General features: G+C 70.6%; 116 protein-coding genes (2 of these 116 only partly in view). 37 read left to right on the top strand and 79 right to left on the bottom strand.

Features of this window, described 5'->3' with window-relative positions:
* From ACO2TI_RS11765 to ACO2TI_RS11640, 26 genes are all read right to left on the bottom strand, one after another.
* Nucleotides 1–64 carry the beginning of a DUF1328 domain-containing protein gene (locus ACO2TI_RS11765; protein ID WP_423284517.1) on the bottom strand. 101 nt of this gene lie to the left of the window's left edge, so only the first 64 of its 165 coding nucleotides appear in the window; its start codon is at nt 62–64; the stop codon falls past the left edge of the window.
* Between the two features lie 118 nt (nt 65–182).
* The gene (locus ACO2TI_RS11760; protein ID WP_423284515.1) at nt 183–626 is read right to left on the bottom strand and encodes a cytochrome c-type biogenesis protein; all 444 of its coding nucleotides are present in this window, start codon (nt 624–626) and stop codon (nt 183–185) included.
* Entirely contained in the window at nt 619–1,146 is a 528-nt protein-coding gene (locus tag ACO2TI_RS11755; RefSeq protein ID WP_423284514.1) for a DsbE family thiol:disulfide interchange protein, read from the bottom strand. Before ACO2TI_RS11755 ends, ACO2TI_RS11760 begins: the two co-directional genes overlap by 8 nt.
* On the bottom strand, nt 1,143–3,083 hold the full coding sequence (locus ACO2TI_RS11750; RefSeq protein ID WP_423284512.1) for a heme lyase CcmF/NrfE family subunit: 1,941 nt from the start codon (nt 3,081–3,083) through the stop codon (nt 1,143–1,145). Before ACO2TI_RS11750 ends, ACO2TI_RS11755 begins: the two co-directional genes overlap by 4 nt.
* Entirely contained in the window at nt 3,080–3,505 is a 426-nt protein-coding gene (ccmE, locus tag ACO2TI_RS11745) for a cytochrome c maturation protein CcmE (RefSeq protein ID WP_423284511.1), read from the bottom strand. Before ccmE ends, ACO2TI_RS11750 begins: the two co-directional genes overlap by 4 nt.
* Nucleotide 3,506: 1 nt before the next feature.
* On the bottom strand, nt 3,507–3,641 hold the full coding sequence (gene ccmD, locus ACO2TI_RS11740; protein WP_423284509.1) for a heme exporter protein CcmD: 135 nt from the start codon (nt 3,639–3,641) through the stop codon (nt 3,507–3,509).
* The gene (ccmC, locus tag ACO2TI_RS11735) at nt 3,638–4,384 is read right to left on the bottom strand and encodes a heme ABC transporter permease CcmC (protein WP_423284507.1); all 747 of its coding nucleotides are present in this window, start codon (nt 4,382–4,384) and stop codon (nt 3,638–3,640) included. Before ccmC ends, ccmD begins: the two co-directional genes overlap by 4 nt.
* A gap of 4 nt (nt 4,385–4,388) precedes the next feature.
* Nucleotides 4,389–5,057 (bottom strand): heme exporter protein CcmB, encoded by a 669-nt coding sequence (ccmB, locus tag ACO2TI_RS11730; protein WP_423284505.1) that lies wholly within the window; start codon nt 5,055–5,057, stop codon nt 4,389–4,391.
* A 22-nt stretch (nt 5,058–5,079) separates the two neighbouring features.
* A complete protein-coding gene (gene ccmA / locus ACO2TI_RS11725) occupies nt 5,080–5,736 on the bottom strand; it encodes a cytochrome c biogenesis heme-transporting ATPase CcmA (protein WP_423284503.1) in 657 nt (218 codons plus the stop codon).
* A 2-nt stretch (nt 5,737–5,738) separates the two neighbouring features.
* Nucleotides 5,739–6,863 carry a TonB family protein gene (locus tag ACO2TI_RS11720; RefSeq protein WP_423284502.1) on the bottom strand — a complete coding sequence of 375 codons (1,125 nt, stop codon included), beginning with the start codon at nt 6,861–6,863 and terminating at the stop codon, nt 5,739–5,741.
* Nucleotides 6,864–7,014: 151 nt separating this feature from the next.
* Nucleotides 7,015–7,512, bottom strand: a complete 498-nt coding sequence (locus tag ACO2TI_RS11715) for an ExbD/TolR family protein (protein WP_423284500.1) — start codon at nt 7,510–7,512, stop codon at nt 7,015–7,017.
* Entirely contained in the window at nt 7,509–8,024 is a 516-nt protein-coding gene (locus ACO2TI_RS11710) for an ExbD/TolR family protein (protein WP_423284498.1), read from the bottom strand. Before ACO2TI_RS11710 ends, ACO2TI_RS11715 begins: the two co-directional genes overlap by 4 nt.
* Before the next feature lie 45 nt (nt 8,025–8,069).
* Nucleotides 8,070–8,732 carry a MotA/TolQ/ExbB proton channel family protein gene (locus ACO2TI_RS11705; RefSeq protein WP_423284496.1) on the bottom strand — a complete coding sequence of 221 codons (663 nt, stop codon included), beginning with the start codon at nt 8,730–8,732 and terminating at the stop codon, nt 8,070–8,072.
* Between the two features lie 53 nt (nt 8,733–8,785).
* On the bottom strand, nt 8,786–9,076 hold the full coding sequence (locus ACO2TI_RS11700) for a hypothetical protein (protein ID WP_423284495.1): 291 nt from the start codon (nt 9,074–9,076) through the stop codon (nt 8,786–8,788).
* Nucleotides 9,073–9,762 (bottom strand): tetratricopeptide repeat protein, encoded by a 690-nt coding sequence (locus ACO2TI_RS11695; RefSeq protein WP_423284494.1) that lies wholly within the window; start codon nt 9,760–9,762, stop codon nt 9,073–9,075. The genes ACO2TI_RS11700 and ACO2TI_RS11695 overlap by 4 nt, the downstream gene beginning before the upstream one ends.
* Nucleotides 9,749–12,571 carry a tetratricopeptide repeat protein gene (locus ACO2TI_RS11690; RefSeq protein WP_423284492.1) on the bottom strand — a complete coding sequence of 941 codons (2,823 nt, stop codon included), beginning with the start codon at nt 12,569–12,571 and terminating at the stop codon, nt 9,749–9,751. The genes ACO2TI_RS11695 and ACO2TI_RS11690 overlap by 14 nt, the downstream gene beginning before the upstream one ends.
* The gene (locus tag ACO2TI_RS11685; RefSeq protein ID WP_423284491.1) at nt 12,558–14,453 is read right to left on the bottom strand and encodes a hypothetical protein; all 1,896 of its coding nucleotides are present in this window, start codon (nt 14,451–14,453) and stop codon (nt 12,558–12,560) included. The genes ACO2TI_RS11690 and ACO2TI_RS11685 overlap by 14 nt, the downstream gene beginning before the upstream one ends.
* A 10-nt stretch (nt 14,454–14,463) precedes the next feature.
* Nucleotides 14,464–14,991 (bottom strand): AraC family transcriptional regulator, encoded by a 528-nt coding sequence (locus ACO2TI_RS11680; protein WP_423284490.1) that lies wholly within the window; start codon nt 14,989–14,991, stop codon nt 14,464–14,466.
* A gap of 13 nt (nt 14,992–15,004) precedes the next feature.
* Nucleotides 15,005–16,135: a DUF3570 domain-containing protein gene (locus ACO2TI_RS11675; protein ID WP_423284489.1), complete on the bottom strand. Its 1,131-nt coding sequence runs from the start codon at nt 16,133–16,135 to the stop codon at nt 15,005–15,007.
* Entirely contained in the window at nt 16,122–16,346 is a 225-nt protein-coding gene (locus tag ACO2TI_RS11670; RefSeq protein WP_423284488.1) for a DUF4266 domain-containing protein, read from the bottom strand. Before ACO2TI_RS11670 ends, ACO2TI_RS11675 begins: the two co-directional genes overlap by 14 nt.
* 5 nt (nt 16,347–16,351) lie before the next feature.
* Entirely contained in the window at nt 16,352–16,861 is a 510-nt protein-coding gene (locus tag ACO2TI_RS11665; RefSeq protein WP_423284486.1) for a peroxiredoxin family protein, read from the bottom strand.
* 12 nt (nt 16,862–16,873) lie between these two features.
* Complete coding sequence (locus ACO2TI_RS11660; protein ID WP_423284485.1) at nt 16,874–17,515, bottom strand: outer membrane beta-barrel domain-containing protein; 642 nt, start codon at nt 17,513–17,515, stop codon at nt 16,874–16,876.
* A 12-nt stretch (nt 17,516–17,527) separates the two neighbouring features.
* Nucleotides 17,528–18,304 carry an SH3 domain-containing protein gene (locus ACO2TI_RS11655; protein ID WP_423284483.1) on the bottom strand — a complete coding sequence of 259 codons (777 nt, stop codon included), beginning with the start codon at nt 18,302–18,304 and terminating at the stop codon, nt 17,528–17,530.
* Nucleotides 18,301–18,918 carry a hypothetical protein gene (locus ACO2TI_RS11650; protein WP_423284481.1) on the bottom strand — a complete coding sequence of 206 codons (618 nt, stop codon included), beginning with the start codon at nt 18,916–18,918 and terminating at the stop codon, nt 18,301–18,303. Before ACO2TI_RS11650 ends, ACO2TI_RS11655 begins: the two co-directional genes overlap by 4 nt.
* Entirely contained in the window at nt 18,915–21,929 is a 3,015-nt protein-coding gene (locus ACO2TI_RS11645; protein ID WP_423284479.1) for a hypothetical protein, read from the bottom strand. Before ACO2TI_RS11645 ends, ACO2TI_RS11650 begins: the two co-directional genes overlap by 4 nt.
* Before the next feature lie 22 nt (nt 21,930–21,951).
* Nucleotides 21,952–22,947 (bottom strand): FAD:protein FMN transferase, encoded by a 996-nt coding sequence (locus ACO2TI_RS11640; RefSeq protein ID WP_423284478.1) that lies wholly within the window; start codon nt 22,945–22,947, stop codon nt 21,952–21,954.
* Between the two features lie 345 nt (nt 22,948–23,292).
* On the opposite strand from ACO2TI_RS11640, the gene fumC reads away from it, so the two are divergent.
* From fumC to iaaH, 3 genes are all read left to right on the top strand, one after another.
* A complete protein-coding gene (fumC, locus tag ACO2TI_RS11635) occupies nt 23,293–24,687 on the top strand; it encodes a class II fumarate hydratase (protein WP_423284475.1) in 1,395 nt (464 codons plus the stop codon).
* 19 nt (nt 24,688–24,706) lie between these two features.
* The gene (locus tag ACO2TI_RS11630) at nt 24,707–25,477 is read left to right on the top strand and encodes a helix-turn-helix transcriptional regulator (RefSeq protein ID WP_423284473.1); all 771 of its coding nucleotides are present in this window, start codon (nt 24,707–24,709) and stop codon (nt 25,475–25,477) included.
* Nucleotides 25,478–25,699: 222 nt separating this feature from the next.
* Entirely contained in the window at nt 25,700–27,148 is a 1,449-nt protein-coding gene (gene iaaH / locus ACO2TI_RS11625; RefSeq protein ID WP_423284746.1) for an indoleacetamide hydrolase, read from the top strand.
* On the opposite strand, the gene ACO2TI_RS11620 is transcribed toward iaaH, so the two are convergent.
* Nucleotides 27,149–27,697 carry an NUDIX hydrolase gene (locus ACO2TI_RS11620; protein ID WP_423284471.1) on the bottom strand — a complete coding sequence of 183 codons (549 nt, stop codon included), beginning with the start codon at nt 27,695–27,697 and terminating at the stop codon, nt 27,149–27,151.
* A 66-nt stretch (nt 27,698–27,763) separates the two neighbouring features.
* Between ACO2TI_RS11620 and ACO2TI_RS11615 the strand changes: the two genes are divergently transcribed.
* Genes ACO2TI_RS11615 through pgeF form a run of 3 tightly spaced genes read left to right on the top strand, consistent with a single transcriptional unit; the run spans nt 27,764 to nt 29,897 of the window.
* Entirely contained in the window at nt 27,764–28,459 is a 696-nt protein-coding gene (locus tag ACO2TI_RS11615) for a fumarylacetoacetate hydrolase family protein (RefSeq protein WP_423284470.1), read from the top strand.
* 23 nt (nt 28,460–28,482) lie between these two features.
* Complete coding sequence (gene maiA, locus ACO2TI_RS11610; RefSeq protein WP_423284745.1) at nt 28,483–29,124, top strand: maleylacetoacetate isomerase; 642 nt, start codon at nt 28,483–28,485, stop codon at nt 29,122–29,124.
* Nucleotides 29,125–29,129: 5 nt separating this feature from the next.
* Entirely contained in the window at nt 29,130–29,897 is a 768-nt protein-coding gene (pgeF, locus tag ACO2TI_RS11605) for a peptidoglycan editing factor PgeF (protein ID WP_423284467.1), read from the top strand.
* Here the strand turns inward: pgeF and ACO2TI_RS11600 are convergent.
* Complete coding sequence (locus ACO2TI_RS11600) at nt 29,814–30,101, bottom strand: hypothetical protein (RefSeq protein ID WP_423284466.1); 288 nt, start codon at nt 30,099–30,101, stop codon at nt 29,814–29,816. The genes pgeF and ACO2TI_RS11600 overlap by 84 nt on opposite strands.
* A gap of 160 nt (nt 30,102–30,261) precedes the next feature.
* Between ACO2TI_RS11600 and ACO2TI_RS11595 the strand changes: the two genes are divergently transcribed.
* From ACO2TI_RS11595 to phbB, 3 genes are all read left to right on the top strand, one after another.
* A complete protein-coding gene (locus ACO2TI_RS11595) occupies nt 30,262–31,887 on the top strand; it encodes a PHA/PHB synthase family protein (protein ID WP_423284464.1) in 1,626 nt (541 codons plus the stop codon).
* 73 nt (nt 31,888–31,960) lie between these two features.
* Complete coding sequence (locus tag ACO2TI_RS11590) at nt 31,961–33,142, top strand: acetyl-CoA C-acetyltransferase (protein ID WP_423284462.1); 1,182 nt, start codon at nt 31,961–31,963, stop codon at nt 33,140–33,142.
* A 93-nt stretch (nt 33,143–33,235) separates the two neighbouring features.
* Complete coding sequence (phbB, locus tag ACO2TI_RS11585; RefSeq protein WP_423284460.1) at nt 33,236–33,982, top strand: acetoacetyl-CoA reductase; 747 nt, start codon at nt 33,236–33,238, stop codon at nt 33,980–33,982.
* Between the two features lie 79 nt (nt 33,983–34,061).
* Here the strand turns inward: phbB and ACO2TI_RS11580 are convergent, their stop codons facing one another.
* From ACO2TI_RS11580 to lexA, 3 genes are all read right to left on the bottom strand, one after another.
* The gene (locus ACO2TI_RS11580) at nt 34,062–34,415 is read right to left on the bottom strand and encodes a hypothetical protein (RefSeq protein ID WP_423284459.1); all 354 of its coding nucleotides are present in this window, start codon (nt 34,413–34,415) and stop codon (nt 34,062–34,064) included.
* A gap of 122 nt (nt 34,416–34,537) precedes the next feature.
* Nucleotides 34,538–34,870 (bottom strand): helix-hairpin-helix domain-containing protein, encoded by a 333-nt coding sequence (locus tag ACO2TI_RS11575; RefSeq protein WP_423284457.1) that lies wholly within the window; start codon nt 34,868–34,870, stop codon nt 34,538–34,540.
* Between the two features lie 7 nt (nt 34,871–34,877).
* Nucleotides 34,878–35,567 (bottom strand): transcriptional repressor LexA, encoded by a 690-nt coding sequence (lexA, locus tag ACO2TI_RS11570; RefSeq protein ID WP_423284454.1) that lies wholly within the window; start codon nt 35,565–35,567, stop codon nt 34,878–34,880.
* Between the two features lie 69 nt (nt 35,568–35,636).
* Between lexA and ACO2TI_RS11565 the strand changes: the two genes are divergently transcribed.
* Together ACO2TI_RS11565 and ACO2TI_RS11560 are read left to right on the top strand one after the other, a co-directional pair.
* Entirely contained in the window at nt 35,637–36,614 is a 978-nt protein-coding gene (locus ACO2TI_RS11565) for an asparaginase (RefSeq protein WP_423284453.1), read from the top strand.
* A gap of 55 nt (nt 36,615–36,669) precedes the next feature.
* On the top strand, nt 36,670–37,161 hold the full coding sequence (locus tag ACO2TI_RS11560; protein ID WP_423284452.1) for a DUF6152 family protein: 492 nt from the start codon (nt 36,670–36,672) through the stop codon (nt 37,159–37,161).
* Here the strand turns inward: ACO2TI_RS11560 and ACO2TI_RS11555 are convergent.
* Genes ACO2TI_RS11555 through ACO2TI_RS11545 form a run of 3 tightly spaced genes read right to left on the bottom strand, consistent with a single transcriptional unit; the run spans nt 37,134 to nt 39,248 of the window.
* On the bottom strand, nt 37,134–37,973 hold the full coding sequence (locus ACO2TI_RS11555; RefSeq protein ID WP_423284451.1) for an NRDE family protein: 840 nt from the start codon (nt 37,971–37,973) through the stop codon (nt 37,134–37,136). The two genes, ACO2TI_RS11560 and ACO2TI_RS11555, sit on opposite strands and share 28 nt — an antisense overlap.
* Nucleotides 37,961–38,287: a DUF4936 family protein gene (locus ACO2TI_RS11550; RefSeq protein ID WP_423284449.1), complete on the bottom strand. Its 327-nt coding sequence runs from the start codon at nt 38,285–38,287 to the stop codon at nt 37,961–37,963. The genes ACO2TI_RS11555 and ACO2TI_RS11550 overlap by 13 nt, the downstream gene beginning before the upstream one ends.
* Nucleotides 38,274–39,248: a YgfZ/GcvT domain-containing protein gene (locus ACO2TI_RS11545; RefSeq protein ID WP_423284448.1), complete on the bottom strand. Its 975-nt coding sequence runs from the start codon at nt 39,246–39,248 to the stop codon at nt 38,274–38,276. Before ACO2TI_RS11545 ends, ACO2TI_RS11550 begins: the two co-directional genes overlap by 14 nt.
* A gap of 67 nt (nt 39,249–39,315) precedes the next feature.
* Here ACO2TI_RS11545 and mltG point away from each other — a divergent pair, with 67 nt between their 5' ends.
* From mltG to ACO2TI_RS11510, 7 genes are all read left to right on the top strand, one after another.
* Nucleotides 39,316–40,323 (top strand): endolytic transglycosylase MltG, encoded by a 1,008-nt coding sequence (gene mltG, locus ACO2TI_RS11540; protein ID WP_423284446.1) that lies wholly within the window; start codon nt 39,316–39,318, stop codon nt 40,321–40,323.
* Complete coding sequence (gene tmk / locus ACO2TI_RS11535) at nt 40,320–40,946, top strand: dTMP kinase (RefSeq protein ID WP_423284443.1); 627 nt, start codon at nt 40,320–40,322, stop codon at nt 40,944–40,946. The genes mltG and tmk overlap by 4 nt, the downstream gene beginning before the upstream one ends.
* Before the next feature lie 7 nt (nt 40,947–40,953).
* Nucleotides 40,954–42,009 (top strand): DNA polymerase III subunit delta', encoded by a 1,056-nt coding sequence (locus ACO2TI_RS11530; protein ID WP_423284442.1) that lies wholly within the window; start codon nt 40,954–40,956, stop codon nt 42,007–42,009.
* Nucleotides 42,006–42,431 carry a PilZ domain-containing protein gene (locus tag ACO2TI_RS11525; RefSeq protein ID WP_423284440.1) on the top strand — a complete coding sequence of 142 codons (426 nt, stop codon included), beginning with the start codon at nt 42,006–42,008 and terminating at the stop codon, nt 42,429–42,431. The genes ACO2TI_RS11530 and ACO2TI_RS11525 overlap by 4 nt, the downstream gene beginning before the upstream one ends.
* Before the next feature lie 43 nt (nt 42,432–42,474).
* Complete coding sequence (locus tag ACO2TI_RS11520) at nt 42,475–43,275, top strand: TatD family hydrolase (RefSeq protein WP_423284438.1); 801 nt, start codon at nt 42,475–42,477, stop codon at nt 43,273–43,275.
* Nucleotides 43,276–43,288: 13 nt separating this feature from the next.
* On the top strand, nt 43,289–43,909 hold the full coding sequence (locus tag ACO2TI_RS11515) for an ankyrin repeat domain-containing protein (RefSeq protein ID WP_423284437.1): 621 nt from the start codon (nt 43,289–43,291) through the stop codon (nt 43,907–43,909).
* Between the two features lie 150 nt (nt 43,910–44,059).
* Entirely contained in the window at nt 44,060–44,272 is a 213-nt protein-coding gene (locus ACO2TI_RS11510) for a hypothetical protein (RefSeq protein ID WP_423284435.1), read from the top strand.
* A gap of 39 nt (nt 44,273–44,311) precedes the next feature.
* Here ACO2TI_RS11510 and ACO2TI_RS11505 read toward each other — a convergent pair whose 3' ends face one another.
* Nucleotides 44,312–46,018 carry a response regulator gene (locus tag ACO2TI_RS11505; RefSeq protein ID WP_423284432.1) on the bottom strand — a complete coding sequence of 569 codons (1,707 nt, stop codon included), beginning with the start codon at nt 46,016–46,018 and terminating at the stop codon, nt 44,312–44,314.
* Nucleotides 46,019–46,220: 202 nt separating this feature from the next.
* On the opposite strand from ACO2TI_RS11505, the gene ACO2TI_RS11500 reads away from it, so the two are divergent.
* Complete coding sequence (locus tag ACO2TI_RS11500; protein WP_423284429.1) at nt 46,221–47,189, top strand: metallophosphoesterase; 969 nt, start codon at nt 46,221–46,223, stop codon at nt 47,187–47,189.
* A gap of 33 nt (nt 47,190–47,222) precedes the next feature.
* On the opposite strand, the gene ACO2TI_RS11495 is transcribed toward ACO2TI_RS11500, so the two are convergent.
* Nucleotides 47,223–47,714, bottom strand: a complete 492-nt coding sequence (locus ACO2TI_RS11495; protein WP_423284427.1) for a CDP-archaeol synthase — start codon at nt 47,712–47,714, stop codon at nt 47,223–47,225.
* 154 nt (nt 47,715–47,868) lie between these two features.
* On the opposite strand from ACO2TI_RS11495, the gene ACO2TI_RS11490 reads away from it, so the two are divergent.
* On the top strand, nt 47,869–49,347 hold the full coding sequence (locus ACO2TI_RS11490) for a L,D-transpeptidase family protein (protein ID WP_423284425.1): 1,479 nt from the start codon (nt 47,869–47,871) through the stop codon (nt 49,345–49,347).
* Nucleotides 49,348–49,375: 28 nt separating this feature from the next.
* On the opposite strand, the gene ACO2TI_RS11485 is transcribed toward ACO2TI_RS11490, so the two are convergent.
* Nucleotides 49,376–49,852 (bottom strand): DUF882 domain-containing protein, encoded by a 477-nt coding sequence (locus ACO2TI_RS11485; protein WP_423284423.1) that lies wholly within the window; start codon nt 49,850–49,852, stop codon nt 49,376–49,378.
* 270 nt (nt 49,853–50,122) lie between these two features.
* On the opposite strand from ACO2TI_RS11485, the gene fbp reads away from it, so the two are divergent.
* Entirely contained in the window at nt 50,123–51,250 is a 1,128-nt protein-coding gene (fbp, locus tag ACO2TI_RS11480; protein ID WP_423284421.1) for a fructose-1,6-bisphosphate aldolase/phosphatase, read from the top strand.
* A 167-nt stretch (nt 51,251–51,417) separates the two neighbouring features.
* Here the strand turns inward: fbp and ACO2TI_RS11475 are convergent, their stop codons facing one another.
* The 9 genes from ACO2TI_RS11475 to ACO2TI_RS11435 all read right to left on the bottom strand — a co-directional run bounded on the left by ACO2TI_RS11475 (nt 51,418) and on the right by ACO2TI_RS11435 (nt 56,562).
* Complete coding sequence (locus ACO2TI_RS11475) at nt 51,418–52,269, bottom strand: rolling circle replication-associated protein (protein ID WP_423284419.1); 852 nt, start codon at nt 52,267–52,269, stop codon at nt 51,418–51,420.
* 293 nt (nt 52,270–52,562) lie between these two features.
* Nucleotides 52,563–53,552: a zonular occludens toxin family protein gene (locus ACO2TI_RS11470; protein WP_423284417.1), complete on the bottom strand. Its 990-nt coding sequence runs from the start codon at nt 53,550–53,552 to the stop codon at nt 52,563–52,565.
* Nucleotides 53,549–53,689, bottom strand: coding sequence for a hypothetical protein (locus ACO2TI_RS11465; protein ID WP_423284415.1), 141 nt, complete (start codon nt 53,687–53,689; stop codon nt 53,549–53,551). The genes ACO2TI_RS11470 and ACO2TI_RS11465 overlap by 4 nt, the downstream gene beginning before the upstream one ends.
* Nucleotides 53,686–53,970, bottom strand: a complete 285-nt coding sequence (locus ACO2TI_RS11460) for a DUF2523 domain-containing protein (protein ID WP_423284413.1) — start codon at nt 53,968–53,970, stop codon at nt 53,686–53,688. Before ACO2TI_RS11460 ends, ACO2TI_RS11465 begins: the two co-directional genes overlap by 4 nt.
* Nucleotides 53,970–54,683: a virulence factor TspB C-terminal domain-related protein gene (locus ACO2TI_RS11455; protein ID WP_423284412.1), complete on the bottom strand. Its 714-nt coding sequence runs from the start codon at nt 54,681–54,683 to the stop codon at nt 53,970–53,972. Before ACO2TI_RS11455 ends, ACO2TI_RS11460 begins: the two co-directional genes overlap by 1 nt.
* Nucleotides 54,684–55,280: 597 nt before the next feature.
* Nucleotides 55,281–55,619, bottom strand: coding sequence for a hypothetical protein (locus ACO2TI_RS11450; protein ID WP_423284410.1), 339 nt, complete (start codon nt 55,617–55,619; stop codon nt 55,281–55,283).
* Entirely contained in the window at nt 55,619–55,807 is a 189-nt protein-coding gene (locus ACO2TI_RS11445) for a major capsid protein (protein ID WP_423284408.1), read from the bottom strand. Before ACO2TI_RS11445 ends, ACO2TI_RS11450 begins: the two co-directional genes overlap by 1 nt.
* Nucleotides 55,808–56,116: 309 nt before the next feature.
* Nucleotides 56,117–56,248, bottom strand: a complete 132-nt coding sequence (locus ACO2TI_RS11440; protein WP_423284407.1) for a hypothetical protein — start codon at nt 56,246–56,248, stop codon at nt 56,117–56,119.
* On the bottom strand, nt 56,245–56,562 hold the full coding sequence (locus ACO2TI_RS11435) for a hypothetical protein (protein WP_423284406.1): 318 nt from the start codon (nt 56,560–56,562) through the stop codon (nt 56,245–56,247). Before ACO2TI_RS11435 ends, ACO2TI_RS11440 begins: the two co-directional genes overlap by 4 nt.
* Nucleotides 56,563–56,684: 122 nt before the next feature.
* On the opposite strand from ACO2TI_RS11435, the gene ACO2TI_RS11430 reads away from it, so the two are divergent.
* Nucleotides 56,685–57,038 (top strand): hypothetical protein, encoded by a 354-nt coding sequence (locus tag ACO2TI_RS11430; RefSeq protein WP_423284404.1) that lies wholly within the window; start codon nt 56,685–56,687, stop codon nt 57,036–57,038.
* Between the two features lie 97 nt (nt 57,039–57,135).
* Here ACO2TI_RS11430 and ACO2TI_RS11425 read toward each other — a convergent pair whose 3' ends face one another.
* Nucleotides 57,136–58,149 carry an aldo/keto reductase gene (locus ACO2TI_RS11425; protein ID WP_423284403.1) on the bottom strand — a complete coding sequence of 338 codons (1,014 nt, stop codon included), beginning with the start codon at nt 58,147–58,149 and terminating at the stop codon, nt 57,136–57,138.
* Between the two features lie 25 nt (nt 58,150–58,174).
* Between ACO2TI_RS11425 and ACO2TI_RS11420 the strand changes: the two genes are divergently transcribed.
* Together ACO2TI_RS11420 and ACO2TI_RS11415 are read left to right on the top strand one after the other, a co-directional pair.
* Nucleotides 58,175–59,197: a LysR substrate-binding domain-containing protein gene (locus ACO2TI_RS11420; protein WP_423284401.1), complete on the top strand. Its 1,023-nt coding sequence runs from the start codon at nt 58,175–58,177 to the stop codon at nt 59,195–59,197.
* Nucleotides 59,198–59,285: 88 nt separating this feature from the next.
* Complete coding sequence (locus tag ACO2TI_RS11415; RefSeq protein WP_423284398.1) at nt 59,286–59,792, top strand: GNAT family N-acetyltransferase; 507 nt, start codon at nt 59,286–59,288, stop codon at nt 59,790–59,792.
* Here the strand turns inward: ACO2TI_RS11415 and ACO2TI_RS11410 are convergent.
* Nucleotides 59,752–60,207 carry a carboxymuconolactone decarboxylase family protein gene (locus tag ACO2TI_RS11410; RefSeq protein ID WP_423284397.1) on the bottom strand — a complete coding sequence of 152 codons (456 nt, stop codon included), beginning with the start codon at nt 60,205–60,207 and terminating at the stop codon, nt 59,752–59,754. The two genes, ACO2TI_RS11415 and ACO2TI_RS11410, sit on opposite strands and share 41 nt — an antisense overlap.
* Nucleotides 60,208–60,227: 20 nt before the next feature.
* The gene (locus ACO2TI_RS11405; RefSeq protein ID WP_423284396.1) at nt 60,228–60,656 is read right to left on the bottom strand and encodes a cupin domain-containing protein; all 429 of its coding nucleotides are present in this window, start codon (nt 60,654–60,656) and stop codon (nt 60,228–60,230) included.
* A gap of 84 nt (nt 60,657–60,740) precedes the next feature.
* Between ACO2TI_RS11405 and ACO2TI_RS11400 the strand changes: the two genes are divergently transcribed.
* The gene (locus ACO2TI_RS11400; RefSeq protein WP_423284395.1) at nt 60,741–62,189 is read left to right on the top strand and encodes a PLP-dependent aminotransferase family protein; all 1,449 of its coding nucleotides are present in this window, start codon (nt 60,741–60,743) and stop codon (nt 62,187–62,189) included.
* On the opposite strand, the gene ACO2TI_RS11395 is transcribed toward ACO2TI_RS11400, so the two are convergent.
* Together ACO2TI_RS11395 and ACO2TI_RS11390 are read right to left on the bottom strand one after the other, a co-directional pair.
* On the bottom strand, nt 62,159–62,971 hold the full coding sequence (locus tag ACO2TI_RS11395) for an SDR family NAD(P)-dependent oxidoreductase (RefSeq protein WP_423284393.1): 813 nt from the start codon (nt 62,969–62,971) through the stop codon (nt 62,159–62,161). The two genes, ACO2TI_RS11400 and ACO2TI_RS11395, sit on opposite strands and share 31 nt — an antisense overlap.
* 82 nt (nt 62,972–63,053) lie before the next feature.
* On the bottom strand, nt 63,054–64,064 hold the full coding sequence (locus ACO2TI_RS11390) for an alpha/beta fold hydrolase (RefSeq protein ID WP_423284392.1): 1,011 nt from the start codon (nt 64,062–64,064) through the stop codon (nt 63,054–63,056).
* Nucleotides 64,065–64,366: 302 nt separating this feature from the next.
* On the opposite strand from ACO2TI_RS11390, the gene ACO2TI_RS11385 reads away from it, so the two are divergent.
* On the top strand, nt 64,367–64,705 hold the full coding sequence (locus ACO2TI_RS11385; RefSeq protein ID WP_423284390.1) for a hypothetical protein: 339 nt from the start codon (nt 64,367–64,369) through the stop codon (nt 64,703–64,705).
* A gap of 138 nt (nt 64,706–64,843) precedes the next feature.
* The gene (locus tag ACO2TI_RS11380) at nt 64,844–65,257 is read left to right on the top strand and encodes an EF-hand domain-containing protein (RefSeq protein WP_423284388.1); all 414 of its coding nucleotides are present in this window, start codon (nt 64,844–64,846) and stop codon (nt 65,255–65,257) included.
* A 7-nt stretch (nt 65,258–65,264) separates the two neighbouring features.
* Here the strand turns inward: ACO2TI_RS11380 and ACO2TI_RS11375 are convergent, their stop codons facing one another.
* Nucleotides 65,265–66,206: a LysR substrate-binding domain-containing protein gene (locus tag ACO2TI_RS11375; RefSeq protein ID WP_423284387.1), complete on the bottom strand. Its 942-nt coding sequence runs from the start codon at nt 66,204–66,206 to the stop codon at nt 65,265–65,267.
* A 126-nt stretch (nt 66,207–66,332) separates the two neighbouring features.
* Here ACO2TI_RS11375 and ACO2TI_RS11370 point away from each other — a divergent pair, with 126 nt between their 5' ends.
* Together ACO2TI_RS11370 and ACO2TI_RS11365 are read left to right on the top strand one after the other, a co-directional pair.
* A complete protein-coding gene (locus ACO2TI_RS11370; RefSeq protein ID WP_423284385.1) occupies nt 66,333–67,070 on the top strand; it encodes an SDR family NAD(P)-dependent oxidoreductase in 738 nt (245 codons plus the stop codon).
* 34 nt (nt 67,071–67,104) lie between these two features.
* Complete coding sequence (locus tag ACO2TI_RS11365) at nt 67,105–67,323, top strand: tautomerase family protein (RefSeq protein WP_423284383.1); 219 nt, start codon at nt 67,105–67,107, stop codon at nt 67,321–67,323.
* Nucleotides 67,324–67,739: 416 nt separating this feature from the next.
* On the opposite strand, the gene ACO2TI_RS11360 is transcribed toward ACO2TI_RS11365, so the two are convergent.
* From ACO2TI_RS11360 to ACO2TI_RS11325, 8 genes are all read right to left on the bottom strand, one after another.
* Nucleotides 67,740–67,880 carry a hypothetical protein gene (locus tag ACO2TI_RS11360; protein ID WP_423284381.1) on the bottom strand — a complete coding sequence of 47 codons (141 nt, stop codon included), beginning with the start codon at nt 67,878–67,880 and terminating at the stop codon, nt 67,740–67,742.
* On the bottom strand, nt 67,877–68,620 hold the full coding sequence (locus ACO2TI_RS11355; protein WP_423284378.1) for a response regulator: 744 nt from the start codon (nt 68,618–68,620) through the stop codon (nt 67,877–67,879). Before ACO2TI_RS11355 ends, ACO2TI_RS11360 begins: the two co-directional genes overlap by 4 nt.
* A gap of 19 nt (nt 68,621–68,639) precedes the next feature.
* Nucleotides 68,640–69,755, bottom strand: coding sequence for a thioredoxin family protein (locus ACO2TI_RS11350; RefSeq protein WP_423284377.1), 1,116 nt, complete (start codon nt 69,753–69,755; stop codon nt 68,640–68,642).
* 24 nt (nt 69,756–69,779) lie between these two features.
* Nucleotides 69,780–71,132, bottom strand: a complete 1,353-nt coding sequence (locus tag ACO2TI_RS11345) for an ATP-binding protein (protein ID WP_423284376.1) — start codon at nt 71,130–71,132, stop codon at nt 69,780–69,782.
* A gap of 28 nt (nt 71,133–71,160) precedes the next feature.
* The gene (locus ACO2TI_RS11340) at nt 71,161–71,577 is read right to left on the bottom strand and encodes an organic hydroperoxide resistance protein (RefSeq protein ID WP_423284374.1); all 417 of its coding nucleotides are present in this window, start codon (nt 71,575–71,577) and stop codon (nt 71,161–71,163) included.
* A gap of 120 nt (nt 71,578–71,697) precedes the next feature.
* Nucleotides 71,698–72,762 carry an alpha/beta fold hydrolase gene (locus ACO2TI_RS11335; protein ID WP_423284372.1) on the bottom strand — a complete coding sequence of 355 codons (1,065 nt, stop codon included), beginning with the start codon at nt 72,760–72,762 and terminating at the stop codon, nt 71,698–71,700.
* A 75-nt stretch (nt 72,763–72,837) separates the two neighbouring features.
* Nucleotides 72,838–73,164 carry a DUF4148 domain-containing protein gene (locus ACO2TI_RS11330; RefSeq protein ID WP_423284371.1) on the bottom strand — a complete coding sequence of 109 codons (327 nt, stop codon included), beginning with the start codon at nt 73,162–73,164 and terminating at the stop codon, nt 72,838–72,840.
* 190 nt (nt 73,165–73,354) lie between these two features.
* A complete protein-coding gene (locus ACO2TI_RS11325) occupies nt 73,355–73,564 on the bottom strand; it encodes a hypothetical protein (protein WP_423284369.1) in 210 nt (69 codons plus the stop codon).
* Nucleotides 73,565–73,712: 148 nt separating this feature from the next.
* Here ACO2TI_RS11325 and ACO2TI_RS11320 point away from each other — a divergent pair, with 148 nt between their 5' ends.
* Entirely contained in the window at nt 73,713–74,636 is a 924-nt protein-coding gene (locus tag ACO2TI_RS11320) for a LysR family transcriptional regulator (protein WP_423284367.1), read from the top strand.
* Here ACO2TI_RS11320 and ACO2TI_RS11315 read toward each other — a convergent pair.
* From ACO2TI_RS11315 to ACO2TI_RS11275, 9 genes are all read right to left on the bottom strand, one after another.
* On the bottom strand, nt 74,609–75,337 hold the full coding sequence (locus ACO2TI_RS11315) for a gamma-glutamylcyclotransferase (protein ID WP_423284364.1): 729 nt from the start codon (nt 75,335–75,337) through the stop codon (nt 74,609–74,611). The genes ACO2TI_RS11320 and ACO2TI_RS11315 overlap by 28 nt on opposite strands.
* On the bottom strand, nt 75,334–76,575 hold the full coding sequence (locus ACO2TI_RS11310; protein ID WP_423284361.1) for an MFS transporter: 1,242 nt from the start codon (nt 76,573–76,575) through the stop codon (nt 75,334–75,336). The genes ACO2TI_RS11315 and ACO2TI_RS11310 overlap by 4 nt, the downstream gene beginning before the upstream one ends.
* Before the next feature lie 164 nt (nt 76,576–76,739).
* The gene (locus ACO2TI_RS11305; RefSeq protein ID WP_423284359.1) at nt 76,740–77,168 is read right to left on the bottom strand and encodes a cupin domain-containing protein; all 429 of its coding nucleotides are present in this window, start codon (nt 77,166–77,168) and stop codon (nt 76,740–76,742) included.
* A 139-nt stretch (nt 77,169–77,307) separates the two neighbouring features.
* Nucleotides 77,308–78,687: an efflux transporter outer membrane subunit gene (locus ACO2TI_RS11300; RefSeq protein ID WP_423284356.1), complete on the bottom strand. Its 1,380-nt coding sequence runs from the start codon at nt 78,685–78,687 to the stop codon at nt 77,308–77,310.
* On the bottom strand, nt 78,684–81,980 hold the full coding sequence (locus ACO2TI_RS11295; RefSeq protein ID WP_423284354.1) for an efflux RND transporter permease subunit: 3,297 nt from the start codon (nt 81,978–81,980) through the stop codon (nt 78,684–78,686). Before ACO2TI_RS11295 ends, ACO2TI_RS11300 begins: the two co-directional genes overlap by 4 nt.
* Before the next feature lie 21 nt (nt 81,981–82,001).
* Nucleotides 82,002–83,180, bottom strand: a complete 1,179-nt coding sequence (locus tag ACO2TI_RS11290; protein WP_423284352.1) for an efflux RND transporter periplasmic adaptor subunit — start codon at nt 83,178–83,180, stop codon at nt 82,002–82,004.
* A gap of 80 nt (nt 83,181–83,260) precedes the next feature.
* Nucleotides 83,261–84,556 carry an epoxide hydrolase family protein gene (locus ACO2TI_RS11285; RefSeq protein ID WP_423284351.1) on the bottom strand — a complete coding sequence of 432 codons (1,296 nt, stop codon included), beginning with the start codon at nt 84,554–84,556 and terminating at the stop codon, nt 83,261–83,263.
* Between the two features lie 38 nt (nt 84,557–84,594).
* Nucleotides 84,595–85,602, bottom strand: coding sequence for a LysR substrate-binding domain-containing protein (locus ACO2TI_RS11280; protein ID WP_423284349.1), 1,008 nt, complete (start codon nt 85,600–85,602; stop codon nt 84,595–84,597).
* A gap of 23 nt (nt 85,603–85,625) precedes the next feature.
* Nucleotides 85,626–86,087: a lecithin retinol acyltransferase family protein gene (locus ACO2TI_RS11275; RefSeq protein ID WP_423284347.1), complete on the bottom strand. Its 462-nt coding sequence runs from the start codon at nt 86,085–86,087 to the stop codon at nt 85,626–85,628.
* A gap of 228 nt (nt 86,088–86,315) precedes the next feature.
* Here ACO2TI_RS11275 and ACO2TI_RS11270 point away from each other — a divergent pair, with 228 nt between their 5' ends.
* Nucleotides 86,316–87,098: a hypothetical protein gene (locus tag ACO2TI_RS11270; protein WP_423284346.1), complete on the top strand. Its 783-nt coding sequence runs from the start codon at nt 86,316–86,318 to the stop codon at nt 87,096–87,098.
* Between the two features lie 5 nt (nt 87,099–87,103).
* Here ACO2TI_RS11270 and ACO2TI_RS11265 read toward each other — a convergent pair whose 3' ends face one another.
* Nucleotides 87,104–89,914, bottom strand: coding sequence for an ATP-binding protein (locus ACO2TI_RS11265; protein WP_423284344.1), 2,811 nt, complete (start codon nt 89,912–89,914; stop codon nt 87,104–87,106).
* A gap of 146 nt (nt 89,915–90,060) precedes the next feature.
* Here ACO2TI_RS11265 and aceE point away from each other — a divergent pair, with 146 nt between their 5' ends.
* Nucleotides 90,061–92,760, top strand: coding sequence for a pyruvate dehydrogenase (acetyl-transferring), homodimeric type (aceE, locus tag ACO2TI_RS11260; protein WP_423284342.1), 2,700 nt, complete (start codon nt 90,061–90,063; stop codon nt 92,758–92,760).
* 153 nt (nt 92,761–92,913) lie between these two features.
* Nucleotides 92,914–94,992 (top strand): ATP-dependent helicase, encoded by a 2,079-nt coding sequence (locus ACO2TI_RS11255; RefSeq protein WP_423284340.1) that lies wholly within the window; start codon nt 92,914–92,916, stop codon nt 94,990–94,992.
* A 196-nt stretch (nt 94,993–95,188) separates the two neighbouring features.
* Here the strand turns inward: ACO2TI_RS11255 and ACO2TI_RS11250 are convergent, their stop codons facing one another.
* Nucleotides 95,189–95,611 carry a universal stress protein gene (locus ACO2TI_RS11250; protein ID WP_423284338.1) on the bottom strand — a complete coding sequence of 141 codons (423 nt, stop codon included), beginning with the start codon at nt 95,609–95,611 and terminating at the stop codon, nt 95,189–95,191.
* 221 nt (nt 95,612–95,832) lie between these two features.
* Between ACO2TI_RS11250 and ACO2TI_RS11245 the strand changes: the two genes are divergently transcribed.
* Nucleotides 95,833–96,948 (top strand): CapA family protein, encoded by a 1,116-nt coding sequence (locus ACO2TI_RS11245; RefSeq protein ID WP_423284336.1) that lies wholly within the window; start codon nt 95,833–95,835, stop codon nt 96,946–96,948.
* Nucleotides 96,949–97,021: 73 nt separating this feature from the next.
* On the opposite strand, the gene ACO2TI_RS11240 is transcribed toward ACO2TI_RS11245, so the two are convergent.
* Together ACO2TI_RS11240 and ACO2TI_RS11235 are read right to left on the bottom strand one after the other, a co-directional pair.
* On the bottom strand, nt 97,022–97,372 hold the full coding sequence (locus ACO2TI_RS11240) for an HPF/RaiA family ribosome-associated protein (protein WP_423284335.1): 351 nt from the start codon (nt 97,370–97,372) through the stop codon (nt 97,022–97,024).
* A gap of 35 nt (nt 97,373–97,407) precedes the next feature.
* Nucleotides 97,408–98,016 (bottom strand): SagB/ThcOx family dehydrogenase, encoded by a 609-nt coding sequence (locus tag ACO2TI_RS11235; protein WP_423284333.1) that lies wholly within the window; start codon nt 98,014–98,016, stop codon nt 97,408–97,410.
* Between the two features lie 199 nt (nt 98,017–98,215).
* Here ACO2TI_RS11235 and ACO2TI_RS11230 point away from each other — a divergent pair, with 199 nt between their 5' ends.
* Both ACO2TI_RS11230 and ACO2TI_RS11225 read left to right on the top strand, forming a co-directional pair.
* Complete coding sequence (locus ACO2TI_RS11230) at nt 98,216–98,767, top strand: CBS domain-containing protein (protein ID WP_423284331.1); 552 nt, start codon at nt 98,216–98,218, stop codon at nt 98,765–98,767.
* A 15-nt stretch (nt 98,768–98,782) separates the two neighbouring features.
* On the top strand, nt 98,783–100,147 hold the full coding sequence (locus ACO2TI_RS11225; RefSeq protein ID WP_423284329.1) for a nicotinate phosphoribosyltransferase: 1,365 nt from the start codon (nt 98,783–98,785) through the stop codon (nt 100,145–100,147).
* A 31-nt stretch (nt 100,148–100,178) separates the two neighbouring features.
* Here the strand turns inward: ACO2TI_RS11225 and ACO2TI_RS11220 are convergent, their stop codons facing one another.
* Nucleotides 100,179–100,601, bottom strand: a complete 423-nt coding sequence (locus ACO2TI_RS11220; protein WP_423284328.1) for a c-type cytochrome — start codon at nt 100,599–100,601, stop codon at nt 100,179–100,181.
* 113 nt (nt 100,602–100,714) lie between these two features.
* Nucleotides 100,715–101,167: a CBS domain-containing protein gene (locus tag ACO2TI_RS11215; RefSeq protein ID WP_423284326.1), complete on the bottom strand. Its 453-nt coding sequence runs from the start codon at nt 101,165–101,167 to the stop codon at nt 100,715–100,717.
* A 169-nt stretch (nt 101,168–101,336) separates the two neighbouring features.
* Here ACO2TI_RS11215 and ACO2TI_RS11210 point away from each other — a divergent pair, with 169 nt between their 5' ends.
* A complete protein-coding gene (locus ACO2TI_RS11210; RefSeq protein WP_423284324.1) occupies nt 101,337–102,377 on the top strand; it encodes a hypothetical protein in 1,041 nt (346 codons plus the stop codon).
* Here the strand turns inward: ACO2TI_RS11210 and ACO2TI_RS11205 are convergent.
* The 4 genes from ACO2TI_RS11205 to ACO2TI_RS11190 all read right to left on the bottom strand — a co-directional run.
* On the bottom strand, nt 102,329–103,327 hold the full coding sequence (locus ACO2TI_RS11205; RefSeq protein ID WP_423284323.1) for a ribose-phosphate diphosphokinase: 999 nt from the start codon (nt 103,325–103,327) through the stop codon (nt 102,329–102,331). The two genes, ACO2TI_RS11210 and ACO2TI_RS11205, sit on opposite strands and share 49 nt — an antisense overlap.
* Nucleotides 103,328–103,343: 16 nt before the next feature.
* Entirely contained in the window at nt 103,344–104,921 is a 1,578-nt protein-coding gene (locus ACO2TI_RS11200; RefSeq protein WP_423284321.1) for a diguanylate cyclase domain-containing protein, read from the bottom strand.
* 2 nt (nt 104,922–104,923) lie between these two features.
* Nucleotides 104,924–105,235: a DUF1488 family protein gene (locus ACO2TI_RS11195; protein ID WP_423284319.1), complete on the bottom strand. Its 312-nt coding sequence runs from the start codon at nt 105,233–105,235 to the stop codon at nt 104,924–104,926.
* A gap of 87 nt (nt 105,236–105,322) precedes the next feature.
* Nucleotides 105,323–107,584, bottom strand: partial view of an ATP-binding protein gene (locus ACO2TI_RS11190; RefSeq protein ID WP_423284318.1) — the 3' portion only. The gene runs 600 nt beyond the window's last position; 2,262 of the gene's 2,862 nt are visible here — the last part of the coding sequence; its start codon lies off the right edge, out of view; it ends in the stop codon at nt 105,323–105,325.

Here is a 107,584-nt window from a genome sequence, read left to right as displayed (position 1 = left end):
CGCCGAAGCCGAACAAGGCCGCGATCAGCGCGATCACGAAGAAGACGATGGCGTAATGCAGCATGTGGCTCTCCTCGACATGGCGGACAGCACGCACGGTGCGGCTGCCTGTGAGGACAAGCCTAGGCGCATCGGCGCGCCGCGACAGTGGGAGGGAGACGTGACGGGCTGTAGGACGGCGCTCACAAGCCGCTGTCGGGCGCGCCTGGCGGGCCCGGCCGCGCCCGGCGTCGCAGCACGCCGGCCCACGCGCCCAGGCCGGCGATGAGCAGCACGGCCGGCGCCAGCCACAGCAGCAGCGTGCCGGTACGCAGCGGCGGCCGGTAGAAGAGGGCGTCGCCGTAGCGCTGGCGCAGCGCCGCGGCGATCTGCGCCTCGTCTTCGCCGCGATGCAGGCGCTCGAGCACGTCGCGCCGCAGGTCGGCCGCCAGCGGCGCGCTCGAATGGGCCACCGAGTCGTTCTGGCAGACGAGGCAGCGCATCTGGGCCGTCAGCGCGAGCATGCGCGCCTCGAGCTCGGCGTCGGCCGGCGTCGTTGCCGCCTGCACGCCGGCCGCGATCACGCCGGCCGCCAGCACCAGCCACAGCAGCGGCACGCCGAGCCATGGCCAGCGCCGGCTAGCCACCCAGGCTCTCCAGCAGCGGCAGCAGACGTTCGCGCACCAGCGCCTCGGTCAGCACGCCGCTGTGCTTGAAGCGCACGATGCCGTCGCGGTCGATCACGAAGGTCTCGGGCACTGCGACCACGCCCCATTCGAGGCCGGCGTGGCCGTCCGCATCGACCAAGTTCGCGACGAACGGGTCGCCCTCGCGCGCCAGCCAGGCGGATGCCTGCGCCGCTTCGTCCTTGTGGTTCAGCCCGACCACGGGCACGTGGCCGGTCGCGGCCAATGCCTTCAGCGCCGGCATCTCCTGCCGGCACGGCGCGCACCACGAGGCCCACACGTTGAGCACCCACGGCCGCCCGAGCAGGTCGTCGCGGCCGAGCGAGCGCTGCGGCGCGTCGAGCCGCGCCAGCCGCAAGGTGGGCGCGGGTTGGCCGACCATCGCCGCGCCGCCGGGCGGCGCTGGCGGGCGCCACAGCGCGGCGGCGAGCAGCGCGACGAGTGCCGCGAACGCCAGCAGCGGCAGCCAGAAGCGCCTCACGCCGACGGCTCCAGCACGGCGGCCGGCGCCAAGGCCGCGTCGCGCCGCGCGCCGCGGCGATAACGCCGGTCGCTGGCCGCGACGAGGCCGCCCAGGGCCATCAGCGCGCAGCCGCCCCAGATCCAGCGCACGAAGGGCTTGACCGCCAGGCGCAGCGTCCATGCGCCGCCGGCGAGCGGCTGGCCGAGCGAGACGTAGAGGTCGCGCGCAAGGCCAGCGTCGATGGCCGCCTCCGTCATCGGCTGGCGCTGCACGCGGTAGACGCGCTTTTCGGGCAGCAGGCGCGCGAGCGATCGTTCCCCGCTCGCGACCTCGACGAGCCCTTGCACGCCCTCGAAGTTGGGTCCGGCGAGCGGGCGCACGCCCCAGAACGTGAAGCGCAGGCCGCCGAGCTCGACCGACTCGCCGACCGCCAGGCGCACGTCGCGCTGCTGCTCGCCACCAGCCAGCGCCATGCCCAGCGCGAACGCCGCGACGCCGAGGTGCGCGAGCCACATGCCCCACTGCGCGCGGGCCGGTCGCGGCGTGGCGCGTGCGTCGATCGCGATGCCGGCGGCGATCCACAGCGCGAGCGCGACGCCCAGCGCGGCGCCGATCGACAGCCGTTCGGCCACCACCGCGGCCGACAGCCCCGCCAGCAGCGCGGCCAGCGCGGCCCAGCGCAGCCGCTGCCACAGCGCCGGCAGATCGGCGCGCTTCCACTTCGCCAGCGGGCCGATGCCCAGCAGCACTGCGAGTGCGGCAAACAGCGGCAGCAGCAAGGTCTCGAAGTAGGGCGGGCCGACCGACACCGCGGCGAGCCCGAAGGCATCGAGCGCCAGCGGATACAGCGTGCCCAGCAGCACCGAGGCGGCGGCGACGAGCAGCAGCACGTTGTTGAGCAGCAGCACCGATTCGCGCGAGACCGCGTCGAAACGCCCGCCGGCGGCCAGGCGCGGCGCGCGCCAGGCGTAGAGCGCGAGCGCCGGGCCGATCAGCGCCGCCAGCAGCACCAGGATGAACAGCCCGCGCGCCGGATCGCTGGCGAAGGCATGCACCGAGCTCAGCACGCCCGAGCGCACGAGGAAGGCGCCGAGCAGCGACAGCGCGAACGCCAGCAGCGCGAGCAGCAGCGTCCAGGCGGTGAGCGCGCCGCGCTTCTCGGTCACCGCGAGCGAATGGATCAGCGCCGTGCCGGCCAGCCACGGCATCAGCGAGGCGTTCTCGACCGGGTCCCAGAACCACCAGCCGCCCCAGCCGAGTTCGCCGTAGGCCCACCAGCTGCCCAGCGCGATGCCCAGCGTCAGAAAGGCCCAGGCGGTGGTGGTCCACGGCCGCGTCCAGCGTGCCCAGGCCGCGTCGGCCTGGCCGCCGATCAGCGCGGCCACGGCGAACGCGAACGCGACCGCGAAGCCGACATAGCCCATGTAGAGCAGCGGCGGATGCAGCAGCATGCCGGCGTCTTGCAGCAGCGGGTTGAGGTCGCGGCCGTCGCGCGGCGCGCCGACCGACGGCGCGAACGGGTCCGAGGTGAGCAGCAGGAACAGCGCGAAGCCCGCGCCGACCCAGCCCAGCACCGCCAGCGTGCGCGCATGCATCGCGGCGGGCAGCGCGCCGGGGCGCAGCGCGACGGCGAGCGTCCAGCCGGCGAGCATCAGCACCCACAGCAGCATCGAGCCCTCGTGGCCGCCCCAGGCCGCCGCGACGCGATAGGCCCGCGGCAGCGCCTGGTGCGCGTGGGCGACGACGTAGGCCAGCGAGAAATCGAGCTGCACCAGGGCCGCGACCAGGCTCGCGAACGCGAGCGCGAGCAGCGCCGCGTGCGCCATGGCGAGCGGCCGCGCGGCACGCATCCAGGCCGCGCGCGAACGCGCGGCGCCGGCCAGCGGCAGGCTGCCCAGCAGCAGCGCCGCGAGCAGCGCCAGCCACAGCGCGCCATGGCCGATCGCCGCGATCAAGGCCTGGCCTCCGCCGCCTTCAGCGCGCGGGCCGCCGCCGGCGCGGTGTAGGTCTCGTCGTGCTTGGCCAGCACCTCGTGCGCGAGGAATACGCCGTCGGCCGCGAGCCGGCCCTGCGCGACCACGCCGCGGCCCTCCTGGAACAGATCGGGCAGCACGCCGCGAAAGCGCACCGCGACCGAATGCGCGGTGTCGGTGACGACGAAGGCGACATCGAGGCCGTCGCTGCGCACGCTGCCGCGCTCGACCAGGCCGCCGATGCGAAACACGCGCTGCGCCGGCGCCTCGTTCGCGGCCACCTGCGAGGGCGAGTAGAAGAACACCAGGTTGCTGTTCAGCGCGTAGAGCACCAGGCCGACGGCGACGCCGATCGCGCACAGCACGCACGCGGCGAGGGCCAGGCGTCTTCGTCCGGCGCGCATCTCACTCGGCCTCGCGGGCGCGCCGCAGCGCGCGGCGATGGCGCAGCGTGCCCAGCAGCGGCTCGACCAGCATCAGCAGCGCCGTCACCCCGTAGGCGCCCACGACGTAGGCCAGGTGATCGCCGAGCCCGCTCACGCGCTCGCCCCCGTGAGCGCGCGAACCCACTGCGCCTCGGACTCGCGCTCGATCAGCACCGCCCGCGCACGCGCCAGCGCGGCCGCGATCGCATAGGCCCAGAAGCCCAGCGTCACGAGCAGCAGGCCCAGCAGCATCGGCGCATCGATCGTCGGCGCGGCGTTCAGCCGGATCGTCGCGCCCTGGTGCAGCGTGTTCCACCAGTAGACCGAGCCGTAGATGATCGGCACGTTGATCGCGCCGACCACCGCGAGCAGCGCGGCGGCGCGGTCGCCGCGGCGCGCGTCGTCGAAGGCACTGTCGAAGGCGTTCCCCAGCGCGATCACGCCGAGATAGAGCAGCAACAGGATCAGTTCCGACGTCAGGCGCGCGTCCCACACCCACCACGTGCCCCAGGTCGGGCGCCCCCACAGCGCGCCGCTCAGCAGCGCGATCGCGGTGAAAAGCGCGCCGGTCGGCGCGAGCGCGCGCGACAACACCGCCGCCATGCGCGCGTTGAAGGCCCAGCCGATGGCCGCCCACGAAGCCATCGCCAGGTACACCAGCATCGACATCCATGCCGCCGGCACGTGGACGTAGAGGATGCGGTAGGCCTCGCCCTGCACGGCATCGACCGGCGCGAGCACGAAGCCGACGTACAGGCCCGCGGCCGAGAGCAGCGCGGCCGCGCTCCACAGCCACGGAAGCCAGGCACCGGCCGCCCGGTAGAAGCGCGACGGAGAAGCGAGGCGGGTCCAGCTCATCGCATCACTCCGCCGCCAGGCGCAGCGCGGCCGCGGTGGCCGGCAGCGCGAACAGCACGCTGGCGATCAGCATGGCGCCGAGCAGCGCCAGATGCGCCGCGGCCGACTGGCCACCATCGACCGCCGCGGCCGCGCCGGCGCCGAACACCAGCGCCGGCATCGCCAGCGGCAGCACGATCAGCACGATCAGCATGCCGGCGCTGCGCAGCCCCAGCGTCAGCGCCGCACCAAAGCCGCCGAGCAGGCTCAGCACCGGCGTGCCGATCGCAAGCGACGCCGCGAGCGCCAGCGTCGCGTCGAGCGGCAGGCCGAACAGAAGGCCTGCGACCGGCGCGGCCAGCACGAGCGGCACGCCGCTTTGCAGCCAGTGCGCACAGGCCTTGGCCGCGGCCAGCACGACCGCCGGCTGGCCGCACAGCAGCAACTGGTCGAGCGAGCCGTCCTCGTGGTCGCCGGCGTAGAGCGGGCGTGCCGACAGCATCGCGGCCAGCACCACGCAGGCCCAGACGACGCCGGGCGCGATCTGGCGCAGCGTCTGCGGGTCAGGCCCGACGCCGAGCGGAAACAGGCTGACCGCGACAACGAAGAAGCCCAGCGGCAGCAGCGCGTCGACCGGGCGACGCCGCGCGAGGCTGAGCTCGCGCCGCAGCACCGTGAATCCGAAGCCGGCCATCGCAGCGTCGCCTTTCAGCTTCTCAGGCAAAGGCCTCGAGGTCGAGCGCGCGCGGCGCCAGGGCCTCGAGCGGCTGCGCCGCGTGGCTGGTCAGCAGCACGCTGCCGCCGCGCGCGCGGTGCTCGTGCAGCAGCGCGGCGAGGCGCTCGCAGCCGTCGGCATCGAGCGCGTCGAAGGGCTCGTCGAGCACCCACAGGCCGGGGCGCTCGTCGAGCGCCAGGCGCGCCAACGCGACGCGGCGGCGCTGGCCTTCGGACAGGCGACCGATCGGTGCATCGCGATGGCCCGCCAGGCCCAGCCGATCGAGCGCGGCCGTCAGCGCCGCCACCGAGGCGCCGCGACCGTGACAGCGCGCCAGGAAGGCCAGCGAGGCCATCGCGTCGAGCGGCGCCTTGAGTGCGTTGACATGCGCGAGGTAGCTCAGGTCGCGGCGAAAGCGCGCGCTGTCGCGCACGTCCTCGTCGCCCCAGCGCAGGCTGCCGGCATCGGGCCGCGCGAGACCGGTCACCAGGCGCAGCAGGCTGCTCTTGCCGCTGCCGTTGCGCCCGCGCAGCCACAGCAGTTCGCCGGGCGCAAGCTCGAAGCCGAGCGCCTTGAAGAGCCAACGGCCGCCGCGCCGGCACGCGACGTCGTGCAGGCGCAGCGTCGGCAGCGTCATCGGCAAGACCGCCTCGGCCATCGTCACGACGGCAGGAAATCCACCGGCCAGCTCACGACCATGGTGTCGACGTCCTTGGCGCCGAAGTCGAACTGGCGGATGCGCGCGAGCAGCTTCTGCTCCAGCTCGGCCGCCTTGAGCTCGCTGGAGACGATGCGGCAGTCGACGACATTGCCGCCCGGCGCGATCTTGAGCTCGAGCACGACCTTGCCCTGCAGCGCCGGATCGTCGCGCAGCGCGCGGTTGTAGATCGCGTAGATCGCGCCCTTGTTGCGCTCGAAGACGAGCTTGATCTCCTCGATCGAGCGCGAAGCCTTGCCGGAGCCGCCCTTGGTCAGCGTGCCGCCGGAGCCGCCGCCGCCAACGCCGGTGCCGTCGCCCTTGCCGGTGCCGCCGCGCACGCCGCCGCCACCGTAGCCTCCGCCACCGCCGCCGCCGGCCACACCTTCGACGAGCGTGGTCGCACGGCCCGCGAGGCCGCCGCCGCCGGTATTGCGGCTGTAGGCCGCGGTGTTGATGCCGCCCGAGCCGCCGCCGGCGTTCGACGTGATCATCGCGCGCGACGGCGTGCCGGGATCGGTTCCCGCGCCGACGCCCACGCCCACGCCGGTACCCACGCCCGGCCCCGGCTTGATGTCCTGCTTGAGCTGCACCGCGACCGGCGCGCCGCGCAGCTCTGCCAGCTGGTCCGACGCCGCGAGCAGGCCGACGCCGGCCGCCTTCTTGCGCGCGTTGTCGAGCATCGCCTCGCCGGGCGGCTTGTTCGGCTGCGGGTTGCGCGCCTCGGGCGCGACCGCACCCTTGGGCGGCTCGGGCCGCTTGGGGTCGGGCTTGTTGGCCGCGACCTCGGTCGGCTTGGCCGGCGTCTCGGGCGCCTGCGCGGCGTTGACCGGCTTGGCCGGCTCCGCCTTCGGCACGGGCAGCGGCGCCGGCGCCGCCTGCTCGATCAGCAGCTTGGCCATCGGCGGCGGCAGCGCCTGCGGCTGCTCGCGGTCGATCTGCGGCTTGGGCATGAACAGCATCAGCAGGCACAGCGCCGCGACCAGGCCCAGCAGCCAGCGCAGGACCTTGCGAAAGCGCGCGTCGTCCTCGAACGGCGTGGCCCAGGGCAGAACGCGCTCATGAAACGAAACGGCCAGCGCGGTCATACGCCCCCCTTGGCGCTGCGCGCCTTCCCCCCAAGGGGGAGTTCGCCCGACTTGAGGCGGCTCGGCGTCAGGGTCATTGGCGCCCCCTTGGCGCTGCGCGCCTTCCCCCCAAGGGGGAGTTCGCCCGACTTGAGGCGGCTCGGCGTCAGGCTCATAGCCCATCCTTTCGCCGCACCGCGAACGACACGTCGCTGTAGCCGGCCTGCGAGCCGCTGACCATCACCTTGCGCAGCAGGCGGTAGGGGATGTTCTTGTCGCCCATGATCGTGATCGCGCGGGCCTCGGCCTTGTTGGCTTCGAGCACCGCCTCGCGCTTGCCGAGCAGCTCGAGCTCGGCCTTCAGCGGCGCGATCACGTCGCCCTCGGTGGCGAGCACCTGCTGCACCGAGGCGACGAGCCGGCCTTCGACCAGGATGTCGGCGTCGGTCACCGTGACGACGACGGTCTGCTTGGGCGTGGTGTCGGTGGTCGACTCGGGCAGCTTGACCGCCTTGGGGCTGGTGATCAGCTCGACGCCCGCCGCCGACGACAGCAGGAAGAAGATCAGGATCGTGAACACGTCGATGAGGGACACGAGGTTCATGTCCACCATCGTCTGGTTGCGGTTCTTGCGCGCCGCGCGCTTCTGGATCGGGGTGAGGTTGCTCATGGCTTGGCCCCCGGCTTCGCGGCCGCCGAGACCGGCGCATCGCCGATCGAGATGTTCGGGAACAGCGCCGTGCGCACGATCTTCGGGCCCTCGGTGGCATAGGTGCCGCGCACCGCGTCCATCACCTGCACCAGCGTGTCGTAGGGCGTGTCGGGCGCGGCCAGCACGCTGGCGGCCTGCTCGTCGGGGAAGCGCTGCTTGAGCTGCAGCATCAGGGCCTGCAGCGTCTTCAGGTCGTAGCCGCCGGCGCTGTTGTTGGGGATGCGGTCGATCAGGCCACCGATGCGGTCGCCAACCTCGAGCGCATCGTGGCGCAGCACGATCTCGAGCTGCAGCTTGTCGGCCTTGAGCTGTTCGACGCCGCTGTTCTGCGCAGGCAGGGTGAGGTCGATGACCGCCAGGCGAGTGAACACCGCGGTCGAAAGCAGGAAGGGCACCAGCACCACGATCAGGTTGATGAACGCGGTGATCTCGAGGTGGGCAGCTTCCTTGCGCAAGCGTCGTACGCGCATGTCAGGGCTCCACGGCCGTTGTGGCGAAGAAGGAAGACACGCGCATCAACGCGCGGCGCCGGACGACTGCTCCGAGCGCAGGCGCTGCACCAGGTTCAGGAAGCTGATCTTGGCGGCCTCGAGGCCGTCGACGATCTCGCTGGTCTTGGCCTGCAGGAACGAATGGATCAGCAGGAAGGGGATCGCGACCATCAGCGCGAACGCGGTGTTGTTCATCGCGATCGAGATGGAGGCCGACAGCATCTCGGCCTTCTCGGCCGGGTTGACCTGGGCCACCGCGGTGAAGCCCTTGATGAGGCCGATGATGGTGCCCAGCAGGCCCACCAGCGTGATCACGTTGGCGAAGGTCGCGATGTAGTGCGTGCGCTTCTCCAGGCGCGGCACGATTTCCATCATGCCTTCTTCCATCGCGTGGTCGATGTCCTCGCGGCGCCCGCCGGCGCTTTGCATGCGCTGCAGGCCGTAGTTGACGATCTTGCCGATCGCGGCGTCGGACTTCGAGGTCACGTTCCAGACCTCCTTGAACTGGCCGCCTTGCAGCATGGGCAGCACCTGCTCCCAGACCTTGCGGTTCTGGTTGCGCGCCTTGTTCAGGAACACGAAGCGCTCAATCGCGATCGCGAGGCCGAGCGTCATGATCAGCAGGCTGGGATAGATGAAGAGGCCGCAGTCCTGGAAGAACTTCACGGCCGTTTGGAATGCGTTCATGTCGGTGGCTCCAGGAGCGGCGGTGGGTCGAGGGAAAGGAACGAGAACGAAGTTCAGCGAGCCGGCGCGGGCGCCGGCGTCGCGTTGGGGTTGAGCTGCGCGTCGTAGCGCAGCTGGCGTCGGAACACGTCGCGGTCGATCGGCGCGAGCGCCTCGTCGAGCACGCTTTGCATCGGCCGGCCGGCCAGGTCGCCGGCCTGCGGCTTCTTCCAGGGCACGATGTAGAGCACCTTGGGCAGCTCGCGGCTGCCGATGATCTGCGTGCGGTCGATGTCGGCGCGGTCTTGCGCATGAGCTGCCGGCGCGAGCACGGCGGCGAGGCAGACGATGTGCAGCGGCTTCATTCGCGCTCCTTTCTCGTCTGGGTGGGCGACTGGGTTTGTGTCTGGGCCACGGCCTGCGCGGCCGTGACCTTGCGGTTCTTCAGGTCGGCGACCCACTTGGTGACCATCGCGTCGGGCGCCGGCACGAGGGTCTGATAGCGCTCGTAGAGCGCCAGCGCGCGCGCGCCGTTGCCGAAGTAGAGGTCCTCGAGGATGCCGAGGTTGAGGGTCGCGTCGGCGTAGCCGGCGTCGAGTTCGAGCGCGCGCTCGTAGGCCGTGCGCGCCTGCTCGAACTTGCCGGCGTGGCGGTACGCGATGCCGAGCTGGTTGAAGTACAGCGGCTGCTGCGGGCTCAGGCGCACGGCGGTTTCGAGCTCGCCGAGCGCCTCGGGCAGCTTGCCGGCCTGGCGGTACAGCAGGCCGAGGTTGGCGTGCGGTCCGCCCAGGTCCGGATAGGCCTTGGCCAGCGCCTGGAAGCCGCGCTCGGCCTCGGCACGACGGCCGGCGGCGAGCGCCTGGCGGGCCTCGTCGAAGGCGCGCTGGGCCTGAGGGTTCACCGGCGCCGGCGCCGAGGCATGGCTGTCCGGCGCCGATGCGGCGGCGACGGGCGCGGCAGCGGCCGGGACCTCGCTCTTCGGCGCCATCGCGCCGCAACCGGCCACGGCCAGCGCGAGCACGGCGATCGTCGTCAGCTCAGCGGATCGCATCGATCGCTCCTTCGCTGCGCTCGTTCTTGCCGTAGCGCACCGGGCGCAGCTCGGCCAGGGCCTTGAAACTCTTTTGCACCCACTCGTCGTACAGGCCGGTGGCGGCGCGCCTGGCGTTGGTCTCGTGCAGCTCGGTGGCCTTCTCCTCGAACGGGAAGGCCTGTTCCTCGAGCAGCACGTTGTACTGCTCGAGCTCGAGCTTGGAGAGCTTCTTCGGGCGCTCGGACTTCAGCATCGCGCGCCCGAAGTCCTGGTAGAGCGCGGCGGTGTGGAAGGTCGAGGCGGTGGTGACCTCGGCGACGCCGTAGTCGGCCGCAGCCGCGTAGGCCTTGAGCGCGTCTTCCATCTTCTGCTTCTTGAGCTTGAGCTGGCGGGCCAGCGGCTCGACGAGCTCGACCTTGCGGTAGGCCTCGAGCGCGGGCTCGGCCAGCGCCAGCGTCGCGCTCGCGCCGAGGAAGCGGCTGCGGTCGGTGCGTTGCGCACCGGCGCGCCGATCGGCCTCGGCGATCTCCTTCATCAGCGCGAGCTCGCGGGCCTTGTTGCCGTCGGCCTTGGCGAGTTGGGCCAGGCGCAGGCGCGCCTCGAGGCCGGTGTCGAGCGTGGGGGCGTGCTGCTTCAGGTAGCGCTCGTAGGCCTTGGTCGCGGCGGGCCGCGCGTTGGCCTTCTCGTGGAGCTCGGCGGCCTGCCAGACGGCCGCACCGACGATCGCCGGGTCCGACTTGGCGGCGGCGATGCGCTCGTACTCGGCGGCCGCGGCGCTCCACTGCCGCTGTTCGGTGTAGGCGACGGCCAGCTTGGTCGTCACGTCGTCCTGCAGCGCGTGCTTGGGAAAGCGTGTGCGGAAGTCTTCCAGCAGCTTGGTCGCGGCCGGCCAGTCCTTCATGCCGATCAGCGCGGCCGCGGCGTCGTACTGCGCGGTCGCGCGCACGGCCGAGTTCGGCGCGACGGCGGCGACGCGCTCGAAGTGCTTCACCGCCTCGGGCGCATTGCCGGCGCTGCGCGCGGCCTCGCCCTGCCGGTAGACCGACGCCGCCAGGCGCTCGGTCAGCTCGCCGCGCCCGGCGTCCTTCTCGGGCACCAGGGCCAGTACCTCGCCGTAAGCCTTCTCGGCGGCGGCGAAATCGTTGCGCTCGAAGGCGGTGTGCGCGACGACGGTCCACGCGACGCGCCGTTGCGCCGCCGGCGCGGGCGGATTCAGCGCCAGCACCTGCTGCGCGACCGACACGGCGCGCTCGCCATCCTTCAGCGCGAACAGCTTCTCGGCGCTGTTGGTCAGCACCATGCTCGCGCGCGGATCGGCCGGAAAGGTCGACGCGAAGCGCAGCGCGCTGTCGACGCCTGCGCGCTGCAGCGGCTCGCGCTGCGCCGCGTCGACGCGCTTTTCCTGGTTGGCAAAGGCGAGCAGGGCGGCGTAGCCGGCGTCGGCGCTGCGCGCGCCGGCCGGATAGCCGTAGGCGGTCTTCTCGTACTCCTGGGCCGCGTCGGCGAACTGGCCGTCCTCGAACAGCAGCTCGGCGAGCAGGAAGTTGGCCTTGGGCGCGTCGGCGTCGTCGGGGAACGAGGCCAGCGAGGCGCGGTACCACTTGACCGCTTCCTGGTAGTCGGCGCTCGACTTCGATTTCTGCGCGCTCGCGTGGTAGTGCTGCGCCAGCTCGGCCAGGTGCGTCTTCACCAGCGGCTGCGCGCGTTCCCAGCCGGCCTCGTTGGCGCGGCGGAATTCGCTGTCCACGCCGTAGCGGGTGACGTAGTCCTTCTTCGCGTCGAGTGCGAGGTTGGCGAAGCCGTTGCGCTGGTAGATCTCGATCACGCGCGCCTGCAGCTGCGGCGCCTGCGCATGCAGCGGACGCAGCCGCGCGAACGCGCCGAAGGTGTCGGCAGCGTCCTTGACGCGCTCTTGCTTGAGGTAGAGCTCGCCGAGCTGCTCGTAGACGCGGAATTCGTAGCTGCGGCGCTCGTCGCTGTCGACGTAGGGCGCGATCGACGCCGCGCCTTGCAGATTGGCCAGGCTCAGGCTGGTGACGCGAAACGTGTCCTCGACCAGCTCGCGGTCGGCGCGCGAGAGTCCTTCGAGCGTCTCGAGCCCGCCTTCGCCTTCGCGGTGGGCGATCTTGAGATCGAGCACGCCGAAGAACGCGCGCAGGCCTTCCTCGAGCTTGCCCTGCTTGAACTGCGACCAGCCCTGCATGTAGAGCGCGCGGTCACGCAAGCGGTCCGTCTCTCCGGCCAGCACGGTGGTGTAGGCCTGCTCGGCGCGCGTGTAGTCGCGCGTCGCGAACAGCAGCTCGCCGCGGCGGAACTGCGCCTCGTCCCGATAGGCGGTCTTCGGATAGCTGCCGACCAGCCGGTCGAGCGTCTTCAGCGCAGCCTCGAGATCGCCGCCTTGCTCCTGCGCCCGCGAGAGCTGGTAGAGCACGCGGTCGTTGCCCGGGTCGTTGGGAAACTGGCGCAGGTAGTCCTGGTAGCGGGCGATCGCCGCGCGGTAGTCGCTCGCGGTGCCGGTGGCCGTGCCGGCGACCTGGCGCTCGTCGACGCTGTCCATCTCCAGATCGCCGAGACGGCGCATCGCCTCGGCACGCTGCGGCGCCTTGGGCGAAACCTCGAGGAACTTCTTGTACGCCGCGATGGCCTGGTCGGGGCCGCCTTGGACGCCGGGGTCGGGGCCGACGTCGACCCTGCGCGAGGCCAGCGTCTTGAGCGTCGGCGGCTCGTCCGTGCGGGCGGCGCGCTTGCCGCCGGCACAGGCGCCGAGGCTGGCGGCCACCAGCACGACCAGCACTCGCTTGGCGAAAAGCGACTCAGCGCTTGGCACGGTCGGCCTCCTCGTTGCCGGCGCGCGCCTGCAGCGCACGGTCCTGGATCTGCGCGACCGCGAAGCGCGCCTGCGTCTCGTAGCCGGCGAGGCGCTCCTTCTGGCCGGACAGTTCGGCCACGGCGATCTCCTGCGCCTCGCGCCGCTGCTCCTGCACCAGCGCGGTCACGCGCGGCGACAGCGCGGCCAGCCGCGAACGCAGCGCCTGGATGCGTTCCGCAAAGCGCGCGAACCGCGCCGGCTCGTCGCGCTCGGCCTGCAACAGCGCCTGCTCGTGGCCCTTGGCCTCGGCCAGCGTGGCATCCGCGTCGCGCAGCGCCTTCTTCGCTTCCCATGCGCGCGCCGGCAGTTCGCGGGCGAGCTGCCAGGCGAGGGCGCCCTGGGCGCGACGCAGGCGCTCGGCCGCGTCGGCCACCGACGGGTCGGCGCCGATGCGCTGCAGGGCCTCGCGCGAGCGCTGCAGACGCTCGGCCAGCCCGCGTTCGCGCTCGTCGGCGAAGGCGACGCCATCGCCGGCCTCGGCCGCCTTCTCGAGCTCGGCCGCGAGCGCGTCGCGGCGCTGCTGCATGGCGGCCAGGCCCGCGCTGCGCGAGGGCTCGCGCACCTTGGGCAGGCGCTCGCCGAAGGCCTGGCGGCGGTTGGCCAGCATGTCATCGAAGGTGCCCAGGCGCTCCTGCCACTCGGCCAGGTTCTTCTCGAGGAAGCGCAGGTCGCGGTAGTTCTTGAAGGCCTCCTGGAAGGCGTGGCCGGCCAGCACCGCGCTCAGGTGCGAGGCGTGCGGCATCTCGGGCAGCTCGCGCAGCGTCCAGAACCAGCCCATCTCCTCGCCCGGGTTGCGCTCGGCGAGGCCGTCGAGCAGCTTGCCGGCGCGGATGGCGCCGATCGATTCGTCCAGCCGGATGCGCTCCTGGCCGAAGGCCTCGAGCGCCTCGTTGTAGCGCGCCAGCGCCTGGCCAAAGGCGCCCAGCTCGGCGAGCGCATAGGGCACGGCGATGCGCGCTTCGAGCACCGCGGCGTCGCTCGGGTCGCGAGCGGCGAGCTCGGTCCAGGGCACCAGCGCCTGCTTGGGGTTCTTCATCGCGGCCGCGGCCCAGCCGAAGCCGAGCAAGGCCTTGTTCGAGTGCAGGCCTTCGAGGCGCACGCGCTCGAGCGCGACCCGCGCGTCCTCGGGCCGGTTGTCCTGCAGCGCGGCGAAGCCGAGCGCGACGTTGGCGCGGTCGCGCAGCGTGCGGAACTCGTCGGCGTTGGCGCCGGCCGGCGTGGGCGCGCGGCCGAGCGCATCGAGCAGGGCCGAGCCGCCGGCCGCGTCGCCCGAGCGCACCTGGGCCACGCCGAGGTTGAAGCGCACGTAGGGGCTGGCCTCGGGCAGCTGGAGCGAGGACAGCAGCGCGGACGCACCGGCGTAGTCGCCGCGCGCCATCAGCACGTTCGCGTGCAGCAGCGCGCGCTCTTCGGCAAAGCTCTTGGGCAGCGCGTCGCCGATGCGTTGCAGCGCGGCGTGCGCTTCGTCGACCAGGCCGCGCTGGTAGCGGATCTTGGCGAGGTAGAACCAGGCGCGGTCGCGCACCGCCGGCGCGGTGGTCGTGGCGGCGAGGCGCTCGAAGATCTGCCCGGCCTCGCGGTGCAGGCCGTAGGACAGCAGCAGGCCGCCGCGCAGCACCTCGGCGTCGTCGACGTGGCTGGGCATGCGCTCGAAGTGCTGCGACACCATCAGGTTCGTCACCGAGGTGAAGTAGCGCTCCTGGAAGAAGAAGAACAGCGCGTCGCCGTAGTGCGGATCGACCACCGGCTTGCCGGCGGGCGCCGGCTGGGCCGCGAACGCGACGCCGCAGGCGGCGAGCAGCGCCGCCGCGGCGATCGAAGAGAACTGCCTCAAACGCATCACGACCCGATCACTGCCAGATCTTCACGTCGAACTCGGGCTGCAGCTTGGCCTGCGAGTCCTTGATCTGCAGCTCGATGTACTTGGGCTCGCTGCCCTTGTCGAACTTGACGGTCGCGCCGCGCTTGTAGTCGCGCACGTGCGGGCCCTGGCCGATGAAGTAGGCCACCAGCTCGTGCGTGCCGGTCTTGAGGTTGCCGACGTAGATGCGCTGCACGCCGCCACGGTGCAGGGCCTGCACTTCGAGCGGCGTGTAGAGGTAGTTCGCGACGATCTTGTCGTCCAGGCGGATCTGCACCGAGTCGAGCGAGAACATCTTGCCGACGTCCATCGAGACGAACAGCGCGACCTGGGTGTTGGCCGGGAACAGCAGCTCTTCCTCGAGCACGAGCAGGTCGCGGTTGAGCTGCAGCACGTCGCTCTTGAGGTCTTGCACGCGGGCGTCGAGCGCGGCGGCAGCCGTCTGCGCTTGCGCCAGCGGCAGCGCCGCGGCGAGCAGGGCCGCGGCAAGAGTGCGGCGAAGGGTGTCGAACTTCATGGCCGGTCTCGTCTTAAAAGCTGGCAGTCACCAGCAGCTGGAGGACATGCGCGTTGAACGCGTAGGCCTTGCCGCTGCGCAGGTCGGTGAAGTTGTCGAAGTCGAAGCGCAGGTACTCGTAGTTCGCGTGGGCCTGCAGTTCGTAGCGGCCGGGCGCGCTCGCAAAGGTGTAGGTGGCCTTGGCGCCGATCGCCACGTCGTTGAACTTGCTGAGCTGGCGGTTGCGCGAGATGTAGGTGGTCTCGACCGTCGCGTTGTCGCTGTAGAACAGCGCCGCGTCCTGCGCGTGGTAGCGCAGGTGCGCGCTGGCCAGCCAGCCGGGCGCGACGTGGCGCCGGTACTCGACCTCGAAGGTGTGGGCGCGGACGTCCCAGGTGTCCCAGAAGTAGCGGTAGCCGCCGGCGAGCGCGTCCTGCGAGCCCATGTCCCAGACGGCGCGCAGCTGCAGCGCGCGGCTGGTGCGCGCGCGCGGGTTGCGCTCCGGCACCGCCGCGCCGAACACGCGCGCGACGCGGTAGGGGCTGCCGAGGAAGCCGTCTTCCGAGACCGCCTCGAAGTTCGCGCTGGCGAGCAGGCGCGGCGTGAGGATCTGCGTCACGCCCAGGCGGTACTGCCAGCGCGTGACGGTGTCGTGGAAGCCCGGCTCGTTCTTCTTGTAGACGTCGTCGGAGCCGCGCGAGAAGCCCAGGCTCACGGTCGTCATGCCGCCGAACACCTCCTGCGAGATGTCGGCGCCGAGGCTGTCGGATTTGTAGTCGGGCTCGTCGCTGCGCGAGAGCTTGAGCGACATCAGCGTGTCGCGCACCGCGTAGTCCGCGCCGACCTCGTAAGCGTTGCGCGTCTCCTTGAACGGGCTGGCCGTGGTGACCACGTCGATCGAGGCATTGCTCACCATGTCGACGTAGTACGAGCCGTTCAGCGAGACACGGTCCGCGATGCTCTTGCGCACCAGGAAGGCCGGGCCGTTGGCGCGCACGCCGCCGCCGTCGTAGGCGTGGAGCATGGCCTCGGCCTTGTCGCCGGGCAGGTCCACCGCGCGCGCCTGCTGGCCGAACAGCAGGCCGGCCAGCGCCCCCAGGCCGTGCACGAGGGCGGTGGCGACGCGCGCGAACATGCGGCCGAAAGCGCGGTCAGTTGCAGCCACAGCCGCCTCCTTGCACGCCGGTCGCGCCACGCGCGGCCTCGCGCACCGTCAGCACATGCTCGCGGTGCTTGTCGCCCAGCGCGGTCCCGGACAGCTGCATCGCCGGATCGGCCAGGCGCTCTCGCTCGTAAGGCTTGACCCAGGGCTGGATCGGCGCGCAGCCCGCAGCCAGCACCGCGGCGCCCAGTCCGGCCAGGAGATGAAGTCGCATCGCGTTCATTCCTTGAGGAGCTCGCGGATCTGCTGCTCGTAGGCCGCTTCGTAGCCTTCGCGGTAGCCGCGGTGCACGTAGCGCACGCGGCCGTCGCGGTCGATCAGCACGGTGGCCGGCATGCCTTCGAGGTCGTAGAGCTTGACGACCTGCTTGGCGGCGTCGAGCAGCACGGTGAAGCGCACGCCCAGCTTGGCGGCGGTGGCCATCGCGGTGCGCGGGTCGTCGTCGACGTTGACGCCCCACAGCTGCAGGCCGGCGCTGCGGTACTTCTCGTGCAGGCGGTTCAGGTGCGGCATCTCCTGACGGCACGGCGCGCACCAGGTGGCCCAGAAGTTCAGCAGCACGACCTGGCCGCGCTGCTCCTGCAGCCGCAGGTTCTGGCCGTCGGCCGCGCGCAGCGTGAAGTCTGGCGCGGCGCTCGACGGCTTGACGGTCGCGCCGGCGAGCGTCGCGGCCAGCGCGAGGCCGGCGGCCGCGAGCCAGCGCGCGAGGAGTTGGATGCGGGTGCCCATGCGTCGCCCTGGTCAGAAGAAGTAGGAAAGGCCGGCCGTCAGCTCGAGGTTCTGCGTGCTCTGGCGCTTGCCGAGCAGGTCGAGCGAGAAGATGTGGTCGCGCAGGTCGACCTGCACCGAGAGCTTGTCGGCCAGGAACACGCGTGCGCCGAAGCCGACGTTGAAGGTCTGGCGCGTCTGTTCGTTGAAGTCGGTGCTGCCGACGCCGGCGATCAGGTACAGCGCCATCGGTAGCGCGCGCCGGGTGCCGAGGAAGACCTCGCCGGGCAGGATGTTGTAGCCGACCGAGAGGTTGTAGTAGCTGAGCTTCTCGGAGTCGTCGGTGAACACGCCGCCGGGCAGGATCTGGCGGAAGCTCTCGTCGCTGACCTTGGTCTGCGCGAGCGCGGCCTGCACGAAGAAGTCCTCGGTGATGTGGTAGCCGAGCTTGATGCCGTAGACCCAGCTGGCGCCGAAGTTCTCGGTCGCATAGGTGCCGGTAAAGGCGGCGACCTCGAAGTCCTTGGACGGGTACTTGGGCAGCTTGATGTCGCGCCGCGCCACGTCGGGCACGACGACCTGCTCGTTCGCGGGCGCGGGGGTGGTCTGGGCGGCCAGCGGCGCGGCGGCGAGCAGCGTCGCCAGCGAGGCGAGCAAGGGCAGGGCGATTCGCATGACGAGGGATCGTTAGAAGAAGAACGAGAGCCCGGCCGTGACGGCGCGGAACTCCGAGGAGCGGTTGTCGCCGATGAAGGCGGTGTGCAGCGTCCAGTCGGCACGCAGCACGAAGCGGTCGGTGAGGTAGTAGCGCAGGCCGACGGTCGCGTTGCCGGTATTGGCGTTGGTGGTGGTCGCGTCGACCAGGCTCAGGTTGGGCACGTTCTTCATGCGCCCGAAGCCGATGCCGGCGAACGGCGACCAGCGCTGGTCGGACCAGGGCTCGACGTTGAGGTTGACGTGCCAGAAGTCAGTGCCCGAGTACGTGCCTTGCACCTGGCCCAGCGTGGCCTCGAGGCTCAGCGTTTCGCTCAGCCGGTAGGCAGTGAAGATCTTGAGCATCGGCTCCGACTTGAAGCGCCCCCACGCGCCGCCGAGCTCGAGGCGGCGGTGCAGGTAGTCGTCGAGCAGCATGTCGCGAAAGCTCTTGGCGGCGCCGGCTTCGGTCAGCGTGGCCTCGAGCTGCGCGCGCTGCACCCAGCCCTCCTTGCCGTTGTCGGTGCGCACCTTGAACCAGTCGGTGAAGCGCAGCAGCACCACGACCGCCTCGCCGCGCGCGGCGACGTGGAAGACCGGGTAGCCGCGCCCCGGGCCGGTGCGCATCTCGAGGTAGGGGTCGGCGACGGTCAGGCGCTCGACGGCCGGCGCGTCGTCGGCCGCACGCGCGGCGGGCGCGCCGGCGAACAAGGCGACGGCAATGAAGGCGGGCAGCAGCGCCGCGAGCAGGGATGGGGTCGCGCGGCTCATTCGACGTTGCAGGTGCCGGTCAGGGGATCGGGCGGCGTGAACATGCTGTTGGCCGCCGTGCTGAACTCGTCCTGGCCTTGCGGCATCGGGCGGTTGATCCAGTAGCGGAAGGTCTTGGCATTGGGGTCGTTGGCATCGACGAAGATCAGGCCGCCACCGTGAAGCACGCCCTGGACCAGGGGCTTGAGCAGCAGGCGGCTCTGGTCGGGGCTGCCCGGCAGCGTCACGCCCTGCGACGAATAGAAGTTCTTGTACATGTCGGTCTGACGCACGACGTCAGGCGTGTTCGCCGCGTTCGACAGGTCGACCGCCTGCGCGGCCGCATCGACGCGCAGCGCGCCGCCGGTGCCGGTGCTGCTGCTGTGGCAGCCGCCGCTCGCGCAGCTGTTGACCGAGACCTGGCCGTTGATGTTGGTCTGCAGCTGCGCCAGCAGGATCGGGTTGACGCACTTCTGGAAGTAGGCGAACGAGAGCTTCGAGCTGCTGCCGCCGACCGGCGGGTTCTCGACCGTCGGCGGGTTGTCGATCGGGTTGGAGCCGCCGCCGCAGCCGGCCAGCGCCGCAACGGCGAGGCCGGCCGCGAGCGCCGAGCGGGCCAGGGCGCGCGAGGTCATGGCGTGGGACATCCAGTTCGGATCCAGTTGGCGATCGAGGTGTAGCCGGCGCTGGCGGGCGGCAGCACCGCGACGGTCTGGCCGGTCGCGCCGGCCGGGTGCGGGATGGTCGACGGACGCTGCAGCAGCCGGTTGGCGGCCGGGTCGCAGGTGTTCGAGATCATCGACAGCGTGACGTTGTAGTCGCCCTCGGCATCGCCGGTCAGGATGAAGCGGTTGTTCGCGAACGAGGTCGAGCCGCCCGACAGCGCGCCGCTGTTGCCGATCGGCGAATGGCAGTTCACGCAGCTCGTGCGCAGCGTCGGCAGCACCTGCGCCTCGAACGTGGCCTGGCTGAGCGTGACGACCTGGCGCGCGCCGCCTTCGAACGGGTTGTTGTAGTACTGGCCGCCGAGGTCCATCCACTCGGTGACGAGGCGCCGCTCGGCCGCATTGAGCAAGCTGGCGTGGTTGGGCGCCGTGGCCGGCGGGTTGGGGTGGGCCGCCAGCGCGTCGGCGCCGGCCTTGAGCGTCTCGCCGAACAGGATCTCGCCGAGCCGGCTCGAGCGCGTGATGCCCGCCGCATTGCCCGCGCCGGTGTCGACCAGGGCCGGGCCGCGCACGAGCTCGGGCACGCCTTCGCGCACGCGGATCTGCGGCTGGCCGGTCGCCGGGTCGATGACCGGATCGCCCATCAGCAGCTCCTCGTACGAGATCAGGCGCCCGGTGCCGCTGATGGTGGCGCGCAGGTCCAGCTTGGCGCTGTCGGCGTGGCAGTTGACGCAGGTGTTCGCGCCGCCCGGGCCGCGCGCGCGCGTCCACAGCGGCTGGATGTGCTGCGGGTAGTTGATGACGCCGGCGCCCGGCACCGCGGTCGCGAGGTCGTCGGCCGGGTTGGCGTTGCCGGTGTAGCGCACCGCGATCGGCGCGCGCGCCGTCACGCCGGCCTGCGCGGTGTCGGCCCAGATGTCGGTGTAGACCATGTCGGCGATCAGCTTGAGCGCCGCCGGGTCCAGGCGCGTGCGCAGGCTGGCCATGGTTTCGCCCGACTGGTGCTGGCTGGTCAGCGACGCGCGCAACGAGGTCGGCATCGTGTTGACCACCGAGCCGCTGTTGAGCGCGGCGCCGCGGCGCGGGCTGTGGCAGCCGTCGCAGGTGCGGCGCTCGCCCGGGCGCACCTGGATCCAGTTCAGGTGGGTCTGGATCGCGCGGCCCTTGGGGTCGACGATGGACAGCGCCAGCGGCACGTCGGCCGGCACGTGCAGCTTGAACGAGCCGTCCGGTTCGACCGGCGCGTAGCCGAGGATCTGCTGCTGCTCGAAGTCGGTCTCGCCGATCGAGTCGCGCACGCCCATCGCGTTGGACGGCGGCGCAACGGCGCGGATCGCGCGCACGAAGCGCGCCGGGGCGCAGCCGTAGGCCGCATTGGCCGGGTCCTTGATGCGCAGCAGATCGGCCACCTGCGCGCGCGTGTCGAGCGGATCGCTCGGGCCCGTCTTGGCGATGCCCACCGTGCAGCCGGCCGGCAGGTCGGCGGCGGCCAGCGCCGGCTCGCCCATGCGCTCGAGGCCGTCGGTGTCGTAGACGCTGCGCACCTCGATCAGTGCCAGGCCTTGCGCTGCGAGCACCGGATCGATGCTCGACGACTCCGGCGTGCTCGGCTCGGGCCGCGGCTGCAGCGCGACCGGGTCGGTGTACATGAAGCCCGAAGGCGGCGCGGCGACGATCAGCCAGGTCTGCTTGGCCGGGTCGAACATGTAGATCGCGTAGGCCGCAGGCGCGTTGTCCTGCAGCTCGTCGGCCTCGATCTCCGCTTCGCTGCGGTCCTCGTCGCTCAGGCGCTGGATCTCGGCTTGCGTGAGCGTCGCGCAGGGCACGACGTTGCCGCTGCGCGTGACCTCGCAGGGGCGGTAGGCGACCAGCACGCGGTCGCTGCCGTCCCACAGCGGGAAAGGCGAAGTGACGCGGCCGTACATCGACAAGCCGCGGTCCTGGTTGAGCGCCTGCGCCGTCACCTCGCTCTGGCCGCCGGCGCCGGGCACCGTGGTGTTGGCCGGCGTGTTCTGCTCGGAGTAGTTGGCGACGTCGATGAACATCAGCGAGCCGCCTTCCTGCGTACGCGACAGCGCCATCAGGTCCGAGGACACGAAGCCGGCGTACTTGCCGTTCGGGTCCATGTCGCGCGGGTGCAGGAAGCTGTTGCCCGGGCTGTGCGCGCCGTAGAGCACGAACATGTCGGTGCCGTCGGGCTTGACGCGGAAGATCGCGAAGCGGTTGCGCGGGCCCACGTGCTCCCAGCGCGAGAACATGATGTCGCCGTTGGGCCGCACGACGGGGTTGCGGTCATGGCTCTGGTTGACGGAGATCTGCGTGATGGCGCCGCCTTGCGCATCCATCGTGTGCAGGTTGAACACGCGCTCGCGCTCGTACTCGTCGAGCGCGTAGTAGGTCTGGCCCAGCGCCTGGTTCTCGCGCGTGGCGGTCTGCCGGTTCGACGAGAACACGAAGCCGCGACCGGCCGGCAGGTAGGCGGGGTCGACGTCGTCGTCGGTGGTCGAGGCGGTGAGGCGGCGGAACGTGCCGTTCGTGAAGCCGCCGCCGGCCGACATGTCGTACTCCCAGATGTTCCAACGCCCGGTGCAGGCCGGCGCGCCGTCGATCTGCACGTCGTTGGTGGTGGGGCAGCGCATCGCGAAGACGATCTTCTTGCCGTCGTACGAGACCTCGGGGTCCGACGCGTCGCCGACGCCCATCGTGAAGCGCGCGGTGAGGTTGTGCTCGGGCGCGCTCGGCGATGACTTCTCTCGCAGCATCAGGTCGCCCCCCTCGGCGCTCGGCGCGCCGTTGGTCGGGTTGATGCCGATCGCGGTCGAGCGCTTCACGTAGGCGATCGGCACGTCGCCGGCCACCGCGACGGTGTCGGAGCCGCTGTCGCCGCTGCCGGAACAGGCGGCCAGCGCCAGTGCGATCGCGGCCGCGAGGCCGCCGGCCGCCACGACGCGATGCAGGGACAAGAAGGTGCTTGGGTTCACGTTCGTCTCCTTGTTCTGGAGCTCAGGTGTTCGGGCGCGCGTCGAGCAGCCCGCTGCTGCGGTGCAGGCGGCCTTGTGCGTCGACGACGATCGCATCCACGCCGGGCGTGGCCTCGACCAGCCGCAGGCCCTGCTCGACGCCGAGCACGAAGACGCTCTTGGACAGCGCCTCGCTGGTCAGGCCGTCGGGGGCCAGGATGGTCACGCTGGTCACTTCGCGCGGCGAGCGGCCGGTGCGCGGATCGATCAGGTGGTGGTGGCGCACGCCGTCGCGTTCGAAGAAGCGCTCGTAGTCGCCGGAGGTGGAGATCGATGTGTCCTCGAGTGGCAGCACCGCGACGACCTCGTTCTCGCGCCGCGGGTCGCGCACCGCGATGGTCCAGGGCCGGCCCTGACGCTCGCCCATCACGTGGCTGTCGCCGCCGGCCGCGACGAGGGCATGGCGGATGCCGGCGCGCTTGAGCAGGGCGATCGCGTTGTCGACCGCATGCCCCTTGGCGAAGCCGCCGAGGTCGATGCGCACGTCCTCGCGGGCGAAGCGCAGCGTGCCGGCCAGGCGGTCGAGCTGCAGGTGGCGCCAGCCGATCGAGGGGCGCGCCCGCGCGACAGCCTGGTCGTCAGGCGCGACACCGGCGCGGTAGTCGTAGAGCCGGCCGACGCCGGCGTAGGTGATGTCGAAGGCGCCGCCGGACAGTTGCGAGAAGCCGATCGCGCGCTCGACGAGCATCTGCATCTCGGTGCTCAGCGCCACCGCATGGCGGCCGGCCTCGCGGTTGACGATCGACAGTTCCGAGTCCGGCTTGTGAGGGCTGAACCGGCGGTCGATGCGGTGCATCTCGGCGATCACCGCCTCGGCCGCGGCTTCGCCTTGCGAGCGGTCCTCGCACCAGAGCTCGACGCGGATGGCCGTGCCCATGATCGCCTCCTCGCGCACGATCCAGCCGCCCGAAGCGGCTGCACCGAAGCGGCGCAGGAAACCGGTGCCGCGCTGCAGCGCGCCCGATAGGCCAAACGACATACATCCTCCTAGAGGCGCCTTGCGGCCGGCCTTGCGGCCGACCAGAACGACAGGCTCCCTCCGCCCGTGCCGCGTTTTCTTTGTGTGGGTTCGACGACCCGCCTGCATCTCCACGCCGCCATTGCGGCGACGCCGGGCGCGGCACGATCCGGGTTCGCGACGCCGGAACGTGGGGCGGATTCTTTCCGCTCGTCCAGGTGGCGTCGGGGTGAATAGTTGGCAAACTGTTAACGGCTTACATCCCGTTGCCGCAGTGTTGGCGCCAGGGCACGCGGCCCGCGCGAACAGGGGGTTGCATCGCTCGCCACCGATGCAAGGTCATCGTCTCTTCACGAAGGTCCACCGATGAGCGAAGTGCGCACCGAAACCGACAGCTTCGGCCCGATCGAGGTGCCGGCGCAGGCCTTGTGGGCGGCGCAGACCGCGCGCAGCCTGCGCTTCTTCGCGATCGGCGATCAGCGCATGCCGACCGAGATCGTGCATGCGCTGGCGTGGATCAAGTGGGCGGCGGCCAAGGTCAACGCGCAGCTGGGCCGACTCGATGCGAAGCGCGCCGAGGCGATCGCCGCTGCTGCCGAACGCGTGGCCCAGGGCGAGTTCGACGCCGAGTTCCCGCTGTCGGTCTGGCAGACGGGCTCCGGCACGCAGAGCAACATGAACGCCAACGAGGTCGTCGCCAACCTGGCCTCGCAATCGCTGGGCGGGCCGATCGGCGCCGGCCGGCTCGTGCATCCCAACGACGACGTCAACCTCGGCCAGTCGTCGAACGACGTGTTCCCGACCGCGATGCACGTCGCGGTGGCCTGCGCCGCGCCGCAACGCCTGCTGCCGGCGCTGCGCGAACTGCGCAGCGCGCTGGAGGCCAAGGCGAGCGCCTTCGCCGACGTGGTGAAGATCGGCCGCACGCACCTGCAGGACGCGACGCCGGTGACGCTGGGTCAGGAGTTCTCCGGCTACGCGGCGCAGCTGGCGATCTGCGAAGCGGCGATCGAGGCCGCGCTGCCGGCGGTGCAGTCGCTGGCGATCGGCGGCACCGCGGTCGGCACCGGGCTCAACACGCATCCCGAGTTCGGCGCGCGCGTCGCGAAGGCGCTCGCCGAGCGGCTGGGCGTACCGCTGCGCCCGGCCGGCAACCTGTTCGCGGCGATGGCCGGGCACGAGGCGCTGGTCCTCTTCCACGGGGCGCTGAAGGCGCTGGCCGTGGCGCTGACCAAGATCGCCAACGACATCCGCCTGATGGGCAGCGGCCCGCGCGCCGGGTTCGGGGAACTGCGCCTGCCGGAGAACGAGCCTGGCAGCTCGATCATGCCGGGCAAGGTCAACCCGACCCAGGTCGAGGCGCTGACGATGGTGTGCGCGCAGGTCATGGGCCACGACGCGGCGATCGGCTTCGCAGCCAGCCAGGGTCATTTCGAGCTCAATGTCTACAAGCCGCTGATCGCGCACGACGTGCTCGACAGCCTGCGCCTGCTGTCCGATGCGATGCAAAGCTTCGCGCGTCACTGCGTGGTGGGCATCGAGGTCGACGCGCATCGCGTCGACGACCTGGTGCAGCGCTCGCTGATGCTGGTGACGGCGCTCGCGCCGCACATCGGCTACGACCGCGCGGCGAAGATCGCCAAGCATGCGCACCGCACCGGCGGCAGCCTGCGCGACGCGGCGATCGAGGTCGGCGGCATCAGCGCGGAGGAATTCGACCGTTGGGTCGATCCCAGGCGCATGCTGGGCCCGCAGGCATAGTCCCTGCAAGGCACGGCCCGTGTACCTGAACGCCTATCAGGCCGACCTGCTCGGCCGCATCATGGCCACGCTGGCCGAACCGCACACCGAGGCCGAAGTGCGTGCCCAGCTGGGCCGCTACATGCTGGAGCTGCTGAATGCGCAGCACTACGCCAGCTACGTGTGGGATGCCGGGGCAGGGCGCTTCGACATGGGCCTGAGCATCAACATGGACCCCGCCAACCTGGTGCGCTACGAGCGCTACTACCAGTTTCACGATCCGATCACGCTGCGCCTGCAGCAGCACCGCCGGGCGGTGCGCGTGAACGACGTGATGCGCCAGGCAGAGCTCAAGCGCACCGAGTTCTTCAACGACTTCCTGGCCCGCGACGGTCTGTACTGGGGCATCAATCTCTACGCCTGGGCGGGCGACCAGAACATCGGCGACATGCGCATCTGGCGCGACCGCCGGCGCGAGGACTTTTCGCGTGACGATGCACAGCTGCTGGACCTGGTCCGTCCGGCCCTGACAGCCGCGCTGCTGCGCTGCCGGATCGCGCGCGGCGATGCGCCGCACGAGGCGCCAAGCGGCCCGTCATCGCCCGCATGCGGCGACGAATCGGCGGCACTGGCGCGCTTGAGCCCGCGCGAAGGCCACGTCGCCCGGCTGGTCGCGCAGGGACTCACCGACAAGGCCATCGCGCAGCGACTCGCGATCTCGGTGACGACGGTGCGCACCCATCTCGACAACGCCTTTCGCAAGCTGGGCGTCGCGAACCGGGTCATGCTCGCGCGCCGGCTGGGCGGCTGATCAGCAGGCCTCCTCGATCATGAGGATGTCCGCGCACGAGGTGGACTTCGACGATGGCAGCGGCCCGTCATCCGGCAGGGCCGTGACCCGACCCGAGACACCTCCATGCCCATCTCACGTTCTCGCCGCGGCTTTCTCCAGCGCTGGGGCGCGCTCGCCTCGTCCCCCTTGATCGCCACCGGCCTGGCCGCCTGCGGCGGCGACGGCGATGCGACCACCCCAATGCCTGCCGACGAACAACTCGCCTTGACGGCGGCGCAGGCCCTCGACGCGATGCGCAGCGGCCGCTTGTCAGCCGAGGCGTACATGACGACGCTGATCGCGCGCGCGCAGTCGCAGAGCGCGCTGAATGCCTTGATCGTGCTCGACGCCGACGCCGCGCTGGCGGCCGCTCGGGCGATCGACACGCAGCGCGCGGCCGGCGCCGCCTTGCCGCCGCTGGCCGGGCTGCCGATCCTCGTCAAGGACAACATCAACACGGCCGGCTTGCCGACCACCGGCGGCACCAGCGCCTTGCGCGACGTGCGGCCCGCGGCCAACGCGCCTTCGCTGCAGAGGCTGATCGATGCCGGCGCGATCGTGCTGGGCAAGGCCAACCTGCACGAGCTGGCGTTCGGCATCACCAGCACCAATCTGACCTCGTTCGCCGGCGCGGTGAAGAATCCGTACGACACCAGCCGCATCCCCGGCGGCTCGTCGGGCGGCACCGCCGCGGCGATTGCGGCACGCATCGCGCCGGCCGGGCTGGGAACCGACACCGGCGGCTCGACGCGCGTGCCGGCCGCGCTGTGCGGCATCGCCGGCCTGCGGCCATCGGTCGGCAACGGCGGCGCGCAGCGACGCTACGACGACGCCGGCGCGGTGGTGCCCATCAGCCACACGCGCGACACCATCGGGCCGATGGCCCGGACCGTGGCCGATCTGGCCTTGCTCGACGCGGCGATCACCGGTCGCGCCGTGGCGGCGCCGATCGGACTCCAGGGCCTGCGCATCGGCATCCCGGCGAGTTTCTGGACCGGCTTGGACACGCAGGTGGCGGCGGTGATGATCGCAGGGAGAAGCAGGCTCGCGGCGGCGGGCGTGGTGTTCGTCGAGGTCGATCTGAGTGGGCTGTTCGACCTCAACGACCAGGTGTCATTCCAGGTGGCACTGCACGAGCCGATTGCCGACATTCCCGCCTACCTGGCGGCCACCGGCGTCAGCGGCATCACGCTGGCCGACATCGCCGCGGGTGTCGCGAGCCCCGACGTGAAGGGCGCGTTCGGCGCGATCCTGGCCGACGCGTTCGGCGCCGCCTACCCCGACGCGATGCAGGTCCATCGGCCGGCAATGCAAGCGCTGTACGCGGCCTACTTCAGCGACCACGCGCTCGATGCGGCGATGTTCCCCACCACGGTCTTGCCGGCGGTCGCGATCGACCAGGTCAACGGCTCGTCGACCGTGTCGATCAACGGCGGCCCCGCGGTCGACGAGTTCGGCGCCTACATCCGCAACACCGATCCCGGCAGCAACGCCGGCATCCCGGGCCTGAGCCTGTTCGCAGGCATGACAGCCGACGGCCTGCCGGTCGGACTGGAGCTGGACGGCCCCCTGGGCAGCGACCAGAAGCTGCTGGCGATCGGGATGGCGATCGAGGCCGTGCTGGGCAGCGCGCCGGCGCCGGCGCTGTAGTCAGCCGATGTCGGCCAGGTGCACGCCGAATGCGCCGCGCCGGCGATCCTCGAAGTAGCGGTGCAGCGTCTCGCGCACGGTCCTGAACGCGAGTTCGTCCCAGGGAATCTCGTGCTCCTGGAACAGCCGCACCTCCAGGCTTTCCGGGCCCGGATCGAACTGCGTGTCGAGCAGCTCGGCGCGGAAGAACAGGTGGACCTGGCCGACCTTGACCACGTTCATCACCGTGTACAGGCCCGCCAGCCGCACGCGCGCGCCGGCTTCCTCGTCGGTCTCGCGCAAGGCGCCTTGCTCGATGGTCTCGCCCAGCTCGAGAAAGCCCGCGGGCAGCGTCCACAGGCCGTAGCGCGGCTCGATCGCGCGCTTGCACAGCAGCACGTGCTCGCCCCACACCGGCAGCGTGCCGACCACGTTGATCGGGTTCTCGTAGTGGATCGTGCCGCAGTTCGTGCAGGTCGCGCGCTCGCGGTTGTCGTCGGCCGGAACCCGGTACGCCGCCGGCGAACCGCAGACACGGCAGTGCTTGATGGGGCGCGGCTCGAAGAACATCGAGACAGTTTAGGGCCTGTTGCGTGGCATCATTTTCAGCTTCATCAGTACCCTGACGTTGACGCCATGAGCCTCGTGATCTCCGCTTGCGCGACACCGCTCGTTCCCGTGCGCGGCAGCGCGGACGCCTTTCCGGTGCGCCGCATCTACTGCGTCGGCCGCAACTACGCCGAACACCAGATCGAGATGGGCGGCACGGGCCGCGAGGCGCCGTTCTTCTTCATGAAGCCGGCCGACGCGGTCGTGCCGGTGGCTGAAGGCCAGACCGGCACGCTGCCTTATCCCACGCTGACGGCCGACTTCCATCACGAGGTCGAGCTCGTGGTCGCGATCGGGCAGGGCGGCGCCAACATCCCGGCGGCACAGGCGCTCTCGCATGTGTGGGGCTATGCGGTCGGCCTGGACATGACCCGTCGCGACCTGCAGGCGCAGGCCAAGAAGGCGGGGCGGCCGTGGAGCATTTCCAAGGGCTTCGACGCGTCGGCGCCGATCGGCGCGCTGACGCCCGCGGCGCAGGTGCCGGGCATCGCCAGCGCGGCGATCGAGCTGCGCGTCAACGGCCAGCCGCGCCAGGCCAGCCGCATCGACAAGATGATCTGGAACGTGGCCGAGATCATCGAGCACCTGTCGGCCGCCTGGACGCTGGCGCCCGGCGACCTGATCTTCACCGGCACGCCCGAGGGCGTGGCCGCCGTCGTGCGCGGCGACGTGCTCGAAGCGCGCGTCGAGGGCCTGGCGCCGCTGGCGCTGAAGGTGGCCTGATGAACCAGCAAGACGCCGGCGCGATGGAGCTCTACAACTATTTCCGGTCGTCGGCCTCGTTTCGCGTGCGCATCGCGCTGGCCCTCAAGGGCCTGGACTACGCCTACCGCCCGGTCCATCTGGCGAAGAACGAGCAGTTCGGCGAGGCCTTCGGCGCGCTGTCGGCCACGCACCTGGTGCCGGCGCTGCGCGACGGCGATGCGCTGATCGGCCAGTCGCTGGCCATCATCGAGTACCTCGACGAGACCCGTCCCGATCCCGCGCTGCTGCCGCGCGACGCGCTCGGCCGGGCGCGCGTTCGCTCGCTCGCGCTCGACATCGCCTGCGAGATCCACCCGCTCAACAACCTGCGCGTGCTGCGCTACCTGGTGCGCGAACTCGGCGTCGCCGAGGACGCCAAGAACGGCTGGTACCGCCATTGGGTCGAGCACGGCCTCGCGGCCTTCGAGCGGCGGCTGGCCGGCGAGCCCGGGACCGGGCGCTTTTGCCACGGCGATGCGCCGACGATGGCCGATTGCGTGCTGGTGCCGCAGGTCTTCAATGCACAGCGCTTCGCCTGCCGGCTGGACCACGTGCCGACCGTGATGCGCGTGTTCGAGGCCTGCATGGCGCTGCCCGCGTTCCAGCAGGCCCAGCCCTCGGCCTGCCCCGACGCCGAGGCCTGAGGGCCATGCACGAGGACTGGATCCGGCCCGCGTTCGCCACCGCGAACGTTGGCGCCTTGATGAGCACGCGCGCCGGCGGCGTGAGCCGCGGGCCGTTCGAAAGCCTCAACCTCGGCAGCGCGGTCGGCGACGACCCGCAGGCGGTGGTCGAGAACCGCCGCCGCTTCGCGGCCGCGCTGGGCGGCGCGGCCGTGTGGCTCCAGCAGGTGCATGGCACGCGAGTCGTGCCGCTGACGCCGGCCGACGCGAGCGCGCCGACTCACGAAGCCGATGCCTGCGTGACCAGCGAGACCGGCGTGGCCTGTGTGATCCAGGTGGCCGACTGCCTGCCCGTGCTGTTCGCGGCGCCAGAGGGCCGCGCGGTCGCGGCCGCGCATGCCGGTTGGCGCGGCCTCGCGGCTGGCGTGCTCGAGGCGACGGTGGCGGCGCTGTGCGAACGCAGCGGTGCGGCGCCGCGCGACATCGAGGCCTGGCTGGGGCCATGCATCGGTCCGAACGAATTCGAGGTCGGCGCCGACGTGCTGGCGGGCTTTGGCGCCGAGGCGGCCCGGCCGCACCCGCGCTTCGCGGCTCGCGCCGGTCAGCCCGGCAAGTGGCTGGCCGACCTGCCGGGCCTGGCGCGCGACCGACTCGCGGCGCTGGGGCTGACGCGGGTCAGTGGCGGCAGCTGGTGCACGGTCGGCGACCCGTCACGCTTCTTCTCGTTTCGGCGCGACCGCCCCGTCTTCGGCAACAGCGGGCGGCTCGCCGCCGCCATCTGGCGCCGCGGCTGAGGCCGCCGAAGCTGCGGCCTCGGCGGCGCGCTGTCGCTTGCGCCGCGCCGGTGTTCCCAAAAGGTACATCACCAGCGCCACGGGCCCGAGGCCATAGAGCAAAAACGTGAACGCGGCACCGAGCACGGTGCCCACCGGGCTCGTGGCCTCGGCCACGGCCATCATCAGCGCGACATAGAGCCACGCGATCGCCACCAGGTACATCGCTGTCGTCGGGTTCGCTACGGGGGTTTGCGCCGAGGCAAGGTCGCCCCGTTCAAGGCGCCCATAATGCATCACGAGCCAGACGCGGGCGGCAGGCGGCACGGACGTTGCTGGAGACCCGCGCAGCGAGGAGACGATGGCCGACGACGCCCCCAACCCCATGAACGCTCTCAGCGAAGGCTGGGCTCAGATGCTGCGCTCGATGTCGGGCGTCACGCTGCCCTCAGACCTGCTGCCGACGCTGCAGCAAGACTACCTGCGCGATGCCGCCGCGCTGTGGAACCAGACCGCCGGCACGTCCGCTGGGGCGCCAGCCAAGCCGGCCGACCGCCGCTTCGCCGGTGACGACTGGTCGCGCAATCCGGCCAGCGCCTTCACGGCCGGCATGTACCTGCTCAACGCGCGCACGCTGCTGCAACTGGCCGAAGCGGTGCAGGCCGACGAAAAGACGCGCGCGCGCATCCGCTTCGCGGTTCAGCAGTGGATCGACGCGGTCTCGCCGTCGAACTACCTTGCGCTCAACCCCGAAGCGCAGCGCAAGGCCATCGAGACGCGCGGCGAGAGCATCGCCCAGGGCCTGCAGCACCTGTGGCAGGACATCCGCCAGGGCCACATGTCGCAAACCGACGAGAGCCTGTTCGAGGTCGGCCGCAACGTCGCGACGACCGAGGGCGCGGTGGTGTTCGAGAACGAGCTGATCCAGCTCGTCGAGTACAAGCCGCTGACCACGCAGGTGCACGAGCGGCCGCTGTTGATCGTGCCGCCTTGCATCAACAAGTTCTACATCCTCGACCTGCAGCCGCAGAACTCCTTCGTTCGGCACGCGGTCGAGCAGGGCCACCGCGTCTTCATGCTGAGCTGGGTCAACGCCGACGAGTCGCTCGGCGAGCGGACCTGGGACGATTACATCGAGGACGCGGCGATCCGCGCGATCGACGAGGTGCGCGCGATCACGAAGCAAGAGCGCATCAACACCCTGGGCTTTTGCATCGGCGGCACGATCCTCGCGACCGCATTGGCGGTGCTGGCGGCGCGCGGCGAGAAGCCGGCCGCGAGCATGACCTTGCTGACCTCGTTCCTCGACTTCAGCGACACCGGCGTGCTGGACCTCTTCGTCGACGAGGCGATGGTCTCGATGCGCGAAGCCGCGATCGGCCAGCGCGGCCTGCTCAAGGGCGGCGAGCTTGCCGCGACCTTCAGCTTCCTGCGCCCCAACGACCTGGTCTGGAACTACGTGGTCGGCAACTACCTCAAGGGCGAGACGCCGCCGCCGTTCGACCTGCTGTACTGGAACTCCGACTCGACCAACCTGCCGGGGCCCATGTACTGCTGGTACCTGCGCAACACCTATCTGGAGAACAACCTCGTCGTGCCGGGCAAGCTGACCGTCTGCGGCGAGGCGGTCGACCTGCGCAAGATCGGCGTGCCGACCTTCATCTACGCCTCGCGCGAAGACCACATCGTGCCGTGGAAGAGCGCCTACGCGAACACGCGCGTGCTTTCCGGCCCGCTGCAGTTCGTGCTGGGCGCCTCCGGCCACATCGCCGGCGTCATCAACCCGCCCAAGCCCGGCAAGCGCAGCCACTGGATCGGCAAGAGCCTGCCGGCGCAGGCCGATGACTGGCTGGCGCTGGCCACCGAGCATCCGGGCAGCTGGTGGCCGGCCTGGTATGCCTGGCTCAAGCCGCTGTCGGGCAAGCCGATTGCCGCGCCGCGCGGCTACGGCGACCGCAGCCACAAGGCCATCGAGCCGGCGCCCGGCCGCTACGTCAAGCAGCGCGCCTGAAACCAGCACGTCGCAAACCCGCAGTACAACCGTTTTCATCCGCCCCGTTCGCCGTCATCGCAAGGAGTCCGCCATGAGCACCGAGATCGTCATCGTCGCCGCCGCCCGTACCGCCGTCGGCAAGTTCGGGGGCACGCTGGCCAAGACGCCGGCCCCGGAGCTGGGCTCGGCGGTCATCCAGTCGCTGCTGCAGCGCGCGAAGCTGCAGCCTGACCAGGTTAGCCAGGTGATCCTGGGCCAGGTCCTCACGGCCGCCAGCGGCCAGAACCCGGCGCGTCAGGCGACGATCAAGGCGGGCCTGCCGCACGCCGTGCCGGCGATGACGATCAACGTCGTCTGCGGCTCGGGCCTCAAGGCCGTGATGTTGGCCGCACAGGCGGTGCGCGACGGCGACGCCGAGATCGTGATCGCCGGCGGCCAGGAGAGCATGAGCCTGGCGCCGCATGCGCTGCTTGGCTCGCGCGAAGGCCAGCGCATGGGCGACTGGAAGATGGTCGACACCATGATCACCGACGGCCTGTGGGACGTCTACAACCAGTACCACATGGGCATCACGGCCGAGAACGTGGCCAAGAAGTACGGCATCACGCGCGAGCAGCAGGATGCGCTCGCGCTGGCCTCGCAGCAGAAGGCCGCCGCGGCGCAGGACGCCGGCAGGTTCAAGGACGAGATCGTGCCCTTCACGATCCCGCAGAAAAAGGGCGAGCCAATCGTCTTCGCGGCCGACGAGTTCATCAATCGCAAGAGCACGGCCGAAGCGCTGGCGGGCCTGAAGCCGGCCTTCGACAAGGCCGGCGGCGTGACCGCGGGCAATGCCTCGGGCATCAATGACGGCGCGGCCGGCGTGGTGGTGATGAGCGCGGCCACGGCCGACAGGCTCGGCCTCAAGCCGCTGGCGCGCATCGCCTCGTACGCGAGCGCCGGCCTCGACCCCGCCTACATGGGCATGGGCCCGGTGCCGGCCTCGACGATGGCGCTCAAGCGGGCGGGCTGGAAGGCGGCCGACCTGGACCTGCTCGAGATCAACGAGGCCTTCGCGGCCCAGGCCTGCGCGGTCAACAACGAGATGGGCTGGGACACCAGCAAGGTCAACGTCAACGGCGGCGCGATCGCGATCGGCCACCCGATCGGCGCCTCGGGCTGCCGCATCCTCGTGACGCTGCTGCACGAGATGCAGCGCCGCGACGCGAAGAAGGGCATCGCCTCGCTGTGCATTGGCGGCGGCATGGGCGTGGCGCTGACGGTCGAGCGCTGACTCGGTGCGAACCCGCTTGACCGGCCGACATCGGCCGGTCAGCCTACAGACGCAGACACCACTGCAGTTGAGACAACGACGGGAGCAAGAGACATGAGCGCAGGAAAAGGCAAGCTGGCCTACGTGACTGGAGGCATGGGCGGCATCGGCACCTCGATGTGCCAGCGTCTGCACAAGGAGGGCTTCAAGGTCATCGCCGGCTGCGGCCCGAGCCGGGACTTCAAGAAGTGGCTCGACGAGCAGAAGGCCCTGGGCTACGAGTTTTTCGCCTCGGTCGGCAACGTGGCCGACTGGGACTCGACCGTCGAGGCCTTCGAAAAGGTCAAGGCCGAGCACGGCACAGTGGACGTGCTGGTCAACAACGCCGGCATCACGCGCGACGGCCAGTTCCGCAAGATGAGCAAGGCCGACTGGGACGCGGTGATGTCGACCAACCTGGACAGCATGTTCAACGTCACCAAGCAGGTGATCGACGGCATGCTCGACAAGGGCTGGGGCCGCGTCATCAACATCAGCTCGGTCAACGGCGAGAAGGGCCAGTTCGGCCAGACCAACTACTCGGCGGCCAAGGCCGGCATGCATGGCTTCACGATGGCCCTGGCGCAGGAAGTGGCCAGCAAGGGCGTGACCGTGAACACCATCAGCCCGGGCTACATCGCCACCGACATGGTCAAGGCGATCCGCCAGGACGTGCTCGACAAGATCATCGCGACCATCCCGGTCAAGCGCCTGGGCACGCCGGAGGAGATCGCCTCGATCGTCGCCTGGCTGGCGAGCGATGAGTCCGGCTTCACGACCGGCGCCGATTTCTCCTGCAATGGCGGCCTGCACATGGGTTGAGCCTCGCCGCCTTGCGGTGGCATGGGAAAAGAAACGGGGCGCCACGGCGCCCCTTTGTCGTTCCTGGTGGATTGCGAGCTCAGTGGCTCTGCGCCTCCAGCCGCTCGAGTGCGGCGCAGACCTCGGCGAACGAGCCGCCGATCACCGCGCGACGGTGGTCGCTGGGATCGAAGCGCACGAAGGCCCGGCGGCGTGGCGCCTCGGCCTTGCGGCTCACGAAGGGCGTCAGGGCAGCCGGTCGCACCGCAGCCGGCGAGCGGCCGGCAAACGCCGCGCGATGCCGCACGCGGATGCATGCCGGCGCGGGCTGCCCAGCAACGTCGGTCTGCGCCTGCGGACGCTGAAGGGCGCCGCGCAACCAGCGCTGCACCGGCTGCCACCAAGCGTGGTACTGGTGCATCGCGATCGACGCCGTGAGGGTCGTGATCATCATGTCCGAATCTCCTGAACGAGGCTCGGCAGGATTGGTTGCGAAGGCCGCACCGCGGGAAGGGCGCCGGTCTTGTGCGCCCATGCCCGCCACCCGCGGGCGGCCGGGAAAGAGAGAACCGGAAGTCAGCCGCTGCCGTGGACCGGTTTTCGCAGTGCGCCGTGAGGCAGTTCGCGAACCTGCCCCCACTTCGCTTTGCGCGCGGCCGTGTAGTCCCACCAGGGTTTGGCCGGCGCACCGGCCATGAAGTCGGTGGCGGCGAGAAAGGTGTCGAGCACGCACGGGTCCTGGCGCTGGCCGGTGGCGGCGCACAGGGCTTCATAGAGCGCAAAGCCGTCGCGCCCGCGCAGGTCCGCCGGCCTTTCGATGCCGATGCGCCGCAGATCTGCCGCCAGCGAGCGCCCGATGTTGGGGATCTGCTCGAGGCGCTGGCAATCCTGCGCGGTGGCGGCTTTCATCGCGGGCTCACATCAGCATGGTGTTGCGGATCAGGCCCACGGCCAGGCCCTCGAGCTCGAACGGCCCGCTGTTCTCGGTGACATGGATCACCTCGAAGTCGGGGTTCTCGGGGATCAGCTCGATGCCCGACTTGGTGCGGCGAAAGCGCTTGACCGTGACCTCGTCGCCGAGCCGCGCGACGACGATCTGGCCGTTCTTGGCCTCGCGCGCGCGCTGCACCGCGAGCAGGTCGCCGTCGAGGATGCCGGCGTCGCGCATGCTCATGCCGCGCACCTTGAGCAGGAAGTCGGGCTTGCGCGGGAACAGGCTGGCTTCGACGTTGTAGGTCTGGTCGATGTGTTCTTGCGCGAGCAGCGGGCTGCCGGCCGCAACGCGGCCGACCAGCGGCAACGCGAGCTGCGCGAGACTGGGCAGCGGCAGCGCGAACTGGCGGCCCAGGCCCGAGAGGCGCGAGGCGTGCAGCGAGCGCAATGTGTCAGACTGCAGACGGATGCCGCGCGACGTGCCGCCGACCAGTTCGATCACACCCTTGCGCGCCAAGGCCTGCAGATGCTCCTCGGCCGCATTGGGCGAACGAAAGCCCAGCTCGGCGGCGATCTCGGCGCGCGTCGGCGGTGCGCCGGTGCGCTCGATCGTGCTTTCGATCAGCTCGAGGATCTGCTGCTGGCGGGCGGTGAGCTTGGGCGCGTCATCCATGGTGTTTGGCCGGCTTGCCTGTGAGGCGGCTGGCGATTTATCCAGTATCTGTATTTTTATCCAGCTTCGATGAACCTGCCAAGCCCTTCCGTTGCTTCGCCCGCGAAGCGCCTCGTCGTCATCGGCACCGGCGGCACGATTGCCGGCACGGCCGGGCAGGCCACCGACGCCGTGGGCTACCGCGCCGCGCAACGCGGCATCGCGGAGCTGATCGCCGGCGTGCCGGCCCTGGCCGCGTGGCCGATCGAGTCGGAGCAGGCGGCTCAGGTCGATAGCAAGGACATGGGCATCGAGGCCTGGCAGGCGATCGCCGCGCGCATCGCGCACCACCTCGAGCGCGGCGAGGTGCAAGGCATCGTCGTCACGCACGGCACCGACACGCTCGAGGAGACCGCCTGGCTGGTGGCGCGCGTGCTGGCGCCGGCTGGCAAGCCGGTCGTCTTCACCGCGGCCATGCGGCCGGCCACATCGATCCAGGCGGACGGCCCGCAGAACCTGCTCGATGCCGTGACCGTGGCCTCGCAGCCCGGCGCGCACGGCGTGCTCGCGGTCGTGGCCGGCAGGGTCTGGCCCGTTGCCGGCCTGCGCAAGACGCACACCTACGCGCTGGACGCCTTCGACGCAGGCGATGCCGGGCCGCTGGCGAGCGTCGCCGCCGGGCGCGTGATCTGGCATGCGGCCTGTCCGCCGGCCGGCGAGCCGCTGGGCCTGGCGCGCATCGGGCGCGAGGCTTCGCGCTGGCCGCGCGTGGAGATCGTTGCCAGCCACGCCGGGGCGGACGGCGCGATCGTCGACGCGCTGCTGGCCCAGCACAGCCGGCCGCTGCGCGGGCTGGTGGTCGCCGGCACGGGCAACGCGAGCTTGCACGGCGGCCTCGAGACTGCGCTGGCACGGGCGCAGTCGCGCGGCGTTGTCGTGCTGGTCTGCAGCCGCGTCGCGCGCGGTCCGGCCATCGCGGCGGGCGAGGGCGGCTTCAAGACGGTGTCGATGACGCCGTGGCAGGCCCGCGTCGAGTTGCTGCTGAGGTTGCTTGGCGAACCCGGCTGACGGCGCGGCCGCGCTGCGCTAGGGTTGCGGCTTCGGTGGCCGCGGAGTGCCTGTCATGCTGCAACTCAAGCGTCGTTCCTACATCAAGTTCGCCGCCGGCTTCGCGGTGCCCGCGCTGCGCTCGCACCCCGTGCTGGCCCATCACGGCTGGAGCGGTTTCGATACATCGCGCCCGCTGTACCTCGAGGGCAAGGTCGCCAGCGTGAGCTGGGGCAACCCGCACGCATCGATCGCAGTCGAGCCCAAGGCCGGCCTCGCGCTGCCTGCCGATCTGGCTCGGCGCACGGTCCCGCCGCAAAGCGCCAGCGTCGATGCGCCGTCCATCCTGTCCAAGGCCGAGCTGCCCAAGCGCAGCGTGCCGCGCTGGACCATCGAGCTCGCGCCGCTGTTTCGCATGGAGGCCTGGCAGGTGCGCGCGCCCAAGGTCGGCGACCCGATCTCGCTGGTCGGCTACGCCAGCCCGGGCGAGCAGGGGCCGCCGGTGATCCGCGTCGAGTTCCTGTTCCTCGACGGCAAGGCCTACGGCCTGCGCTCGGCGCCGGCCTGAGGCTCGGGCCAGGCGCCGATCGTCATGTGGCGCTCGGCCGGCGTGCCGGGCGCGTGGCTGCGTTCGATCACGTGCGTCGCCAGACCGTCGGCGCCGCGCTCGGTGATCACCAGCGTGGAACAGCGCGTGCCGTAGCGGCCGTCGGGCGAGCGGATGAAGGCAGCCGACAACCAGCGCTCGACCTCCTGCGGCACGCCGGTGCGGGGCAGCTCGGCGTCGGGCGCGATGCGGGCATCGGCCAGCGCCTCGAACAGCGAAGCGGCCAACGCATCGAGCTCGACGGCCGAGGACATCGCCTCCGACAGGCGCGACTTGAGCCGCTTCACCTTCGGCCACGGCGTGTCGAGCGCGGCATTCGAGACACCATGGATGCCGCGCGCCAGCGGCACCGGGCCGTGCGCGCCGTGGCGGTCGCGGCCGGCCCAGAACAGCTCGCCGCGCGCGGCGTCGCCAGCGATCAGATTGAAGCCGTTGTAGCGGCTGGGATCGAAGCCCGACCACCAGCCGCGTGCGTCGGCGGCGGGGTCGCCCTCGATCCATCGCGTCACCAGCTCGCCGCGCGACCGCGCGGTCGGGTCCAGCGACGAAGGGTCGCGCACATTGGTGACGAAGGCGAGCCGGCCGGCGGCCGAAAGCCCGAGCCAGGTGCCGCCGGCGCGCAGGTCGCGCCCGCCCAGCAGCTCGACCGAACCGCCCTCGGGCGTCCACCAGTCGAGCGGTGCGGCGTCGCGGTCGTAGAACTCGTCGCGATTGGATGCCAGCACGAAGGGAAAGCGCCCGCTGGCGCCGACGGCCAGCGCTACGAGACACATGGCGCGAAGCGCTCGACATGGCGCTCGCCGGCGCCCAGGCCCTGCAACGCGGACTGCGCAGCGGCGTCGATGGCCGCCTCGAGCGCGGCATCGACGCCTTCGGCATGCCGGTAGGTTTCCATCCAGGTCGTCTGTCCGGTCGTGGGCTCGGGCCGGCGCAGCAACCTCGATTGCAGGCCGGCGTGCCGCGCCTCGAGGCCGCGCTGCGCCGCGCCGATGGCTAACGCCAGCGACTCATCGACCGCCGTCGGCGCGCGGTAGTAGACATAGAGCTCCGTGGCCGCCGCGTCGGCGTGCGACTCAGGCTGCGGCATCGGCGGCCGGCATCGCGTAGGGAAGGGTGCCCAGGGTCAGCGCCGGGCCGTCCGGCGCGCCCAGGTGCAACGTGCCGCCGGCCAGCGCGGCGAGCTTGAGCTCGACCAGCGCGCTGAAGCCGGCGCCGTCGGGCTGCGGCGCGGCGGCGGCGACCAGGCCACTGGGCTGGCCGGGATCGCCGGACCAGAACACCTCCTGCCCGGGCATCATCTCGGCGGGGCCGTCGACGCGCTGCGCACGGCGCTTGAGCGTGCCGCGGTACTGGCTGCGCGCGACGATCTCCTGGCCCGGATAACAGCCCTTCTGGAAGTTCACGCCGCCGACCAGCTCGTAGTTCAGCATCTGCGGCACGAACTGCTCGACCGTCGCGGCGACGACCGGCGCAACGCCGCTGGCGACCTCGAGCCAGTCCCAGTGCGCGAGCGGCAGGGCCGGATGCGCCGCCGCCAGCGCGCCGGCCTCGGCGTTCGGGCCGATCCACAGGAAGCGCGGCTGTCCGGCGCCGTCGGGCAGGCGCACGACGCGCGCATCGCCGCGTTCAAGCTGCCCCCACACGGGCAGGGCGCCGGCGGCGTCGCCCAGCGCGGCGCGCGCGCTCGGGCCGGTCAGGCCCAGCACGGCGAGACTCGCGCTCGCGTCGGTCAGCTTGGCCTTCGCGCGCAGCACGAACATCGACAGGCGCTTGAGCGTCGGCGCCAGCAGGTCGGCGCGCAGCACGAGCCACAGCGTGTCGGCATCGCGGCGCAGGCCGATCAGGCTCGCGAGCATGCGGCCCTTGGGCGAGCAGTAGGCCGCCAGGCGCGCGCGCGCGGCGTCGAGGCGGTCGAAGTCGTTGCTGAGCTGGCTGTGGAGGAAGCTCGGGCCGTCGGCGCCGGCGACGGCGATTACGCCGGTGTGCGACAGCCGCGCGATGCCGTCGAGCCCGGCGGCCGCATCCTTGGCAGGGGAAGACAGGGTCATGCGCTGATTATCATCAGCCGATGTCGTCACCACTCACGGCCGGGGCATGGACCCCGGCGCGCGTCCGATGAGGCGCTGGCTGTCACGCGCCCTGGTCCTGATCATCCTGTGTGCCGCGGCGCTGGCCGCCGCTGCCTGGTGGTGGACACGCCAGCCGCTCGCGCTTGCGAGCGACACCGTCGAAGTCTCGATCGAAGCCGGCACCTCGCCGCGCGGCGTGGCCCAGGCCTGGGTCGCTGCGGGCGTGCGCACGTCGCCGTGGCTGCTGTACGAATGGTTCCGCTGGTCGGGCCAGGCGCGGCAGATCCGCGCCGGCAGCTACGAGATCGGCGCCGGCACGACGCCGGCCGACCTGCTGCGCAAGATGGTGCTCGGCGACGAAACCCTGGCCACTGTGAAACTGATAGAAGGCTGGACCTTCCGCCAGTTCCGCGCCGCGCTCGCCAAGGCCGAGGCCTTGTCGCCGACCACCGCCGCGATGAGCGACGCCGAGCTGATGGCCGCGCTGGGCGCGCCGGGCGTGCCGCCCGAAGGCCGCTTCTTTCCCGACACCTACGCCTACAGCAAGGGCACGAGCGACGTCGCGGTGCTCAGGCGCGCGCTGCGCGCGATGCAGCACCGCATCGACGAGCTGTGGCCGCTGCGCCCGGCCGACTCGCCGCTCAAGAGCGCCGACGAGGCCCTGGTGCTGGCATCGATCGTCGAGAAGGAGACCGGACGCGAGGCCGACCGCGGCAAGGTCGCCGCGGTGTTCCTGAACCGCCTGCGCATCGGCATGCCGCTGCAGACCGACCCGAGCGTGATCTACGGCCTGGGCACCGCCTTCGACGGCAACCTGCGCAAGCGTGACCTGCTGGCCGACGGCCCCTACAACACCTACACGCGCGCCGGCCTGCCGCCGACGCCGATCGCGATGCCGGGCAAGGCCTCGCTGCTGGCGGTGATGCGGCCCGATCCGACCAAGGCGCTGTACTTCGTTTCGCGCGGCGACGGCAGCAGCGAGTTCAGCGAGACGCTGGACCAGCACAATCGCGCGGTGAACCGATACCAGCGCAACCAGAACGGATCCAAGTGAACACCGGCCGATTCGTCACCTTCGAAGGCATCGACGGCGCCGGCAAGTCGAGCCACATCGACGCCGTGGCCGAGCGCTGGCGCGCGCGCGGGCTCGAGGTGGTGCGCACGCGCGAGCCGGGCGGCACGCCCCTGGCCGAGTCGCTGCGCGAGATGGTCCTGCACCGGCCGATGGACGCGCTGACCGAGGCGCTGCTGATCTTCGCCGCGCGGCGCGACCATCTTCAACAAGTCATCGAGCCGGCGCTGGCGCGCGGCGCGGTCGTCCTGTGCGACCGCTTCACCGACGCCACCTTCGCCTACCAGGGCGCCGGCCGCGGCTTCGACCTCGGCGTGCTCGAGACGCTGGAGCAATGGGTGCAGCGCCACGGCCCGCAGCTACGCCAGCCCGACCTGACGCTGTGGTTCGACCTCGCGCCCGAGGTCGCCGCCCAGCGGCTGGCCGCCGCACGCACGCCCGACCGCTTCGAGCGCCTGGACGCCGCCTTCTTCACCCGTGTGCGCGAGGGCTACGCGCAGCGCGCGGCGGCTGCGCCGGGCCGCTTCGTGCGCATCGACGCCGATGCGCCGCGCGAGGCGGTGGCGCAGCAGATCGACGCCGAGCTCGCGGCGCGCGGCTGGTAGTCGGTTCATGGCGATCCCCACTCCCAAATGGCTCGACGCGCCGCTCGCGCAGGCCTTGGCCAACGTGCGCGGCCACGCCGTGCTGCTGCACGGACCGGCCGGCGTGGGGCAGTTCGAGCTGGCGATCGCGCTCGCGTCGGCCTGGCTGTGCGAGGCCCCGCATCGCGCCGTCGACGCGCCCGCCTGCGGCGAGTGCGCCAGCTGCCGGCTGATCGCCGCGCGCACCCATCCCGATCTCTGCGTGCTGCTGCCCGAGGCGCTGCAGGAGCCGCTCGGCTGGCGCCTGGGCGACGAATCCGAAGCCGGCGAGGGCGGCAAGGGCGCGAAGCCCAGCAAGGAGATCCGCATCGACGCGATGCGAGCGGCGATCGCCTTCACGCAGCAGACCGCCGCGCGCGGCGGTGCCAAGCTGCTGGTGATCCATCCCGCCGAGCGCATGAACCACGTCACTGCCAACACGCTGCTGAAGACGCTCGAGGAACCGCCGGGACGGGTGCGCTTCGTGCTGTCGAGCGCGGCGCCGGCGCGTCTGCTGCCCACGGTACGCAGCCGCTGCCAGGGCCTGCAGTTGTCGCTGCCACCGGCCGCCGCGGCCCGAGACTGGCTCGCGCAGCAGGGCGTGCCCGAGCCCGACGTGCTGCTCGCCGCGGCGGGCGGTCGGCCGCAGGCCGCGCTCGATCTGCACGCGCTGGGCGTGACGGCCGCGTCGTGGCGCGCGTTGCCGGCCGAGGTGCGTGCCGGCCGCTGGTCGTTCGCGGCCGACTGGCCGCTGCCGCTGCTGGTCGAATCGCTCGGCAAGCTGTGCGACGACGCACTGCGCCGCGCCAGCGGGGCACCGCCGCGTTTCTTTCCCGCCGATGCCGTGCCTGCGGACGGCGACCTGCTGCGCCTGACCGCCTGGGGCCAGCGCCTGCGCCAGGCGGCGCGGCATGCCGAGCATCCCTGGAAGGCCGATCTCGCCGCGGAGGCCCTCGTCGGCCAGGCGCGCCGAGCGTTGTTCGGCCGCAGCGGCGGCAGCGCGATCGCCGCCGGCCCGAGGGTCTTGGCTACACTGCGCCCATGAGCGAACTGACGACGCGCGCCGCCGCCGCGACCGTACCTGGCGCGGCCACCGGCGCGGGGACTGCAGGCGCCGCCGCGGGCGCCGCGCGGCCTAGCGTGATCCAGCTCGTGTTCCGCGAGAAGGGCGCGCTGTACGCGGCCTACATCCCGCTGTTCGGCGAAGGCGGCCTGTTCGTGCCGACCACGCGCGAGTACAAGCTCGGCGACGACATCTACCTGCTCCTGTCGCTGCCCGACGACCCGCAGCGCTATCCGGTGGCCGGCAAGGTCGGCTGGATCACCCCGGCCAATGCCTCGGGCGGCCGCACCCAGGGTGTCGGCGTGCGTTTCCCGACCGACGAGAAGACCCGGCTGCTCAAGCTCAAGATCGAGGAGATCCTGGGCACGACGATCTCGTCGACCAAGCCGACCCAGACGATCTGATGCCCCGGGCCGCGGCGCGCGCCGCGCGCCTTCGCTGCCCGAGATGTACGTCGATTCCCACTGCCACCTGACATTTCCCGAGCTGGCGAGCGACCTGCCGCGCGTGCTTGCCGCCATGGCCGACGCCGGCGTCGACCGGGCCCTGTCGATCTGCACCACGCTGGAAGAGGCCGACCAGGTCCAGGCGCTGGCCGCCGCGCACCCCAACCTCTGGGCGACCGTTGGCGTGCATCCCGACAATGAAGGCGTGCGCGAGCCGAGCGTCGACGAGCTGGTGTCGCTGTCGAAGCGGCCCAAGGTCGTGGCGCTCGGCGAGACCGGGCTCGACTACTACCGCCTCGGCGAGCGCAGCGTCGCCGACATGGCGTGGCAGCGCGAGCGCTTTCGCGTGCACATCCGCGCCGCGCGCGCGACCGGCCTGCCGCTGGTGATCCATACCCGCAGCGCTTCCGAAGACACGCTGGCCATCCTGCGCGAGGAGGGCGCCGGCCAGGTGAGCGGCGTGTTCCATTGCTTCACCGAGACGCGCGAGGTGGCGCGCGCCGCGCTCGAGCTCGGCTTCATGATCTCGTTTTCCGGCATCCTGACCTTCAAGAACGCCGCCGACTTGCGCGAGGTCGCGCGCGAGGTGCCGCTTGACCGCTGCCTGATCGAGACCGACAGCCCCTATCTCGCGCCGGTGCCCTACCGCGGCAAGACCAACCAGCCCGCCTACGTGCCGCATGTGGCGGCGCAGATCGCGCAGCTGAAGGGCCTGCCGGTCGAGACGATCGCGGCGCAGACCAGCGTCAACTTCGAGCGCTTGTTCGGCGTGGCGCCGGCGGTGTCGGGCGGCCGCGACTGAGCTCATAAAGAACATGAGATATATCGCCTATCTCATTGTCTTATTTGGATTTATTGGCTCTGCCAACGCGGGGTCGTACGAGCAGTTCTTTCGCGCGGTGGTGCGCAACGACGCGGCCGCCGTCATCGAGCTGATCGACCGCGGCTTCGACGCCAATGCGCGCGACGAGAGCGGGCAGCCGGCGATCATCCGCGCCCTGCGGACCGAGTCCGATGACGTTGCGCTGGCGCTGGCCAAAGACGCTCGACTCGATCCAAACGTACGCAACAGCGCCAACGAAACAGCGCTGATGTGGGCCGCGATGCGCGGTCACGTGCCGGTCTGCGAAGTGCTGATCGCGCGGGGCGCGGCCGTCGACCGGCCGGGCTGGACGCCGCTGCACTATGCCGCCTCGGGCAACCAGCTCGCTGTCGCGCGCCTGCTGCTGTCAAGCGGCGCGGCCGTCGACGCACGTTCGCCGAACGGTCGCACGCCGTTGATGCAGGCCGCGCGCTACGGCAACGAGGAACTGGTCGAGCTCCTGTTGCGCAACGGCGCCGACCGCAGCGCGACCGACCGCGACGGCGGCACCGCCGCCGATGCCGCGCGCGCCTCGGGTCGCGAATGGCTGGCCGACAAGCTGCAGCCGCGCTGAGGCGAGCCGTCCCGACGCGCTTGTAGGGCATTTTCCGAGGCACGGTCTGGAGACGCGCCGACTGCAGGTCTTGGTTCGCGTCCCTAAAGTCAATTCACGGTCATGGATCAGCCCGCCGGGCGAGACCAGCGGCCGCGAAAGGCACCCGTCATGGATCAGCTCAGCCTCGCGCCGGTTTCCGCGGTTTCCGATCCCTTTGCCTTGATGATGAATCCCGAGGCGGTGCTGCGCGCCGTCGAGTGCTCGGACCGGCTCGCGCGCCTGCAGCGGCGCATCTGCCGGCCGCTCGACAAGCCGTTGCCGCTGCGCGGCGCGGCGGCCGAGTTCGACGCGTCGGTCGACGCGCAGCCCGACGAGGAGTGAGGCAAGCGCCGGCGTTCATGCCGCCGGCCCAGGCTTCGCTCACCTTGCTCCCCTCGCAGGTGCCGCAGGCCGCCGACCGTCCGCTTCGCGCGGGGCGGCAACGCCGGGTGGGCGCCATGGCGCCAGCTGTACCTGGGCGCCGTAGCTGCGATAGCGCGCATTGAGGGCGTCGATGCGCTGCTGAAGATCGGCCGCACCGGCGACCTCGTCGCGATGGCGATCGAGCGTGTGCGCGGCGAGGTCGAGCAGGCGGGCGTTGAGCGTGCGCTGCGCGCCTTCGAGCAGCGAGCCCACGGCCCGCGTCGGATCGCCGGCCAAGGTGTTCGAGACCGCGGCCTCGGCCTGTTCGCGGATGCCCTGGTAGCGCTGGCGGATGAACGGTGCCATGTCTGCGCGCTCCAGCGCCGCTGCGCACAGCAGGTCGCAGGTCGCTCGCGATGCAGCAAAGCGATCGGCCAGGACCGTGGTGCGCTCGGGCAAGTCATCGAGCCGCACCTCGCGCGCCACCAGGCGCGCCATCACGCCCAGCAGATTGCACGCGGCCTCGAAGTCGAAGTCCGGCTCGAGCGCGTCGCGCCCGTCCTCGCGCAGCACGCGCAGCGCATCGCCGACCTGCCGATCGAGCAGCAGGCGGTAGGCGGTCAGCGTGGAAAGGAAACGGCGCAGCCGCGGGCTTTCGGGCTGCATCTCGACGTGTCGCGACAAAGCGCGCATCGACTGCAGCAGTCCGCGGCGATCGCCCTGGTCGAACTGCAGCGTGCCCAGCATCACCAGGCCCTGCAGGTCGAAGACCTTGGAGTTCATGCCCAGCGCCGCGGCACGCTGCAAGGCGTCGGCCGCCTCGTGCCGGTCGCCGTGATAGAAGGCCAGCAAGCCCAGCTTGAGCAGGCGCGCCACGCAGCCCGGCGTCAGGCTGCTCGCGCGCCTCAGGGCCTGCAAGGCGGCCTGTGGCTCGCCTTGGTCGAGCAGCACGCGGCCCATCACGTCGTAGGCGTCGGCATAACCGGGCTGGTCGGCGATCAGGCTTTCCAAGGTGCGGCGTGCCTGCATGACGCCGCCGGCCTGGTACTCCGAGCGCGCAATGCCCATGCGCGCCCACGGCAGCGCACGGGCCGCGAGGATGAGCTCGAACATCGTCTGCGCCTGCTGCGCGCGCCCGAGCCGCAGCCACAGTTCGGCGCCGATGCGCGCCGCGTTGATCCAGTGCGCAGCGCGCTGCGCGCAGTGCTGCTCGCACAGCTGCGCGGCGGGCTCGTACTCGCCGCGCTCGACCGCATCGATGATGGGCTTGAGCGCCTGCTTGCGCTGCCGCGACCGCTCCAGCCGATCGAGCAACGCCTGTTCCGTGTGCGGCTTGATGAGGTAGGCGTCGAGCGCGGCCTCGGCCGCCTCGGCGACGTTGGCGTAGCACGCCTCGCTGGAGATCATCACCACCACGGTGGACAGCGGCAGCAGGTTGGCCAGGCGCAGGTCGTCCATCAGGTCCTGGCCGGACATCGGTTCACCCGGGAAGTGGTACTCGCAGATCACCACGTCGAAGCGCCTGAACTCCAGCGTGCGACGGGCATCCTGCGCCCGCTGCGCCTGCACGACCTCGGCACAACCGAGGTCGCGCAGCATCGCCGAGAGGGCGGTCCGCGAGGCCGGGTTGGCGTCGACCACCAGCGCCTCGCGAAATGGCAGGTCAGGGCGGTTCGGCGCCGCGGCGGCGCCGGGCTTCATCGGCTGCGGTGACATCTCGTTCATGGGCTCGTGCGAGCGCGTGGCGACCATGGCTTCAATGTCGTCGGCGCGCCGGCCCGGCTTGATCGGGCGCGCGTAGGGAGTCCTTGACACTTGGTGTGGGGAAACCTGCTTTCCTTGCCGGCCGGCCGGTCGCCGGCCGGGTCGCGATGCGTCCCGGGCGCGCTGGCATGATGCTTTTCCCCGTCGTCATGCGGCCTTGCCCATGCGTCTGTCCGATTTCACCGAGGAGGAGCGCGGCGCGCTCGTCGCGCTGGAGACGCGCATCGGCCGCGCGCATCTGCGCCACCGGCTCGCGATCGAGGGCGAGCACGAATTGCAGGTGTTCCGCCGCGGCACGCACTTCTTCCACCTGGAGAACTGGCTTCCCGTGCACGCGCTGCTGCGCGCACTGCTCGTTATCAGTGGCCTGCACGGCCGTGGGCGGCGCAACGCGCTGCGCATCGAGATCAGGCGCCACGAGGCCGCGCTGGCGAACCTGCCGCCGGCCTTCGAGGGCTACACGCTGCTGCATCTGAGCGACCTGCACCTCGACGTGAGCGAGGCCTTCGTCGAGCGCCTGATCGAGCGTCTGCGCGGTCTGGCATTCGACGCCTGCGTGCTGACGGGCGACTACCGCTTCCACACGGCAGGTCCGCACGCGCCGGCCATGGATGCGCTGGCGCGCCTGCGCCCGCTGCTCGGCGAGCGCGTCTATGCGGTGCTCGGCAACCACGACACGATCCGCATGGTGCCGCCCATGGAGGCGATGGGCATTCGCGTACTGATGAACGAGTCGGTGCGCATCGAGCGCGGCGCTGCGTCGATCCACCTGGCCGGCATCGATGACGCGCACTACTTCCGCACGCAGGGTTATCACAAGGCGGCCGACGGCATCCCGGGCGGGGCTTGCGCCGTCTTGCTGTCGCACACGCCCGAGGCCTACCGCCATGCGGCGCACTGCGGCTTCAGCCTGATGCTGTGCGGGCACACGCACGGCGGCCAGATCTGCCTTCCGGGCGGCGTGCCGGTCCTCACCGATTCGAAGGCGCCGCGCGCCTACGCGCGCGGGCCGTGGCGATTCGGTGCGATGCTCGGCTACACCTCGGTGGGCTGCGGCACTTCGATCGTCGACGTGCGCCTGAACTGCCGGCCCGAGGTCACGCTGCACCGGCTGGCATTGCCAGCGCAGTGATCCGGCGCGGCCCGGTGCGCGCTGGGTGCCGGCTCAGTAAGGTCGATCACGCAGCCCGCGCCGGTACGACCAGCGCGCGATCGGCAGCTCCAGCGCGAAGAAGGCGAGGGTGACGCCCGCGATCAGCGCGGGCGAGAGCGCCAGCGGCTGCTGCACCGCCAGCAGCGGTAGCAGCGCCTCGGGGATCTGGTCCAGGCCCGTCGCGCGCCCGCTCGAAGCGATGCCGAGGCGGCGCTTGATGAAGCTCGACAAGGCGTCGCCGGCCATGGCGGCCGCGCCGATCACGGCACCGATCCACGGCGCCAGGCCCAGCAGCGGTGCGGCCAGAGCGCCGGCGATCACGGCCGCGGCCACGCCGCGCCACGTCTTGGACGGCCCCAACAGCGGCCGGCCGTCGACGAACACCAGGCCGCCGTCCACTGGCCGGCTCCACCGCGGCCCGAGCCAGCGCTTGGCCGCGATGGGCGCCGTGTTGGCGACGCCGAGCAGCAACAACAGGCGCACCGCCAGCCAGAGCGTTTCCATGCCCCGATCGTGACGCAAGCGCGCGCCGCTTGCACGCGCGTCGGGTGCGCAGGGCATTGCCCTTGCCCGCGCCGAAGCCCTCGCTTGAGCCGGCTCAAGCAGGCGCGCGTCGAGCGCACCCAACAATGGCGATCCGTCGTGCCGAGGAGATGCGATGCGCGCGGCAACGCTGTGTGCCCTGTGGTTGACATGTTTATGCGCGTGGAGCGCGGCGCGGGCCGAGCCCGGCGCATGGCTGGACGCCGCGCAGCGGCCTAACGCCGAGGCGCGCGACGCGCTGTCGCTGCTGGCCGAGGCCGCCTCCGACGGGCTCGATCCGGCCGACTACCGCGTGGCGGCGGGCGAGGGTGCGGCCTTCGATGCCGAGCTCACGCGCCAGATGCTGCGCTACCTGCGGCACCTGCACGCCGGCCGCGTCGATGCGCGCGCGCTGGGCTTTCGCATCGATGCGCGCGGTCAGGACATCGACTTCGCCGAGCGCCTCGCGCAGGCGCTGCGCACGCACCGGCTGCGCGAGACGGCCGCAGACCTGGCGCCCGACCTGCCCCAATACCGCAGCCTGCGCGCGCTGCTGGCGCGCTACCGCCTGCTCGCCGCCCAGCTCGACAACCAGCACGACGCCGGGCTACCGGCCGGCCCCTCTGTGCGCGAAGGCGATTCGTACGCCGCTGCCGCCGCACTGCGCCGGCGCCTGCGCGCGCTCGGCGACCTCGACGATACGCAAGCGGACGAGGGCGCCCCTGTTTACGACACCGCGTTGAGCGAGGCCGTGACACGCTTCCAGGCGCGCCACGGCCTTGCGCCCGACGGCGTGCTCGGCCGCGCCACGCAGGCGGCGCTGCGCATGCCGCTGGCCGCGCGCGTGCGCCAGATCGAGCTGGCGATGGAGCGCCTGCGATGGCTGCCGCCGCTGACGGGGCAGCGCTTCGTCGCGATCAACATTCCAATGTTCCGTCTGTGGGCGGTCGAGCCCGGTACGCCGAGCTTGTCGATGGGCGTGGTCGTCGGGCGCGCGCTGCGCACGCCGACGCCGGTGCTGCTGCGTCAGATGCGCGAGGTTGTCTTCCGGCCCTACTGGAACGTGCCGCGCTCGATCGTGCGCAAGGAGCTGCTGCCGGCCATCGCGCGCGATGCGCGCTATCTGGAGCGCGAGGCGATGGAAATCGTGCGCGGCGCCGGCGACGACGCGAACGCGGTGGAGCCGACGCCCGAGAACCTGGCCCTGCTGGCCGATGGCGCACTGCGCCTGCGCCAGCGCCCCGGTCCGCGCAACGCGCTCGGCCGCGTGAAGTTCGTCTTTCCCAACGACGACGACGTGTACATGCACGACACGCCCGCGACGGCGCTCTTCGAGCGCACGCGCCGCGACTTCAGCCACGGCTGCGTGCGCGTGCAAGACCCCGCCGAGCTTGCCCACTGGGTGCTGCGCGACGCGCCCGAGGCCTGGCCGCGCGAGCGCATCGACGCCGCGATGGCCTCGTCGCGCACCGAGCGCGTGGCCCTCGCGCGGCCGATCCCGGTGCTGCTGTTCTACGTGACGGCGGTCGCGATGCCCGACGGCACGCTGCACTTCGCCGACGACATCTACGGCCACGACGCGCGGCTGACGCGCGCGCTCTCGGCGCCGCACTGACGGTGTGCCGACGGCGCTTGCGGCAGCGCTACCAGGCGCGCACGCGGCCGGTGTCGACGTGCACGAAATCGGACGCCGGGTAGTAGCCCACGCCGCCGGCGCGCAGCGCCAGCGCCTTGTTGCGCAGCGTGGCCAGCGGCACATCCGCAAGACGGATGTCGATGGCCTGGCCGCTCATGTGCAGGCTGGTCGACGCCACGCCGTCACTGCGGCGGCGCAGCGCCTCATTGGTGGCGCGACAGCGGTAGCCCGAGATGACCTCGAACGGCGCGCGCGTGCCGCTGCCCAGGGCCAGCGCGTGCAGCACGTCGAGCAGCCGCGGATCGATCGTCCCCACCTCGCCGCTGCGGAAGTCGCGCAGCAGCCGGTTCACCGCCGCGAGCGCGTCGTCCACGTAGCTGCCGGCGTCGAAATACGTCACGCGCAGGCGCTCGCCGGTGTGCAGGTGGCTGAACGCGAGTTCGCGCGGCGCCTGCTGCGGTTGCGGCTTCAGTTGCGGCAGCACTGGCCCCTGCGCGCGTGTGGCGAGCGGCGATGCCGCGAGCGCGCACAGCAACGAGCGGCGAGAAATAGGCGAGGGCATGGTCGCCCGGATTTTGCGCGCGGCCCGCGGCGGCCCGCCCGGCAAAGGCGACCGTGCGCGTCGGCTTTGCGCTCGCCTGCATCGCCAGCAGGGTTCCGCCACCCGCGTGACTTGCGCCAGGTCAAGCGCTCCCGCGCCCGAGCGCCTAGCCTGCAAATGCGGCTGCGCGGGAAATGCTGTGAAGGAAATGCCATGAAGACCACGCTTTCGGTGATCAAGGCGGACATCGGCTCGATCGGCGGGCACATCGCGCCATCGCAGCGCCTGATCGACACGGTGCGCGAACACGTCGCGCAACAGGGCAGGGGCCTGCTGCTGGACCACTTCGTCTCGCACACCGGCGACGACATCGCCATCGTGATGACCCATCGCCGCGGCGCCGGCCACGCCGACATCCACCAGCTGGCGTGGGACGCCTTCGTCGCCGGCACGGCGGTGGCCCGCGAGCAGGGACTTTACGGCGCCGGGCAGGATCTCCTGAAGAACGCCTTCTCCGGCAACGTGCGCGGCATGGGGCCCGCGGTGGCCGAGATGGACTTGGACGAGCGGCCCAACGAGCCCTTCCTGTTCTTCGCGGCCGACAAGACCGATCCCGGCGCGTTCAACCTACCGCTGTACCTGGCCTTTGCCGACCCGATGAACACGCCCGGGCTGATCCTGTCGCCCAAGATGGGCCAGGGCTTTCGCTTCACGATCATGGACGTGAACCACACGCAAGGCGACCGCGTGATCGAACTGGAAGCGCCTCAGGACCTGCACGCGATCGCCGCGCTGCTACGCGATCCAGAGCGCTATGTCGTGGAATCGATCCACGCGCGCGCGACCGGCGAACAGGCCGTGGCGGTGGCGACCTCACGGCTGCACAACATCGCCGGCAAGTACACCGGCAAGGACGACCCGGTGATGCTGGTGCGTACGCAGATGAACTTCCCGGCCACCGGCGAAGTGCTGGCGCCGTACGCGCACGGCCATTACGTCGCCGGCGGCATGCGCGGCTCGCACAACATGCCGCTGATGCCGGTCAGGCAGAACACCGGCACGAGCTACTTCGACGGCCCGCCGCTGGTCAGCTGCGCCGCCTTCGCAATGCACGAGGGCAAGCTCACCGAGGCATTGGATTGCTTTGCGCACCCGTTCTGGGACGAGGTACGCAGCCGCTGCGCGAGCAAGGCCATGGAGATGCGCCGCCAAGGATTCTTCGGCGCGGCAATGCTGCCGATGGGCGAACTCGAGTACACGGGCATCGTCGAGACGCTGGGAGCCCTGGAGGGCCGCTTCCGTGTGCGTAGTGCGCCGGCCCAGGAGCGTGCGGCGGCTTGAGGGCCGGTCGGCATGGTCCAATTATGCGCTAATGTATCGAGCGTTGAGGCGCTGGATGCGGCTCCGCGAAGCCACCGCGTAGAAGCGCTAAGCAGCGTTTTGTAAAGTGCCCTGCGGGGCACTTTTTTATTGCCCACGCTACCCAAGGCAGGGCAGGGCGCGCGTCCTCAATGCGGGGGAGATTCGGCCGCGAAGAACACCGTTTCGCCGAAGCGGTCAGCCCACGCCGTTGCCAGGACGCGGCCCTCGGTGCACCACTCGGCGACGATGCCCAGCAGCACCGCCACATCGACGCCCTCGGCGATCATCTGTTCTCGGACCGCCTCAGGAATCGGGCAGCGCGACGCAAGGTAGCGCTTCGAGTGATCGTCGCCCTCGTTAAAAGCCTTGAGCACGTACTTCGACACATAGGCCGCGCACTTGGCCGGTGAGCGCAGCAGCTTGCGGCGCGCGGAGAAGTCCACGTTGCCATCCAGCTCGCCCACGATGTCACGCCACATCGCGCGGACCACGTTCCAGCTCTTGACCTTCACACCGTTGCGCGCCTCAAGCAGCGCGGGCAACTGATGACAGCAGACATGAACGTGCCACGCGCCGCGCTTTTGCTGTTCAAACGCAGCCACGTAGCAAAAGCCCTGGAGCTTGCGATTGAGCCGCTTCACCAGCAGCTGAAAGTGCCGCTTGCACAGCTCCAGATCGGTCTGTAGCGCGCGATAGGTGAGGGTCAGCAGGGTATCGAGCCCCTGCGCCTTGCAAAGCCGCCTGACGCGAGTTTTCGCGCGCCGAGCCGCACGCCGCGCATTGGCTTCGCGCTTGTCTGCCTCATTCGGGTCTTCGCGCTCACCGCGAAGCACCTGCGCCGCAATCGAGTCGGGATCAAGCTCGGTCGATTGCTCCCAGTCAATCGCGCGTCGCACGCACGCCTCCCGATGGCCCGACCCGAGATCCAGGGTCGTGACGATCCAACGATTCGGGCTCGGCTTGCCCTCGAACACCATGCCATCCACAATGCGAAGCATCGGGGCTCCTCCTTGGTTAAGGCCTCGATCACGCCCCCGGGACTGCGCGAACAGCCGCCGGGGGCTTTCTTTTGGGCGCTACGCCCTATGCGGTGAGATGTGTCCTAGAGATAAATCTAGGCCGGCTGCGCCGGCCCTCCTACGTCGGGCCTGACGCGCCGGCCGCGCCAGCATTGCAACCTCAGGCCCGCCGAACAGGTCGCGCTGCACCCACACGACGGCCCCAGCTCCCGGGCCTTTGGCCCTCCGCCCATTGCTGCGCAACGGGCACCCCTTGCCTTGAGGAAAGGCCATCACAACGTCTGCGCCGACGCGGCGACACCCGGGGACTGCGCGGCCTGCGCCCTAACGACGAGAGGCCACGCAGTCACGTACTGCGAGCCAACGATGGCCACGCCCCGATCCACCGCCACCGGCGTGCCCATCATCCGAATCTGCGAGAAGGTCAATCGCTCCCGAAGCACATCGCCTTCCCACCACTCAATCGCACCGTCCGAAACCGTGGCCGTGTGGTACCAAAGCGCGAGACGAGGTCGGTAACGCTGGTTGAGCTCAAGAACAAACGGCACCGGCTCTTTGCCCGCCTTCACTTGCGGCACTGCCTGCTTGGCAACCGACGCGGACGACTGCCCAGCCACCGACACTGAAGGCGCCTTCGACAACGGCGCGGGCCCAAGCTTCGTGCTGAACGACCGGTAAAGCATCGTCACGCCCACAGCCACGCCCGCAAGCGCGAGCACCGCCACCCCGAGCTGCCACGGGAACGACCGAATCGGCTTGACGTGCATCGACGCGCTCTTGTAGAGCCCGAAGACACCCTTCGGCAACCGATAGCGCTTCTTCAATGGCGCGGTGCGCCACGCCAAGCTCTCGCTGCACTCGGGCCACTCGTACCACCACCGCCCGAGAACGCCGACATCACGCAAGTGCACGTGACGGCCGACCAACGCGCGCACGTTCTTATCGACGAGGTTCGGGCCCTGCGTAACGATGAAGAAGTCAAGGCCACGATGGCGGTGCGTTTCCAGCGCAGCCACCGCATCAGGGACACGCTGGCCGGGACCACGCGGGCGCCACACACGCTGCACCTCGTCGATCACCACGGCAGCGCCATCAGGCACGACCTCATGCCACTTCGCCGCATCCTCGAGCGCGAAGTGCGGCACCTGCAGCTCGGGCACGCCGTCAACGTAGATCGCGCGACCCTTCGCAATCTCCTGCAGGAGCTGCACGAGCGCTGCACTCTTGCCGGCGCCGGGCGCCCCGGTAATGAGCGTGATCACTTGTGCCTCATCAGCAAGCCAGCGCGCACCAGGAAGCCGATGGCCCAGCTTGCGAGGTAGCCGCCGAGCACGATGCCGGCGACCGTCGCCGCATCCTCAGGGATGCTCGCCAGCAACGACTGCAGCGCGGCGCTCATGATGGGTTCACCTGTACCGCAAGCTTCTTAAGCTGCATCCACGCAAGGCCCGACACAAAGCCCCCGCTCGTGATCGCCATGAAGTCAAAGAACCCGAACTTCGCCACGATCATGGCGATATCGCCGGGCAGGCCACCGAACGCCGATTTGGCGTGCTGCAGCGCTGCGCCGAGCGCCTCGCCGGCACCTGTATAGCTGAGATACCCGATGCCCAGCGCCACCAGCACACGGGAGACGAGCGGCCACGTGATCGACGCAAGCCACGTTGCGAGTGAATCCATCAGTCCCTCCGAGCAAAGCCCAGGAACGCCACAGCGGCCAGAAACCACGCCATGCCAACGACGAACGGCCGCGCCATGTCCGCCGCTTGGCACAGCAGCGTGAAAGGCACGGTCAGCGTCACCATCGAGAGTGACAGCACCTTGTCTGCAGGGCAGGCGTAGGAGCCTTCGCCCCACCCGCTCGTGGGCAACACGGCGAGCGGCACCTGCACCGTGGGCACAAGCTCCGGTGCCAGAGCCCCGAGAGGCTTGCAAACAGCAAGCTCCGGGTTCTCCTCGCACTCGCCGGGCTGTTCCTCCTCGCCATCACCACTCCCACCGCCAGACCCGGAACCACCGCCGCTGTTCGGCCCCGTCGTCGTTGACGTGCTGCTGCCGCTGCCACCGGGTCCTGACGTTGTCGTCGTCTCCTTCGTTGTGCAAACGTTGCCAGTACACGTGGTCTCTTTGACCGTCGTCGTCGTGTTGCCGGAGCTGTCTGACTTCGTCGTCGTCTCCGTGGTCTTCGTCGAGTCGCACGGCACCTTGATCGTTTGCTCGGGCCCACCGTTGTACGAGACGGTGCCTACGCAAGTGCCGGGCTCAGATGCCGCAGGTGCCGGCGCACTCGCACTCGACGCCGCCGGCGTCACGTTGCCCGCCGAGTTGCACATCGAACCATCGGCCGTGAAGGGGCCCCAGACGTAGGCCTTGCCGTCGTTCTCGGCCGACATGACGCCGCTCGCGCCGCAGCCCTCATAACAAACCGCCGTGCCAATCGTCGGCACGCTCCACACCGAGTCGCCTTGCGTCAGAGACGCGCCGGCCGTGCAGCTGTACCCCTCGCACGCCGTAGCCGCCGAGTCCGGCCGATAGCCCGCGTTGCAGGTGCACTGCCCATTCGCCAACGTCGCGTTCGATGGGCATGTGCCCGACGTCGTCGGCTTGTCCGCTCCGCTCACGCCCAGCACGGACCCAGGGCAGTTAGGGAACGGCTGAGGAGACCCTTGATTGCAGACGTAAATCGAGCCCGTGCCATCCGCGTTCTGGGTGTACCAGCCCCACGAGTTGCCCCCCGCCATACAACTCGCCGTGCCGCCCGCACTGGTCGACTGACACGTGCGCGTCTCCCACGTGTCGCCGCTCGCGCCGTTGAAGTAGGTGAAGACGTTCGTCGTTGTCGTGGACCCAGGGACCGTGCCGTACGCGTACGCCAACCCTGACACGAGCAAGGCAGCAAGCGACACCACCCACCCCAGGCACCACCGGGCGCTCACCGGTCCAACAGCAGCCACGTTGCCCCCACCAGCGCGAAGAACACCACCCAGAACTCAGGCGTTGCCATGCAAGCCCCCCTCGAACTGGCGCGTCAGGAAAAACCGAATCGCCCACACGCCGACCCACACTGCCGCCACTTTCCAGCCCAAATCAAGGCCGTCCGCGTACGTGAGCAGGCCGCACGGTTGCGGCGTGAACGGCGCGACTAACACCGTGGCTGCGCCGCCAGCCACCGGGTTAAGCGCGTACGTGATCGAGTCATCCGCGACGGAATCGACGCTCACAACGAAAGCGGCCCCACCGTGAATCACGATGGAGCCGCCTTGGGTTGACGCCTGCGCTGCTGCCGCCGCAGACGCGGATTCGTAGCAGGCAGCGCCAACCTGGAACATCACAGCCCCTTGCGCAGGAACTTGATGGCGAAGATGGCGACCACAGCCAGCAGGATCGTGGTGGCCACCGTGCTGCCATCGGTGCCGATCGATTCGAGCGCCGTGGTGACGCCGGCCGGGACGGCAGCGAAGGCCGGGGCTGCGAACAGCGGCGCGCTCACGAGCACGCCAGCGACTTTCTTCCACATGAGAGACCCCTTTCGTTGAGGTTGCGGTGCGGATTGCACCCCCAAGGCCTGCACGCAGGCCGAGGGGCTGGAATCACCCGAGTTCTCGAACTTCGAGTCCGTACAGCGACGGATAGGTGACGCGGCTAACACCACACGGCCCCGCCCCGTAGGGCGCGGCATCCGGGCGCGAGTCAGCCGCGTCGATCAGGACCTCCCAGGCCCACGCCAGGGGCAGCAGAACCACGAGACCGGCGTACGCGAAGGCAGGAAGCAGCGCGACCAAGGCGAGCGCGTCAGGCACGCTGGGGACCGGCGAGAGCGGAGGCATCAGCAGCCCCGACCAATCAAGTCACGCGCGTACTGCGCCGCCATCGCGCGCCAATGCGGCGCGTCGAGGGACCGGGGGAACTGCCGCCACGCGGTCGCGTAGGCCAGCAACGACTGCGCGCGCGTGCTCATGACGACGCCTTCGCGACCGCCTGCGAATTCGGGGGAGGGGTCTTGCCCTGCACGTAGGGCTGCAGGCCCACCAGCTGCGCTTCGATCCGACGATCCTTGTAGTTCGCGCCGAGCGCGAAGGAGCCGATGAACGTACCCACAGCCACCTTGCCAACCAGCTCGCGCGGCACGTTGAGGACGCCGACCTTGTTGGGCGTGCCGTCGTCGTTGAGCAGGATGCACTCGGCCTCCTGCATTTCCCACGGCTTGCCGCTGGTCTTCGAGACACCGGTGCGACGTTCGCCGACCGCGATGATTTGGAGCAGTGATTGCATGGTTGCGCCTCCTTGATTGCGCTACGTGACTAACCCTTTTTGGGGTACGCTGTGTGCCCGTACAGGGACCAGGGCACTACCACATAAAGTGGAAGCCACACAGTACCACCGGAGGTGGAACTATGCAATTCACTGAAGTTATCGAACGCGCCAAGGCGAAAGCCGGCTCCTATGCCAAGCTCGCCGAGCTGCTAGGCGCCCGGCCTCAGCACATGAGCGACCTCATACACGGCCGGCGCCAATGGAGCCCCGAGCGCGTAGACGAGGTCTGCGAAATTGCAGGCGTGCCCAAGGAAGACCGCCTGCGCATGGTCTGGGAAGCAGTCAGGAAGAACGCGGGAAAAGCACTGCACAGCGTGGCACTTGGCGCGGCGGTGACGCTGCTGTGCTTTGGGGGAAACGGAGATGCCCGAGCTGCGGCCAATGGCCCATCGCCGACCTCTAATCCGGCGCTAATGTATCTTATGTTAAGTTAACGAAAGGCGGCCGTGCCGCGTTCTCACCGGCGTCAGTCGGCTAACAGAACTACGCCCGTGAAGTCGTCCGACGCTGCCGCTGTCAACACCATCAAGCTCACCGTTCCCCCGGCAGCGGCGCCGCCGCATCGACGAGCCCGGCCGCACGGATCTCGCGCCAGAAGTCGGCCGGCACCGCCAGATCGAGCGCAGCGCGATCCTCGGCGATGCGGCTGGGCTGGCTGGCGCCCGGGATGACCGCCGCGACGGCCGGATGGGCCAGCGCGAACTGCAGTCCGGCCGCCTTCATGCTGACGCCGTGGCGGTCTGCGATGGCCTTGATGCGTGCGACCTTGCCCAGGATCTCCGGCGTGGCCGGTGCGTACTCGAAGTTCGGGCCGCCGACGAGCGCGCCTGAGCTGTAGGGACCGCCGACGACGATGCCCAGACCGCGCTCTTGCACCTGCGGCATCACGCGCTGCAAGGCGTGCGAGTGATCGAGCAGCGTGTAGCGCCCCGCGAGCAAAAAGCCGTCGGGCCGAGGGCCTTCGAGGCCGAGCAGCAGTTCGATCGGCTCCACGCGATTGACGCCCAGGCCCCAGGCTTTGATCACGCCCTCGTCGCGCAAGCGGTCAAGGGTCTTGAAGGCGCCCTTGCGCGCGCTCTCGAACACGCCGAGCCATTCGTCGCCATAGAAGTCCTGGGCGACATCGTGAACCCAGACGATCTCGATGCGGTCGGTCTTCAGGCGCTTGAGGCTGTCCTCGATGGAGCGCAGCGTCGCGTCGGCGGAGTAGTCGTTGACGATCCGGTTGGGGCGGCCGTGCTTGAAAACGTCGCCCTTCTCGCCGAGGTCGCGCGCGCTCACGTCCTCCACCTCGTCGAGGATGAGGCGGCCGACCTTGGTGCTGATCACGTACTCGTCGCGCGGCCGCCCGGCGAGCGCTTCGCCCATGCGGATCTCCGCGAGGCCGGCGCCGTAGAACGGTGCGTTGTCGAAGTAGCGGATGCCGTCGTTCCACGCGGCATCCACCGTCGCGCGTGCCTCGGCCTCGGGAATGGCGCGAAACATGTTGCCCAGCGGTGCGGTGCCGAAGCCGAGCTTGCCGGGGAGAAGGTCCTTGAGAGCCATGGTTCGATCTCCTTCGTGATGGGTTGTGGCGCGGGTCTCGACCCTTGCGCTGCCCCAAGGATGGACGCCCCGGAACGATTCATCCAATTTATCCGTTGAATCCCAGACATTCACCGTAGATGATGACTGGATGCGCTACGACCTGAACCTGCTGCCCGTCTTCCTGGTCTTGATGGAAGAGCGCAGCGTGACGCGCGCGGCCGAGCGGCTGGGCATCACGCAGCCTGCGTTGTCGAACGCGCTGACGCGTCTTCGCTCCACGCTGCAGGACCCGCTGTTTATCCGCGAGCGCTACGGAATGCAGCCCACGCCCAAGGCCGAGGAGCTCGCACCGGTGATCGCCGCGGCGCTGGCCTCGATCGACGAGCTGGTTCGCGGTCAGCAGGCGTTCGATCCGGCAAAGGCCAGCCAGTTGGTCACCGTGGCGCCGAACAGCTATGTCGAGTTCGTGCTGATCCCGCCGCTCGTGGCGAGCCTGCGCGAGCGCGCGCCCGGCATCCGGCTTCGCCTGACGCCCTACGGAAGCGAGCTCGCCGAGACGGGCGTGATGTCCGGCACGACCGCCATGGTGCTCGGGCGCATCGTCGAGCCGCCGGACAACCTGATCGTCCAGCACCTGATGGACGATGGCCTCGCCTGCATCGTGCGGTCCGACCATCCGCAGGTCGACAAGAAGATCACGCGCAAGCAGTACGAGCAGCTCAAGCACGTGAACATGCTGCCGCCCGGCCGACTGCGCGCCGGCCTGTTTCAGGCCCTGGAGCGACAGGGCTTGCGACGCGAGGTCGCCGTCTCGGTGACGCACTTCCTCGCGATCCCGGAGATGGTTGCGGTGACCGACTACTGCGCGACGCTGCCCAGCCTCATCTGCCGCCGCCTGGCCGACGATGCGAGACTGAAGGTCGTGCCGGCGCCGGTCGATCTCGGCAGCTTTCCGGTCGAGATGGCCTGGCACGTCAGATACCGCAACGATCCGCTGCACCAGTGGCTCAGGGCCCAGGTGAGCGAAGTGGCACAGGATCTGAAACGGCACCGGAGCTTTCCATGACCATCCTGACCACCGCGCGATTGCGCCTCGAGCCCTTTGACTTGTCGCACGTTGACGGCCTGCACGCGATGAACTCGACCCCGAGGTCATGCGCTACATCACCGGCCGCCCCCAGACGCGCGAAGAGACGCTCACCGTCATCGAGCGCGTTGGGGAACGCTGGCGCGAGTTCGGCTATTCATGGTGGAGCTTCGTTGAACTCGCCAGCGGCGAGCTGGTGGGTGCCGGCTGCATCCAGAACCTGCGTCGCACCGAAGCGCCCTCGCCCGACCCTGGCTGTCCGCTCGAGGTCGGCTGGCGCCTGCGGCGAGACCGCTGGCGCCAGGGCCTCGCCAGTGAAGCCGCGGTTGCGATGGCCGGCTTTGCCTTCGGGCCGCTCGCGGCGCCGCAGCTGTATGCCGTCTGCAGGCCCGAGAACACGGCGTCCGCCGCGGTCATGCGCCGATTGGGAATGGACGACCTGGGTCTTGACACCTGGTACGGGCAGAGCTTGCAGACTTTCCGCACCACGGCCGAACGCTGGAAGGCGCGGGCGGGCAGCCAGCCGGAGCCTCTCAAGCCGTCAACGCCGCCTGCGGCGTGTTCCGAAAGCTGATCGCCATGCGGTTGTAGGCATTCATGAGTCCGATCGCGACCGTCAGGTCCACCAGCTCGCGTTCGTCGAACACCACTCGCGCCGCGTCGTAGGCATCGTCGGGCACGCCGGTCTGCGCGACCAGGGTCACCGACTCGGCCCAGGCCAGCGCCGCACGCTCGCGCTCGTCGAACAGGCCGCCGGCTTCCCTCCATGCCTGCACCAGCGCCAGCTTCTCGATCGCCTCGCCCTTCTTCAGCAGATCGCGCGTGTGCATGTCGAGGCAGTAGGCGCAGTTGTTGATCTGCGAGATGCGCAGGTACACCAGGTCGACCAGCAGCGGCGACAGGCTGCTTTGCAGCACGTAGCCGTACACGCTGCCCAGCGCCTTCATGCCGGCGGGCGCGATGTTGTTGTAGTCGAGACGTCTGCTCATGGCGATGCTCCTCGTGGCGATCAATGGATGGGCGTGGTCAGCGCGGTGTCGTCGGCATCGACGACGAACACGGCCAGCAGCTTTGCCGGCCGCGTCTTGCTCGCGTTGCGGCTCACGGCGTGGGTGGCGCCGGGCTCTTCGAAGAAGCTTTCTCCGGCGCGGTACACGCGCTTGGGACCGTCGTTGACCTGCGACTCGATCGCACCCGACACCACGTACGCGTAGATGAACGCCGACTTGGCGTGCACATGCGGCCGCGAGGCCGCGCCCGGCGGGTACTCCACTTCAACGGCGACGAGCGACTTGCCCGGAAGATTGGTGATGGCACGCTCGAAGTTGGGCTTCACGGTCTCCTCAATGCCATGGGCGGCCACCGGCAGTGCGGTGGCGATGCCGATGGCGAGGCCGAGGCCGAATCCGAGCGCCCGAAGGCGGTTGCGTATGCTCATTGAACTGCTCCTTTCCTCCTGGATTCTTGGGGCAGCGTGGTGCAAAGTGGAGACCCAAGAAGTCATCATTTCGCTGTACCACCAATGCCCGACGTTCTGCGCCTGCAGGTGGACAAGGCCTCCGCGGTGCCGCTGTCCGAGCAGATCTACCGGGGCATCGCCCAGGCCATCGAGCAACAGGTCTTGAGCGCCGGCGCTCGCCTGCCCTCGTGGCTCGACCTCGCGGCGCAGCTCGGCGTCGCGCGCGGCACGGTCCGCGTCGCCTACGAGAAGCTCGGCGCCGCGCAGCTGGTCGTGTCGTCCCGATCGGCAGGCACGCGCGTGGCGCAGCGCCCTGCCGTCTCACGTCGCCACGACGACGCGCCCGACGAGGGCCCGTTCATGGCGATGTACCGGGAAATGATCGCCGGGCCGGCGATCTTCCAGATGGGCATCCCGTCGCGCGAGGGCCTGCCCGCCAAGCTCCTGAACCGCATTCGCACGCGCGCCGTGCTGGCCGAGACGAGCGGCTCGCCGCTGTATCCCGATCCGCGCGGCGAGGCGCAGCTGCGACGCGAGATCGCGGCCTACCTGGCCGTCGCTCGCGGCTTGAGCTGCTCGGCGCACCAGGTCATCGTCACCGGCGGCTACAGCGCCGGCCTCGGCGTCGCCTTGCGCGTGCTCGGGCTCGAAGGTCGGCGCGCCTGGATGGAAGACCCCGGCTTTCCGTTCACGCGGCAGGCCCTGAGACTGGCTCGCTTGACGCCGGTGCCGGTTCCCGTCGATGCGCAGGGCCTGGATGTCGACCACGGCATGCACCATGCACCCGATGCCGCGCTCGTGGTCGTGACGCCGGGACAGCAGGCGCCGCTGGGCGGCACGCTGTCGCTTCAACGGCGCTTGCGTCTGCTGGACTGGGCCGCGCAGACCGGCGCCTGGATCATCGAGGACGACTACCTGGGCGAGCTGCAGCTTCATGGGCGCGCGGCCCCTGCCCTCGCCTCGCAGGACCAGGCCGGGCGCGTGATCCATGTCGGCTCGTTCAGCAAGACCATCAATCCGAAGCTGCGCCTGGGCTTCATCGTCGCGCCCGACAGCCTGCTGCAGCCGTTCGCCGAGGTGGCGGCCTGCCTCGCGCCGGCACCCGGCCCGGCGGCACAGCTGGCGATGGCCGAGTTCATGCGCGAGGGCCACTACCTGCGGCACCTGCGGCGCACGAAGCGCCTGTACCTGGAGCAAGGGCAGGCGCTGCTGCGCAGCCTGCGGCAGCACGGTCTCGATGCCGAGCTCGCGGCCCTGGCGGCGCTCGTTCGCCTGCCCCACGGCGTGGCCGATGTCGCGCTATCGCGCGAGGCCTTTGCCTTCGGGCTCGCGCCCGCCCCGCTGTCCGTCTGGCACGAGTCGGCGGCGAGCGCGCCTTCGGGGCTGCTGCTCGGCGTGGCGACGGCGCCGAAGGAACATCTCGAACGCGCCTGCGACCGGCTCGCCGAGCTGGTCATGCGCGCGCCTCGGCAAGGTGCTGCTCAGGAGGCGATTTCCTCGCGCTCGAGATAGCGCGGTGCCGGCGTCGAGTGCCCGAACAGCCCTGACAACTCCTTGCGCAGCGCCTCGTACTGGACCCACTTCTCGCCCTGGTGCAGGCCGGGGATCGTGACGACCTCGCCGCGGTCCAGGCCGGCGAGCGCCGCGTCGACCATCGCGTCGGCCTGCATCACGATGCTGGGCGGCAGGTTCTCGACCGGATTGCCCGCCGCCAGCCAGAACTCGGTGGCCGTGGCGCCCGGCAGCACCGCCTGGATGCGCACGCCCTTGTCGTGCAGCTCGTGGTGCAGCGACTGGCTCAGCGCCAGCACATAGGCCTTGCTGGCGCCGTAGACGCCGTTGAGGATCTCGGGCGCGATGCCGACGATCGACGCGATGTTGATGATCGTGCCCCGACCGCGGCTGGCGAAGACCGGCGCGGCGGCATACGTCAGGCGCGTCAGCGCACTGACGTTGAGGTCGAGCATGCGCTGCATGTCCTCGACGTCGGACTGCAGCAGCGGCATCAGCGCGCCGACACCGGCGTTGTTCACCAGCACCGTGATGTCCGGCTCGCGCCGCAACAGCACCTCGACGGCGCGCAGCTCGACCGGACGGATCAGGTCGGCGGGCATGGTGCGCACGGTGCGGCCGGTCCTGGCGCGCAGGTCCTCGGCAAGGCGGTCGAGCCGGGCGCCGTTGCGCGCGACGAGGATGAGGTCGTGGCCGCGTCGCGCCAGGCGGTCGGCGTAGATCGCGCCGATGCCGGTCGAGGCGCCGGTGACGACGGCGGTTCCGAGTTGAGAGCGGGTCATGAGCATCTCCGAAGTTGAGTGAATGGGTCACGCGCGACGGCATGCGACGCCGCGCGGTGGAGCAAGACGGGGCCGCGGGCCCTCACCGGCCGAGCAGGCCGCGCACTTCATCGACCGCCTGCCGGGGGCTTTGCAGATGCGGGTAGTGCCCGATGCCTGGCAGAACCTCGAGCCGCGCGCCGATTCGCTCGGCGAACTCGATGCCCATGCCCTTGTCGATGTAGAGATCCTTCTCGCCCCAGACGACCTTCACCGGCGTCTTGAGGCGATGGAGGTTGGCCTCGAGATGGTTCTGGTCGCGCGTGAAGTGCGAGTAGTAGTGATGGAAGGCGTCGGCGCTCGTCAGCGCCGTGCGGTTCCAGCCGGCGAACATGTCGTCCTTGAACGCCTGCGAAACCTCGAACTGCTCGTGCGCGGGCAGGCCGCGCCGGAAGGCGTTCTCGAGGATCTCGTCGCGCGTCTTGTTCATGTGGGCGCGCGTGGCCTCGGCCGAAGCCTTGGACTTCAGGCTTTGCAGGCTCGCGTACATGTGCTGCGGCCTGTCGAACGGCGCGAAGTCGCCCACGACGATGTTCCTGGCGATGCCGGGCTCGTCCAGGGCGAGCAGCAGGGCCGGCAGCGCACCGATATCCGTCGCGTAGATCACGAGCCGCGACGTGTCGATGCGCGAGGTCTCGATGTAGGCCTTCAGGACCGCAGCGTAGTCCTTGGGCGCGTAGGAGAACCGCTCGACCGGCGGGCGCGAAGACTGGCCGTATCCGGGCCAGTCGAAGGCATGGACCTCGTAGTCCTTGCCGAGCGTCTCGGCGATGCCGCGCCACGCGTGCAGCGTCTCGGGAAATCCGTGCAGGAAGAGGACCGTGCCCTTCGGCTGCGCGGGGCGCACGAGCATTCGGCGCAACTGGAACTCGGGGCCGATGTCGACGAAGCCGATGTCGACCGCGCGGGCGGGCTCGCCATCGACGGCCGCGCCCGCGGCCATTGCCACCAGCCCGAGCGAGAGTGCGGCCGCCCGCAGCGCGTTCGCCGGCGCGAGCATCCGCTCGATCCGACCCGGTTGATGGCGTTGCGACTGGTGCGACTGGGTGCTCATGGACGTTTCCTGACAAGGCATGCGCGATGACGCGCCGATGCAGTCACTCTAGGCACCGCCCGCCGCGCGAGTTAGCGCTCTTGTCGCAAATCGTCTTTGCGCGATCGCGAATGATCGGCCCGAGCCTCGGCCGTCGAGGCGCTCCGACAGGCGCGATTGGCGCCGCCCGTGAATCACTCAATTGCCGCCAGCGAAATATTAGATCGCTTGCAATTCCATTGCGCGCCAACGATCTTGAGTGCAAGCATCGGCCTACCCGCCGACGCCTTCGAAGCGCATCAATCCTCTTTCAAGGACTCGTCATGAACATCAAGTCTCTCGTCTTCGCCGCCGTTGCCGCCGCCAGCTTGTCGCCCGCCTTCGCGGAGGAACAGATCTTCGATTCGTCGAAGATCGTCTCGACCAAGTCGCGCTCGGAAGTCCTGGCCGACCTGGAGATCTACCGCGTGTCGGGCCTGGCCGAACTCGAGCGCCACGACAACGTCGCGTTCGCCAGCCCCGCCTACCTGCATGCGAAGCGCCTCTACGCAGGCCTGCGCAGCTCGAACAACTTCGACCGCCTGGTGACGACGATCGCCAAGCAGCGCGGCGAGATGATCGACATGGCAGGCAACGAAGTGCCCGTGCGCGCCGCGCAGTGATCGTCGCTGGCCGGGCGTGCGTCCCGCACGCCCGGCCCGCTCATCGCCGCAGCTGGCGGGCAGTTCGAGCGCTTATCGGGCGATCTCCTTCGGCGCGCCCGCGAGAACCTCGCGGGCCCACGAAGCAGGAGATTGCCCATGACCAGCGCCGTTGGCGGCCCCTCGTCGTTGCCCAGCATGCTCGGCAAGGCGTTCGACAAGATCGACGTCGACAGCGACCGGCGCATGAGCCGCGACGAGTTCAAGGCCTTCTACGAGATCCTCAAGCCCGGCATCGCGACCGACGAGGACGGCCGCCATCTCGTGTCCGAAGCGGCCAGCTTCGAACGCATGGACCACGACCGCGACGGGAGCATCACCCGCGAGGAGATGGTCTCCACCGGCGTGCTGATGCCGGCCGAGCTTTGCGACGATTCGCTCGCGGCAATGATGTCCTACCTGCGCACGCGCGGCACGGAGAGTGCCGACGCCGCCGCCTGCCTGCTCGAACGCATCGAGGACGACGCGCTCGCCGAAGACCCCGGCTCAGGGGCGCGCATCGCGTCGCGCTGAATGCCGCTCATGAGGCCGGCGCGCGCGCCCTCGCACCGCCACCCGCGCGCTGGCTCAGCAGGAAGTCCACGAAGGTGCGCACCCGCAAAGGCACGAAGCGCAGCTGCGGATACAAGAGGTTGAAAGGCCGCGAGCGCCCGCCGAAGGGCCGCAGCAGCTCGACCAGCCGGCCTTCGCGCAGGTCTTCCTCGACGACGAAGCGATAGGCCTGGAAGATGCCCGCGCCGTGGCGCGCGAGCGTGACGCCGGCCAGCACGTCGTCCGAGCACGCGAAGCCGCCGCTCGTCGCGAGCTCGACATCGCGCCCCTCTTCGCGAAACAGCCAAGGAATCGTCCGGCCGCTGCTGGGCAGCTCGAACTGGATGCACTCGCGGGTGCGCAGATCGGCCAGGCTTTGCGGCTCGCCATGCCGGCGCAGGTAGTCCGGCGCGGCCACGAGCACGAGCTCGGCGTCCTCGAGATGGCGCGCGATGAGCGTGGAGTCAGCCTGTGCGCGCACGCGCACCGCGAGGTCGTAGCCCTCGGCCGCGAAATCGATGTTGCGGTTGCTGACGTGCACCTCGACGCGGATGTCGGGATAGCGCGCCCGGAACGCCGGCAGCAACGGCAGCAGCCGGTAGTGGCCATAAGTCGTCGGCGCGCTGATGCGCAGCAGGCCGCTGGGCGTGACCTGGCGTCCGCTGACCTCGCGTTCGGCCTCGACGAGCTGGTTGAGCGCCTGGCGGCATTGCGCGTAGTAGGCCTGGCCTGCCTCGCTCAGGCGGATCTGCCGCGTCGTGCGCACGAACAGGCGCACCCCCAGGCGCTCCTCCAGCCGCGCCACCGTGCGGCTCACCGCCCCCGGCGTCACGCCGGTCGCGGCCGCGGCCGCGGTGAAGCCGCCCTGCTCCGCAGCCACGCAGAACAGCTCCAGGCTGCCCAGCATCACGTCATCGAACTGCCGATTCATGACCACACTTCACATCACAACTGAAGTGGCTGCGATTCTATTTATTGATGCCGACGCAGCAAATAGATTGGTTCCAACAGGCAGTCACGGCCGCCTGTCTCAGCAACCCTCGCAATGGAACCCATCATGAAGACCCAACCCAAGACCGTCGTCATCACCGGCGCCTCCAGCGGCATCGGCCTGGCATTGGCCGGCGCCTTCCTCGCCCGCGGCGACCACGTTGTCGGCAACGCCCGCAACGCCGAAAGACTGCAGCAGGCCGCCCAGTCGCTGGGCTCGCCGGACAACTTCATCGGCGTCGCCGGCGACGTCGCCGACCCGGCCGTCGGCGAGGCGCTGGTGCAACGCGCCGTCGAGCGCTTCGGCCAGGTGGACGTGCTGGTCAACAACGCCGGCATCTTCGTGCCCAAGGCCTTCGTCGACTACACGCCGCAGGACGTCGAGGCGCTGGTGAACACCAACCTGCTGGGCTTCGTCTATCCGTCGCAGGCCGCCGCGCGCCACATGATCGGCCGCAAGTCGGGCCGCATCATCAACATCACCGCGAGCATCGCGCTGCAGCCCAACCAGGCCGTGGCCGCCTTGCTGCCGGTGCTCATCAAGGGCGGCATCAACCAGGCCACCAAGGCCCTGGCGCTCGAACTGGCGCCGCACAACATCCAGGTCAATGCGGTCGCGCCGGGCATCGTCGACACGCCGATGTACACGCCGGATCTGCACGGCTTCCTCAACACCCTGCAGCCGGCCGGACGCATCGCGACCACGCAGGAGATCGCCGACGCGGTGCTCTACCTGAGCGATGCAGCCTTCACCACCGGCATCGTTCTGCCGGTCGACGGCGGCATGAGCTCGGGCAAGTGGTGAGCTGACCCTGGCACATCGACACGAGGAGAACACCATGCCCTACATCCGCATCGAGATCACCCGAGAAGGCACCACGCTGGATCAGAAGAAGCAGCTGATCGCCGAGGCCACCGACCTGATGGTGCGCGTGCTGAACAAGAAGCCCGAGCACACCTTCGTCGTCATCGACGAGGTCGACACCGACCACTGGGGCGTGGCCGGGCGCACCGTGACGGAGCTGCGCCGTGAGGAGGCGGCGGCCGCGAAGGCTTAGTGTGGTCGGTTGAGCTGGCCTCTGCGACGAGCGTGGGGAGCAAAGGCGCGGGCGCTCAGGCGGCTTCGCTTCGGTGCTTGCCCTCGCTGCGCGAGGGTGCCCTGCGCTCCTCGGTCTCGGGGCCCCGCCGCCTAACTCACTTCGTTCGCTACGCTCACTGCGTTCGAACAGACGCGGCGAGTCAGTTGTCGAGGCGCGCTGCGCGCGCGGGCCACGAGCCCTGCGGTGCTCGGCTGCGCACAGGCGCTACGCCGCCTGAACGCCCGCGCCTTTGCAGGCGAAGCTGTGCTTTTTCGAACAGAAGCGCCGCACAAGCCTCTTCGCAAAGGGATAGTGCTGGCCTTCGCGGCAGGCAGTCCCCGGCGGGGGCTCATGCCGTGGCGGTCGACGCTTGCGCGCCGACTGCGTTGCGCTGCTCACCGAGCATCGCGCCGCAGCGCCACGGCGCTGCCGCGCGACGGCACCGTCTGGCAGTTCAGCGGCGACCTCAGTTCGCTGGCCAGGCCGGCGACAAAGAACAGGGCCGCGCACCAGGCGCGGCGCAGCGCGGCGCTCATCGGTCCTGCCCTTCCACCTGCATCGAGAACACGTAGCCCTCGCTGCGCACCGTCTTGATGTAGCGCGGCTCGCGCGCGTCGTCGCGCAGGCGCTGGCGCAATCGGCTCACGAGAAGATCGATCGAGCGCTCGAAGAGCTCGGCCTCGCGGCCTTGCGTGCGGGTCAGCAACTGGTCGCGGCTGAGCACCTTCTGCGGGTGGTCCACGAAGACGCGCAGCAGCCGGTACTCGGCGCCGCTGAGCGACACGACCACGCCTTCGGCATCGACGAGGTGACGCTCGATCGTGTCGAGCCGCCAATCGCCGAAGGCCAGCACCGGCGCCTCGTCGGTCGAGCGCATGTTGGGCGGCAGCATGCGCGTCCTGCGCAGCACCGAGCGGATGCGCGCCAGCAGCTCGCGCGCGGCGAAGGGCTTGGCGAGGTAGTCGTCGGCGCCCATCTCGAGGCCGAGGATGCGGTCGGCCTCGTCGCCGCGCGCGGTCAGCATCAGGATCGGTGTGGCCTTGTGCTTGCCGGCGCGCAGGTCGCGCGTGAGCGCGAGGCCGTCGTCGCCGGGCAGCATCAGGTCGAGGATCACGAGGTCGAAGGGACCCGATTCCTCCAGCGCCGCGCGCATGTGGCGTCCGGTCGGCACCGCCACCACCTGCATGCCGTTCTTCGTCAGGTAGGTCACGAGCAGGTCCCGGATCTCGCGGTCGTCGTCGACGAGCAGGATGCGGTCGGGGGTCACGTGCTGCATGCCGGTCTCTCAGCCCAAGTCAGCCAAAGGTGAAAGCGTAGGCCCGCACGCCGGGATCGAGGAACTCGATCTCGAACTGGCGTTCGGCGCTGCCCGAGGACTGCCGCACGAGCTGGTAAAGCCGCTGTGCGTCGACCTGGCCGAAGCCCTCGGCGTCGACGTCCGTGCCGCGGTCGCCTTGCGGCGGCTGGCCGTCGATGCGAACGCGAAAGCGAACCGGCCGGCCGCCGTCTTGCGGCGGGCCGAGCACCAGGTGCAGGTCGCGCGCGCGAAAGCGCAAGGCGATGCGCCCGCCGGCCTGGTCGAGCGCCGCGTGCTCGGCGCCGACGGTCCACGCGCCCGACAGCGTCCATTGGCCGAGGCGCAGCGACTTCGCGCCGCCGTAGGTGTGCGGGCGGTCCTGCCGGATGCCGCCGTCGGCGGCGGTGAAGCCGCTCGTGCGCGCATAGCCGACGTAGGTCTCGCCGGAATCGGCCGGCACCGGGCTCGGCGCCGCCTGCGTGCCCTTGCCCTGCGGCGCGACCAGGTCGTCGGGCACGCCTGGCATGCCGGCCTCGCGCAGCAGCTGCTGGATCACGCGCTCGGCCTTCTCATAGCCGCCCTCGCCGAGCTGGCGGTGCCGGATGCGGCCTTGCGCGTCGACGAACAGCAGCGTCGGCCAGGCGTAGGTGCCGAAGGCGCGCCACAGCGCATGGTTGCTGTCCACCACGACCGGATAGTCGATGCCCAGGTCGCGCGTGGCGCGCAGCACGTTGGCCTGGCTGCGCTCGAAGTCGAACTCGGGCGAATGCACGCCCAGCACCACCAGCCCGTGCGGCTTGTACTTCTGCGCCCAGGCCTTGATGTGCGGCAGCGTGCGCAGGCAGTTGATGCACGAGTAGGTCCAGAAGTCGACCAGCACGACCTTGCCGCGCAGGTCCTCGGTGGTCATCGGGGGCGAGTTGATCCAGCCGGTGGCACCGGTCAAGGCAGGCATGGCAGCTCCTGAGGCACGCACGACCGGCGTGCCCAGTTCGGGGCCGCCCGCAGTCGCGAGATGGCCGATCGCGACCAGCAAGGCGGCGATCGCCGCCACCACGGCGGACGAGCGGGACGTGAAGGCGCGCAGCAGGCGCGAAAGCGGCGAGAGGTTCATGGTGCGGGTCCGGTGTGAATGAGCTCAGGCGGCCGGCAGGTCCAGCCGCGCCTCGAGACCGCCTTGCGCCCGGTTGTGCAGCGACAGGCGCGCGCCCATCGACACGGCGAGCTGATGCGCGATGGCCAGGCCCAGGCCGGTGCCACCGGTGTCGCGGTTGCGCGAGCCTTCCACCCGGTAGAAGGGCTTGAGCACCTCGTCGAGCTGGTCTGGCGGGATGCCGGGTCCGTCGTCGAGCACCGAGATGAGCAAGCGGTCGCCGCGTGCCTGCACGTTCAGCTCGACATCGCTGCCGAACTTCACCGCGTTGTCGACCAGGTTGGCGAGGATGCGCCGCAGGGCCTGCGCACGCGTCTTCAGCGGGATGCCCGCGCGGCCTTCGATGCGGATCCGGGCGCCGGTGTCGAGGTAGTCGTCGACCAGGCTCTCGAGCAGCGCATCGACATCGAGCCGCACCGCCGCTTCCACGGCACCGTGCAGCGCGCGCGCATAGGTCACGCCCTCTTTCACGAGCCGCTGCATCGCCTCGAGGTCCTGGCGGAACTTGTCGCGCTCGGGCGTGGCGTCCATCAGCTCGGTGCGCAAGCGCATGCGCGTGATCGGCGTCTGCAGGTCGTGCGAGATCGCGGCGAGGATCTCGATGCGCTCGTCCATGTAGCCTGCGATGCGCCGCTGCATGGCATTGAAGGCGCGCGCCGCGCGCGAGACTTCGGCGGGGCCGCGCTCGTCGAGCGCGGTGGCCTTGAGATCGGGGCCGAGGCGGTCGGCCGCGTCGGCCAGCTGGGCCAGCGGTCGCGTCACGAGTCGCACGGCGATCCATCCGCACAAGGCCAGCACCGCCAGCTGCGCCAGGAGCACCCACACGACCCAGTTCGACACCGGCATCTCGACGCGCCGCGCATGGATCACCAGATCGCTGCCGTCGCCCAGGCGCACCTGGATCAGCAGCGCCTCGTGCATCGACGCGTCCTGAACGATGCGCTGCACCGGATACGGACGCAGCGCATTGGCGATCGCTTCGCCGAACCGCTGCAGCATCGCGCCTTGCGGTGCCGGCCCTTCGACCGGCCCGTCCAGCGCGAAGCGATAGTTGCGGCGCTCGAGACGGTCGAGCCAGTCCTGGCGTTCCGCGGCCGGCAGGCGGTCGAGGATCGCGACCGAGCTGGCGATATCGCGCTCGATGCCCGTCATCATCAGCTCGCGCAGCGCGAGGCCGCGCTCGTAGCGGATCGAGACGTAGGCGAGCAGCTGCGCGACCGCGAGCCCGACCACGATGATCAGGGCCACGCGGGCGAACAGCGTGCGCGGCAGCAGGCGCCGCCAGGCCTGCAGGCGCTCACCGGCAGGGCTGGCGTCCGGATCCGTGTGCAAGCTCATGGCGGCGGCGCTTTCCTTGGGCGAGGCCTCAGGCCAGCGTGAAGCTCACGTCGATGTTGCCGCGCGTGGCCTTCGAGTAGGGGCAGGTCTGGTGCGCGGTCTCGATGATGGCCTGCGCGCTCGCGCGATCGAGGCCCGGCAGGCTGACGTGCAGCCGCGCCTGCAGGGAATAGCCGCCCTCGCCGCTGCCGAGGTCGATCTCGGCGTCGACCGCGGTCTCGGCCGGCAGCGCGAGGTTCATCGTGCGCGCGGCCTTGCCCATCGCACCGATGAAGCAGGCCGACCAGCCGGCGGCGAACAGCTGCTCGGGGTTGGTGCCCTCGCCCTTGCTGCCGGGGCCGGTGAGCTTGACGTTCAGGCGGTTGTCGTCGCTTCGCGCAGCGCCGTCGCGCCCGCCGGTGGTGTGGGTCTTGCCGGTGTAGATGACTTGGTCGATTCGGGCCATGGTGAGCTCCTGGTGGGGTGAAGAAGAGGATGACGTAGAGAGTTGTAGGGGCGGATCGGGCGGCTTCCAGGATCTCTGTATCGGCGTGTACATCGCCTGCGCCGGCCGACAAGACATTACTCAGCGCCGCGTTCGCGCCAGGTCGTCGGCGTCGATGACGGCCTGCGCGAAGGCCACCGGCGCTTCCTGCGGCAAGTTGTGGCCGACGCCGCCGGTGAGCGTGCGGTGCAGGTAGGGCCCGGAGAACTTGCCGGCATAGGCCGCGGGCGGCGCATGCGGCGCGCCGTTGGCGTCGCCTTCCAGCGTGATCGCCGGCACGACGATGTTCGGCGCGCCGGCGAGGCGGCTCTCCAGCGGGTCGTACTGCCGCTCGCCTTCGGCCTGGCCGATGCGCCAGCGATAGTTGTGCATCACGATCGCGACGTGGTCCGGGTTGTCGAAGGCCTGTGCCGATCGTTCGAACGTGGCGTCGTCGAACGCCCACTGCGGCGAGGCCTGCTGCCAGATCAGCCGTGCGAAGGCGCGACGGTGGCGCTCGTAGCCCTGTCGGCCGCGCTCGGTCGCGAAGTAGTACTGGTACCACCACGCGAACTCGCCGGCCGGCGGCAGTGGCTCGCCGCGCGTGTCGCGGTTGACGACGATGTAGCCGCTGACGGAGACCAGCGCCCGCACGCGCTCCGGCCACAGGACCGCGACCACGCAGGCCGTGCGCGCGCCCCAGTCGCAGCCGGCGACGATGGCGCGCTCGATGTGCAGCGCGTCCATCAGCGCGATCACGTCGGAGGCGACCGCCGTCTGCTGCGCGTTGCGCACGGTGTCGGCCGAGCGGAACGCCGTGCTGCCGTAGCCGCGCAGGTAGGGCACGATGACCCGGTAGCCGGCGTCGGCCAGCAGCGGCGCCACGTCGACGTAGGTGTGGATGTCGTAGGGCCATCCGTGCAGCAGGATCACCGGCGGACCGTCGGCCGGGCCGGCCTCGGCATAGCCGATGCGCAGCACGCCGGCATCGACATGCTTCAGTGTCTGGAACGCGGTGTGGGTACCCGGCTGGACCGAGCCCACGCGTCGGCCGCCGTCGGCCGCGCGCGCCGGGGGCGGCAGGCCCATCCCCACCGACGCGGCCGCGAGCGACATGGCGGCGGTGATGATGAAACCGCGTCGTTCGAGCGTGTTCGTGTTCGACATGATCGCCTGCTCCTCGCGAAACGGATGGGCGAGCGGTGCATCGCGCGCCTCATCCCTGGAAACCGCAGCGACGGCTTACGGACGGGACGTGCCCGCGAGGTTCTGAGGCGCTTCGCCGCGCATGCGGGCGATCTCCACCACGCGCGAATCGAAGCTGGGCGAATGGCGCAGGGCCAGGTAGCGCTGCCGGGCCTGGGCATAGCGGTCGCCCGGGAAGTCCACGCTGTCGCGGCTTTCCAGCTCGGCCAGGCCGGACGCGCGGTAGATCTCCAGGTCCGCGATGACTTCCGCGCGCGACTTGGTCGAACGCCACTGCGACGAATCGAAGATCTGTTCCTCGGCAAAGGCGGGTGCGAGGCTCGAGGCCAGGGCGGCGAGAACGATGAGCGGATGCAATTTCATGAGGGTTCCTTGGTAAAGCGCTGAATCGGATGACGCCCTCGCAAGACAGCGCGGCTGTGCGAACGCGTTGAGGTGATTGGGCCGGTGGCTCGTATCGGGGGTTTGTCAACCGGCGCCCCGAATCGCATGGCAGCGTTGCAGGCGCGTCGCTCGACACACGTGCATACGAAACGCGGCCCGCGATCCGCGCTCACGCCGCATGAACCACGGGCGTGGCGAACTCGCGCCCGACCATGGCGCGCGCGAAGAGGAAGTTGCGGCGCCCTGCCTCCGACAGGCGGTCCATGTCGACGCGGCCGTGCTTGTCGCAGGGGAAGGCGTAGCCGCGTCCCTCGCTGAACAGCGACGGGTACCGGATCTCGAAACGGGTGCCCTGCGTGTGGCGGTGGGTGCTGGACATCGCGGTGCTCCATAAGGCGTGCGTCGTGATCAAAATCTAGGCGCCCGGTCGCTGCGCACCTACGGCATCGTCGGCACATGTTCATTGCCAACCCTTCAACAATGGGTCGCTGAGACAATCCGCGCGCCCTCGCCACACGGAGTCACGCATGGATCGCATCGAGGCGATGAAGGCCTTTGTCCGCGTGGTCGAGGCCGGCTCGTTCACCAAGGCCGCGGACACGCTGGACGTGGCCAACGCCAAGATCACGCGCCTGATCCAGGGCCTCGAAGAGGACCTGAAGATGCGCCTGCTCCATCGCACGACGCGCTCGGTGTCGGTCACCGCGGAAGGCGCCGTCTACTACGAGCGCGTGGTGCGCCTGCTCGCGGACCTGGAGGACATCGAATCGTCGACCCGGCAGGCCCTGGGGCGGCCTTCGGGCAAGGTCCGCGTCGAGACGGCGGCGGCGATCGCGACGTCGGTCCTCATCCCCCGCCTGCACGAGTTCTATCGCCAGTACCCGGACGTCGGCGTCGAGTTCAGCATCGGGACCAAGCATGCCGACCTGGTCGCCGACGGCATCGACTGCGCGATCCGCGCCGGCGAGCCGAGCGAGCAGTCGATGGTGGCGCGCCGCATCGGTCGTTTCCAGTTCGTCACCTGCGCCGCACCGCCGCTGCTCGAACGGCACGGCATGCCCCAGCTGCCGCAGGACATCGCCAAGCTGCCGACGATCGGCATGGTCGCCGCGCGGGGCACGCGGCCGCTGCCGTTCTGGTTCGCGACGCCCGGCGGCGACGAGCAGGAGTTCGTCTTCGATCACGCGCTGGTGGTCAACGACGTCAACGCCTACGTGAAGGCCGGCGTCGTGGGCCTTGGGGTCATCCAGGCGCCCTCCTACGCCGTGCAGGAGGCGCTGGAAACGTCCCGGCTGGTGCGCCTGCTCGACGACGGGCAGGCGATCAACCGGCCGCTTCACGTCATGTATGCGCCCAATCGCCACCTCAGCGGCAAGGTGCGCGTCTTCATCGACTGGGTCGTGACGCTCTTCCCGCCCGGCGATCAGCCCGCGGCGTCGCGGGCCGGCTGAGGCGCGGCGCGGTCGGCCCGCAGCACCGCGTCGCGCAGCCGCTCGATGCCGGCGTCGCGGATGCCCAGGCGCGCCAGCGACGCGCAGGTCTCGTCGAAGTAGGCACGCGTGCTGCCGCGAACGCCCTCGCCCGTTCGGACCAGGTGCGCCAGCTCATCGAGCGGCATGCGACCGACGTAGCGCTCGCAGCGGCGGTTCGCCACGAAGGCCAGGGCCGCGACGCGGCGCCCGTCCGCCCACGCGCCCACCCAGCGCGCCTCGTACGAGCCGAGCGCCATCTCGCGCCGCCACAGCAGCCGCAGCTCCAACGGCGCCTTGGCCGCGGCAATGCGGATCAGCATGCCTTGGCAGCTGCCGCCGCGATCCAGCGCCAGCATGACGCCCGGGCGCTCGACGCTGCCGCGCCCGAGCAGCGAACGAAAGCAGAAGCTGCGATGCCAGCCCTGCACCGAGGCGACGCAGGCGCCGGCCGCGTCGATGGCCGGGTTCCACATCAAGGAGCCGATGCCGAAGACGTGGACGTCCTCCTGCGGCGAACGGCCGGCCAGCACCCGCTCCAGCGACTGTGCGAGCTGCGCTTCCGTGAGCACGGGCGCGCCACCGGGCAGCGCGGCGCCGCCTTCGTGCAAGAAGCGATCGTCGATCAGCCGACGGCGCAGCGCGTTGTGCGCCAGGCTTTCGCTGCACGCGGCGTCGTTCATGACGGCGCCCCGGCGATGGCGCGCGTGGCCGGCTGCCGGGCACGGCCGATGACGGAAACGAGCAGCAGCGAGGCCGCGGCCAGCAGCATCAGCACCGCGCCGGCCGGGCCGAGCCAGCGGTCGCCATAGGCTTCGAGCACGCGCCCCGCGATCGCCGAGCCGGCCGAGGCGCCGATGTAGATGCCCGAGGAATGCAGGGCCAGCAGCACCGGCGCGCGCGGCGTGTCGAGGGCGACGAGACGCGCCTGCTGCGTTGCGTGCACCGACCAGGCGAACACGCTCCAGACCACCAGCAGGGCCACCGCGATCCACGGCGCCAGCGAAAGCAGCGACAAGGCAGGCAGGGCCAGCAGCTGCACCGCGCACAGCACGACGAGCGTGGGCACCGCACCGAGCCGATCCGCCATGCGCCCGCCGAGCACGTTGCCGGCCACCGCGCCCAGGCCGTACAGCAGCAGCACGCCGGCCAGCGCGTGGCCGTGGAACTGGTAGCGGCTCTCGAGGAAGGGCGTCAGGTAGGTGAGGAAGACGAAGTTGCCGCCGATGAAGAACACGATGAACGACAGGGCCGCCACCAGCCGCGGCTCGACCAGCACGGAGCCGAGCGCCTTGAGCCCGGCCGAGGTCGTCGCGAGCTGGCGCGGCACCGCGCGCCAGACCAGGGCCGCGGCGGCGATGGACGCCACCGCGATGACCACGAACGTGGCCCGAAAGCCCGACACGCCGACCAGCCACGCGCCCAGCGGCAGACCGAGGGCCTGCGCGATGGTGAGTCCCGCGAACACGGTCGACAGCACGCGACCGCGGTTGTGCGGCGTCGAGGTGGCAACGCCGATCGCGCCGGCCACGGGCGTCACCAGACCGCCGCCGATGGCCATCAGCGCGCGGCCGGCGAGCAGCACGCCGAAGCTTTGGGCCAGCACGCCAACGAGCGCGCCCAAGGCAATGACCAGCAGCCCGGCCGCCAGCACGGTGCGCCGCCCGATGCGCGACGACCAGGCCACGAGCAGCGGCGAGCCGACGGCATAGACGGCGGCGTAGAGCGAGACGACCAGCCCCGCCTGGTGAACCGGAACCTGCAGCTCCTGGATCAGCGAGGCCAGCGCGCCGATCACCGCGAAGGCGCCCAGGCCCTGGGCGAAGTTGCTGACGGCCAGCACGGCATGGAGTCCGCGGTGGCTGCTGGATGCGCCGCCGTGTGCGGGCGGGCGGTCAGTGGTTTCGTCGATCGTCTTCATGGCGGTCCCTCGCGGGTGTGTGCGTGCCGCGGCAGTATCCGCACCGGTGGGCCGCGGATACAGACCGCGCGCCTCAAAGCGGTATTCGACGAACTGCAAAGATCAACGGCGCCAGGAGGCGCCGTTTGGAATGCGGCCGCGCCGGGGCGGCCGAGGCGCGACGATCACTCCTGCACGACCAGCGCCGCGCCCTTCCTGACGATGTAGGTCGCGAGCTCGGAGGCCACGCCCGTCCCGACGTTCCTGGCCACGTGCGGTACGCCGGCCGGAATAAACAGCGACTCGCCCTTCTTCAGCACGATCGGCGCGCGCCCTTCGAGCTGGTACTCGAAGCTCCCTTCCAGGACATAGGCGACTTCCTCGCCCGGATGCGAATGACGCGGCGAGGCGACCCCGGGATCGATGTCCACGCGCGCCTGGATCACCTCGATGCCCGGCGCATGCAGGTCCTTCTTGACCAGGTCGCTGCGCTTGATGCCGGTCTGCCAGGCCGAGGGCAGCGGGGCGTCGTGCGCGTGGGCGGCGGTCTGTGCGTGGGCGGCGGTGCCGACCGCCAGGGCCGCGACGAAGAGCAAGGATGGGGTGAAGCGCATGGTCGTTTCCTTTCGAGGGCTATGGCGCGAAGTCGTTGCGCGGATTGAAGCCGGACGGCTTGTCCGCGGTGTGTCGTGGCGCAGGGGTGTGCGTGTGGCCGTGTGTCCGCCGATGCGGTGGAGACACGGCGTTTCGAGTTCAGCCGGCGGTTGCCGACAGGCCGCCGGCGAGCGCCTTGTAGACGCCGACCAGCGAGATCGCCGCATCGGTCTGCGCCCGCGCCAGCTGGTCGCGCGCGGCCAGCATCTCGCGCTCGGCGTCGAGCACCGCGAGGAAGTCGCTCACGCCGACGCGAAAGCGTTCGCGTGCGATCAGCGCGGCCTTCTCGGCGGCGCGTGCCGCCTCGTGCAGCGACTCGGCCTGCTGCTGGCTGCGGGTGTAGCCCGCCAGCACGCCTTCGGTCTCCTCCAGCGCGGCGAGGACGGCTCGCTCGTAAGCCAGCACCGCGGCCTCGCCGCGCGCGTCGGCCGCGGCGATCTGCGCGCGCACGCGGCCGAAGTCGATCAGGTTCCAGGCCAGCCGCGCGCCAAGGCTGTAGGCATAGGACGCACCGTCGGCCAGGCTGCCGAGGCCGAGCGCGTTCTGGCCGATGCTGCCGCCCAGCGTGACGCGCGGGAACAGATCGGCGCGCGCGACGCCGGCGCGCGCCGCCGCGGCGACGGCCTGCTGCTCGACCGCGCGGATGTCGGGCCGACGGCGCAGCAGGCTGTCGGGCGAGCCGATGCCGCCGAGCGCCACGCTGCGCAGGCCCGGCAGCGGCTTCGGTTCGCTCAGCTGGGCATCGAAGGCCGTCGGCGGCTCGCCGCACAGCACGGCCAGGCGGTAGCGTGCGCGCAGTTCGGCGGCCTCGAGCGAGGGCACGGTGGCGGCCGTCGTCTGCACCAGCGCGCGAGCGCGCTCGACATCGAAGGCCGTGCCCCGCCCTGCGGCGTGACGCCCCTCGACCAGTTCAAGCGCCGCGCGCTGCGTCTGCAGCGAAGCGCGCGCCACGCGCAGCCGCTCCTGCAGGCCGCGCAGCTCGAAATACGTGCGCGCCACCTCGGCGCTGACGCTCAGGTGCGCGAACTGCAGGCCCGCCTCACCGGCCAGCAGCTCGGCGCCGGCGGCGCGGCGTTCGCCGTCGAGCCGACCGAACAGGTCGGCCTCCCAGCTCACGTCGAAGCCGAGCGAATAGGCCTCGTCCGATCGCCCGGCACTGCGCGAGCGCCCCGCGCCCGCGCTCGCGCCGATGGTCGGCAGCAGCTGCGCATCGGAGAGGCGCGACAGCGCGCGGGCCTCGCGCAGGTTGGCGCCGGCAATGCGCAGCTCGGTGTTGGCCTTCAGTGCGCGCTCGACCAGGGCGTCGAGCTGGTCGTCGTGGAAGCCGCGCCAGAACCGGCCGCCGGGCTCGGCCTGCACGGCGTCGTCCGGCTGGTTGGCAAAGCCGGCGGCCAGTTTGGGCTCGTAGAGCTTGTGCTCGGGCGCGGTGGAACAGGCGGCCACCATCGCGACGACGGCCAGGGTGACAAGGGTCTTCATTGCGCACGCTCCGTCTGGGGCTGCTCGGCGTCGTCCACGCCGGGGTGGAAGGGATGGGCGGCCGCGTCGATCTGGTGACGCAGGTCGGCGGCATGCGCGCGCTTCTTCGCGGTGCTCTTGCGCAACAGCAGGTAGAACAGCGGCGTCAGGAAGATGCCGAACAGCGTCACGCCGACCATGCCGGAGAACACCGCGATGCCCATCGCGCGGCGCATCTCGGCGCCGGCGCCGCTGCCGAGGATCAGCGGGATCACGCCGGCACAGAAGGCGATCGAGGTCATCAGGATCGGACGCAGGCGCAGGCGACAGGCCTCGATCACCGCGTCGAGGATGGACTTGCCGCGCTCCTCGAGCTCCTTGGCGAACTCGACGATCAGGATCGCGTTCTTGCACGCCAGGCCGACCAGCACCACGAGCGCGACCTGGGTGAACAGGTTGAGGTCGCCCACCTGGTGGAACGGCGGCAGCTGCGACACCCACACGCCCGCGAGCGCCGACAGGATGCTCATCGGCACGATCAGCACGATCGACAGCGGCAGGCTCCAGCTCTCGTACAGCGCCGCGAGCACCAGCACCACCAGCACCACCGACAGCAGCAGCACGACCGCGAGCGTCGGAACCTTGATGTCGGTGCCGGGCACGGTGACGTCGCGCGTCAGCCGGTCCTGGTAGGACAGCTCGCTCCATTCGTAGCTCATGCCGCGCGGCAGCTTGGCGAGCAGCTGCTCGATCTCGGCCTCGGCCTCGCCGCTGGACGCGCCGGGCCTGGCCGAGCCGTTGATGTCGGCCGAGGGGAAGCCGTTGTAGCGCGTCACGCGAGTCGGGCCGAAGGTCGGCTCGACGCTCATCAGCGCGCCCAGCGGCACCATTTCGCCGCGCTCGTTGCGCGTCTTCAGGTCGACGATGCTGTCTTGCGTCGCGGCGCGGTGCGGCGTGTCGGCCTGCACGATGACCTGGTAGGTCTTGCCGAAGCGGTTGAAGTCGTTGACGTAGAGCGAGCCGAGGTTGATCTGCAGCGTGTCGTAGATGTTCTGCAGCGGCACGCCCATCTGCTTGGCCTTGCTGCGGTCGACGTTGGCGAACAGCTGCGGCACGTTGATGTCGTAGTTCGAGTAGGGCGTGCCGATCGCCGAATCCGGATCGGCGTAGATCGGCCCCAGCGTGTCGCGCACCGCGCCGAACAGCGCCTGCTCGCCCTGCCCCGTGCGGTCCTGCACCTGCAGCTTGAAGCCCCCGGCATTGCCCAGGCCGTCGACCGCAGGCGGCGGCACGACGAAGGTGCGCGCGCCCTGGATGGCCTGCAGCTCGCCGTTGACCTTGGCCAGGATGGCGTCCTTCGACAACGCCTTCGAGCGGCGCTGCTCGAACGGCGCGAGCAGCACGAAGATCACGCCCTCGTTCGGCGCGGCCGAGAAGCCGGCGATCGACAGGCCCGGGTAACTGGTCACGCCGACCACGCCGGGGACCTTGCGGGCGATGTCGGTCATCTCCGCGAGCACGTTCTCGGTGCGCTCGCGCGTCGCGCCGGCCGGCAGCTGGGCGATGCCGATCAGGTACTGCTTGTCCGGCGCGGGCACGAATCCGCTGGGGATGCGCGCCATCAGCACCGCGGTGGCCGCAAGCAGCACGCCGTAGACGACCAGCGACAGCGACTTGCGCTTGAGCAAGCCCGAGACGCCGCGGCTGTAGCCTTCGCTTCGACGCAGGAAGAATCCGTTGAACCAGCGAAAGAAGCGGCCGAACAGCTTGTCCATCACGCGCGTGACGGCGTCCTTGGGCGCATCGTGCGGGCGCAGCAGCAAGGCGGCCAGCGCGGGCGAGAGCGTCAGCGAGTTGATCGCCGAGATCACCGTCGAGATCGCGATCGTCGCGGCGAACTGCTTGTAGAACTGGCCCGACAGGCCGGGCACCAGCGTCAGCGGGATGAACACCGCGCACAGCACCAGCGCAATGGCGATGATGGGTCCGCTGACCTCGCGCATCGCCTTGACTGCCGCGTCGTGCGGCGTCAGGCCGTCCTCGAGGTTGCGCTCGACGTTCTCGACCACGACGATCGCATCGTCGACCACGATGCCAATGGCCAGCACCAGGCCGAACAGCGTCAGCGTGTTGATCGAGTAGCCCAGCGGCAGCAGCACCGCGAAGGTGCCGACGATCGACACCGGCACCGCGAGCAAAGGGATGATCGACGCGCGCCAGGTCTGCAGGAAGACGATCACCACCAGCACCACCAGCAGCACGGCCTCGATCAGCGTCTGCACGACCTTGTCGATCGAGGTCTGCACGAAGCGCGTCGGGTCGTAGACGATCTGGTAGTCCACGCCCTGCGGGAAGTCGGCCTTCAGCCGGTCCATCGTCGCGCGCACCTGTTCGGAGATCTCGAGCGCGTTGGAGCCCGGCGCCTGGAAGATGCCGATCGCGGCGGCTTCCTTGTTGTCGATCAGGCTGCCCACCGCGTAGGAGTTGGCGCTGATCTCGACGCGCCCGACATCGCGCACGCGCACCAGCGCGCCGGTGGCGCTGTCGTTGCGCACGATGATCTCGGCGAACTCCTCCTCGCTCACCAGGCGGCCTTGCGCATTGACCGCGAGCTGCACGTCGGTGCCCTTGGGCGCCGGCGATCCGCCCAGCACGCCGGCGGCGACTTGCACGTTCTGCTCGCGGATCGCGGCCACCACGTCGCCGGCGGTCATGTCGCGGCTAGCGAGCTTGTCGGGATCGAGCCAGATGCGCATCGCGTAGTCGCCGCCGCCGAAGAAGCTCACCGAACCCATGCCGGGGATGCGAAGCAACTCGTCGCGTACCTGTTGGTGCGCGTAGTTGCGCAGGTAGAGCGTGTCTCGGCTGTCGTCCGGACTGGTCATGTGCACGACCATGGTCAGGTTCGGAGACTGCTTCTCGGTGGTCACGCCGATCTGGCGCACCGCCTCGGGCAGGCGCGGCAGCGCGCGGTTGACGCGGTTCTGCACCGCCGTTTCGGCCTGCTCGGGGCTGGTGCCGATGCGAAAGGTCACCGTCAGGGTGAGGCTGCCGTCGGCGGTCGCCTGGCTCTGGTAATAGAGCATGTCGTCGACGCCGTTGATCTGCTCCTCCAGCGGCGCGGCGACCGTCTCGGAGACCACGCGCGGGTTCGCGCCCGGGAACTTGGCGCGCACGACGACCTGCGGCGGCGCGACGTCCGGGTACTCCGACACCGGCAGCTTGAAGATCGACAGCAGGCCGACGAGGAAGATGAAGATCGACAGCACCGCGGCGAAGCGCGGGCGTTCGATGAAGTAGCGGGAGATGTCCATGGCGGTGTCTTCCTGGCGGCGTCAGTTCTTCGCGACCGTGACGGGCAGGCCGCGCTCGTCGACCGCGACGCGGTTGGGCGTCACCGGCGCGCCGGGCGAGGCGCGCAGCAGGCCTTCGACGATCACCTGCTCGCCGGGCTTCACGCCCTGCACCACGCGCATGCCCTCGATCAGCGCGCCGGGCTTGACCTCGCGCTGAGAAACGACGTTGTCGGCGCCGACGACCAGCACGACCTTGCGCGTCTGGTCGGTCGTTATCGCGCGCTCGGGCACCAGCGTGGCCGGGTACAGGCCGCTTGCGACCAGCTTCACGCGCGCGAACAGGCCCGGCGTGAAGTGGCCTTCCTTGTTGTCGAACACCGCGCGGCCGCGGATGGTGCCGGTGGTCGGATTGAGCCGGTTGTCGACGAAGTCGATGTGGCCCTGGTGGACGAAGCCGCTGTCGTCGGACAGCGCCATCGTGACCGGATGAGCCGTTTCGCGGCCGGAGGCGCGCGTGCCCTCGCGCGCGGCCTGCGCGTACTTCAGGTAGGTCGCTTCGCTGGCGTCGAAGTAGGCATAGACCTTGTCGTTCGACACCACCGAGGTCAGCACCGGGTCGCCGATGCCCACCAGGTTGCCCGGCGTAACGTTGGCGCGCGAGGTGCGGCCTGCAACCGGCGCGGTGATGCGCGTGAACTCGAGGTTCAGCCGCGCCTGCGCCAGCGCGGCGTCGGCGGCCTGGATGGCCGACTGCGCCGTGCTCGCCGCTGCGCGCAGCTGCTCGACCTCCTGCTGGCTGACGCCCTGGATGCCCACCAGCCGCTCGGCTCGCGCCAGGTCGCTCCTGCTCAGCTCGGCCTGCGTGCGCGCGCTCGAGGCCTGTGCCTCGGCACGCGCCACCTCGGCGGCGAAGGGCCGGGGATCGATCGTGAACAGCGCATCGCCCTTGCGGACCAGCTGCCCTTCGCGAAAGTGCACCGCATGCAGGGCACCGGCGACGCGGGCGCGGATCTCGACCGTGTCGGGAGCTTCGAGACGCGCGGTGAACTCGTCGAACTCCTGGACTTCGCGCTGGAGCGCGGGGACCACCGAGACCTGCGGCGCGGCCGCGGCCGGCGCGGGCTTGTCCGGCGCGCAGCCGGCGACGAGGAACGCGGCGCACAGCGCCGCCGCCGCCGCGGTCATCGTGTACGGGTGATGAAGGGACGAGCGAGGCATGGGTGTTCTCCAGGAAAACGAAGGCAAAGGAAACCCCGTTCCGGCCACTTCCGGCCGGGGTCGAATGCGTCGGTCAGGGATCAGCGCAGCGAGCGGAACGCCGCGCGCACTTCGGCGCTGAACAGCTGCGGCTCTTCCCAGGCCGCGAAATGCCCGCCCTTGTCCACCTGGTTGTAGTAGACGAGGTTGCGGTAGGCGCGCTGCGCCCACTCCTTGGGCGGCTTGTAGACCTCGCCGGGGAAGACCGTCACCGCCGCCGGAATCGAGATGCCGCCGCCCGAGCTGGGTGCGCCGGCCGCGGCTTCCCAGTAGATGCGCGCGCTCGAGGTGCCGGTGTTGGTCAGCCAGTAGAGCGTGATGTCGTCGAGCATCTCGTCGTTGCTGAACGAGCGCTCGGGCTCGCCGCGCGTGAACACCCAGTCGGCGATCTTGTCGTAGCACCACGCGGCCAGGCCGACCGGCGAATCGGCCAGGCCGTAGCCCAGCGTCTGCGGGCGCGTGTTCATGATGGCCGCATAGCCGAAGCCCTTGTTCAGGAACTCGCGCGCCTCGTCGAAGACCTTGCGCTGCTCGGGCGTCAGGTGAGCCGGCGCGGGCTCGCCGCTGCGCAGCGCCATCGAGACTTCCGGCGGGAAGGTGGTGCCGCGCTCGACGCGGTTGACATGGATGCCGGCCAGCCCTTCGGGCGCCTGGCGGCCCATCGCGTCGCAGATGATCGCGCCCCAGTCGCCACCTTGTGCCACGTAGCGCGAATAGCCCAGGCGCTTCATCAGCTGGTCCCAGGCGCGGCCGACGCGGTCGGGATTCCAGCCCGTGCCGCGCGGCTTCTCGGAGAAGCCAAAGCCGGGGATCGTCGGCAGCACGAGGTGGAAGGCGTCGTCGGCCGAGCCGCCGTGCGCGGTCGGATCGGTCAGCGGCCCGATGGTCTTGAGCAGCTCGAAGACGGAGCCCGGCCAGCCGTGCGTCATCACCAGCGGCATCGCGTTCGGATGGCGCGAGCGCACGTGGATGAAATGGATGTCCAGGCCGTCGATCTTCGTCACGAACTGCGGCAGCGCGTTGAGCTTCGCTTCGGCCTTGCGCCAGTCGTAGCCGCGGCCCCAGTAGGTGACGAGGGCCTGCAGCTTGGCAAGCTGCACGCCTTGCGAGCGATCGGGCACGGTCTCGGCATCGGGCCACCGGGTCGCGGCAATGCGCTGGCGCAAGTCGGTCAGCTGCGCCTGCGGCACCTGGACGCGAAACGGGCGGATCGCCTCCGCTGGCGATTGAGCCAGCACGATCGCGGGATGCAGTGCCGCGACGGCGGCAGCCGAGGCGCCTTGCAGCAGCAGCGAGCGGCGGGTCAAGGGGGCGCTGCTCGGGTCACGTGAGTCCATGGTGTTCTTCCTTCGTGGCGTGGGCGGGGGTGTGGGCTTCAGGCCGCGCGCTGGCGCTGCCCATCGGCGACGGCCGCGAGGACGCCGGCACGGGCGAGATGCAGCCCGTGCATGTGTTCTTCGCGGTGGGAGACCAGGCGCAGGCTCGGGCGAGGCTGGGCCGGGGCGTTCAGGTGTTCGGCCAGGTGGTCGATCAGCTTGCGCACGGCCATCGATTGATGGCGGCGCGTGAGGTAGACCAGCTGCAGCGACAGGGGCTCCGCCCGCCATTGCGGCAGCACCCGCACCAGCCGCCCTTGCGCGACCGCGTCCTCGGCCATCGACAGCGGCAGCAGCGCGATGCCGGCGCCGTGCAGCGCCAGTTCCATCAGCATCGCGGGGTCGTTCATGCAGAGCCAGCCCTTCGCGCTCACCTGGCACGTGTCGCCCGTGGCGTCGGTGAATCGCCAGTCCTCTCCTGCATGAAGGGCCGTGGCGCTCAGGCAGTCGTGCCCGAGCAGCTGCGCCGGACGCGCCGGTGTGCCCTTGCGACGAAGATAGTCGGTCGAGGCAAAAACGCCCATCTCGATCTGCGCCATCGGCCGCGCGACCAGCGAAGGACGCAGGTCCTGCTGCCGGCACAGCGCCAGGTCGGCCTCTTCGGCCACCAGGTCCGGCGCGCGATCGCTCAGGCGCAAGTCGATCGCGACCTTGGGAAAGCGCGCACGGTACTGCGCCAGCACCGGCGCGATCAGGTGGCGCACGAAGGTCGGCGCCAGCACGCGCACCGAGCCGCTCGCCTCGCCGGTGGTGGCTCGGCTCAGGTCGGCGAGCTCTTCGTACTGGTCCAGCAGCCCGCGAGCGCGCTCCAGCACCTCCTGGCCGATGCCCGTCAGCGAGACGCGGCGCGTCGTGCGCTGAAGCAGCTGCACGCCCAGTTCGGCCTCGAGGTCGTGCACGCTGCGCGTGACCTGGGCGGGCGACATCTCGAGCGCTTCGGCCGCGCGGGAGAAGCCGCCGTGGTCGGCGATGGCCTTGAAGATGCTCAGCGTCTTGAGGCGGTCCATGGTGTGTCTCCTGTAGCTGCTGGTCACGCGCGGCGCGCTGCCGTCGTTGCGAACACCGTCCCGAACAGCGAAAGGGCGTCTTGCGCGATGCGGCGCGGCCAGGCGAGCAGCCGGTCGACCTGCGCGCTGCGCGACACGCCATGCGCACACCAGGTGCACAAGTGCTCGCAGTTGTTGGTCAGCATGTCGTAGGCGTCTTCGCCGACGCGCGATTGCGCGCGTTGCACCACTTCGATCGGCGTGTACGCGGCACAGGCTTCGGCTTCGATCGAGACCTCGCGACCGGCGCCGAACTGCTCAAGCGTCACTTCAGCGACCGGGCCGCGGCGCCAGGCGACCGACAGGCCCATGTAGTGCACGACCCGGCCATTGCCGACGTAGATGCCGTGGTGCGTGTAGCCGCGACGCGGGGTGACGAGATGGGCGCCCAAGGGAATCTGCGTCCCGCCGGTCAGGCCTGCCGTCATCGTGTTCGTCGTGTCCATCGCGCCGTCTCCATCGGGGTTGAGGCCTGCGGTCGTGGCCGCTGCTTTGTTGGTTTGATGTTCGGCGGCGAGGCCGATAGGCGCGAGTTGTCGCTTGTCGTTTGTTGTTAGGGCTGTTAGGGCTTTCGGGCCGATTCGCGGCTCGGTCCTAACGACTCTTAACTCGCAACGAGGCCCGCCAACGCCCACCATGAGGGCATGCGGCCCGAACGGTGCCCAGGACCCTCGATGAAGATCGCCTTGCCCTCCCCCTTGCTGCAGCCGCTGCGATTCGGTGCGTTCGCGCTGCCCCATCGCTTCGTACTGGCGGCCAAGCCCGATGCCGGGCCGCCGTCGTCGCTGCACGACTTGCTCCCGGACCAGGCGCACGTCGGCGCGCTGCTGCTGATGCCGGCGACGGTGTCATTGGCCACGGACGACGGCGCCGCCATGGCGGGCCTTTGCAGCGCGGCGCAGGTCAACGAATGGCGCGAGGTGACCGCCGCCGTCGCGGCGCGCGGCGGCATGACGCTGGCCCAGCTGTGCGACGCCGCGCATCCCGCGGGCCCTTCGCCGGATCTCAACGAGCTCGACGCCGCGCTCGACGCCTATCGCAATGCGGCCGAGAACGCCAGCGACGCGGGCTTCGATGGCGTCGAGCTGTTCGCCCCCTCAGCCGATGGTTCGTGGCTGCTCGCGGCCGCCGAAACCCTGCTCGCGGTCTGGCCCGCGCAGCGCGTCGGCGTGAACCTCGCCTGGCCTCGCGACGAGGCCGCGACGCTGGAGCAGATGGCAGGACTCGATATCGCCTACCTTCACTTCACGCTTGGGCCTGGCTTGCTGCCGGAAGCGGTTGCGGCCGGGTTGCGCAGCCTGCGATCGCGCTTTCGCGGCGCCCTCCTCGTGTCGGCCGCAGCCAGCAGCGACACCGCGCCGCAGCTCGTGGTCGATGGCGCGGCCGATGCGCTGGGCGTGCCCATCTCCGCCGCGATGTTCGAGGCCGCCTACGGCACGCGGACGTGCCGGCGATGAAGCGCTCAGCCCAGCTCGCGCAGGAGTTCGGCGGCGGCGCGCACGTCGGCCGTGCCCGCGCCTTCGTCGAAGCGCGCCAGCACGGGCTCGAGCACGGCGCGGCCCTGCGCGCGCTGTCCGGCGTCGCGATGCAGGCGCGCCAGGCTGGTCGCGCAGCGCAGCTCCCAGGCCAGCGCCTGCTGCTGCTGCGCCAGCTCGATCGCCTGTTGCAGCAGCTTCTTCGCCGGTGCGCGCGACCCCTGCGCAAGCCGCTGTTCGGCGCGGATGCGCCACAGCTCCGGCGTGCACCACGCCGCGGTCTCGGTTTCGCCGCGCAGCAGCACCGACTCGTCGGCCAGGCCCGCGTCGATGGAGCACAGCGTTTCCCGCAACTGGCCGAAGATCGCGGGGTTGCCCAGCGCATCGAGCGTTCCCGTGCTGCGGCCGTCGTGGCGCTCGTGAAGCAGGCGATAGCCGGCCGCGAAGACCTGCCAGTACAGCAGGGAGTACTCCTCGGTGCGCCGCTCGAGCATCTGCGTGAAGCGTTCGGCTTCGTCCCAGTCGCCGACCCAGAACATCACCGGCGTGCAGCCGAAGCCCAGCGCGAAGGCCAGCGAGATCACATGGCCGATGCCGTGGGCCCGCGCGACCGCCTCGCGGACATGGCCGACGGCCTGATCCGGCTGGCCGAGCAGCCAATGGGTGCGCGCCAGCGAAGTGTGCGCCGCGACCAGCTGGTCGAACTGGAAGCCCGCGCTGTTGAAGGCGGCCGCGGCGAGCGTGACCGGCGCCGCGAGCACCTGTCGCGAGTGGTCGCGCGCCTGCGCGTGCCGGCCGCAGTGATGCAGGCTCACGGCCATCATGCGGTGGTGCAGGATACGCGCGGCGTCCGGCCCCTTGGCCGAGAAGTCGCCGAAGCGCTCGGCCAGCCTCGCGCTGGGGTGGTAGTCGCCGCGCGAGTTGGCGGCCAGCCAGAGCCCCCACAGCGCGCGCATGCAGTTGGCGTCGGAGCCGAGCGATTGCGCGATCTCGAACGCGCGCTCGAACTGCTCCTCTCCGGCGCCGCGCGTGTTCCACAGCGAATGACCGTAGGCCTCGCACAACACCATCTCGCGCGCCGGATCGGCGATGCCCTCGCGCACCATCGCCGCCAGCGCCTGCTCGGCCACCGGCAGGAACTCGGCGACGCGCGACAGCGCGAACCACAGCGGCGCCGAGGCGGCCGCCAGCGCGATGCCGATGGCGGCGTCGCCGGTGGGCCCGAAGGACCACAGCAAGGCGGCGCGAACGTCCTCGAGCCGATAGGCATTGCCGGCGCGCCAGACGTCCGTCGGCACGCGTTGCCGTTGCGCGTCGCACTCGACCGAGAGTTCGAGCATGTGCGCGGCGTGGCGGCGCGCCAGCCGGGCTTCCTCGCCGCTGGCCGCCAGCAGCTGCGAGGCGTACTGGCGCGTGGTCTCCAGCAGCCAGTAGTGGACCGTCTCGCCGCCGATGTCGGACGACAGCAGCGACTTGGCCATCAGATTGAACAAGTCCTCGGCGGTGGCGCCCTGCGCAGCCGGATCGGAACACACGGCCAGCGCCGACTCCAGCGTGAAGCGGCCGCGAAAGACCGAGAGGCTGCGCAGCATGGCCTGTTCGGTCGGCGTGAGCAGGCCGTAGCTCCAGTCGAGCGCGGCGCGCAGCGTCTGGTGGCGCGGCAGCGCCGTGCGCCGACCGCGCGTCAGCAGCGACAGCCGATCGCCCAGATGGGCCGCGACGCCGCGCACGCCCAGCCGCTCGACGCCGGCGGCGGCCAGCTCGATCGCCAGCGGAATGCCGTCCAGCGCGCGACAGATCTCGGCGATCGTCGCCAGGTCGGCGCCGGCGGGATCGAAGGCGTCATGACAGGAGCGCACGCGCTCGATGAACAGCTCCAGCGCCGGATAGCGTTGCATCGCCGAAGCGTCCAGCTCGACCACCGGCGGAGGCACGTCGAGCGCGCCGATGCGCTGCACCCACTCGCCCTGGATGCGCAGCGGCTCGCGGCTGGTGGCCAGCACATGGACCTGGGGTGCGCTGACCAGGATCTGCTCCACGAGTTCGGAAACCGGGTCGATCAGGTGCTCGCAGTTGTCGATCACCAGCAGCATGCGCTTGTCGCGCAGATAGGCACACACGCCGCGCACCGGGTCGGACGCCAGCGCGGTGATGCCGATCGCCGAGGCCAGCGCATTGGCCACCAGCTTCGGATCCTCGATCGGCGCCAGCCCGACGAACAGCACCTGCTGCTCGAACGGGCCGGTCAGGCCATGCGCGACGGCCAGCGCCAGCGTGGTCTTGCCGATGCCGCCGGCACCGACGAGGGTCACGCAACGGCGCGAGGGCAGTTCCCGCACGAGGCCGCCGACCAGCTCGTCGCGCCCGACGACGCGGGTCAGCAGGACGGGCAACGACGCGATGGCCCCCGCAGCGAAGGCGACCGGACCCGGACGCGCGGGCTGGTCTTCGACGGGCGCGGGCTGCGCCGGCGCGCTCGTTCGCTCGACCGGCGCGACGAAGCAATAGCCTTGCTGGGGGACGTTGACGATGTAGCGCTGCTGGCCGCGGCCGTCGCCCAGCGCCTTGCGCAAGCCGAACAAATGGACCCGCAGCGCGCCGGGATCGACGACGGCATGCGGCCACACGCGCGCCATCAGCTCGGCCTGGGAGACGACCTCCCCCGCACGCTCGACGAGCGTGACCAGGATGTCGAAGGCGCGGCTGCCCAGCCGCAACGGGCGCTCGCCTTCGATCAGCAGCCGCTGGCCCGGCATCAGCCGGAAGGGGCCGAAGCTCAGCACTTGGTCCGCAGGCATGCCCACGCTCCCAGGCTGGCGGCGAGCCGCATGGCTTGCCGCGAGAGGTCTTGCCGACCGATGCCGGCGATTGTGGAGCATCGGCGCCGCCCCGGCGGACACGGCCCCCGCACCCTTCATTTCATCCATTCATTGCAGGAACACCCATGAACGCCGTGCACGATGCTGCGCTCGATTCGCCCCTCGACGCCCGCGACGAGGACCCCCAGGAGACCGCCGAGTGGCTCGACGCGATCGGCGGCGTCATCGAACACGCCGGGCCGCAACGCGCGCATTACCTCATCGAGCAGCAGATCGCCTACGCGCGCCTGCACGGTCAGTCGCGACCGCACGCGGCCGGCACGCCCTATGTCAACACGCTCCCCTTGGAGCGGCAGCCGCGCATGCCGGGTGATGCCGAACTCGAGCGGCGCATCCGCGCCTACACCCGCTGGAACGCCATGGCCATGGTGGTGCGCGCCGGCAAGACCACCAACGTCGGCGGGCATATCGCGTCGTTCGCTTCGGCGGCGGTGCTCTATGACGTGGGTTTCAACCACTTCTGGCGTGCGCCCACGGCACATCACGGCGGCGATCTCGTGTTCGTCCAGGGCCACGTCTCGCCCGGCATCTATGCGCGCGCCTTCCTGCTCGGCCGCTTAAGCGAGAAGCATCTCGAGAACTTCCGCCAGGAAGTCGGCGGACAAGGCCTGTCGTCGTACCCTCATCCGTGGCTGATGCCCGACTTCTGGCAGTTCCCGACCGTCTCGATGGGCTTGGGGCCGCTGATGGCGATCTACCAGACGCGCTTCATGAAGTACCTGCAGGCGCGCGGCATCGCCAAGACCGACGACCGCAAGGTCTGGGTCTTCCTCGGCGACGGCGAGATGGACGAGCCCGAGTCGCTGGGCGCGATCGGCATGGCTGGCCGCGAGCGCCTGGGCAACCTGATCTTCGTGGTCAACGCCAACCTGCAGCGCCTCGACGGCCCGGTGCGCGGCAACGGCAAGATCGTGCAGGAGCTGGAGTCGATCTTCCTCGGCGCCGGCTGGCGCGTGATCAAGGTGCTGTGGGGCAGCGGCTGGGACCGGCTGTTCGAGCGCGACCGCACCGGCGCCCTGTCGCGCCGGATGATGGAAGTCGTCGACGGCGAGTACCAGACGCTGCGCTCCAAGTCCGGCGCCTACCTGCGCGAGCATTTCTTCAACACGCCCGAGCTCAAGGCGCTGGTGGCGGACTACAGCGACGACGAACTCTGGAACCTCCAGCGCGGCGGCCACGATCCCGAGAAGGTGTTCGCGGCCTATGCCGAGGCGGCGCGCGGCGGCGACCAACCCACCGTCATCCTCGCCAAGACCGTCAAGGGCTACGGCATGGGACCGCAGGGCCAGGCGTCCAACGCCAACCACCAGCAAAAGAAGATGGAGCTCGACGCGCTGCGCTCGCTGCGCGACAAGTACGCCCTGCCGATCGCCGACGACAAGATCGAGGACGTGCCCTTCATCGAGCTGCCGGCCGACTCGAAGGAGCTCGCCTACATGCGCGCGCGCCGCGAGGCGCTGGGCGGCTACCTGCCCGCGCGCCGCCGCGGGGCCGAGTCGCTGGCCGTGCCTGCGCTGTCGACCTTCGGCGCGCTTCTCGAAGCCACTGCCGAGGGCCGAGGCATGTCGACCACGATGGCCTTCGTGCGCATCCTCGGTACGCTGCTGCGCGACCCGGTGCTGGGCCCGCGCATCGTGCCGATCGTGCCCGACGAGTCCCGCACCTTCGGCATGGAGGGCTTGTTCCGTCAGGTCGGCATCTGGAACCAGGACGGCCAGAAGTACGTGCCGCAGGACGCCGGTTCGCTGTCGTTCTACAAGGAGTCCGCCACCGGGCAGATCCTCCAGGAAGGCATCAGCGAAGCGGGCGGCATGGCCGATTGGATCGCGGCGGCCACGTCGTATTCGACGCACGGCCAGGCCATGGTGCCGTTCTACATCTTCTATTCGATGTTCGGCTTCCAGCGCGTGGGCGACATGATCTGGGCCGCCGCCGACATGCGCGCGCGCGGCTTCCTGCTCGGCGGCATCGCAGGCCGCACGACGATCAACGGCGAGGGCCTGCAGCACGAAGACGGCCATTCGCTGCTGTGGGCATCGGCGGTGCCGAACTGCATCAGCTACGACCCCGCGTTCGCCTACGAGCTGGCGGTGATCGTTCAGGACGGCCTGCGCCGCATGGTGGCCGAGCAGGAGGACGTCTTCTACTACCTCACCGTGATGAACGAGCCCTACGCCCAGCCGGCCATGCCGCAGGGCGACCACGTCGCGTCGGACATCCTCAAGGGCATGTATGCCTTTCGCAAGGCCGGGGCCGACGACGCCGCTGCGCCGCGCGTCCAGCTCATGGGCGCGGGGACGATCTTCAACGAAGTCATCGCCGCGGCCGACCTGCTGCGCGATGACTGGGGCGTGGCGGCCGACCTGTGGGGCGTTCCGAGCCTCACGCAGCTGGCGCGCGACGGCCAGGCTGCCGAGCGCGAGCATCTGCTGCACCCCGAGGCGCCGCGGCGCGAGCCGCACGTGACGCGACTGCTGCGCGATGCCAGAGGGCCGGTCGTCGCCGCGACCGACTATGTGCGAGCACTGGCCGAGCAGATCCGCGCCTACGTGCCGCAGCGTTACGTCGTGCTGGGAACCGACGGCTTCGGCCGCTCCGATACCCGTGCCGCCCTGCGGCACTTCTTCGAGGTCGACCGCCATTGGGTGACGATCGCGGCCTTGAAGGCGCTGGCCGACGACGGCGTGATCCCCGCCACCCGAGTGAGCGAGGCGATTCGCCGGTACGGAATCGACCCGGCCAAGCCCCATCCCCTGCATGCCTGAGAGCCAGTGGACGACGGCGATCCACCTGGCCTGCGCTTCCACGCGGCCGCGGGATGAGATACTGTTTTTCCATACAGCCGATCGACCCGCGGCTCGCAGGCCACCGCAAGACGCGCCATCGGCACCGCCGTACCCGCCGATCGCCGCCCGTCCATGCACGCCCTGGCCGCCCCCAGCCTCGACCCCTTCGACACCCTCAACGACGCGCAGCGGCTCGCCGTCGAGCACGGCCTGGACGGTGACCCCACGCAGGCCGCGCCGCTGCTGGTGATCGCCGGCGCCGGCAGCGGCAAGACCAAGACGCTGGCCGCGCGCGTCGCGCGGCTGGTGCTCGCCGGCGCCGATCCGCAGCGGCTGCTGCTGCTGACCTTCTCGCGCCGCGCGGCGGCCGAGATGACGCAGCGCGTGGGTGCGCAGCTGCAGCTCGCGCTGGGCCTCGCGCCGGGCAGCCGGGCGCCCGTGCTGCCCTGGGCCGGCACCTTCCATGGCATCGGCGCGCGGCTTGTGCGCGACTACGCCCGCCACATCGGCCTGTCCGAAAGCTTCACCATCCTCGACCGCGGCGATGCCGAGGACCTGATGGCTCAGGTGCGCGAGGCGCTGGGCTTCGCCAAGGCGCGCAGCCGCTTTCCGCTCAAGGGCACCTGCCTGTCGATCTACTCGCGGCTCATCAACAGCCAGGCCGCGCTGCACCCGCTGCTGCTCGAGCACTACCCGTGGTGCTGCAACTGGACCGACGAGCTGGAGCGCCTGTTCGAGGCCTACGTGGCCCGCAAGCGCGACGAGCAGGTGCTCGACTACGACGACCTGCTGCTGTACTGGTCGCGCATGATGGAAGCGCCCGAACTCGCCGCCCATGTCGGCCAGCGCTTCGACCACGTGCTGGTCGACGAGTACCAGGACACCAACCGCCTGCAAGCGGCCATCCTGCGCGCGCTCAAGCCCACAGGGCGCGGGCTCACGGTGGTGGGCGACGACGCACAGTCGATCTACTCGTTTCGCGCCGCCGAGGTGCGCAACATCCTCGACTTCCCGCACGGGTTCGCGACGCCGGCGCGCCTGGTCACGCTGGAGCGCAACTACCGCTCGACGCAGCCCATCCTCGCCGCCTCGAACGCGGTGATCGCCCTGGCCGAGGAGCGCTTCAGCAAGGCGCTGTGGAGCGACCGGCCTTCATCCGAGAAGCCGCGCCTGGTGTCGGTGGACGACGAGGCGGCGCAGGCGCGCTGGGTGGCCGACCAGGTGCTCGAGCACCGCGAGATGGGGATCAGGCTCAAGTCGCAGGCAGTGCTGTTTCGAAGCTCGAGCCACAGCGCCGCGCTCGAACTCGAGCTCGCGCGGCGCAACATCCCGTTCGTGAAGTTCGGCGGCCTCAAGTTCCTGGAGGCCGCGCACATCAAGGACGTGCTCTCGGTGCTGCGCTGGGTGCACAACCCGCGCCATCGGCTGGCGGGTTTCCGCGTCGCGCAGCTGGTGGCGGGCATCGGGCCGGCGACCGCGCGGCGCCTGCTCGACGCCATGGATGCCGCGGCCGATCCGGCCGAGGCCCTGCTCGCCTTCGAGCCGCCGGGCGCCGCGGCGGCGGACTGGGCGTCCTTGCGCGAGCTGTACCGGCGCTTGCGCGAAGGCGAAGCCGGCTGGCCGCAGGAAGTCGCCTCGGTGCAGCAGTGGTACGAGCCGCAGCTCGAGCGCCTGCACGACGAGCCGCGCGCACGGCTTGCCGACCTGGCGCAACTGGCCCAGCTCGCGCGCGGCTACGCGAGCCGAGAGCGCTTTCTCACCGAGCTCACGCTCGATCCGCCCGAAGCCACCAGCGACGAGGCCGGCACCCCATTGCTGGACGAGGACTACCTGATCCTGTCGACGATCCACTCGGCCAAGGGCCAGGAATGGCAGTCGGTTCACCTGCTCAACGTCGTCGACGGCTGCATGCCGGCGGACCTGAGCGCGGGCACCGCCGCGCAGCTGGCCGAGGAACGGCGGCTGCTGTATGTGGCGATGACGCGCGCGAAGCGGCACCTGCACCTGCTGGTGCCTCAGCGCTTCTACCTCACCCAGCAAGCCGGCGGCGGCGACAAGCACGTCTACGGCGCCTTGACGCGCTTCATCCCGCCGTCGATCGCCGGCGCGTTCGAGCGCGTGACGGGCTCGAACCGCGGCGATGCGTCGGCGCCCGTTGCGCTCGCCGCGCCAGCGGTGGCCGTCGACCTGGGATTTCGTCGCGGGCCCTAGCGCCGCAGCTCGGAAGTTGCGTTGAATCGCCCGCTCACGCGCGCCGCCCCCGGCCCTGCGCTGCTCGCCGCCCCAGAAATCACGCCCGCCGGCCACCGCCTGCCGCGAAGTGCAGGGCCGAGCTTTCGCCGCGAAGCAGGTCCCCTGCGGCCTCCTCGAACGGCGCGCCGCCTTTGAGGACTTCCAACCCCCACCGCTAACGCACGATCAGCATCGGCGTCTTGCACTGCGCGAGCACCCGCGCCGTCACCGATCCGATCACCAGGCTGCCGATGGCCGAGTGGCCGTGCGAGCCCATCACCAGCAAGTCGAAGCCGCCTTCGTTCGCCGTCTGCGCGACCACGTCGCCTGCGTGCCCCACGCGGCGCAGGAACTCGACGTTCCAGCCGTTCTGCGCGGTGAACTGGCGCACCGGCGCCAGCACGCGTTCGGCCTCGTCCTCGTAGTGGCCGGCCAGGTCCGCCTTCGACAGGTAATTCGCCGCATGCGGCGGGATCGGCGGCACCACGGTGACCGCCACGTATTGCGTGTCGGGGCCGAGCAGTTCGTCGTGGGCTGCCAGGTAGGCCAGCATGCGCTTGGTGTAGTCGCTGCCGTCCACGGCGAGGAGTACCTTCATGTCGCTCTCCAGCTTGGGGTCGTTCGATGCGCGCCATCGTGCGGCCATGAGTGCGGCATCGCGTTGACAAGCGTCAACTCGCGCCTCCCATGCGGGCATTGCGTGTACGGCCGACGACCGGCGCGCGCACCCGGGCCTGGGTGGCGCGGCCGCGACGGGGCGAATTGCGCCAGCGCAATCATCGCGAGGCGCCGGGCGCTACAAGGACGTGGGCAGGTGCAATGAAAGGCCGAACCACGGACACGTTCAAGCTGCTGCTGGCCGGCGACGTCATGACGGGCCGCGGCATCGATCAGGTGCTGGCGCACCCGCTGCCGCCCGCGCTGTACGAGCCGTGGGTCCACGACGCGCGCGAGTACGTGCAGCTCGCCGAGCGCGTCAACGGGCCGATCGGCCGCGGCCTTGCGCCCGAGTACCCGTGGGGCGACGCGCTGGCCGAGATCGGTCGGCTGCAGCCGGACCTGCGCATCGTCAATCTCGAGACAGCCATCACCGCGCGTGGCCAGCCCTGGCACGACAAGGCGATCCACTACCGCATGGACCCCCGACACGTCGCGGTGCTCGAGGCGGCCCGCATCGACGCCTGCAGCCTCGCCAACAACCACGTGCTGGACTGGGGCCCAGACGGCCTGGCCGACACCCTGGCGGCGCTGCGCGCGGCCGGGATCGCGTTCGCCGGTGCCGGCCTCGATGCCGACGAGGCCGAAGCCCCTGCGGTGCTGCCGCTGCCCGGCGGCGCGCGGCTGCTGCTGTTTGCGCGTGCCACGCCCGACAGCGGCGTCGCGCAAGACTGGGCCGCGACGGCGCACCGTCCCGGCGTCGCGCTGCTGCCCGGCCTGGCCGACCGGCACGCGCAATCGCTGCGCGAATGCATCCGGCGCCATCGCCTCCCCGGCGATCGCATCGTGGTCTCGCTGCACTGGGGTGGCAACTGGGTCGTCGCCGTGGCGCCAGCGCAGCGCCGCTTCGCGCAGATCCTTGTCGAGCCGGGCGGCGCCGACCTGGTCCATGGCCATTCCGCGCACCATCCCCTGCCGATCGAGGTGCATGCGCAACGGCTCGTGCTGCACGGCTGCGGCGACCTGATCAACGACTACGAAGGCATCGGCCCCCACGGCGCCTGGCGCGCCGACACCGGCTGCCTGTACGCAGCGACGCTGTCGACGGCCGACGGCCGGCTGCAGGCGCTGGAAATCGTGACGCTGCGCCGGCGCCGCCTGCAGCTCGTGCGCGCCGATGCGCTGGCCGCCAGCAGCCTGCGCAACCTGCTGACGGGCGCCGGCTTCGCGACACGAATCGTCGGGCCCGCGGACGGGCCATGGCAACTGCTCCAGTGAGCTGACGCGACGGGAGCACTCGCGTGGCCCGGCAGATGCCCGCTTCGAGCCGGCGCGGCAATGGCCGACCCGATCAGGCCGACTCCGGCCGCGCCGGCACGTGCTGCTTGACCTGGCCGCGTTCGCGCCGCACGCCGTCTTCGATGCGTCGCGTCATGCCGTCGAAGGCGTCGCGCAGCGCGACGTAGACGTCCTCGTTCTGCACGTGATCGACGCTGAGTTCGTGGCCAGGCAGCGTCACGTCGATGCGCACCGTGAACGGCCGCCCCTGGTGGCGGTGCTTGTGCATCTGCTCGACGACCACGCGGCACGAGTTCAGGTCGGCGCGAAAGCGCTCGAGCTTGGCCGCCTTCTCGCGCACCGCGGTCTCGACCGCGGGCGACGGGTCCATGCCCAGGAACTGCAGCTGCAGGGGAAGCTTCATCGGGGATCTCTCCTTCGGCAACACGGGTTCGGTGATCAGGTTCCATGGGCCGCCAGGCCGACGCTTTGCGCCAGCGTGATGCGCTGCGTGGGCGCCAGGCCGAGCGCGGCCGCGAGGGCGCGCCGGTCAATCAGGGCGCGCACGACGACAGCCAGGTCCAGCGCGGCACCGGCCAGATAGACGTTCTGCGCGATGCAGCCGGCGTCGGCGCCGGCCAGGAACTCGAACTCGTTCGGCCGCACGCCCGTCATGCGCGCGCGGTCGGCGACGTAGATCAGGTTCAGCGGCGCGCTGGCCGCGAAGTCCTGCGTGCCGGTGAGCGCGCGCAGGTCCTCGGCCTTCACCAGCAGCAGGCGGTGCGCCCGAGGGTCGTAGCGGTAGCTGCCTTCTTTCAGCACCGCGAACACCTCGATCTCCTGCCAGTCATGCGCCGACGGCGCGGTGCGCCCGCCGCGCTCGATGCGGTTGATGCCGAACGCCGCCCACAGCAAGGCCGACAGGCTGGGCAGCGTCAGTGCATCGGGCAGGAACCCGCGCGTGCTGCGGCGCCGCTTCAGCAGCAGTTCGAACGATGCGCCGTCGGGAAGGCGCGGCGGCGGCAGCACGACGGTGTCGGTCTCGAGGTCGAGCGGAACGGTGGACATGGTGCGGCCCTCTGGCTGGCGCGCTTTGTCGGCGCTGCCATGACCTTAGGCGCCGCGCCGCGGCGGGTCATTGCGTTGGCTCAATCGCATCGACAGCGGCTTGCCGTCGTGGTCTGTGCGGCGGCGGCTGATATGCATCAACACGCCGGCGCCTGCGAGGTCTAGATTGCTCGGGCGACCCATCCTCGGAGTGCCCGCCATGAACCTCGAAAGCCTGTGCCAGCGCGAGCTTGTCACGATCGACACCAATGCGCCCTTGCGCCAGGCCGCCGTGCGCATGCGCGAGTGCCACGTCGGCGCCCTGCTCGTCACCGAAGGCGAAGACCAGGGCGTGCGCGCCGTGGGCCTGGTCACCGATCGCGACCTGGCCATCGAGGTGATCGCGCGCGACATCGCGCCGTCCGAACTGCGCGTCGGCCACATCGCCACGTCGGCGATCGTGACCGCCCCCGGCAGCGCGAGCGTGCAGGAGGCGGTCGAGGTCATGGCGCGTGCCGGCGTGCGCCGTCTGCTGGTGACCGACGGCGAGCACGGCGTCATCGGCCTGGTCTCCGTGGACGACTTGATCGATGCGATCAGCGCCGAGCTGGCCGGCCTGGCACGCGCGCTGCGCAGCAGCATCGCGCGCGAGACCAGCGAGCGGCGCGCCGTGACGCCGCCCACCCCGCGCCCCGTGTTCCTGCCGCAAGGCACGCCCGGCATGGCGTCGTGGTCGAGCATCCCGGCCGCCGCCTCGCTGCCGACGGGTTGAGCGGGATCGCCAACCGTGACGACGTCGCCCGACACCTGCGCGCTGCTGACCGACACGTACCAGCTGACGATGCTGCAGGCCTACCTCGAGGAGGGCATGTCGCAGCAGGCCGTGTTCGAGCTGTACGTGCGCCGGCTGCCCGACGCACGCAACTTCCTCGTCGCCGCCGGGCTCGAGCAGGCACTGCAGTTCCTCGAGAACCTGGCCTTCACCCCGGATGACATCGCCTGGCTGGAGCGCCAGGGCGGCTTCTCGCGGCGGGCGCTCGACCACCTGCGCTCGCTGCGCTTCGAAGGCGACGTGCACGCCATGCCCGAAGGCACGGTGTTCTTCGCCGACGAGCCCATCCTGCGCGTGAGCGCGCCCCTGCCGCAGGCGCAGCTGGTCGAAAGCCGGCTGCTCAACCTCGTGCATTTCGAGACCGTCGTCGCCTCCAAGGCGGCCCGCATGGTGCTGGCTGCGCATGGCCGCAAGCTGGTCGACTTCGGCCTGCGCCGCGCGCACGGCGCCGAGGCGGCGCTGCTGGCCGCGCGCGCGGCTTACATCGCCGGCTTCGACGGCACGGCGACGGCCGAGGCCGGGCGGCGCTTCGGCATCCCGGTTTTCGGCACGATGGCGCACTCGTTCGTGCAGGCCCATGCCAGCGAGCGAGAGGCCTTCGCGGCCTTCGCCCGCGCGCGGCCAGACCACCCGACGCTGCTGGTCGACACCTACGACACCGAGGCCGCAGTGAGGCGGCTCGTCGAGCTGGCGCCCGAGCTGCAGCGCAGCGGCATCCGCATCGGCGGCGTGCGCCTGGACAGCGGCGATCTCGGCGCGCAGGCGCGCACCGCGCGCGCCCTGCTCGACCAGGCCGGTCTCGCCGACGTGACGATCTTCGCCAGCGGCAACGTCGACGAGCACCGCATCGCCGCGCTGCTGGCCGACGGCGCGCCGATCGACGGCTTCGGCGTCGGCACGTCGCTGGCGACGTCCGACGACGCGCCGGCGCTCGACGCGGTCTACAAGCTGCAAAGCTACGCCGGCACCGCGCGCCGCAAGCGTTCGCCGGGCAAGGCCACGTGGCCCGGCGTGAAGCAGGTGCTGCGCTCGCTGGGCGACGACGGCCTGATCGAGCGCGACGTGATCCAGCTCGAGGAGCATGTCTCGCGTGCCAGCATGCCCAGCGGCGAAGCCCTGCTGCGCCCGTGCATGCGCGGCGGCCGGCGCATCGCGCCGCCAGCCAGCCTGGCGACGATCCGCGCGCACTGTGCCCGCCAGCTCGCGCTGCTTCCGCCGTCGCTGCGCCTGCCGCAGTGCGCGGCGCAGCCGTTTCGCGCGGTCATCTCCGACAAGATCCACGCGCTGGCGCAGACCTTGGACGCGCAAGCGCAGGGCTGAGCGAGCGGGCGCCGCCCGCTCGCCGCCTTGGTCACTTGGCCTGCAGGCGGTTCAGGTACTCGGCCAACGCCAGCACACGCGCCCGCACGAAGGCCTCGGAGTCGTACGGCGTATCCATGTAGTACTCGGCTGCCTCCATCGAGTAAGCGCGCCCCCAGATCGGCATCTCGCGCGTGCCATGGCCCGCGCCGCCGCCTTCGATCACCTCGTAGACGCGCTGCAGCGGAAAGATGCCGCCATTGCGCTTGGCCAGCCCGGTGAGATCGGGCGCCGGCTTCTTCAGATAGGGCGCGAAGGGGCCATTGCCCTGGCCGCCGCGCGCGTGGCAGACCGCGCAGTTTGACTCGTACTCGAACTTGCCGAGATCGCCCTTGCCCTTGGGCTGGGTCTGGGCCACGGCGGCGCCGCACAGCAGGGTCGCGAGCGCGACGCTGGATAAGGTTGATCGTTTCATCGCTTTCCACCTCCATGAGGACGAACCGCCCGCCGCGCGGCCGGTTCGCATCGATGATTGCCCTGTGCGTCGCAGCCGCATTGCGGCAGATCAACATCGCCACTGAAGGCGGCTCAGGGCCGCTCGCTGCGCTCCCGCTCGATCTGCTGGGGCACCATGCGCGTGAGGTCGACCATGGCCTCGGCCAGCACGCGCGCGGCGTCGTCGGCGCTCAGCACGCCGACCAGCGCGCCGTGGTCGTCGACCACCGGCAGGCGGCGGATGCGCTTGCCGCGCATGTGCCAGACCGCGTCGTAGACCGACTCGCACTCGTTGGCGGTGTCCAGCGTCGCGACCAGCAGGTCGCCGGCCTTCACCGTCGCCGGATCGACGCCCTTGGCCATCACCTCCAGCACGAGGTCGCGGTCGGTCACGATCCCCAGCGGCCGCGGCCCCCGGTCGTGGGCCGGTTCGACGACGATCACCGCCCCGACATGGCGCTCGCGCATCAGCGCCGCCACGTCGGCCGCGCTGGCATCGGGCAGGCAGGTCACGACGGACCGGATGCAGACTTCGCCGACGCGCATGATGGCTCTCCTTCTCAGCGATCCATGCCTGCAGCATCGGTGCTGGCGGCCCGCCGGGCCTTGCGCGGCATCAACGCCCGCCGCGGTGCGTGCGCAGGCGCATGGCCCAGGCGAGACCGCACTTGCGCACCGTCAGAGCGATGCGCCGGCCCGCGTGCTCGAATGGGCGATGCCATCGCCTGCGCCCGACATCGACGCGCGGATCGCGTTCCTGCGCGGGCACCTGCGCGCGCGCGGCAACGGCGAATGCGAGTGCCCGTGCGATTGCGAGCTGGTCGAGACGCACCTGTCGTGGCTGGTGCTCGGCGCGCAGCAGGTCTTCAAGCTCAAGAAGCCGGTGCGCGGCGCACTGTTCGATTTCGAGAGCGTGGAGGCGCGCGAACTCAACTCGCGCGAAGAGGTGCGTCTCAATCGACGGCTCGCGCCCGGCATCTACCTCGGCGTGCTGGCCCTGCAATGGGACGGCGCGCGCCTGGTCCTCAGCGGCGAGGCCGAGATCGATCCGGCCTTGCAGACCGTCGACTGGCTGGTCTGGATGAAGCGCCTGCCCAAGGCCCTGATGCTCGACCGCCACCTGGCGCAAGGCACGCTCGCGCCCGCCCACATCGACGCCCTGCTGGCCGTGCTGCTGCCCTTCTACCGCCGCGCGACGCCGGCGCCGGTGAGCGGCGGCGAGCTCCTGAGCCGCCTGCGGCACGAGCGCGGCATCGACCGCGAGGTGCTGTGCCTGCCGCGCATGGGGCTCGACCTTGCTGTCCCGGCGCTCGAGCGCTTCGAAGCCGCGCAGCGCGCCCACGACGGCGCGCTGCGCGAGCGCGCGCATCGGCTCGTGGACGGCCACGGCGACCTGCGCCCCGAGCACGTGTGCCTGCTGGACCCGCCGGTGGTGTTCGACGCGCTCGAGTTCAATGCCCGGCTGCGCCAGATCGACCCCTTCGACGAGCTGGCCTTCCTGGGCCTGGAATGCGCGATGCGCCGGGCGACCTGGGTCGCGCCGATGCTGGCCGCGGCCGCGCGCCGCGCGCTCGACGACGATCTGCCCGAACCGCTGTGGTGGCTCTACACCGCCGGCCGTGCGCTGCTGCGCGCGCGCCTGTGCGTGGCGCACTTGCTGGATGCGCATCCGCGCCTGCCGATGAAGTGGCTGCCGCTCGGGCGGCGCTACCTCGCGCAGGCCTGCGCCGCGCTCGACCGCGTCGAGCAGTCCTGAGACCCGGCCTGCAGCGCGGCCACGAACAGCGGCACGCAGCTCTCGACGCGCAGCTTGGACCGCAATGCATCGCCGCTCGGCACGCGAAACGCTGGGACGCTGTCGGTCACGACCACCTGGTCGATGTGCGGATCGGCCAGCACGTGCAGGGCATCGCCGACGAACAGCCCGTGCGCGGCGCAGGCCACCACGCGGCGCGCGCCGGCGCGGCGCAGCGCGACGGCGGCGCGCTGCATGGTCTCGCCACTGGCGATCAGGTCGTCGAGCAGCAGCACGTCGGCGCCGTCGACCTCGCCGGCGACGATGCCGCTGGCGCTGACCACGCCGGCGCTGCGGCGCTTGTCGACCATCGCGAAGCCGACCTGGCGCGCGAGCCGCGACTGCAACGCCTCGCGCCACAGCTGCGCGCGCTTGACGCCGCCCGGGTCCGGCGACGCGACCGCCAGCGGCCGGCCCGCGGCCGCGATCTCGTCGGCCAGCGCCGCGAAGGCGCCGTGCGCCTCGAGGCTTTGCGCACGGCAGCGAAACGCGCTGTGGAAGGCCGCGACGTTGTGCGCCTCCAGCACGATCAGGCGTGCGACGCCCATCGCCTCGGCCATCTGCGCCACGTAGCGCAGGCCGAGCGGATCGAACGGCTTGGTCTGGCGGTCCTTGCGCGCATACGCGAGATAAGGCACGAGCGCGGTCACGCGCGCCGCGCCGTGGTCGCGCAGTGCGGCAACGAACATCAGCAGCCGCAGCAGCTTGTCGTGGGGGCTGTCATCGGGGCCGCCGTGCAGGCTGGCGACCACCCAGGCGTCGGCGCCGCCGGGGTCGACCAGCGGCCTGAGCTTGCGCTCGCCGTCCTCGAAGCGGCGCTCCTCGTGCGCCGCCGGCGCGATGCGCAAGGCCGCGGCCAGCGCGCGGCTGAACGGGTCGTCCGGGCCGTCGAGCGCGAACATCAGCGGCATCGGGGACGCCTCCTTTTCAGGGCGCCTCCTCGGCGACGCGGCGCACGAAGTCGCGCAGCGCGCCGAGGTCGGGGATCTCGATGTCGCGCCGTCCACCCGCGCCGAAGCGGATCAGCTCCTCGCGCTCGAGAAGCGTCATGGCCCGGCTCACCGATTCGAGCCGCAGACCGACATGGCTGCCGATCTCGGACCGCGTGGCCGGCAGCGTGATCTGGTCGCTGCGCAGCCCGACGTGCTCGAGCTCGTCCGCCCAGCGGCACAGGAAGGCAGCCACGCGCGCATCGGCCGGCAGGCTGTGCATCAGCAGCACCCCATCGCGCTCGCGCACGCTCTGCCGCGCCAGCGCCGCATGCATCAGCGCCATCACCTGCGGGCAATGCGCGCCGGCACGCAGCAGCGCGTCGTAGCGCACCGTCCACAGCTCGCCGGTGTCGGCGGCCAGCGCGGTGCAGGCATGCCGGCCGTCAGCCAGTCCGTCGAAGCCCAGCCAGTCGCCCTTGAACAGCACCGTCGTGAGTTCCTCGCGCCCGCCGGGCGTCGTGCCGAACAGCTTGCAGATGCCCACGCGCAGGATGTGCAGGCCGCGGAAGCGATCGCCGGCGCGGTAGATCACGTCGCCGCGGCGCAGCGTGCGGCGCAGCACCTCCACCTCGCGCTCGAGCATGCCCAGCGCGCTGTCGTGCGGTTCATGCCACCCGAGCGGCGCGGGCGGGCCGCTCGTCGCGTCGGCGTGCCGCGAGCGCCCGCCCCCCTCGCGCTTGGCGCGGTACATCGCCTGGTCTGCCTGCTCGAGCAGCGTCTTCGCGTCCGACCCGTGGCCGCTCACGCCCACGCTGACCGAGACCGGGAAGCTCGCGCCGCCGTCCCAGACGACGGGCCGGGCGCAGGACTCGACGACGGCCCTGGTGACACGTGCCGCATCGCCGGCATCGCGCAGCATCAGCACGAACTCGTCGCCGCCGAGCCGGGCCGCGGTGTCGGCCTCGCGGATGCAGCCGCACAGGCGCTGCGCCACCGCGCACAGCGCCGCATCGCCGGCGGCGTGGCCGAGCTCGTCGTTGATCGACTTGAATCCGTCCAGATCGATCATCGCCACCGCGATGCGCTCGCCGCTGCGCGCCGCGTGCGACAGCGCCTGCTGCAGCCGGTCGAGGAACAGCGTGCGGTTGGGCAAGCCGGTGAGCGCATCGTGGGTTGCCTCGTGGCGCAGCTGCTCCAGCGCCGCGATGCGCTGGCTCACGTCGCGTCCCGTCGCGATGAAGTGGCTGATGGCGCCGTGCGTGTCGAACAGCGGGCGGATCGACTTCTCTTCGTGGAACAGCCCGCCATCTCGGCGGCGGTTGATGATCACGCCGCGAAACTCCTTGCCGGCGCGCAAGGTGGCCCACAGGCGGCGGTAGAACTCCTGCGGCTGGCGGCCCGACTTCAGGATCGACGGCGTGCGCCCGAGCACCTCGTCCCGCGCGTAGCCGGTCATCGCCTGGAAGGCGGGGTTCACGTACTCGATCGTTCCGGCCGTGTCGGTCACCAGCGCTGCGTCGCCGCTGCGCTCGAGCAGCCAGGTCGCGTGGGCGAGCGTGTCGGCCTGTCCCATGGTCAATGCATCCTCGCGAGGACGCGGAACACCGTGTCTGCGTTGAGCACGACGGTGCGGACGCCGGCGCCGTTGCTGCCCAGACATTCGCGCGCGATCGCCTCGATGCGGCGGGCGTTCGCGTCGAAGGCCCGCAGGCAGGCGCTCGACTCCAGCGCGTCGTGGTCGGCATCGGCGCCGAAGTAGCTCTCCAACGCCGAGCGGGTCACGTAGCAGCGCACCGTGCGCTCGCCGACGCGGGCGAAGAACATCACGCTGGCGGCCTCCTCGACGAAGGTTCGGGTGGTGTCGAAGGGAATCTCGACGGCGTTCATCACGTGGCGCGCTCCCGCATGGCTGGACTGGTCGCCACTGTGCGACCGAGCGGCCCGTGACGGAATCCACGGACGCCCCATCCATGGCTACCGTATAGGGGGTAGTGCAGCCGTGCCTTGATCTTCCTCAAGCGGCACCCGCAGCGATGCCGCGGTGCCGTCGCCCGGGATGCTGCGGATGTCGAAGCTGCCGCCGACGTAGGACAGGCGCTCGCGCACGCTGACGAGGCCGACGCCCTTGCCGGCCGCCGACCGGGGAGCGCTGCTGTCGAAGCCGACGCCGCCGTCGCTCACGTGCACCGATAGCCAGCCGTCGTGGCGTTCCAGGCTCACCTGCACCCGGTCCACGCGGGCGTGCTTGGCGGCATTGATGAGCAGCTCGCGCACCGCCCGGTAGACGACCGTGCGCACCTCCTGCGAGATCGGCTTGGCGGCCCCGTCGTCGCACAGCTCCACGCGCATGCCGAAGCGCTGTGCGATCTCCTCGGCCAGCCATTCCAGTGCCGGCAGCAGACCCAGTTCGTAGAGCACCGCCGGCGCCAGTTGCGCGGCCAGCGAGCGGGTCGAGAGGTCGGCCTGCTCGACCAGCCCGGCGATGTCCAGTGCGGCGCTGCGCACGTCGGCGCGTTCGTCCTGGCACAGCACGCCCAGGCGGATGCGCGCGGCCGCGATCAGCTGGCCCAGGTCGTCATGCAGGTCGCGCGCGATCTGGCGGCGCTCGCGGCTCTCGGCGGCTTCGAGCTCGGCCACCAGCCGTCGCAGCTCCTCGGTGCGTTGATCGACGCGACGCTCGAGCTCCTCGGCCGCCGCCTGAGCCGCCTGCTCGCGCCGGCGGCGCTCGGTCGCGTCGCGCAGCAGCGCCATGCAGCGCCCGTCCGAAAGCAGCTTGGCGACCGCGTCGACCGACACGGCGCTGCCGTCGCCGCGCTGCAGCCGCCATTCGCACCGCACCGGCCGCCCCGCCGCCAGGTCGGCGGGCAGCTGGGAAAGCGCGGCCGCCTCGGCCGGCACCACCAGATCGGGCATGCGGCTGGCCAGCACCTCCGCGCGGCTGCGCCCCAGCAGTGCGCAGGCAGCCGCGTTGGCCTCGACCAGCCGGCATTGCGCGTCGCCGATGAGGATGCCGTCGGACGCCTGCGTGAACAGCTCGCGCCAGTACTCCTCGCTGCGCCGAAGCGCCGCCATCGTCTGCGCGCGGGCGAGCTGCGTGCCCACGCGCGTGCGCAGCTCCTCGCTGGCGAACGGCTTGACCAGGTAGTCCTGCGCGCCGTCGCGCAGCAGCTCGATGCGCATCTCGTCGTCGGCGCGCGCGCTCAGCACCACCACCGGCAGGCTGTCGAATCCAGGCTGCGCGCGCAGCTCGTGCAGCAGCTGCGCGCCGCTCATGCCCGGCATCATGATGTCGGTCAGCACCAGGGCCGGACGCAGCGCCAGCGCCTGAGCCAGGCCCTCGGCACCGTCGCGCGCCGCCGCGGTGCGGCAGATGCCGGCCAGGCTGCTGCGGATGAACGCACTCATGTCGGCGTTGTCCTCGACGATCAGCACCAGGGGCAGGCGGCCGTCGTCGTCGCCCGGCGCCGGCGGCGCGGGCACCGCTCGCTCGCGCAAGGCGTCGACCACGGCGGCGTCCCGCTCGGCCTCGTCCGCCGCCCTCGGCGCCGCGGCGGCCGACGCGTCCCCGGCGGCCGCACGCGCTGGCAGCTCGACGCGAAACAGCGCGCCGCCCTCGGGCGCGTCGTCGATGGCGATCGAGCCGCCGTGCAGCTGCACGAACTCGCGCGCGATGGCCAGGCCCAGGCCGGTGCCGCCGTGCCGCCGCTCGGCGCCGCCGTGCAGTTGCCGGAAGCGCTCGAACACGCTCTCGCGCGCCTCGGCCGGAATGCCCGGGCCGCCGTCGGCCACTTCGAAGACGAGGCGGTCGCCGTCCTGGCGCAGGCTCAGGCGCACCTGCGAGCCCGCCGGCGTGAACTTGAAGGCGTTGGACACCAGGTTGAACAGCACGCGCTGCAGCATCTGCGGATCGACCTGCGCGGGCAGCGCCTGCGGCAGCTCCACGCGCCAGCGAATCCCCAGCTCCTGCGCGACCGAGTCGAAATGGGCCGACACCATGCGCGCGAGCGCGCTGACGTCGGTGTGCGCATAGGCCGGCGCGGCTTTCGCTTCCTCGAGCCGGGCGACGTCCAGCAGGTCGTCGACGTGGCGCATGAGCGTGCGCGCGTTGCGCTCGATCACCTCGAGGTCGTGGCGCAGCGCACCGTCCTTCGGCTCGATCGACATCAGGCGCCGCACCGGTCCGAGGATCAGCGTCAGCGGCGTGCGCAGCTCGTGGCTGACGTTGGCGAAGAGCTG

The organism is Caldimonas sp. KR1-144 (assembly GCF_049446155.1).
Lineage (GTDB): Bacteria > Pseudomonadota > Gammaproteobacteria > Burkholderiales > Burkholderiaceae_C > Rivibacter.
This window is presented reverse-complemented; position numbering and strand designations above follow the sequence as displayed.

Excerpts from the sequence above, each read along its gene's own strand:
- ccmE (WP_423284511.1), bottom strand. The coding sequence starts at position 3,505 with ATGCGCGCCGGACGAAGACGCCTGGCCCTCGCCGCGTGCGTGCTGTGC.
- ccmC (WP_423284507.1), bottom strand. The coding sequence starts at position 4,384 with ATGAGCTGGACCCGCCTCGCTTCTCCGTCGCGCTTCTACCGGGCGGCC.
- ccmB (WP_423284505.1), bottom strand. The coding sequence starts at position 5,057 with ATGGCCGGCTTCGGATTCACGGTGCTGCGGCGCGAGCTCAGCCTCGCG.
- ccmA (WP_423284503.1), bottom strand. The coding sequence starts at position 5,736 with ATGGCCGAGGCGGTCTTGCCGATGACGCTGCCGACGCTGCGCCTGCAC.
- ACO2TI_RS11720 (WP_423284502.1), bottom strand. The coding sequence starts at position 6,863 with ATGACCGCGCTGGCCGTTTCGTTTCATGAGCGCGTTCTGCCCTGGGCC.
- ACO2TI_RS11715 (WP_423284500.1), bottom strand. The coding sequence starts at position 7,512 with ATGAGCAACCTCACCCCGATCCAGAAGCGCGCGGCGCGCAAGAACCGC.
- ACO2TI_RS11710 (WP_423284498.1), bottom strand. The coding sequence starts at position 8,024 with ATGCGCGTACGACGCTTGCGCAAGGAAGCTGCCCACCTCGAGATCACC.
- ACO2TI_RS11705 (WP_423284496.1), bottom strand. The coding sequence starts at position 8,732 with ATGAACGCATTCCAAACGGCCGTGAAGTTCTTCCAGGACTGCGGCCTC.
- ACO2TI_RS11700 (WP_423284495.1), bottom strand. The coding sequence starts at position 9,076 with ATGAAGCCGCTGCACATCGTCTGCCTCGCCGCCGTGCTCGCGCCGGCA.
- ACO2TI_RS11695 (WP_423284494.1), bottom strand. The coding sequence starts at position 9,762 with ATGCGATCCGCTGAGCTGACGACGATCGCCGTGCTCGCGCTGGCCGTG.
- ACO2TI_RS11685 (WP_423284491.1), bottom strand. The coding sequence starts at position 14,453 with ATGCGTTTGAGGCAGTTCTCTTCGATCGCCGCGGCGGCGCTGCTCGCC.
- ACO2TI_RS11680 (WP_423284490.1), bottom strand. The coding sequence starts at position 14,991 with ATGAAGTTCGACACCCTTCGCCGCACTCTTGCCGCGGCCCTGCTCGCC.
- ACO2TI_RS11670 (WP_423284488.1), bottom strand. The coding sequence starts at position 16,346 with ATGCGACTTCATCTCCTGGCCGGACTGGGCGCCGCGGTGCTGGCTGCG.
- ACO2TI_RS11665 (WP_423284486.1), bottom strand. The coding sequence starts at position 16,861 with ATGGGCACCCGCATCCAACTCCTCGCGCGCTGGCTCGCGGCCGCCGGC.
- ACO2TI_RS11660 (WP_423284485.1), bottom strand. The coding sequence starts at position 17,515 with ATGCGAATCGCCCTGCCCTTGCTCGCCTCGCTGGCGACGCTGCTCGCC.
- ACO2TI_RS11655 (WP_423284483.1), bottom strand. The coding sequence starts at position 18,304 with ATGAGCCGCGCGACCCCATCCCTGCTCGCGGCGCTGCTGCCCGCCTTC.
- ACO2TI_RS11650 (WP_423284481.1), bottom strand. The coding sequence starts at position 18,918 with ATGACCTCGCGCGCCCTGGCCCGCTCGGCGCTCGCGGCCGGCCTCGCC.
- ACO2TI_RS11640 (WP_423284478.1), bottom strand. The coding sequence starts at position 22,947 with ATGTCGTTTGGCCTATCGGGCGCGCTGCAGCGCGGCACCGGTTTCCTG.
- fumC (WP_423284475.1), top strand. The coding sequence starts at position 23,293 with ATGAGCGAAGTGCGCACCGAAACCGACAGCTTCGGCCCGATCGAGGTG.
- iaaH (WP_423284746.1), top strand. The coding sequence starts at position 25,700 with ATGCCTGCCGACGAACAACTCGCCTTGACGGCGGCGCAGGCCCTCGAC.
- ACO2TI_RS11620 (WP_423284471.1), bottom strand. The coding sequence starts at position 27,697 with ATGTTCTTCGAGCCGCGCCCCATCAAGCACTGCCGTGTCTGCGGTTCG.
- ACO2TI_RS11615 (WP_423284470.1), top strand. The coding sequence starts at position 27,764 with ATGAGCCTCGTGATCTCCGCTTGCGCGACACCGCTCGTTCCCGTGCGC.
- maiA (WP_423284745.1), top strand. The coding sequence starts at position 28,483 with ATGGAGCTCTACAACTATTTCCGGTCGTCGGCCTCGTTTCGCGTGCGC.
- pgeF (WP_423284467.1), top strand. The coding sequence starts at position 29,130 with ATGCACGAGGACTGGATCCGGCCCGCGTTCGCCACCGCGAACGTTGGC.
- ACO2TI_RS11600 (WP_423284466.1), bottom strand. The coding sequence starts at position 30,101 with ATGTACCTGGTGGCGATCGCGTGGCTCTATGTCGCGCTGATGATGGCC.
- ACO2TI_RS11595 (WP_423284464.1), top strand. The coding sequence starts at position 30,262 with ATGAACGCTCTCAGCGAAGGCTGGGCTCAGATGCTGCGCTCGATGTCG.
- ACO2TI_RS11590 (WP_423284462.1), top strand. The coding sequence starts at position 31,961 with ATGAGCACCGAGATCGTCATCGTCGCCGCCGCCCGTACCGCCGTCGGC.
- phbB (WP_423284460.1), top strand. The coding sequence starts at position 33,236 with ATGAGCGCAGGAAAAGGCAAGCTGGCCTACGTGACTGGAGGCATGGGC.
- ACO2TI_RS11580 (WP_423284459.1), bottom strand. The coding sequence starts at position 34,415 with ATGATGATCACGACCCTCACGGCGTCGATCGCGATGCACCAGTACCAC.
- ACO2TI_RS11575 (WP_423284457.1), bottom strand. The coding sequence starts at position 34,870 with ATGAAAGCCGCCACCGCGCAGGATTGCCAGCGCCTCGAGCAGATCCCC.
- lexA (WP_423284454.1), bottom strand. The coding sequence starts at position 35,567 with ATGGATGACGCGCCCAAGCTCACCGCCCGCCAGCAGCAGATCCTCGAG.
- ACO2TI_RS11565 (WP_423284453.1), top strand. The coding sequence starts at position 35,637 with ATGAACCTGCCAAGCCCTTCCGTTGCTTCGCCCGCGAAGCGCCTCGTC.
- ACO2TI_RS11560 (WP_423284452.1), top strand. The coding sequence starts at position 36,670 with ATGCTGCAACTCAAGCGTCGTTCCTACATCAAGTTCGCCGCCGGCTTC.
- ACO2TI_RS11555 (WP_423284451.1), bottom strand. The coding sequence starts at position 37,973 with ATGTGTCTCGTAGCGCTGGCCGTCGGCGCCAGCGGGCGCTTTCCCTTC.
- ACO2TI_RS11550 (WP_423284449.1), bottom strand. The coding sequence starts at position 38,287 with ATGCCGCAGCCTGAGTCGCACGCCGACGCGGCGGCCACGGAGCTCTAT.
- ACO2TI_RS11545 (WP_423284448.1), bottom strand. The coding sequence starts at position 39,248 with ATGACCCTGTCTTCCCCTGCCAAGGATGCGGCCGCCGGGCTCGACGGC.
- mltG (WP_423284446.1), top strand. The coding sequence starts at position 39,316 with ATGAGGCGCTGGCTGTCACGCGCCCTGGTCCTGATCATCCTGTGTGCC.
- ACO2TI_RS11530 (WP_423284442.1), top strand. The coding sequence starts at position 40,954 with ATGGCGATCCCCACTCCCAAATGGCTCGACGCGCCGCTCGCGCAGGCC.
- ACO2TI_RS11525 (WP_423284440.1), top strand. The coding sequence starts at position 42,006 with ATGAGCGAACTGACGACGCGCGCCGCCGCCGCGACCGTACCTGGCGCG.
- ACO2TI_RS11520 (WP_423284438.1), top strand. The coding sequence starts at position 42,475 with ATGTACGTCGATTCCCACTGCCACCTGACATTTCCCGAGCTGGCGAGC.
- ACO2TI_RS11515 (WP_423284437.1), top strand. The coding sequence starts at position 43,289 with ATGAGATATATCGCCTATCTCATTGTCTTATTTGGATTTATTGGCTCT.
- ACO2TI_RS11510 (WP_423284435.1), top strand. The coding sequence starts at position 44,060 with ATGGATCAGCTCAGCCTCGCGCCGGTTTCCGCGGTTTCCGATCCCTTT.
- ACO2TI_RS11505 (WP_423284432.1), bottom strand. The coding sequence starts at position 46,018 with ATGAACGAGATGTCACCGCAGCCGATGAAGCCCGGCGCCGCCGCGGCG.
- ACO2TI_RS11500 (WP_423284429.1), top strand. The coding sequence starts at position 46,221 with ATGCGTCTGTCCGATTTCACCGAGGAGGAGCGCGGCGCGCTCGTCGCG.
- ACO2TI_RS11495 (WP_423284427.1), bottom strand. The coding sequence starts at position 47,714 with ATGGAAACGCTCTGGCTGGCGGTGCGCCTGTTGTTGCTGCTCGGCGTC.
- ACO2TI_RS11490 (WP_423284425.1), top strand. The coding sequence starts at position 47,869 with ATGCGCGCGGCAACGCTGTGTGCCCTGTGGTTGACATGTTTATGCGCG.
- fbp (WP_423284421.1), top strand. The coding sequence starts at position 50,123 with ATGAAGACCACGCTTTCGGTGATCAAGGCGGACATCGGCTCGATCGGC.
- ACO2TI_RS11475 (WP_423284419.1), bottom strand. The coding sequence starts at position 52,269 with ATGCTTCGCATTGTGGATGGCATGGTGTTCGAGGGCAAGCCGAGCCCG.
- ACO2TI_RS11465 (WP_423284415.1), bottom strand. The coding sequence starts at position 53,689 with ATGAGCGCCGCGCTGCAGTCGTTGCTGGCGAGCATCCCTGAGGATGCG.
- ACO2TI_RS11460 (WP_423284413.1), bottom strand. The coding sequence starts at position 53,970 with ATGGATTCACTCGCAACGTGGCTTGCGTCGATCACGTGGCCGCTCGTC.
- ACO2TI_RS11455 (WP_423284412.1), bottom strand. The coding sequence starts at position 54,683 with ATGTCGGCCGAGAACGACGGCAAGGCCTACGTCTGGGGCCCCTTCACG.
- ACO2TI_RS11450 (WP_423284410.1), bottom strand. The coding sequence starts at position 55,619 with ATGTTCCAGGTTGGCGCTGCCTGCTACGAATCCGCGTCTGCGGCGGCA.
- ACO2TI_RS11445 (WP_423284408.1), bottom strand. The coding sequence starts at position 55,807 with ATGTGGAAGAAAGTCGCTGGCGTGCTCGTGAGCGCGCCGCTGTTCGCA.
- ACO2TI_RS11440 (WP_423284407.1), bottom strand. The coding sequence starts at position 56,248 with ATGAGCACGCGCGCGCAGTCGTTGCTGGCCTACGCGACCGCGTGGCGG.
- ACO2TI_RS11435 (WP_423284406.1), bottom strand. The coding sequence starts at position 56,562 with ATGCAATCACTGCTCCAAATCATCGCGGTCGGCGAACGTCGCACCGGT.
- ACO2TI_RS11430 (WP_423284404.1), top strand. The coding sequence starts at position 56,685 with ATGCAATTCACTGAAGTTATCGAACGCGCCAAGGCGAAAGCCGGCTCC.
- ACO2TI_RS11425 (WP_423284403.1), bottom strand. The coding sequence starts at position 58,149 with ATGGCTCTCAAGGACCTTCTCCCCGGCAAGCTCGGCTTCGGCACCGCA.
- ACO2TI_RS11415 (WP_423284398.1), top strand. The coding sequence starts at position 59,286 with ATGCGCTACATCACCGGCCGCCCCCAGACGCGCGAAGAGACGCTCACC.
- ACO2TI_RS11410 (WP_423284397.1), bottom strand. The coding sequence starts at position 60,207 with ATGAGCAGACGTCTCGACTACAACAACATCGCGCCCGCCGGCATGAAG.
- ACO2TI_RS11405 (WP_423284396.1), bottom strand. The coding sequence starts at position 60,656 with ATGAGCATACGCAACCGCCTTCGGGCGCTCGGATTCGGCCTCGGCCTC.
- ACO2TI_RS11400 (WP_423284395.1), top strand. The coding sequence starts at position 60,741 with ATGCCCGACGTTCTGCGCCTGCAGGTGGACAAGGCCTCCGCGGTGCCG.
- ACO2TI_RS11395 (WP_423284393.1), bottom strand. The coding sequence starts at position 62,971 with ATGACCCGCTCTCAACTCGGAACCGCCGTCGTCACCGGCGCCTCGACC.
- ACO2TI_RS11390 (WP_423284392.1), bottom strand. The coding sequence starts at position 64,064 with ATGAGCACCCAGTCGCACCAGTCGCAACGCCATCAACCGGGTCGGATC.
- ACO2TI_RS11385 (WP_423284390.1), top strand. The coding sequence starts at position 64,367 with ATGAACATCAAGTCTCTCGTCTTCGCCGCCGTTGCCGCCGCCAGCTTG.
- ACO2TI_RS11380 (WP_423284388.1), top strand. The coding sequence starts at position 64,844 with ATGACCAGCGCCGTTGGCGGCCCCTCGTCGTTGCCCAGCATGCTCGGC.
- ACO2TI_RS11375 (WP_423284387.1), bottom strand. The coding sequence starts at position 66,206 with ATGAATCGGCAGTTCGATGACGTGATGCTGGGCAGCCTGGAGCTGTTC.
- ACO2TI_RS11370 (WP_423284385.1), top strand. The coding sequence starts at position 66,333 with ATGAAGACCCAACCCAAGACCGTCGTCATCACCGGCGCCTCCAGCGGC.
- ACO2TI_RS11365 (WP_423284383.1), top strand. The coding sequence starts at position 67,105 with ATGCCCTACATCCGCATCGAGATCACCCGAGAAGGCACCACGCTGGAT.
- ACO2TI_RS11360 (WP_423284381.1), bottom strand. The coding sequence starts at position 67,880 with ATGAGCGCCGCGCTGCGCCGCGCCTGGTGCGCGGCCCTGTTCTTTGTC.
- ACO2TI_RS11355 (WP_423284378.1), bottom strand. The coding sequence starts at position 68,620 with ATGCAGCACGTGACCCCCGACCGCATCCTGCTCGTCGACGACGACCGC.
- ACO2TI_RS11350 (WP_423284377.1), bottom strand. The coding sequence starts at position 69,755 with ATGAACCTCTCGCCGCTTTCGCGCCTGCTGCGCGCCTTCACGTCCCGC.
- ACO2TI_RS11345 (WP_423284376.1), bottom strand. The coding sequence starts at position 71,132 with ATGAGCTTGCACACGGATCCGGACGCCAGCCCTGCCGGTGAGCGCCTG.
- ACO2TI_RS11340 (WP_423284374.1), bottom strand. The coding sequence starts at position 71,577 with ATGGCCCGAATCGACCAAGTCATCTACACCGGCAAGACCCACACCACC.
- ACO2TI_RS11335 (WP_423284372.1), bottom strand. The coding sequence starts at position 72,762 with ATGTCGAACACGAACACGCTCGAACGACGCGGTTTCATCATCACCGCC.
- ACO2TI_RS11330 (WP_423284371.1), bottom strand. The coding sequence starts at position 73,164 with ATGAAATTGCATCCGCTCATCGTTCTCGCCGCCCTGGCCTCGAGCCTC.
- ACO2TI_RS11325 (WP_423284369.1), bottom strand. The coding sequence starts at position 73,564 with ATGTCCAGCACCCACCGCCACACGCAGGGCACCCGTTTCGAGATCCGG.
- ACO2TI_RS11320 (WP_423284367.1), top strand. The coding sequence starts at position 73,713 with ATGGATCGCATCGAGGCGATGAAGGCCTTTGTCCGCGTGGTCGAGGCC.
- ACO2TI_RS11315 (WP_423284364.1), bottom strand. The coding sequence starts at position 75,337 with ATGAACGACGCCGCGTGCAGCGAAAGCCTGGCGCACAACGCGCTGCGC.
- ACO2TI_RS11310 (WP_423284361.1), bottom strand. The coding sequence starts at position 76,575 with ATGAAGACGATCGACGAAACCACTGACCGCCCGCCCGCACACGGCGGC.
- ACO2TI_RS11305 (WP_423284359.1), bottom strand. The coding sequence starts at position 77,168 with ATGCGCTTCACCCCATCCTTGCTCTTCGTCGCGGCCCTGGCGGTCGGC.
- ACO2TI_RS11300 (WP_423284356.1), bottom strand. The coding sequence starts at position 78,687 with ATGAAGACCCTTGTCACCCTGGCCGTCGTCGCGATGGTGGCCGCCTGT.
- ACO2TI_RS11295 (WP_423284354.1), bottom strand. The coding sequence starts at position 81,980 with ATGGACATCTCCCGCTACTTCATCGAACGCCCGCGCTTCGCCGCGGTG.
- ACO2TI_RS11290 (WP_423284352.1), bottom strand. The coding sequence starts at position 83,180 with ATGCCTCGCTCGTCCCTTCATCACCCGTACACGATGACCGCGGCGGCG.
- ACO2TI_RS11285 (WP_423284351.1), bottom strand. The coding sequence starts at position 84,556 with ATGGACTCACGTGACCCGAGCAGCGCCCCCTTGACCCGCCGCTCGCTG.
- ACO2TI_RS11280 (WP_423284349.1), bottom strand. The coding sequence starts at position 85,602 with ATGGACCGCCTCAAGACGCTGAGCATCTTCAAGGCCATCGCCGACCAC.
- ACO2TI_RS11275 (WP_423284347.1), bottom strand. The coding sequence starts at position 86,087 with ATGGACACGACGAACACGATGACGGCAGGCCTGACCGGCGGGACGCAG.
- ACO2TI_RS11270 (WP_423284346.1), top strand. The coding sequence starts at position 86,316 with ATGAAGATCGCCTTGCCCTCCCCCTTGCTGCAGCCGCTGCGATTCGGT.
- ACO2TI_RS11265 (WP_423284344.1), bottom strand. The coding sequence starts at position 89,914 with ATGCCTGCGGACCAAGTGCTGAGCTTCGGCCCCTTCCGGCTGATGCCG.
- aceE (WP_423284342.1), top strand. The coding sequence starts at position 90,061 with ATGAACGCCGTGCACGATGCTGCGCTCGATTCGCCCCTCGACGCCCGC.
- ACO2TI_RS11255 (WP_423284340.1), top strand. The coding sequence starts at position 92,914 with ATGCACGCCCTGGCCGCCCCCAGCCTCGACCCCTTCGACACCCTCAAC.
- ACO2TI_RS11250 (WP_423284338.1), bottom strand. The coding sequence starts at position 95,611 with ATGAAGGTACTCCTCGCCGTGGACGGCAGCGACTACACCAAGCGCATG.
- ACO2TI_RS11245 (WP_423284336.1), top strand. The coding sequence starts at position 95,833 with ATGAAAGGCCGAACCACGGACACGTTCAAGCTGCTGCTGGCCGGCGAC.
- ACO2TI_RS11240 (WP_423284335.1), bottom strand. The coding sequence starts at position 97,372 with ATGAAGCTTCCCCTGCAGCTGCAGTTCCTGGGCATGGACCCGTCGCCC.
- ACO2TI_RS11235 (WP_423284333.1), bottom strand. The coding sequence starts at position 98,016 with ATGTCCACCGTTCCGCTCGACCTCGAGACCGACACCGTCGTGCTGCCG.
- ACO2TI_RS11230 (WP_423284331.1), top strand. The coding sequence starts at position 98,216 with ATGAACCTCGAAAGCCTGTGCCAGCGCGAGCTTGTCACGATCGACACC.
- ACO2TI_RS11220 (WP_423284328.1), bottom strand. The coding sequence starts at position 100,601 with ATGAAACGATCAACCTTATCCAGCGTCGCGCTCGCGACCCTGCTGTGC.
- ACO2TI_RS11215 (WP_423284326.1), bottom strand. The coding sequence starts at position 101,167 with ATGCGCGTCGGCGAAGTCTGCATCCGGTCCGTCGTGACCTGCCTGCCC.
- ACO2TI_RS11210 (WP_423284324.1), top strand. The coding sequence starts at position 101,337 with ATGCCATCGCCTGCGCCCGACATCGACGCGCGGATCGCGTTCCTGCGC.
- ACO2TI_RS11205 (WP_423284323.1), bottom strand. The coding sequence starts at position 103,327 with ATGCCGCTGATGTTCGCGCTCGACGGCCCGGACGACCCGTTCAGCCGC.
- ACO2TI_RS11200 (WP_423284321.1), bottom strand. The coding sequence starts at position 104,921 with ATGGGACAGGCCGACACGCTCGCCCACGCGACCTGGCTGCTCGAGCGC.
- ACO2TI_RS11195 (WP_423284319.1), bottom strand. The coding sequence starts at position 105,235 with ATGAACGCCGTCGAGATTCCCTTCGACACCACCCGAACCTTCGTCGAG.